Annotated in this window: 118 protein-coding genes, 1 pseudogene and 2 riboswitches (1 of these 121 cut by a window edge); of the genes and pseudogenes, 17 read left to right on the top strand and 102 right to left on the bottom strand. The window is 51.4% G+C overall.

The window, feature by feature from the left end; all coding sequences use genetic code 11:
- The 18 genes from ACX93W_RS02740 to sucC form a co-directional block, all read right to left on the bottom strand.
- Positions 1–446, bottom strand: the start of a protein-coding gene (locus tag ACX93W_RS02740) for a flagellar hook-length control protein FliK (RefSeq protein WP_459390778.1). The gene continues 922 nt to the left of window position 1, outside the view; only the first 446 of its 1,368 coding nucleotides appear in the window; the start codon lies at positions 444–446; its stop codon lies beyond the left edge, outside the window.
- A gap of 46 nt (positions 447–492) precedes the next feature.
- Positions 493–1,401, bottom strand: coding sequence for a MotE family protein (locus tag ACX93W_RS02735; RefSeq protein WP_459390777.1), 909 nt, complete (start codon positions 1,399–1,401; stop codon positions 493–495).
- A gap of 35 nt (positions 1,402–1,436) precedes the next feature.
- Complete coding sequence (gene fliJ / locus ACX93W_RS02730) at positions 1,437–1,883, bottom strand: flagellar export protein FliJ (protein WP_459390776.1); 447 nt, start codon at positions 1,881–1,883, stop codon at positions 1,437–1,439.
- An 8-nt stretch (positions 1,884–1,891) separates the two neighbouring features.
- Positions 1,892–3,220: a flagellar protein export ATPase FliI gene (gene fliI, locus ACX93W_RS02725; RefSeq protein WP_459390775.1), complete on the bottom strand. Its 1,329-nt coding sequence runs from the start codon at positions 3,218–3,220 to the stop codon at positions 1,892–1,894.
- A complete protein-coding gene (locus ACX93W_RS02720; protein WP_459390774.1) occupies positions 3,198–4,046 on the bottom strand; it encodes a FliH/SctL family protein in 849 nt (282 codons plus the stop codon). The genes fliI and ACX93W_RS02720 overlap by 23 nt, the downstream gene beginning before the upstream one ends.
- Positions 4,039–5,040 (bottom strand): flagellar motor switch protein FliG, encoded by a 1,002-nt coding sequence (gene fliG, locus ACX93W_RS02715; RefSeq protein ID WP_459391994.1) that lies wholly within the window; start codon positions 5,038–5,040, stop codon positions 4,039–4,041. Before fliG ends, ACX93W_RS02720 begins: the two co-directional genes overlap by 8 nt.
- Before the next feature lie 23 nt (positions 5,041–5,063).
- Positions 5,064–6,635, bottom strand: a complete 1,572-nt coding sequence (fliF, locus tag ACX93W_RS02710; protein ID WP_459390773.1) for a flagellar basal-body MS-ring/collar protein FliF — start codon at positions 6,633–6,635, stop codon at positions 5,064–5,066.
- Positions 6,636–6,672: 37 nt separating this feature from the next.
- Positions 6,673–6,978, bottom strand: coding sequence for a flagellar hook-basal body complex protein FliE (gene fliE, locus ACX93W_RS02705; RefSeq protein WP_459390772.1), 306 nt, complete (start codon positions 6,976–6,978; stop codon positions 6,673–6,675).
- 27 nt (positions 6,979–7,005) lie between these two features.
- Positions 7,006–7,458 (bottom strand): flagellar basal body rod protein FlgC, encoded by a 453-nt coding sequence (gene flgC / locus ACX93W_RS02700; protein WP_459390771.1) that lies wholly within the window; start codon positions 7,456–7,458, stop codon positions 7,006–7,008.
- Positions 7,459–7,463: 5 nt separating this feature from the next.
- Positions 7,464–7,877 (bottom strand): flagellar basal body rod protein FlgB, encoded by a 414-nt coding sequence (flgB, locus tag ACX93W_RS02695; RefSeq protein ID WP_459390770.1) that lies wholly within the window; start codon positions 7,875–7,877, stop codon positions 7,464–7,466.
- A gap of 262 nt (positions 7,878–8,139) precedes the next feature.
- Positions 8,140–8,910 (bottom strand): GTP-sensing pleiotropic transcriptional regulator CodY, encoded by a 771-nt coding sequence (gene codY, locus ACX93W_RS02690; protein ID WP_459390769.1) that lies wholly within the window; start codon positions 8,908–8,910, stop codon positions 8,140–8,142.
- 28 nt (positions 8,911–8,938) lie between these two features.
- Positions 8,939–10,339, bottom strand: coding sequence for an ATP-dependent protease ATPase subunit HslU (hslU, locus tag ACX93W_RS02685; protein WP_459390768.1), 1,401 nt, complete (start codon positions 10,337–10,339; stop codon positions 8,939–8,941).
- A 23-nt stretch (positions 10,340–10,362) separates the two neighbouring features.
- Complete coding sequence (gene hslV, locus ACX93W_RS02680) at positions 10,363–10,908, bottom strand: ATP-dependent protease subunit HslV (RefSeq protein ID WP_459390767.1); 546 nt, start codon at positions 10,906–10,908, stop codon at positions 10,363–10,365.
- Positions 10,909–10,940: 32 nt separating this feature from the next.
- Positions 10,941–12,269, bottom strand: coding sequence for an FADH(2)-oxidizing methylenetetrahydrofolate--tRNA-(uracil(54)-C(5))-methyltransferase TrmFO (gene trmFO, locus ACX93W_RS02675; RefSeq protein WP_459390766.1), 1,329 nt, complete (start codon positions 12,267–12,269; stop codon positions 10,941–10,943).
- Between the two features lie 162 nt (positions 12,270–12,431).
- Complete coding sequence (gene topA, locus ACX93W_RS02670) at positions 12,432–14,531, bottom strand: type I DNA topoisomerase (RefSeq protein WP_459390765.1); 2,100 nt, start codon at positions 14,529–14,531, stop codon at positions 12,432–12,434.
- Between the two features lie 28 nt (positions 14,532–14,559).
- Positions 14,560–15,684, bottom strand: coding sequence for a DNA-processing protein DprA (gene dprA, locus ACX93W_RS02665; protein ID WP_459391993.1), 1,125 nt, complete (start codon positions 15,682–15,684; stop codon positions 14,560–14,562).
- A 222-nt stretch (positions 15,685–15,906) separates the two neighbouring features.
- Complete coding sequence (gene sucD, locus ACX93W_RS02660; protein WP_459391992.1) at positions 15,907–16,839, bottom strand: succinate--CoA ligase subunit alpha; 933 nt, start codon at positions 16,837–16,839, stop codon at positions 15,907–15,909.
- A gap of 66 nt (positions 16,840–16,905) precedes the next feature.
- The gene (gene sucC, locus ACX93W_RS02655; protein ID WP_459390764.1) at positions 16,906–18,066 is read right to left on the bottom strand and encodes an ADP-forming succinate--CoA ligase subunit beta; all 1,161 of its coding nucleotides are present in this window, start codon (positions 18,064–18,066) and stop codon (positions 16,906–16,908) included.
- Positions 18,067–18,384: 318 nt separating this feature from the next.
- Here sucC and ACX93W_RS02650 point away from each other — a divergent pair, with 318 nt between their 5' ends.
- Complete coding sequence (locus ACX93W_RS02650) at positions 18,385–20,034, top strand: YifB family Mg chelatase-like AAA ATPase (protein WP_459390763.1); 1,650 nt, start codon at positions 18,385–18,387, stop codon at positions 20,032–20,034.
- A 124-nt stretch (positions 20,035–20,158) separates the two neighbouring features.
- Here the strand turns inward: ACX93W_RS02650 and ACX93W_RS02645 are convergent, their stop codons facing one another.
- The 7 genes from ACX93W_RS02645 to rplS all read right to left on the bottom strand — a co-directional run bounded on the left by ACX93W_RS02645 (position 20,159) and on the right by rplS (position 26,089).
- Complete coding sequence (locus tag ACX93W_RS02645; protein ID WP_459390762.1) at positions 20,159–20,590, bottom strand: YraN family protein; 432 nt, start codon at positions 20,588–20,590, stop codon at positions 20,159–20,161.
- Positions 20,583–20,885: an EscU/YscU/HrcU family type III secretion system export apparatus switch protein gene (locus ACX93W_RS02640; protein ID WP_459390761.1), complete on the bottom strand. Its 303-nt coding sequence runs from the start codon at positions 20,883–20,885 to the stop codon at positions 20,583–20,585. Before ACX93W_RS02640 ends, ACX93W_RS02645 begins: the two co-directional genes overlap by 8 nt.
- A complete protein-coding gene (locus tag ACX93W_RS02635) occupies positions 20,882–23,065 on the bottom strand; it encodes a DNA polymerase III subunit gamma/tau domain-containing protein (RefSeq protein ID WP_459390760.1) in 2,184 nt (727 codons plus the stop codon). Before ACX93W_RS02635 ends, ACX93W_RS02640 begins: the two co-directional genes overlap by 4 nt.
- A 292-nt stretch (positions 23,066–23,357) precedes the next feature.
- A complete protein-coding gene (locus ACX93W_RS02630) occupies positions 23,358–24,008 on the bottom strand; it encodes a ribonuclease HII (RefSeq protein ID WP_459390759.1) in 651 nt (216 codons plus the stop codon).
- 24 nt (positions 24,009–24,032) lie between these two features.
- The gene (ylqF, locus tag ACX93W_RS02625; RefSeq protein WP_459390758.1) at positions 24,033–24,920 is read right to left on the bottom strand and encodes a ribosome biogenesis GTPase YlqF; all 888 of its coding nucleotides are present in this window, start codon (positions 24,918–24,920) and stop codon (positions 24,033–24,035) included.
- A 15-nt stretch (positions 24,921–24,935) separates the two neighbouring features.
- Entirely contained in the window at positions 24,936–25,649 is a 714-nt protein-coding gene (gene lepB, locus ACX93W_RS02620) for a signal peptidase I (RefSeq protein WP_459390757.1), read from the bottom strand.
- A gap of 98 nt (positions 25,650–25,747) precedes the next feature.
- Complete coding sequence (gene rplS, locus ACX93W_RS02615; RefSeq protein ID WP_068678448.1) at positions 25,748–26,089, bottom strand: 50S ribosomal protein L19; 342 nt, start codon at positions 26,087–26,089, stop codon at positions 25,748–25,750.
- A 219-nt stretch (positions 26,090–26,308) separates the two neighbouring features.
- On the opposite strand from rplS, the gene ACX93W_RS02610 reads away from it, so the two are divergent.
- Positions 26,309–27,745: a CAP domain-containing protein gene (locus tag ACX93W_RS02610; RefSeq protein WP_459390756.1), complete on the top strand. Its 1,437-nt coding sequence runs from the start codon at positions 26,309–26,311 to the stop codon at positions 27,743–27,745.
- Positions 27,746–27,794: 49 nt separating this feature from the next.
- Here ACX93W_RS02610 and trmD read toward each other — a convergent pair whose 3' ends face one another.
- The 13 genes from trmD to ACX93W_RS02545 form a co-directional block, all read right to left on the bottom strand.
- Positions 27,795–28,550, bottom strand: coding sequence for a tRNA (guanosine(37)-N1)-methyltransferase TrmD (gene trmD, locus ACX93W_RS02605; protein ID WP_459390755.1), 756 nt, complete (start codon positions 28,548–28,550; stop codon positions 27,795–27,797).
- A gap of 3 nt (positions 28,551–28,553) precedes the next feature.
- On the bottom strand, positions 28,554–29,087 hold the full coding sequence (rimM, locus tag ACX93W_RS02600) for a ribosome maturation factor RimM (RefSeq protein WP_459390754.1): 534 nt from the start codon (positions 29,085–29,087) through the stop codon (positions 28,554–28,556).
- Positions 29,088–29,174: 87 nt separating this feature from the next.
- On the bottom strand, positions 29,175–29,405 hold the full coding sequence (locus ACX93W_RS02595; protein ID WP_459390753.1) for a KH domain-containing protein: 231 nt from the start codon (positions 29,403–29,405) through the stop codon (positions 29,175–29,177).
- Positions 29,406–29,430: 25 nt separating this feature from the next.
- Entirely contained in the window at positions 29,431–29,703 is a 273-nt protein-coding gene (rpsP, locus tag ACX93W_RS02590) for a 30S ribosomal protein S16 (protein ID WP_068686962.1), read from the bottom strand.
- A gap of 201 nt (positions 29,704–29,904) precedes the next feature.
- On the bottom strand, positions 29,905–31,293 hold the full coding sequence (ffh, locus tag ACX93W_RS02585) for a signal recognition particle protein (RefSeq protein ID WP_459390752.1): 1,389 nt from the start codon (positions 31,291–31,293) through the stop codon (positions 29,905–29,907).
- Positions 31,294–31,320: 27 nt separating this feature from the next.
- On the bottom strand, positions 31,321–31,695 hold the full coding sequence (gene ylxM / locus ACX93W_RS02580; protein WP_459391991.1) for a YlxM family DNA-binding protein: 375 nt from the start codon (positions 31,693–31,695) through the stop codon (positions 31,321–31,323).
- Positions 31,696–31,844: 149 nt separating this feature from the next.
- Positions 31,845–32,855, bottom strand: a complete 1,011-nt coding sequence (locus tag ACX93W_RS02575; protein ID WP_459390751.1) for a hypothetical protein — start codon at positions 32,853–32,855, stop codon at positions 31,845–31,847.
- 220 nt (positions 32,856–33,075) lie between these two features.
- Entirely contained in the window at positions 33,076–34,083 is a 1,008-nt protein-coding gene (ftsY, locus tag ACX93W_RS02570) for a signal recognition particle-docking protein FtsY (protein ID WP_459390750.1), read from the bottom strand.
- 55 nt (positions 34,084–34,138) lie between these two features.
- Positions 34,139–37,714 (bottom strand): chromosome segregation protein SMC, encoded by a 3,576-nt coding sequence (gene smc, locus ACX93W_RS02565; RefSeq protein ID WP_459390749.1) that lies wholly within the window; start codon positions 37,712–37,714, stop codon positions 34,139–34,141.
- A 286-nt stretch (positions 37,715–38,000) separates the two neighbouring features.
- On the bottom strand, positions 38,001–39,182 hold the full coding sequence (locus ACX93W_RS02560; RefSeq protein WP_459390748.1) for a DUF4179 domain-containing protein: 1,182 nt from the start codon (positions 39,180–39,182) through the stop codon (positions 38,001–38,003).
- Entirely contained in the window at positions 39,179–39,754 is a 576-nt protein-coding gene (locus tag ACX93W_RS02555) for a sigma-70 family RNA polymerase sigma factor (protein ID WP_459390747.1), read from the bottom strand. Before ACX93W_RS02555 ends, ACX93W_RS02560 begins: the two co-directional genes overlap by 4 nt.
- A gap of 208 nt (positions 39,755–39,962) precedes the next feature.
- Positions 39,963–40,340 (bottom strand): VOC family protein, encoded by a 378-nt coding sequence (locus tag ACX93W_RS02550; RefSeq protein WP_459390746.1) that lies wholly within the window; start codon positions 40,338–40,340, stop codon positions 39,963–39,965.
- Positions 40,341–40,388: 48 nt separating this feature from the next.
- Positions 40,389–41,291, bottom strand: coding sequence for an AraC family transcriptional regulator (locus tag ACX93W_RS02545; RefSeq protein ID WP_459390745.1), 903 nt, complete (start codon positions 41,289–41,291; stop codon positions 40,389–40,391).
- A 176-nt stretch (positions 41,292–41,467) separates the two neighbouring features.
- Here ACX93W_RS02545 and ACX93W_RS02540 point away from each other — a divergent pair, with 176 nt between their 5' ends.
- Positions 41,468–42,025: a DUF1697 domain-containing protein gene (locus ACX93W_RS02540; protein WP_459390744.1), complete on the top strand. Its 558-nt coding sequence runs from the start codon at positions 41,468–41,470 to the stop codon at positions 42,023–42,025.
- A 148-nt stretch (positions 42,026–42,173) separates the two neighbouring features.
- Here the strand turns inward: ACX93W_RS02540 and rnc are convergent, their stop codons facing one another.
- The 10 genes and pseudogenes from rnc to ACX93W_RS02490 all read right to left on the bottom strand — a co-directional run bounded on the left by rnc (position 42,174) and on the right by ACX93W_RS02490 (position 49,841).
- Positions 42,174–42,872, bottom strand: a complete 699-nt coding sequence (gene rnc, locus ACX93W_RS02535; protein ID WP_459390743.1) for a ribonuclease III — start codon at positions 42,870–42,872, stop codon at positions 42,174–42,176.
- A complete protein-coding gene (gene fabF / locus ACX93W_RS02530) occupies positions 42,862–44,103 on the bottom strand; it encodes a beta-ketoacyl-ACP synthase II (protein WP_459390742.1) in 1,242 nt (413 codons plus the stop codon). The genes rnc and fabF overlap by 11 nt, the downstream gene beginning before the upstream one ends.
- A gap of 159 nt (positions 44,104–44,262) precedes the next feature.
- Positions 44,263–44,496: an acyl carrier protein gene (gene acpP / locus ACX93W_RS02525; protein WP_068686948.1), complete on the bottom strand. Its 234-nt coding sequence runs from the start codon at positions 44,494–44,496 to the stop codon at positions 44,263–44,265.
- Positions 44,497–44,564: 68 nt separating this feature from the next.
- Positions 44,565–45,314 (bottom strand): 3-oxoacyl-[acyl-carrier-protein] reductase, encoded by a 750-nt coding sequence (gene fabG, locus ACX93W_RS02520; protein ID WP_459390741.1) that lies wholly within the window; start codon positions 45,312–45,314, stop codon positions 44,565–44,567.
- A 23-nt stretch (positions 45,315–45,337) separates the two neighbouring features.
- Positions 45,338–46,267 carry an ACP S-malonyltransferase gene (fabD, locus tag ACX93W_RS02515; RefSeq protein ID WP_459390740.1) on the bottom strand — a complete coding sequence of 310 codons (930 nt, stop codon included), beginning with the start codon at positions 46,265–46,267 and terminating at the stop codon, positions 45,338–45,340.
- A 28-nt stretch (positions 46,268–46,295) separates the two neighbouring features.
- Positions 46,296–47,282 carry a beta-ketoacyl-ACP synthase III gene (locus tag ACX93W_RS02510; protein ID WP_459390739.1) on the bottom strand — a complete coding sequence of 329 codons (987 nt, stop codon included), beginning with the start codon at positions 47,280–47,282 and terminating at the stop codon, positions 46,296–46,298.
- 9 nt (positions 47,283–47,291) lie between these two features.
- Positions 47,292–48,281: a phosphate acyltransferase PlsX gene (gene plsX, locus ACX93W_RS02505; RefSeq protein WP_459390738.1), complete on the bottom strand. Its 990-nt coding sequence runs from the start codon at positions 48,279–48,281 to the stop codon at positions 47,292–47,294.
- Positions 48,265–48,860: pseudogene (fapR, locus tag ACX93W_RS02500) on the bottom strand (transcription factor FapR). Before fapR ends, plsX begins: the two are co-directional and overlap by 17 nt.
- Positions 48,861–49,112: 252 nt before the next feature.
- Entirely contained in the window at positions 49,113–49,286 is a 174-nt protein-coding gene (rpmF, locus tag ACX93W_RS02495; RefSeq protein ID WP_006036546.1) for a 50S ribosomal protein L32, read from the bottom strand.
- A 33-nt stretch (positions 49,287–49,319) separates the two neighbouring features.
- Positions 49,320–49,841, bottom strand: coding sequence for a YceD family protein (locus ACX93W_RS02490; protein WP_459390737.1), 522 nt, complete (start codon positions 49,839–49,841; stop codon positions 49,320–49,322).
- A gap of 186 nt (positions 49,842–50,027) precedes the next feature.
- On the opposite strand from ACX93W_RS02490, the gene ACX93W_RS02485 reads away from it, so the two are divergent.
- The gene (locus ACX93W_RS02485) at positions 50,028–51,281 is read left to right on the top strand and encodes a nucleotidyltransferase (RefSeq protein ID WP_459390736.1); all 1,254 of its coding nucleotides are present in this window, start codon (positions 50,028–50,030) and stop codon (positions 51,279–51,281) included.
- On the opposite strand, the gene ACX93W_RS02480 is transcribed toward ACX93W_RS02485, so the two are convergent.
- On the bottom strand, positions 51,262–52,377 hold the full coding sequence (locus ACX93W_RS02480) for a S16 family serine protease (RefSeq protein WP_459390735.1): 1,116 nt from the start codon (positions 52,375–52,377) through the stop codon (positions 51,262–51,264). The two genes, ACX93W_RS02485 and ACX93W_RS02480, sit on opposite strands and share 20 nt — an antisense overlap.
- Positions 52,378–52,504: 127 nt before the next feature.
- Here ACX93W_RS02480 and ACX93W_RS02475 point away from each other — a divergent pair, with 127 nt between their 5' ends.
- Positions 52,505–53,737: a hypothetical protein gene (locus ACX93W_RS02475; RefSeq protein ID WP_459390734.1), complete on the top strand. Its 1,233-nt coding sequence runs from the start codon at positions 52,505–52,507 to the stop codon at positions 53,735–53,737.
- Positions 53,738–53,853: 116 nt separating this feature from the next.
- On the opposite strand, the gene coaD is transcribed toward ACX93W_RS02475, so the two are convergent.
- Positions 53,854–54,402 (bottom strand): pantetheine-phosphate adenylyltransferase, encoded by a 549-nt coding sequence (coaD, locus tag ACX93W_RS02470; RefSeq protein ID WP_459390733.1) that lies wholly within the window; start codon positions 54,400–54,402, stop codon positions 53,854–53,856.
- A complete protein-coding gene (gene rsmD, locus ACX93W_RS02465) occupies positions 54,380–55,000 on the bottom strand; it encodes a 16S rRNA (guanine(966)-N(2))-methyltransferase RsmD (RefSeq protein ID WP_459390732.1) in 621 nt (206 codons plus the stop codon). The genes coaD and rsmD overlap by 23 nt, the downstream gene beginning before the upstream one ends.
- A 145-nt stretch (positions 55,001–55,145) precedes the next feature.
- Between rsmD and ACX93W_RS02460 the strand changes: the two genes are divergently transcribed.
- On the top strand, positions 55,146–55,484 hold the full coding sequence (locus ACX93W_RS02460; protein WP_459390731.1) for a L,D-transpeptidase: 339 nt from the start codon (positions 55,146–55,148) through the stop codon (positions 55,482–55,484).
- A 17-nt stretch (positions 55,485–55,501) separates the two neighbouring features.
- A complete protein-coding gene (locus ACX93W_RS02455; RefSeq protein WP_459390730.1) occupies positions 55,502–56,173 on the top strand; it encodes an SOS response-associated peptidase in 672 nt (223 codons plus the stop codon).
- 114 nt (positions 56,174–56,287) lie between these two features.
- On the opposite strand, the gene ACX93W_RS02450 is transcribed toward ACX93W_RS02455, so the two are convergent.
- Positions 56,288–56,896: a DUF4352 domain-containing protein gene (locus tag ACX93W_RS02450; RefSeq protein ID WP_459390729.1), complete on the bottom strand. Its 609-nt coding sequence runs from the start codon at positions 56,894–56,896 to the stop codon at positions 56,288–56,290.
- Between the two features lie 179 nt (positions 56,897–57,075).
- Between ACX93W_RS02450 and ACX93W_RS02445 the strand changes: the two genes are divergently transcribed.
- From ACX93W_RS02445 to ACX93W_RS02435, 3 genes are all read left to right on the top strand, one after another.
- A complete protein-coding gene (locus ACX93W_RS02445) occupies positions 57,076–57,429 on the top strand; it encodes a hypothetical protein (RefSeq protein WP_459390728.1) in 354 nt (117 codons plus the stop codon).
- A 125-nt stretch (positions 57,430–57,554) separates the two neighbouring features.
- Positions 57,555–57,764 (top strand): DUF6199 family natural product biosynthesis protein, encoded by a 210-nt coding sequence (locus ACX93W_RS02440; RefSeq protein WP_459390727.1) that lies wholly within the window; start codon positions 57,555–57,557, stop codon positions 57,762–57,764.
- Positions 57,765–58,182: 418 nt separating this feature from the next.
- Complete coding sequence (locus ACX93W_RS02435) at positions 58,183–58,734, top strand: general stress protein (protein WP_459391990.1); 552 nt, start codon at positions 58,183–58,185, stop codon at positions 58,732–58,734.
- Between the two features lie 21 nt (positions 58,735–58,755).
- On the opposite strand, the gene ACX93W_RS02430 is transcribed toward ACX93W_RS02435, so the two are convergent.
- The 7 genes from ACX93W_RS02430 to ACX93W_RS02400 form a co-directional block, all read right to left on the bottom strand.
- The gene (locus tag ACX93W_RS02430; protein ID WP_459390726.1) at positions 58,756–59,499 is read right to left on the bottom strand and encodes a metal-dependent hydrolase; all 744 of its coding nucleotides are present in this window, start codon (positions 59,497–59,499) and stop codon (positions 58,756–58,758) included.
- 388 nt (positions 59,500–59,887) lie between these two features.
- Positions 59,888–60,559 carry a peptidoglycan recognition protein family protein gene (locus ACX93W_RS02425; RefSeq protein WP_459390725.1) on the bottom strand — a complete coding sequence of 224 codons (672 nt, stop codon included), beginning with the start codon at positions 60,557–60,559 and terminating at the stop codon, positions 59,888–59,890.
- An 80-nt stretch (positions 60,560–60,639) separates the two neighbouring features.
- A complete protein-coding gene (locus ACX93W_RS02420) occupies positions 60,640–61,413 on the bottom strand; it encodes a glucosaminidase domain-containing protein (protein ID WP_459390724.1) in 774 nt (257 codons plus the stop codon).
- Between the two features lie 160 nt (positions 61,414–61,573).
- On the bottom strand, positions 61,574–63,280 hold the full coding sequence (locus ACX93W_RS02415) for a glycoside hydrolase family 13 protein (protein ID WP_459390723.1): 1,707 nt from the start codon (positions 63,278–63,280) through the stop codon (positions 61,574–61,576).
- Positions 63,277–64,113, bottom strand: coding sequence for a carbohydrate ABC transporter permease (locus ACX93W_RS02410; protein WP_459390722.1), 837 nt, complete (start codon positions 64,111–64,113; stop codon positions 63,277–63,279). The genes ACX93W_RS02415 and ACX93W_RS02410 overlap by 4 nt, the downstream gene beginning before the upstream one ends.
- Positions 64,113–64,988: a carbohydrate ABC transporter permease gene (locus ACX93W_RS02405; protein WP_459390721.1), complete on the bottom strand. Its 876-nt coding sequence runs from the start codon at positions 64,986–64,988 to the stop codon at positions 64,113–64,115. Before ACX93W_RS02405 ends, ACX93W_RS02410 begins: the two co-directional genes overlap by 1 nt.
- Positions 64,989–65,100: 112 nt before the next feature.
- Positions 65,101–66,345 (bottom strand): sugar ABC transporter substrate-binding protein, encoded by a 1,245-nt coding sequence (locus tag ACX93W_RS02400; RefSeq protein WP_459390720.1) that lies wholly within the window; start codon positions 66,343–66,345, stop codon positions 65,101–65,103.
- A gap of 320 nt (positions 66,346–66,665) precedes the next feature.
- Here ACX93W_RS02400 and ACX93W_RS02395 point away from each other — a divergent pair, with 320 nt between their 5' ends.
- Complete coding sequence (locus ACX93W_RS02395; protein ID WP_459390719.1) at positions 66,666–67,640, top strand: LacI family DNA-binding transcriptional regulator; 975 nt, start codon at positions 66,666–66,668, stop codon at positions 67,638–67,640.
- A gap of 19 nt (positions 67,641–67,659) precedes the next feature.
- On the opposite strand, the gene ACX93W_RS02390 is transcribed toward ACX93W_RS02395, so the two are convergent.
- From ACX93W_RS02390 to ACX93W_RS02370, 5 genes are read right to left on the bottom strand one after another with little or no spacing between them, the layout of a single operon-like run.
- Complete coding sequence (locus ACX93W_RS02390) at positions 67,660–68,646, bottom strand: TatD family hydrolase (protein ID WP_459390718.1); 987 nt, start codon at positions 68,644–68,646, stop codon at positions 67,660–67,662.
- The gene (locus ACX93W_RS02385; RefSeq protein WP_459390717.1) at positions 68,646–69,413 is read right to left on the bottom strand and encodes an ABC transporter ATP-binding protein; all 768 of its coding nucleotides are present in this window, start codon (positions 69,411–69,413) and stop codon (positions 68,646–68,648) included. The genes ACX93W_RS02390 and ACX93W_RS02385 overlap by 1 nt, the downstream gene beginning before the upstream one ends.
- Positions 69,406–70,194 (bottom strand): ABC transporter permease, encoded by a 789-nt coding sequence (locus ACX93W_RS02380; protein WP_459390716.1) that lies wholly within the window; start codon positions 70,192–70,194, stop codon positions 69,406–69,408. The genes ACX93W_RS02385 and ACX93W_RS02380 overlap by 8 nt, the downstream gene beginning before the upstream one ends.
- Positions 70,184–70,486, bottom strand: coding sequence for a thiamine-binding protein (locus ACX93W_RS02375; protein WP_459390715.1), 303 nt, complete (start codon positions 70,484–70,486; stop codon positions 70,184–70,186). The genes ACX93W_RS02380 and ACX93W_RS02375 overlap by 11 nt, the downstream gene beginning before the upstream one ends.
- A 38-nt stretch (positions 70,487–70,524) precedes the next feature.
- Positions 70,525–71,574 (bottom strand): ABC transporter substrate-binding protein, encoded by a 1,050-nt coding sequence (locus ACX93W_RS02370; protein WP_459390714.1) that lies wholly within the window; start codon positions 71,572–71,574, stop codon positions 70,525–70,527.
- A 169-nt stretch (positions 71,575–71,743) separates the two neighbouring features.
- A riboswitch (TPP riboswitch) is annotated at positions 71,744–71,853 on the bottom strand.
- Between the two features lie 151 nt (positions 71,854–72,004).
- Here ACX93W_RS02370 and ACX93W_RS02365 point away from each other — a divergent pair.
- Together ACX93W_RS02365 and ACX93W_RS02360 are read left to right on the top strand one after the other, a co-directional pair.
- Positions 72,005–73,069 carry a glycosyltransferase gene (locus ACX93W_RS02365; RefSeq protein WP_459390713.1) on the top strand — a complete coding sequence of 355 codons (1,065 nt, stop codon included), beginning with the start codon at positions 72,005–72,007 and terminating at the stop codon, positions 73,067–73,069.
- A gap of 67 nt (positions 73,070–73,136) precedes the next feature.
- Positions 73,137–74,042, top strand: coding sequence for a polysaccharide deacetylase family protein (locus ACX93W_RS02360; RefSeq protein WP_459390712.1), 906 nt, complete (start codon positions 73,137–73,139; stop codon positions 74,040–74,042).
- Positions 74,043–74,047: 5 nt separating this feature from the next.
- Here the strand turns inward: ACX93W_RS02360 and ACX93W_RS02355 are convergent, their stop codons facing one another.
- Positions 74,048–74,278 carry a hypothetical protein gene (locus tag ACX93W_RS02355; RefSeq protein WP_459390711.1) on the bottom strand — a complete coding sequence of 77 codons (231 nt, stop codon included), beginning with the start codon at positions 74,276–74,278 and terminating at the stop codon, positions 74,048–74,050.
- Positions 74,275–74,868 (bottom strand): CPBP family intramembrane glutamic endopeptidase, encoded by a 594-nt coding sequence (locus ACX93W_RS02350; RefSeq protein ID WP_459390710.1) that lies wholly within the window; start codon positions 74,866–74,868, stop codon positions 74,275–74,277. The genes ACX93W_RS02355 and ACX93W_RS02350 overlap by 4 nt, the downstream gene beginning before the upstream one ends.
- A gap of 64 nt (positions 74,869–74,932) precedes the next feature.
- On the opposite strand from ACX93W_RS02350, the gene ACX93W_RS02345 reads away from it, so the two are divergent.
- Both ACX93W_RS02345 and serA read left to right on the top strand, forming a co-directional pair.
- Positions 74,933–75,853: a hypothetical protein gene (locus ACX93W_RS02345; protein WP_459390709.1), complete on the top strand. Its 921-nt coding sequence runs from the start codon at positions 74,933–74,935 to the stop codon at positions 75,851–75,853.
- Positions 75,854–76,104: 251 nt separating this feature from the next.
- Positions 76,105–77,697, top strand: a complete 1,593-nt coding sequence (gene serA, locus ACX93W_RS02340) for a phosphoglycerate dehydrogenase (protein ID WP_459390708.1) — start codon at positions 76,105–76,107, stop codon at positions 77,695–77,697.
- A gap of 163 nt (positions 77,698–77,860) precedes the next feature.
- On the opposite strand, the gene ACX93W_RS02335 is transcribed toward serA, so the two are convergent.
- The 24 genes from ACX93W_RS02335 to spoIIAA all read right to left on the bottom strand — a co-directional run bounded on the left by ACX93W_RS02335 (position 77,861) and on the right by spoIIAA (position 99,570).
- Positions 77,861–79,360, bottom strand: coding sequence for a HAMP domain-containing sensor histidine kinase (locus ACX93W_RS02335; protein WP_459390707.1), 1,500 nt, complete (start codon positions 79,358–79,360; stop codon positions 77,861–77,863).
- Positions 79,361–80,077: a response regulator transcription factor gene (locus ACX93W_RS02330; RefSeq protein ID WP_459390706.1), complete on the bottom strand. Its 717-nt coding sequence runs from the start codon at positions 80,075–80,077 to the stop codon at positions 79,361–79,363.
- 255 nt (positions 80,078–80,332) lie between these two features.
- Complete coding sequence (ccsA, locus tag ACX93W_RS02325) at positions 80,333–81,592, bottom strand: cytochrome c biogenesis protein CcsA (protein WP_459390705.1); 1,260 nt, start codon at positions 81,590–81,592, stop codon at positions 80,333–80,335.
- Positions 81,589–83,262, bottom strand: coding sequence for a cytochrome c biogenesis protein ResB (gene resB, locus ACX93W_RS02320; protein ID WP_459390704.1), 1,674 nt, complete (start codon positions 83,260–83,262; stop codon positions 81,589–81,591). Before resB ends, ccsA begins: the two co-directional genes overlap by 4 nt.
- Before the next feature lie 11 nt (positions 83,263–83,273).
- A complete protein-coding gene (locus tag ACX93W_RS02315) occupies positions 83,274–83,804 on the bottom strand; it encodes a redoxin domain-containing protein (RefSeq protein WP_459390703.1) in 531 nt (176 codons plus the stop codon).
- A 63-nt stretch (positions 83,805–83,867) separates the two neighbouring features.
- Positions 83,868–84,608 carry a pseudouridine synthase gene (locus tag ACX93W_RS02310; RefSeq protein ID WP_459390702.1) on the bottom strand — a complete coding sequence of 247 codons (741 nt, stop codon included), beginning with the start codon at positions 84,606–84,608 and terminating at the stop codon, positions 83,868–83,870.
- A gap of 88 nt (positions 84,609–84,696) precedes the next feature.
- Entirely contained in the window at positions 84,697–85,233 is a 537-nt protein-coding gene (locus tag ACX93W_RS02305; RefSeq protein WP_459390701.1) for a spore maturation protein, read from the bottom strand.
- A gap of 1 nt (position 85,234) precedes the next feature.
- Positions 85,235–85,831, bottom strand: coding sequence for a nucleoside recognition domain-containing protein (locus ACX93W_RS02300; RefSeq protein WP_459390700.1), 597 nt, complete (start codon positions 85,829–85,831; stop codon positions 85,235–85,237).
- 99 nt (positions 85,832–85,930) lie between these two features.
- Complete coding sequence (locus tag ACX93W_RS02295) at positions 85,931–87,013, bottom strand: D-alanyl-D-alanine carboxypeptidase family protein (RefSeq protein ID WP_459390699.1); 1,083 nt, start codon at positions 87,011–87,013, stop codon at positions 85,931–85,933.
- Between the two features lie 202 nt (positions 87,014–87,215).
- Positions 87,216–87,683, bottom strand: coding sequence for a GerW family sporulation protein (gene ytfJ, locus ACX93W_RS02290; protein WP_459390698.1), 468 nt, complete (start codon positions 87,681–87,683; stop codon positions 87,216–87,218).
- The gene (locus ACX93W_RS02285; protein WP_459390697.1) at positions 87,656–88,345 is read right to left on the bottom strand and encodes a DUF2953 domain-containing protein; all 690 of its coding nucleotides are present in this window, start codon (positions 88,343–88,345) and stop codon (positions 87,656–87,658) included. The genes ytfJ and ACX93W_RS02285 overlap by 28 nt, the downstream gene beginning before the upstream one ends.
- A 60-nt stretch (positions 88,346–88,405) precedes the next feature.
- Complete coding sequence (gene scpB / locus ACX93W_RS02280; RefSeq protein ID WP_459390696.1) at positions 88,406–89,011, bottom strand: SMC-Scp complex subunit ScpB; 606 nt, start codon at positions 89,009–89,011, stop codon at positions 88,406–88,408.
- Complete coding sequence (locus ACX93W_RS02275) at positions 88,980–89,759, bottom strand: segregation and condensation protein A (RefSeq protein ID WP_459390695.1); 780 nt, start codon at positions 89,757–89,759, stop codon at positions 88,980–88,982. The genes scpB and ACX93W_RS02275 overlap by 32 nt, the downstream gene beginning before the upstream one ends.
- Positions 89,760–89,794: 35 nt before the next feature.
- Positions 89,795–90,265: a 6,7-dimethyl-8-ribityllumazine synthase gene (ribH, locus tag ACX93W_RS02270; protein ID WP_459390694.1), complete on the bottom strand. Its 471-nt coding sequence runs from the start codon at positions 90,263–90,265 to the stop codon at positions 89,795–89,797.
- 25 nt (positions 90,266–90,290) lie between these two features.
- On the bottom strand, positions 90,291–91,559 hold the full coding sequence (locus ACX93W_RS02265) for a bifunctional 3,4-dihydroxy-2-butanone-4-phosphate synthase/GTP cyclohydrolase II (protein ID WP_459390693.1): 1,269 nt from the start codon (positions 91,557–91,559) through the stop codon (positions 90,291–90,293).
- A 23-nt stretch (positions 91,560–91,582) separates the two neighbouring features.
- Positions 91,583–92,248, bottom strand: a complete 666-nt coding sequence (ribE, locus tag ACX93W_RS02260) for a riboflavin synthase (RefSeq protein ID WP_459391989.1) — start codon at positions 92,246–92,248, stop codon at positions 91,583–91,585.
- A 286-nt stretch (positions 92,249–92,534) separates the two neighbouring features.
- Positions 92,535–92,717: riboswitch (FMN riboswitch) on the bottom strand.
- 28 nt (positions 92,718–92,745) lie between these two features.
- On the bottom strand, positions 92,746–93,177 hold the full coding sequence (locus ACX93W_RS02255; protein ID WP_459390692.1) for a peptidylprolyl isomerase: 432 nt from the start codon (positions 93,175–93,177) through the stop codon (positions 92,746–92,748).
- Between the two features lie 52 nt (positions 93,178–93,229).
- A complete protein-coding gene (gene lysA / locus ACX93W_RS02250) occupies positions 93,230–94,561 on the bottom strand; it encodes a diaminopimelate decarboxylase (protein WP_459390691.1) in 1,332 nt (443 codons plus the stop codon).
- A gap of 347 nt (positions 94,562–94,908) precedes the next feature.
- Positions 94,909–96,654, bottom strand: a complete 1,746-nt coding sequence (locus ACX93W_RS02245; protein WP_459390690.1) for a spore germination protein — start codon at positions 96,652–96,654, stop codon at positions 94,909–94,911.
- Positions 96,655–96,685: 31 nt separating this feature from the next.
- A complete protein-coding gene (locus ACX93W_RS02240) occupies positions 96,686–97,129 on the bottom strand; it encodes a stage V sporulation protein AB (protein WP_459391988.1) in 444 nt (147 codons plus the stop codon).
- Positions 97,107–97,757, bottom strand: a complete 651-nt coding sequence (locus tag ACX93W_RS02235; RefSeq protein WP_459390689.1) for a stage V sporulation protein AA — start codon at positions 97,755–97,757, stop codon at positions 97,107–97,109. The genes ACX93W_RS02240 and ACX93W_RS02235 overlap by 23 nt, the downstream gene beginning before the upstream one ends.
- Positions 97,758–97,998: 241 nt before the next feature.
- Positions 97,999–98,754 carry an RNA polymerase sporulation sigma factor SigF gene (gene sigF, locus ACX93W_RS02230; RefSeq protein ID WP_068686886.1) on the bottom strand — a complete coding sequence of 252 codons (756 nt, stop codon included), beginning with the start codon at positions 98,752–98,754 and terminating at the stop codon, positions 97,999–98,001.
- 19 nt (positions 98,755–98,773) lie between these two features.
- Positions 98,774–99,220, bottom strand: a complete 447-nt coding sequence (gene spoIIAB / locus ACX93W_RS02225) for an anti-sigma F factor (protein ID WP_459390688.1) — start codon at positions 99,218–99,220, stop codon at positions 98,774–98,776.
- A complete protein-coding gene (gene spoIIAA, locus ACX93W_RS02220; RefSeq protein WP_459390687.1) occupies positions 99,217–99,570 on the bottom strand; it encodes an anti-sigma F factor antagonist in 354 nt (117 codons plus the stop codon). Before spoIIAA ends, spoIIAB begins: the two co-directional genes overlap by 4 nt.
- Before the next feature lie 82 nt (positions 99,571–99,652).
- Between spoIIAA and ACX93W_RS02215 the strand changes: the two genes are divergently transcribed.
- Complete coding sequence (locus ACX93W_RS02215) at positions 99,653–99,784, top strand: hypothetical protein (RefSeq protein WP_459390686.1); 132 nt, start codon at positions 99,653–99,655, stop codon at positions 99,782–99,784.
- Here ACX93W_RS02215 and ACX93W_RS02210 read toward each other — a convergent pair.
- The 5 genes from ACX93W_RS02210 to ACX93W_RS02190 all read right to left on the bottom strand — a co-directional run bounded on the left by ACX93W_RS02210 (position 99,781) and on the right by ACX93W_RS02190 (position 104,417).
- The gene (locus ACX93W_RS02210) at positions 99,781–100,992 is read right to left on the bottom strand and encodes a D-alanyl-D-alanine carboxypeptidase family protein (protein ID WP_459390685.1); all 1,212 of its coding nucleotides are present in this window, start codon (positions 100,990–100,992) and stop codon (positions 99,781–99,783) included. The genes ACX93W_RS02215 and ACX93W_RS02210 overlap by 4 nt on opposite strands.
- Before the next feature lie 118 nt (positions 100,993–101,110).
- Positions 101,111–101,803: an ABC transporter permease gene (locus ACX93W_RS02205; RefSeq protein ID WP_459390684.1), complete on the bottom strand. Its 693-nt coding sequence runs from the start codon at positions 101,801–101,803 to the stop codon at positions 101,111–101,113.
- Positions 101,796–102,719 (bottom strand): ABC transporter ATP-binding protein, encoded by a 924-nt coding sequence (locus ACX93W_RS02200; RefSeq protein ID WP_459390683.1) that lies wholly within the window; start codon positions 102,717–102,719, stop codon positions 101,796–101,798. Before ACX93W_RS02200 ends, ACX93W_RS02205 begins: the two co-directional genes overlap by 8 nt.
- A gap of 88 nt (positions 102,720–102,807) precedes the next feature.
- A complete protein-coding gene (locus ACX93W_RS02195; RefSeq protein ID WP_459390682.1) occupies positions 102,808–103,767 on the bottom strand; it encodes a sensor histidine kinase in 960 nt (319 codons plus the stop codon).
- The gene (locus ACX93W_RS02190) at positions 103,764–104,417 is read right to left on the bottom strand and encodes a winged helix-turn-helix domain-containing protein (protein ID WP_459391987.1); all 654 of its coding nucleotides are present in this window, start codon (positions 104,415–104,417) and stop codon (positions 103,764–103,766) included. The genes ACX93W_RS02195 and ACX93W_RS02190 overlap by 4 nt, the downstream gene beginning before the upstream one ends.
- Before the next feature lie 336 nt (positions 104,418–104,753).
- Between ACX93W_RS02190 and ACX93W_RS02185 the strand changes: the two genes are divergently transcribed.
- Positions 104,754–106,763: a serine hydrolase domain-containing protein gene (locus ACX93W_RS02185; protein WP_459390681.1), complete on the top strand. Its 2,010-nt coding sequence runs from the start codon at positions 104,754–104,756 to the stop codon at positions 106,761–106,763.
- 65 nt (positions 106,764–106,828) lie between these two features.
- Here the strand turns inward: ACX93W_RS02185 and ACX93W_RS02180 are convergent, their stop codons facing one another.
- The 7 genes from ACX93W_RS02180 to fur form a co-directional block, all read right to left on the bottom strand.
- Positions 106,829–108,157 carry a pyrimidine-nucleoside phosphorylase gene (locus ACX93W_RS02180; protein ID WP_459390680.1) on the bottom strand — a complete coding sequence of 443 codons (1,329 nt, stop codon included), beginning with the start codon at positions 108,155–108,157 and terminating at the stop codon, positions 106,829–106,831.
- 30 nt (positions 108,158–108,187) lie between these two features.
- A complete protein-coding gene (locus ACX93W_RS02175; protein ID WP_459390679.1) occupies positions 108,188–108,361 on the bottom strand; it encodes a Spo0E family sporulation regulatory protein-aspartic acid phosphatase in 174 nt (57 codons plus the stop codon).
- 110 nt (positions 108,362–108,471) lie between these two features.
- A complete protein-coding gene (locus ACX93W_RS02170; RefSeq protein ID WP_459390678.1) occupies positions 108,472–109,296 on the bottom strand; it encodes a purine-nucleoside phosphorylase in 825 nt (274 codons plus the stop codon).
- A 94-nt stretch (positions 109,297–109,390) separates the two neighbouring features.
- Complete coding sequence (gene deoB, locus ACX93W_RS02165) at positions 109,391–110,566, bottom strand: phosphopentomutase (protein WP_459390677.1); 1,176 nt, start codon at positions 110,564–110,566, stop codon at positions 109,391–109,393.
- A gap of 77 nt (positions 110,567–110,643) precedes the next feature.
- Positions 110,644–111,534, bottom strand: coding sequence for a site-specific tyrosine recombinase XerD (xerD, locus tag ACX93W_RS02160; RefSeq protein WP_459390676.1), 891 nt, complete (start codon positions 111,532–111,534; stop codon positions 110,644–110,646).
- Positions 111,535–111,609: 75 nt separating this feature from the next.
- Positions 111,610–111,930, bottom strand: a complete 321-nt coding sequence (locus tag ACX93W_RS02155) for a DUF4227 family protein (protein WP_459390675.1) — start codon at positions 111,928–111,930, stop codon at positions 111,610–111,612.
- A gap of 80 nt (positions 111,931–112,010) precedes the next feature.
- Positions 112,011–112,484, bottom strand: coding sequence for a ferric iron uptake transcriptional regulator (fur, locus tag ACX93W_RS02150; RefSeq protein ID WP_459390674.1), 474 nt, complete (start codon positions 112,482–112,484; stop codon positions 112,011–112,013).
- Between the last annotated feature and the right edge of the window lie 403 nt (positions 112,485–112,887).

Here is a 112,887-nt window from a genome sequence, read left to right as displayed (position 1 = left end):
GCTTCCTCTACCGAAGCAGCGGCATTGCTTGCTTCATTCGCTGCTTGCTGCAAGTGGACAGCGGGAAGACCAAGCAGAATCAGCAAAGCTTGCATGCCTTCCAAAGCGGAAAGCAGCTCTTCTTGATTCAATTCGGGTTCTGGCGATCCCTCTTCCGGCTTTGCATCCAGCTGATCGATCAGCGAATCCATTAAAGCCAGCAGTTGTTCCAGTTCCGGCAGCTCCGTCAATGACGAGCCATCCTGAGATTGAGCGGATACTGACCCTACCAAAGCAACCGGAGCCGAGTTTTGCTCTTGAGCCTCTGCCTGTCCGCCCATTTGCTTCACAAGCACCGTTTGAAAACCTGCCGCGCCTTCCGCGCCAGCTGTCGGCTTCACGCTTGCTACCGGCGATGTGCCGCCAGAAGATGGAGAGACATTTGTGCCTGCCACCAATATATCCATTAGTGTTTTTCACCTCCCTTCTGATCTGCTACCACTGAACGATAACCTAAGATCCGGACATCAGTCTGGACATCATATTGGCAGTTGCCGCCTGGTCGATTTTCGACATTTCGCTCAAAATGGAAGAGCGCGCGGTATCGCTAACCGAGTTTAAAATTCTCATTACTTTGCTAGGGCTAACTTCGATCATTTTGATCAAAAGCTCTCCTGCGCTGGCCGCGTTCATAGCTCCAAAGGTTGCGCTCAGTTGATCCTGATCCAAAGTGGAAGAAACGATTGTTTCCGTCGGCTGAGTCGCCTCGTCCAGTCTGGATTGCAGCGCGGCAATTTGAAGATCCTTTGCCTTAACGGCGTCTTTCATCTTCACAGTTGCTTCTGCGGCAACCCTGGCGTCCATTTTTTCCAGGATGCGCACTCGGTCGTCGGCCCTCATTGAAGAAAATAGCAGAACCATTTCATCAACGGTCATGTTTTGTATAATCGGAGCCGCCTTGCTCGGCGTCATCTTGGTGAACATGCTGGCAAGTTCGGCGATTTTGGATGTGTACTGCTCATCCTCCAGCAGACTTTCTTCGTTTGCCAGCTTAAGCTGGGCATTTTCGTCCTGCAAATCCTTGATCGACTCTTCCTGGGCTTCCTTGGATTGGTTGGCGGCGGCTAGTTCGCTTTTCAGCGTCAGCAGCTCCGTTTCCAACTCATCGATCTTTTCATTCAATTTCACCGAACGGACAGTTGCGTCATCCGTGGTAGTGCTGCCCATTGACTCAGGCTTAGGAAGCACGTTTTTGAGAACGGGAATGTTCTGACCGATCTCCAGCGTCCGATTGCGGAAATCGTTGTCCATCACATACAGCATGACGCCTAGCAATACGACAACCACAAGTACCGGTATCATCAAAAACATAAATCGTTCAAAACCGTTGTATTTCTGAGTTTCCTCATTTGTGTCAGCCAATTTCGCTCACTCCCTCTTGCCGGCGTTGCAGCCTTTTACGGTGACGGCATGATGAAACGAACCGTTGCCATTTCATCCAGCTCATTTTGCTCCTTGATTTGCAAGGCATGACGGAAACGTTCCCAGGCGCGATCCTTGGCTTTGAGCCACACCTTTTCGTCCTTCATCTTATCAGCCAGTTTGCCGCGGCACTGCTCTACCGCCTTCTGGGCCTGACGCACATCTTGCAGCTTGCGTTCGATGCAGGCTTGCAAGTGGTCCAGGTATTGACCGACTACAAGCAGTTCCGATAAGGGAACCGCCTGCGTCGTGGCCTGCTGCAGCCTTTCTTCCCACTCTGCCTGGCTTTGCCGAAGCTGGTGGAGGCTCTGCTCCTGTGTCGACAGTTCGCCCAGCGCTCCCGAGAGCACCCATTCCGCTTGTGTTTTCTGGCTTGCCTTAAGGTCCACGACCTTTTGAAAGGAATAATGGAAGGATGCCACCGCAGCGTTCAACTCCTGTGAAATTGATTAATCAAAGACTCTTGTGTTTCGCTCAGCGTCACTTTTTCATTCGTCTTTTGTTTAGTAAAGGCATGAATGTCGTCAATAAACTGAAGCGCCAGATCAATTTCTTTGTTGGAGCCTTGCTGATACGCCCCAATATTGATCAGATCTTCCGAATCCTTATAAATAGAGAGCAAGCGTTTCAGTTCATTGGCTGCATCCTGCTGCTCGTCCGTAACAATTTCTTTCATAACACGGCTGACCGAAGCCAAAACGTCGATAGCCGGAAAATGTCCCTTGTGCGCCAAGTGGCGGCTCAATACGATATGCCCGTCCAGAATGCCGCGCACGGCGTCCGCGATCGGCTCATTCATATCGTCGCCATCAACCAGCACCGTATAAAATGCGGTTATGGAGCCGGCTCCCCCGGTTCCCGCCCGCTCCAAAAGCTTGGGCAAGGCGGCAAATACGGACGGCGTGTAACCTCTGGTTGCCGGCGGCTCGCCGATAGCGAGACCTACTTCGCGCAGCGCCATCGCATAACGGGTAACGGAATCCATCATCAACATGACATTTAGACCGCGATCCCGAAAATATTCGGCTATCGTAGTTGCGATCAAAGCGCCCTTCATCCGAATGAGAGCCGGCTGGTCGGAGGTTGCAACGATAACAACCGAACGCGCAAGCCCTTCGGGACCAAGATCCTTTTCCACAAACTCCAAAACTTCGCGGCCCCGTTCGCCGATCAGCGCAATGACGTTGACATCAGCAGATGTATTACGGGCGATCATGCCCAACAACGTGCTTTTACCAACGCCGGAACCGGCGAAGATACCAACCCGCTGGCCTTGCCCGACAGTCAACAAGCCGTCGATAGCGCGCACCCCAATGCTCAAGGGGTGGATCACTCGAGGGCGTCCAAGCGGGTTGCTGGGAGCGTTATGGGTTGAGTAATGCTGCATGCGGCTTGGCAGAAAACTTCCGTCAAGCGGATTGCCCAAACCGTCCAGCACCTTGCCCAGCAATTCCGAGCCTACCTGAACAGTTAGCGGCTTTCCGGTTCCTACGACGTCGCATCCCGGGCTTATCGCGTGCAGATCGCCCAGCGGCATCAGAATAACTTTGTTGTCCCTAAAGCCAACAACTTCCGCTTTCAACGGCTTGGCGCTTTTGGATGGATAGATGTAGCACAAATCGCCAATGCTGGCATCCGGGCCTTCCGATTCCACCGTAAGCCCAATAACCTGGGTTACTTTGCCGTTAACGCGAACGGGATCAAGCGGCCTGAGATGCTCAAGGTACTTTGACGAATCAAGCTTGATTCCAGTCTGCATTATGACTTCTCTCCTCATTGCTCTGATGCGCCAATTGGATCAGCTCGCGTTTGATTTCCTCAAGCTGGGTATCGATTCGCGCGTCAATGCTGCCAAATGCCGATCGAATGACACAACCATTGTCTTTGACGGTGGAGTCGGGCAGTATTTGCAGCTCGGCCTGAGAATCAATGGCCATATTCAGCTCTTCTCTTGCCGCCTGGACAAATGGAAGCTGCTGAGGCGAAACACAAAGCGTGATAACGCCTTGTTCCCTGCGACGAGACAGGGATTTGACAATAAGCTCCAAAGCCATCTCAGGCGCATGGCTCAGTTGCTGCCCGATGATTTTTTCCGCAATTGCGCAGCTAAGCTCAACGAGAAATGGTTCGGCTTCCTGTATAATCTGCTCGCGCATCGCATATGCGCCTCTCAAGGCGTCCGACGCAGCATCCAGATCCTGCTGCCATTGCTGTCTCAGCTTTTCTTCAGCAGCGGCGGCGCCTTCCTGGAAACCTTGCTCGTAACCCGAGGTTCTGGCTTGCTCGAAAGCCGCATCGTCTTCGGATCGTTTTTCAAGCCACCAAACATCAATTTGGGCTGATGCTTCGGTCAGCATCTTTTCGCATTCCCGAGAAGCTTCCTGCAACCTCTCATCCGCAAAAGCCTGCGCGTCTGCGAGGATCTGGTCCCGCAGCGAAATTGTTTCTTCATCAGGTTGGGGCTCAGCCAGCAAACCGTCCTCTTCCGAGTAAGAAGGTGTGATTTCGCGATGATGACTTGCGCTCTGCAGCCGTTTGAGCTGGTCCAAGGAAATCACGCTGGAGGATTTGATCAAATTAGACAATGATATCATCTCCTCCGCCGCGTGCGATAATAATTTCGCCCGATTCTTCTAAACGGCGGATTGTAGCCACGATGCGGGTCTGCGCTTCTTCAACGTCACGCAGCCTGACGGGGCCCATAAATTCCATTTCTTCTTTGAACGTTTCCGCCATACGTTTGGACATGTTGCGGAAAATGGCTTCGCGCACTTCTTCGCTCGCCACTTTGAGGGCAAGCTGCAGATCGGCGTTTTCGATGTCGCGGATAATCCGTTGAATGGAACGGTTGTCGATATTGACGATATCCTCGAACACGAACATCCGCTTTTTGATCTCTTCGGCCAGCTCCGGGTCCTGGATTTCCAACGAGTCCAGAATAGTCCGTTCTGTACCGCGGTCAACGCCATTCAGAATCTGAACGATAGAATCGATGCCGCCAGCATTGGTGTAGTCCTGTGTAACCGTTGCAGACAGCTTTTGCTCCAACACCCGCTCTACTTGAGCGATGACTTCCGGCGATGTGCTGTCCATCAACGCAATTCTGCGAGCAACGTCCGCTTGCTTTTCCTGCGGAAGCGACGACAGAATTTGCGCGGATTGATCCGATTGCAGATAAGATAATACGAGTGCAATCGTCTGCGAATTTTCGTTTTGGATAAAGTTCAGGATTTGCGCCGGCTCTGCCTTTCTGGCAAAATCAAACGGCCTTACCTGAAGCGTGGCAGTCAAGCGATTGATAACTTCCATCGCTTTTGTTTCGCCAAGCGCTTTTTCCAAAATATCTTTGGCATAAGTAATGCCGCCTTGCGATATATACTCCTGCGCGAGACAAATTTGATGAAACTCGCTCAGTATCGTTTCCCGGTCCAGGCTGTCCACCTTGCGCACATTGGCAATTTCAAGCGTAAGCTGCTCGATTTCTTCTTCCCGCAGATGCTTGAAAATTTGCGCGGACACTTCAGGTCCCAATGTAATCAACAAGATGGCTGCTTTCTGGCGCCCTGTTAGTCCTTGCATGCTTTTGGACAATTACAACACCTCTATTCATCCACAAGCCATGTGCGAAGAAGATTGACAAATTCGTCAGGCTTGCGTTTGGCAAGTGTTTCCAGATTTTTGCGAGCTTGATTATCGTTGGTCACATTGTCCAAATCAAGCGTAGGATATTCCACTTTGGACGGAGCAGCCATTTCGACTTCTTCGACAACCTCTTGTTTTCTTCTCCGTGACAGGAAGTAGACAAGTCCGCCGATTATAGCCAGAGCGGCAACGCCAAGTCCGATTGCCCAAGGAAGCGAAATTCCGCCAGTGCCTGCGGCAGTTTGGCTTTCCGCAAAATTTCTTGCAATCAGCGAAACTTTTCTGGTCATTACAGCGTCATTATTAATATCCTGACCAGAATCAGCCAATTGGGCACGCACCAGTGTCGTCAAATAATTCATAATTGGCGTCCGGCTATCCTCATCCGGCAGCACCGTTTCTTCAATACCGATGCTGATGGACAAATCCTTCACAACAAAAGGCCCCGATTCTATGCTGCTGTTAATCCGGTCAACCTCGTAATTACGAATTTGCGAATTCGTTTCCGAAGAACTGCTTCCTTGCGATGATGCTTCATAACCAGGAACATCGGTTTCGCCAGTACCAGCTACACCGCCTGCGGGAGTCGTTGCGCCGGTAGATGTGGAGCTATTGATTTCTTCGCTCACAATAATGCCGTTGTTGTTATTATTTTCAAGCGGCCGCACCAGATTTTCGTTGCTGACCTTCTTGTCGAAGTTCATGCTGCTGGATACGCTGACCACCAGGTTTTCCGTACCGACAATCGGCCCTAGAAATTGCTGGATATTCTTTTTCAGCTCGGCTTCGTATTTACGCTGAATCTGGAACTGTGTTTCTACCAAATCCGCGCTTCCAGCCGCCGCATTGCCAGTCATAGACGGCGTCAATTCGCCTTGCGGACTGGAAATGGTAATGTCCTCAATCTCCAGATCCGTAACGGTGGCTTTTACTAGATTGTAATAGCCGTCAATTGCTTGCTGGGTTGGACGGTAGCCGGGCGTGAATTGCATCACGATCGCCGCCGTAGGTTTTTCCGAATCCGCTGGCGTCAGAAATACGCTTGCCTCCGGAGAACTGATCAGCACCTTGGTGCTTTGAACGCCTTGAAGGCCGTTTAGAAGCTTTTGAACCTCGCCGTTAAAAGCGCTTTGTTTGATAACGTTAAATTCATTCTCCGTTGTTCCCAATTGGGAGGAATTGGCGCTGAAAATTTCAAAACCAATCGAGCCGTTCTGCACCATGCCCTGAGAGCCGACCGCTATTTGGGTTTTGGCAACCATTTTACTAGGCACATAGATGCTTGCCCCGCTTTCGGACAACTGGTACGGAATCCCTTGACCATCCAAATAAGTCATGACCGCTTGTGCGTCCGTCGAATCAAGGTTTTGAAAAGCCAACTCGTATTCGGTGCGGGTGAATACGATGGTCAGCAATGTGATTGCAACCACCAATCCAGCCAGCGACGCGCCCAGCCATATTTTTTGTTTTCTGCCCATCTGGCTCCAGAATTGCGAAAGTCTGCCGCGATATTGGGCGATTTTCTCGTTCACGTTGTCACCTCACCCAATTACTATGCTGATACATATCCTAAAGCTGCATCCGCATCATTTCCTGATAGGCTTCCACTACTTTGTTGCGAACTTGTGAGGTAAACTGCAAACTGAGCTGAGCCTGTTCAGCGGCAATCAGCACTTTCGTTACATCTACCTGGCCGACTAAATATTGATCGTTGAGCTTATGTACGTTTTTTTCTTGTGCGCTCACATTGTTGATGGCCTGCTGCAGCATATTCCCGAATGACTCCGTCATTTCGGCAGGCGTCGCCTTCTGAGCTTGTCCCAGCTCATTCAGCCTGACCTGCGCCGTCTGGCCCAGCGTTACCGAATCAATCATCTCTTCCCTCCTGATCGTGTTAGACTACTACCTCTTACCGATTTCAAGCGCCTTTACGAACATCGTTTTTGTCGCATTCAAAGCTGTAATGTTAGCTTCGTATGCGCGTGATGCCGCAATCATGTCAACCATTTCCTTGGCGACATCGACGTTTGGCATATTCACATAGCCGTTAGCGTCTGCATCGGGGTGGGTGGGGTTATAAACTAATTTGCTTGGTGTTTGATCCTCCTTAATTTGGGCGACTCTCACGCCCTGCGCGGATTCCTTACGGCCAAGCTGCGCGTTTAGCAGAGATGAAAAGGATTGTTGCAGCGGCTCAAGCACGACCATTTTGCGCTTGTAAGGTTGAAATTGACCGTTGACATAACTTCCTCTAGTCGATTCTGCGTTGGCAATATTTGACGAAATAACATCCATTCTCAGCCGTTGTGCTGTTAGGGCCGAAGCACTGATGTCAAAACCTGTTGAAATCTTCATTCAGGCTACCCCCTTCCCTCGATAGCAGTACGAATCATTTTCAGATCATGATTGATTTGCTGAATGTAGAAATTGTAGCTAAGCTGGTTCTTGGCCAAAAGGGCCATTTCCCTGTCACTGTCGACATTGTTTTGATTATTGTTCATCGTGGTTGACGTGTCGGTTATGACCTGGGCTTCAGGTAATTTAGATGCCGAGGACCCAATAGGAATATGCCTGATATCAGTCCTTCGACCCGACAGCTTGGTCGACCCGGTTCCCATTGCCTGCTCCAAAAGTTGCTCAAAGACGACTTCTGAGCGTTTAAAATGCGGTGTTTCGGCATTGGCCACATTGTTCGAGATGACGCGTTGTCTCATTTCTGCTGCATAGACAGCCGCCTCCATCCGCTGAAACGATGCGCCGTTTAGCAGATTCATGTTTGATCACCACTTTCGCTATGAAAATCTCTTTGACATAAGGTATTCAACAGATTATTGCTCATTCCTTCCTCGTTCGACAGATTTTTATTAAAAAAATGAGATTACTTTGTCGATTTTCGCTGACACGATTATCTTCACTAATTTCCTAATTTATTACAATGAGAAAAAAGCCCCATCTTTTAAAAACAAGATGGGGCTTTTCGACCACGAAATTATAATTGAAGCTTAAAATACGCTGAATGGAGCGCATTGTTTCCTGCTAGGCTTTCATTTTTTGAAGCTCCTGCTGCAGCTGCTGATTCAGAATACGGATATACGTCCCTTTCATGCCGAGGGAACGGGTTTCGATGACGCCCGCGCTTTCCAGCTTGCGCAAGGCGTTAACGATAACCGAACGCGTGATGCCAACTCTGTCCGCGATTTTGGATGCCACAAGCAATCCTTCCTTGCCGTCCAGCTCTTCGAAGATATGCTCCACCGCTTCCAGCTCGCTGAAAGATAGGGAACCAACGGCAACGGAAACCACAGCGCGGCTCCGTACTTCCTGTTCAATCTCCTCCGCGCGCTCGCGAAGTATTTCCATGCCCACGATAGTTGACCCGTATTCGGCTAACACAAGATCATCCTCATCGAATTCGCCGGAAGGACGCGTTAGAATCAGCGTGCCCAAACGATCGCCGCCGCCTACAATAGGGACAATCGTCATAATCTCACCGTCGCCAAGACGCGGAAAAGCTTCTGCTATGCCAACATCCGGCTTCACGTTTGTCAACGGTTCCCCCGCATCAAGAAAACGATCGTTGGCTGATGCGGAAAATCTAAGCTCGTCCGCTCCAAGCGAGCGCAAAAAGTCATGGTCATACACGTCGATGGCCGCGCAGCCCAAAATTTTCCCCTTGCGGCTGACCACAAACACATTGCTTTGAATTGTCGTACACAGCACCTCCGCCATTTCGCGGAAGTTAAGCGCTTTGCCGGCTGCGCGTTGCAGCAGCCGGTTCAGCGTTCTTGTTTTGTTCAATAAGCTCATTTCCTATTGTCCTCCCAGACTGTAACCCTTACAAAATATATTGACTTAAATCGCGATCCTTGGAGATGCCTCCCAGTTTTTCGCGTACGTATTCCGGCGTAATGATCATGCTCTCCAGCGACAGCTCCGGCGCTTCAAAGGACAGGTCCTCCAGCAGCTTCTCCAGAATCGTATGCAATCTTCTGGCTCCGATATTTTCCATATTGCGGTTTACGTCGGCGGCGATGGATGCCAGCTCGTGAATCGCTTCCGCGGAAAATTGAACCTCGATGCCTTCGGTTTGCAGAAGCGCGGTATATTGCTTGGTCAGCGCATTTTTCGGCTCTGTCAAAATGCTGACGAAATCATCCAGGCTAAGGCTTGTAAGCTCCACCCGAATCGGAAAGCGACCCTGAAGCTCCGGAATAAGATCGGAAGGTTTCGCGATATGGAACGCTCCGGCTGCAATGAACAGAATATAATCTGTCTTGACTGATCCATATTTGGTCATGACCGTTGAACCTTCCACAATCGGCAAAATATCACGCTGAACGCCCTCGCGGGAAACATCGGGGCCGGAGCCTCTCGACGGACTGGCGATTTTGTCGATTTCGTCGATAAAGATGATGCCGCTCTGCTCCGCTCTCGTGATGGATTCCGAGATAACGTCATCCATATCGATCAGCTTGTTGGCTTCTTCCTGTGTAAGCGCTTTGCGGGCTTCCTTGACCGGAAGCTTCCGTTTCTTCGGCTTCTTTGGCATCAGTTGGCCTAACATTTCTTGCATATTCATGCCCATGCCTTCGGGACCTTGGCCCGACAGCATATCCAGCATGCTTGGAGAGGTGTCCTCCACCTCGATTTCGATCACTTCGTTTTCCAGCTTGCCTTCCGCGAGTTGTTCCCTGATTTGCGCGCGACGCGCCTGCAGCGACTGATCGCCTTCCTTGTCAGCTTCCTCCGGCTTTTCCTCATTGGAGCCGCCAAACAGCATTTCAAACGGATTTTTTGCGGATTTTGGTTTGGCCGCCGAAGGAGCAAGCAGCGTTACGATTCTTTCGTTCGCCAGCTTCTCCGCCTTGTCCTTGACGCCTTCCGTCTTTTCGGACTTGACCATTCGGATCGCAGTCTCCACCAGGTCGCGGATCATGGATTCCACATCGCGGCCGACATAACCAACCTCGGTAAACTTGGTTGCCTCCAGCTTTACGAACGGCGCTTTTACCAGCTTCGCCAGCCTGCGGGCGATTTCTGTTTTGCCGACGCCAGTCGGGCCGATCATCAAAATGTTTTTGGGCACGATTTCGTCCCGGATGGATTCGTCCAGCTTGCTCCTGCGATACCGATTGCGCAACGCAACCGCAACCGAGCGTTTGGCATCCTTTTGGCCTACAATGTATTTATCCAGCTCCGCGACGATCTGGCGCGGTGTCAACGCATCTTTTCCCATGGTTTCATCGCCTCCGCTATCATCTATACGATTTCTTCGACAATAATATTTTGATTGGTAAACACACAAATTTCCGCCGCGATTTCAAGCGATGCTTTTGCCATGTCCTTGGCTTCCATATCAGATGCGTGGCGCTTCAACGCTCTTGCGGCCGATAAGGCAAAGCTCCCGCCGGAACCAATCGCCAATATCCCGTCATCCGGCTCGATAATTTCGCCGTTGCCTGAAATCAGCAGCAAGCCCGACTTATCCATGACCAGCATCATAGCTTCCAGCTTGCGCAAGATGCGGTCGGATCTCCAGTCTTTAGCCAATTCCACCGCAGCCCGTTGCAAATTGCCATGATGCTCTTCCAGCTTGGCTTCGAATTTTTCGAACAGCGTAATTGCGTCCGCCACCGAACCCGCAAATCCGGCAACCACTTGTCCCCGGTAAAGCCTGCGCACTTTTTTCGCCTGATGCTTCATGACCATGCTGTTGCCAAATGTAACCTGACCGTCGCCAGCAATTGCCCCTTTGCCATTGTGACGAACAGCACAAATCGTTGTGGCATGAAACTGCATTTCCATGACGATGCCTCCTTGTATCAAGATCTCATAGTCTACTGTACGGCGATATGCGTCAAATGTTCCTTTTTAAAATCTTCAATCTGATCAAGCGCCCGGGCCGCGATCGCTTCGTTCTTTTCTTTTTTGCCTTTGATCCGCTTTTCAAGCGGCGGGAATAGCCCGAAATTGGCATTCATCGGCTGAAAATGCTTGAAATCGGCAGTCGTAATGTAATGCGCCATACTGCCAAGGGCCGACATCTCAGGAAGCACAAGCGGTTCCTCGCCTTTGGCTACGCGCGCAGCATTGACGCCCGCAACGAGACCTGACGCCGCCGATTCCACATAACCTTCTACACCCGTCATTTGGCCGGCAAAAAAGAGGTTTTCGCGCTGCTGCATTTGATATGTCGGCTTAAGCAGCTTGGGCGAATTGATAAACGTGTTGCGATGCATGACGCCATAACGGACAAATTCGGCGTTTTCCAGCCCCGGAATCATAGAAAAGACGCGTTTTTGCTCGCCCCATTTCAGATGGGTCTGGAAACCAACCATGTTGTACAGCGTGCCGGCAGCATTGTCCTGACGAAGCTGGATGACGGCATGCGGCAATTTGCCCGTATGCGGGTTGATCAGGCCTACCGGCTTCATCGGCCCAAACAGCGCCGTCTGCTTGCCGCGTCGCATCATGACTTCGATGGGCATGCAGCCTTCAAAATAAATCTCTTTTTCAAACTCTTTCAGCTCCGCTGTTTCCGCCGCGATCAACGCTTCGTAAAAAGCGTTAAACTCCTCTTCGTTCATGGGGCAATTCAAATAAGCCGCTTCGCCTTTGTCATAGCGCGAAGCGAGGTACACCTTATCCATGTCGATGGAATCTTTTTCGATAATGGGAGCGGCGGCATCGTAGAAGTAAAAATACTCTTCTCCCAATAGCTCGCGGATACCGCCCGACAGCGCGGGCGCAGTTAATGGGCCCGTGGCGATGACCGTTATGCCCTCCTGCGGAATTTCAGTAACCTCTTCGTTTCGCACCTCGATGAGGGGATGATTGCGCAACCGGCTTGTCACTTCGCCGGAGAAGCCGTCACGGTCGACGGCAAGCGCTCCTCCCGCCGGTACGGCATGTTGATCCGCACAGCTCAGAATGAGCGAATTCAAGCGGCGCATTTCTTCCTTCAAAACGCCGACAGCATTGCTGAGGCCATTGGCCCGCAAGCTGTTGCTGCAAACAAGCTCTGCAAACTGGTTGGTATGATGAGCGGGCGTTTGCTTCGCCGGCCGCATTTCATAAAGAACTACCGGCACGCCAAGGCTTGCAATTTGCCAAGCGGCTTCGCTTCCTGCGAGGCCGGCGCCGATAACGGTAACCTTCTGAGACAAAAAACTTCATTCCTTCCGATAAGGCGTGTTTATAAACACGCCCGCACCTAATTTTTTGAAGATTCTGACGGATAAAGACAAGGATGCAAAAACGGCGACAACGCCGCATGGACAGGCAGGCCCGGCTTATTCAGCCGGGGCCTGTCTTTTTATAAGTTGATGTTAAGCCTGCTCTTCATGCTCCTCATCCAGCACTTCCTCGCTGTAATCGCAGGACACACATTGCAGGCGCGCACCGCTGCGGTTGCGCTTTTCGACTAACATGGCTTCGCATTTAGGACAAGGTTTTCCGGTCGGCTTATCCCACGATACAAAATCACAGCCCGGATATTGATCGCAGCCATAGAAAATGCGGCCTTTTTTGCTGCGGCGTTCGATAATTTTTCCTTCGCTGCATTTCGGGCACGCCACGCCGATATCTTTGACAATCGGCTTTGTATTCCGGCAATCCGGAAAGCCGGAGCAAGCCAGGAATTTTCCAAAACGCCCCATTTTGTAAACCAGATGGCGGCCGCACTTCTCGCACAGCTCATCGGAAACCTCATCCTGGATTTCGATTTCCTTCATCTCGTCCTCAGCAACCTCAAGCCGTTTCTGGAACGATTCGTAGAAGTTGGCGAGCACCTTGACCCAGTCCTCGGTTCCTTCCTCTACATGGTCAAGATTGCCTTCCATGTTGGCTGTAAATTCGGCATCCAGAATTTCCGGAAAAAACTCTTCCATCAGTTGAATGACCAGTTCGCCAAGCTCCGTCGGCATAAACTTTTTCTCTTCCATTGCGACATAACCGCGCTTCTGGATCGTTTCCAGCGTTGGGGCGTATGTGCTCGGGCGTCCAATTCCAAGCTCCTCCAGCGTACGAACCAGACGCGCCTCCGAATAACGCGGCGGCGGCTGGGTGAAGTGCTGCTTAGGCTCGATTGCCTCCGGAGTAATTTCCTCGCCAGGCAATAACGCAGGCAAAAACTTATGTTCTTCTACCGTTCCGTCGTCGTTGCCCTCAACGTAAACCTTCATAAAGCCGGGGAACTTGACCTTGGAGCCGGAAGCGCGGAATACCGTTTCTCCCGCTTGCAAATCGACGGTCATCGTATCCAGAATGGCAGATGACATCTGACTGGAAGTGAAACGCTCCCATACAAGCTTATACAATCGCAATTGATCCCGGGACAGAAAAGGTTTCATGGATTCCGGGTCGCGCAGAATGGAAGTAGGCCTGATCGCTTCATGCGCATCCTGGGCATTGCTGTTCTTCTTCACATAAACACGCGGCTGCTCCGGCCAAAATTCGGCGCCGTATTTTTCGGTGATATACGCCTGGGCTTCTTCTTGAGCCACAGGTGAAATACGGGTGGAGTCCGTTCTCATGTAGGTGATTAAACCAACCGTGCCTTCCTTGCCTAGCTCGACGCCTTCATACAGCTGCTGGGCGACGGACATCGTTTTGGACGCGCGGAAACCGAGCTTGCGGGCAGCTTCCTGCTGCAACGAGCTCGTAATAAATGGCGGTGCAGGATTGCGAAGCCTTTCCTTCTCCTTAACCTCGGAAACCTTAAACGGAAGACCGTTCATAGCCGCCAATACTTCCTGTACATCGGCTTCCTTGCCCAGTTCCCGCTTTTCGCCCCGAATGGAATAATATTTGGATTCAAACGACAGCCCTTTATGCTGCAGCTTTGCCGTGATGGACCAATACTCCTCGGGAACAAAATCCTCGATTTCATTTTCCCTGTCATTGATCAGCTTGACGGCAACCGATTGAACGCGTCCGGCGGACAGGCCTTTTTTCACCTTTTTCCAAAGCAGCGGACTGATCTTGTATCCCACCAAGCGGTCCAGAATACGGCGAGCCTGTTGGGCGTTAACGAGATCCATATTAATCGGGCGCGGATTCTTGAACGCGTCCTTGACAGCTTGTTTTGTTATTTCATTAAATACGACCCGGCAGGTTTCTTTTTCGTTCAACTCCAGGTAATGAGCCAGATGCCAGGCAATCGCTTCCCCTTCGCGATCGGGGTCAGCCGCTAGAAAGACATGTTTAACTTTTTTGCTGGCATCCTTCAATTCCTTCAGGACACTGCCTTTTCCGCGAATCGTAATATATTTGGGATTAAAGTCTTTCTCCACCTCGACGCCAATCTGGCTCTTAGGCAAATCTCGAATGTGACCCATTGACGCTTTCACAATGTATTTGCTACCCAGATATTTACCGATGGTTTTGGCTTTGGCCGGTGATTCTACGATAACTAATGAATCTGCCATACGAGGTGCCTCCTCTCTTTGCGACTAGTTACAATACACAGTATATGGAGCCGGATTGCAGCCCAATTTTCCGTTTTATACATAAATTTAGCAGAAGTGCGTTCAAATGTCCAAACGGAATACCCGATGTTTCATGGAGCTCATCGATCGTAAGCTGCTGATCCTGCAAAAGAGCAAGCACCTTCAGCTCATCTTCGCTATCCCCCGAAGCGGCGGACAACGACTCCTCCGTCCGTGTTTCCGGCTTGCGCAGGATGGCATCGCCAAGCCATTCCAGCTCGTTGGCCACTTGCTTGGTGGAACTGATCAGCTTCGCCATTCCGTCCCGAATCAAGGCGTTTGGACCTTCGCTTTTGGGCGATGAGATCGGCCCGGGGACGGCGAATAATTCACGGTCCATCTGAAAGGCGTATTTGGCGGTAATCAACGAACCGCTCTGGCTGGCTCCCTCCACAACAATGGTTGCTCTGGACAATCCGGCGATGATCCGGTTGCGTTGATGGAATTGTCCGCGATGAAGCGTGGTGCCAAGCGGCGTCTCGGAAAGCAGCAGTCCCTTTTGGGCTATCGCCCGGAACAGGGACAAATTTTCCGACGGATAGCAGGTATCAATCGGCGTCGGCATAACGGCAATGGTACCGCCAGCCTCTTCCAAAGCTGCCAGATGCGCGATGGCGTCTATGCCTTTGGCAAGGCCGCTGACAACGGCAAAGCCGTCTTGAGACAGTTCGCGCGCCATAGCAGCCGCCGTATGTCTGCCGTAAGCAGTGGGTACTCGCGTTCCAACCAGCGCCACAGCGGGGCGTTCCAGCAATTCCAGCCGTCCCTTAGCATACAACACCCACGGCGGCTGTGCAATCTCTTTTAATATAGTAGGGTAATTTTTGTCATAGCATGTGATGATCGCGGTACCGCCCTGTTTTGCGGCCCCAGAGCTTTCCCAATCCGGACTTTGCCGTTTGCCGGCGAGCAAAGCCGCCCCTTTTTCGGCGCGTTCCTTGCGAAACCCGATTTCCTCCAACTGCCCTGCATCCCAGCTTTCGTTGTTCCACATGGCGGCTTTAACGGCTCTGTCGATGTTATGCCAGCTTATGCCGGGTATGTCGTACAACGCAATAATCATTTCTCTTATTTTTTGCTCTGTGTCTTTCATCACAATCAGCCCTTTTCTTGAGAGCCGACCTGCATTCCTATATTGTGCGTTACATTTGCGCGGATTGCAAGTCGGCCCCGCTCTTATAAATGGTTATGCAACAAAAAAAGGCAACCCTTCAGCCGCGTTTGCCACGCAGCGAAAGGTTGCCTACCTTCAATACTATTGGTTGAGCCTATTATACGGCTTTGGGCTGAAAATAGCCAGCGCCGCATTGTTGCATTATTTAACGGTCGTACATTTCTCCAGCAAACCGTGCGCAGTCAGCGCATCAACAAGCGTAGCTCCCATTTCGGAAGGCGTCGGGGCCACCTTGATGCCGCAAGCTTCCAGCGTAGCGATTTTTTCGGCAGCAGTTCCTTTGCCTCCCGAAATAATGGCGCCGGCATGTCCCATACGTTTGCCCGGAGGCGCTGTTGCCCCTCCAATAAAACCAACGACAGGTTTTTTCATGTTGGCTTTAACCCATTCCGCTGCTTCTTCCTCTGCGGTACCACCGATTTCGCCGATCATAATAACCGCGTACGTATCGGGATCATCGTTGAAGCGGCTCAAAATATCAATAAACTCGGAGCCTTTAACGGGGTCGCCGCCGATACCCACTGCCGAGGATTGGCCGATGCCGCGAGTCGTCAGCTGATGAACCGCTTCGTACGTGAGCGTTCCTGAGCGCGACACAACGCCAACATGCCCTACGGTGTGAATATACCCTGGCATAATGCCGATTTTGCACTCGCCTGGAGTAATAACGCCTGGGCAGTTCGGTCCGATCAATACGGTTTTGCTGCCTTCCATATAGCGTTTTACTTTGACCATATCCAATACCGGTATGCCTTCTGTGATACAAATAACTAACTCCAGGCCAGCGTCAACCGCTTCCATAATCGCGTCTGCCGCAAATGCCGGCGGTACATAAATAACCGATGCATTGGCGCCGGTAGCTTCTACCGCTTGGTTCACTGTATTAAAAACGGGCAGAGAAACGACTGTGCCGTTCTCCAGCGTGATGTCGACGTTAGTGCCGCCTTTGCCTGGCGTCACGCCACCTACCATCTGCGTGCCGTAGTCCAACGCTCCCTTGGCGTGGAACAAGCCTGTTGCGCCCGTAATCCCTTGTGTAATGACTTTTGTATCCTTATTGACCAAAATACTCAACTTCACTCACATCCCCTGATTGGATTTCTGTGGCTTTGGAATGAATTGCCCGTGTCGCCTTCCAAATTACTTAACGAGAGCAACGATTTTTTGCGCGCCGTCAGCCATGGAATCGGCAGCCACAATGTTCAAGCCGGATTCATTAAGCATTTTTTTGCCAAGCTCCACGTTTGTGCCTTCCAGACGCACCACGAGAGGACGGTCAAGGCCAAGCTCCTTCGCTGCGGCAATTACGCCTTCAGCAATAATATCGCATTTCATGATGCCGCCGAAAATGTTGACAAAAATGCCTTTAACCTTTTCGTCGGACAAAATGATTTTAAACGCTTCCGTCACTTTTTCTTTGGTAGCGCCGCCCCCAACGTCAAGGAAGTTGGCCGGGTCTCCACCGTAATATTTGATAATGTCCATTGTCGCCATAGCCAGGCCCGCGCCGTTGACCATGCAACCGATGTTGCCGTCAAGGGCAATGTAGCTCAGGTCAAACTTGGACGCTTCGATCTCTTTGGCATCTTCCTCGTCCAGGTCGCGCAGCTCTACAATATCCTTGTGGCGATACAGCGCGTTGGAGTCGAAATTCAGCTTGGCGTCAAGCGCCATAACGTTTCCGTCGCCTGTTACGACAAGAGGATTGATTTCCGCAATAGAGCAATCTTTTTCCACGAAAGCGCTGTACAAAGCGAGCATAAATTTCACGGCCTTGTTGACAAGAGCTCCCGGAATGTTGATGGCGTAAGCCAGCTTGCGCGCTTGAAACGCTCCCATGCCAACCGCAGGATCGATGACTTCTTTGAAAATCTTCTCAGGCGAATGCTCCGCCACTTCCTCGATTTCCGTACCGCCTTCTTCCGATGCCATCATAGTGACACGGCCTGTCCCGCGGTCCAGCACGACTCCGATGTAATATTCTTTTTTGATGTCGCAGCCCTGCTCGATCAGGAGGCGTTTAACTTCCTTCCCTTCCGGGCCGGTCTGATGTGTAACAAGCACTTTTCCCAAAATTTCGCCGGCATAGGCGCGCACCTCGTCCAGGCTTTTGGCAACCTTGACGCCGCCCGCTTTGCCGCGGCCGCCCGCGTGAATTTGCGCTTTAACGACCACTACCGGCGTTCCGAGCGACTCAGCGGCTTCTACAGCTTCATCCACTGTAAACGCTACCTTTCCTTCCGGAACAACAACTCCATACTGTTTCAGCACTGCTTTACCTTGATACTCATGGATATTCATTGTTGAAATCCTCCATTTCACAGACTGTAATCAGTCACCTGTACACAAACATCAATATTGTAGCATTTTTCATTGCATCCTACCTTATATTTCTGGTACAATGCGCAGGCTTTTTTGATATGAATTTGATCTCAAAACGAGAATGAAAGGGTTTACGCTGATTGACAGCGCGATTTTTTCCCTTTATTCTAGGTTGTGTAGCTTAACCTTTTTGAACATTTTGGAGAGCCCACTATTATTATACATGTATAATTAATAACTGCAAAAGTGAGGAAGCACCTTCTTTTGGGACTATTTTCCCATGGAGGTGCTTTTTTTGTGTTTAACGTAATCGACAGCGCCAGCGTATTTGGCGTAGAAGGAACGCGGATATCGGTAGAAGTGGACATTTGCAACGGTTTGCCCCAGGTCAATATTGTCGGTCTCGCCGATTTGGCCATCCGGGAGTCGGTGGAACGCGTTCGGGCCGCAATCAAAAACAGCGGATTCTCCTTTCCCATGGAGCGGATAACGGTCAACCTTGCTCCGGCCGATCTGCGGAAAGAAGGCACTGCCTTTGATTTGGCAATTGCCGCCGGCATCCTGACAGCCAGCGGCCAGCTTGGCCGGGGGTTGTTTCAAGACACGCTAGTTATCGGCGAGCTGTCGCTGAACGGCGGTTTGCGGCCGGTTCCGGGAGTGCTTGCGATGATTCAGCAAGCCAAGGAACGAGGCATCACCTCCGTCCTGCTGCCGCTGGGCAACTGCCGGGAGGCGGGATGGATTTCCGATATGGAACTGTTTGGACTGTCCCACCTCAAGCAATTAAAGGCGGATAAAATCGGGGCGGAGTCATTGCGTAGTCTGGAGTTAGACGGCGATAGTGGTGAAGTAGATCAACCCCAACAAATGCTCAAACTGCCTTCCGATATGTCATTTGCATCTGCTGGAGAAGCTCCGGCTACCGCTGCCATTGGCGCAAGCCGGTCTGTTTCGGGAGAACATCTCCTGCCTGATTTTGCCGATATTATCGGACAGCGGCATGCAAAACGGGCGCTTCTGATAGCAGCCGCAGGCCGCCACAATATTTTGTTCAGCGGGCCGCCCGGCACAGGTAAAACGATGATGATCCAGGCGCTCCCGGGCATTCTCCCGCTTCTCGATGAAAAAGAGGCGCTGGAGGTCACCAAAATATACAGCGTCGCCGGCAAGCTGCCCCCAAATGCGGAAGGGTTAATCCGGATACCGCCGTTCCGCGCTCCCCATCACAGCGTCTCCAACGCGGGACTGATCGGCGGCGGGTCAATGCCAAAGCCAGGTGAGCTTACGCTTGCGCACCGTGGCGTTCTTTATTTGGACGAGTTAACGGAATTTCCGCGCTCCGTGCTGGATATGCTGCGGCAGCCGCTGGAAAACTCCGTCATCACGATTTCCAGAGCCAAAGCCACCGTGCAATTTCCCGCTTCCATCATGCTCGCGGCTTCTTTTAATCCCTGTCCTTGCGGGTATTACGGCCATGAATACGGAGACAACTATTGCACGTGCAGCAGCACCGCTATAAGCCGTTACCGGAGCCGATTATCCGGCCCGCTGCTCGACCGGATCGACCTTCAACTGGAGGTGCCTCGTCCTCGCGCGCGCGACCACGCCGAACGAAACAGCTCCCCTTCATCCGCCGAGATTCGAAGCATAGTTGAGGCTGCACGGGAGCGTCAGCGGCGGCGCAATAGCGCAGGAGGCGCTTATTGCAACAGCGAGTTGACCGGAGCGGCGCTTCACAAAACTGCCCGGCTGCGGCGAGATGCAGGCCAGCTTCTGGAACAAGCCTTTCAAACGCTCGGCATCAGCATGCGCGCGTACGACCGGCTGTTAAAGCTGTCCAGAACCATCGCCGATGTGGAAGAAAGCGAATATATTGAAACCGAGCATATTGCCGAAGCCATTCAATACCGAAGGACCGACGCATCTGGTGCTCCGAACAACATGTAGGCAAGCAGTGGCTCATCGAGGACATTTGCCATCGTTCCTGAAACGACATTCCTGTGCGCAAAAAACCATCGCCAGGCCGTTACGGCCCTGACGATGGTTTTTCATAATCCAGGAGAACCGGACTTTAGAATGCTCCCTCATAATGGCGGTAGTCCGCAACAGGAGGCAATTGTTCTACGGGAGAAACGCCCGTTCCTGCTCCGCCATGGCTTACGGAGGGGCCGCCACTACTCCGAAGGGAAACCGTAATCACGTCAAAACGGATGGCTCTCTCCTGAAGGCCCTTCTGTTGCAAGTATACGACAGCGGCTCCTCTGATTTTTTGTATTTTGCGGTAATCGACGGATTCGGCAGCCGTTCCGAAACGACCCAGACTGGATACGCCGCGCGACCTGACCTCTACAAAAATAATTCGGCTGTCCCATTCCGCAACAATGTCAATTTCGCCGCTCCGGCAGCGCCAATTGACATCCCTGATCTCGTACCCCTCATCAACAAGTCGCCGGCACGCTTCCTGTTCGCCCCATTTTCCGAGTTGCTTCCGTTGGTCACTCATGACCCTGCTCCGACGCTCTCCGATCAGAACGGTAAACAAAACTTAATATTTCCGCAACCAGCGTATAAAGCTCCGGCGGAATCTCCTGATCGACGTCCAGTTTGGACAACACCTCTACCAATGAAGCATCTTCCTGAACAGGAACGCCGTTTTCCTTGGCTGTTTCCAGAATCCGATCCGCCAGCTGTCCTTTTCCTTTTGCGACAAGCACGGGTGCCGAGGATTCGCCTGGTTCATATTTAAGAGCAACGGCCTTGCGGATCGGCTGCCCTTCCTGCGTTTCTTTTTTGCTCATACCCGGAAATCGACTCCTTTGTAGCGGGTGGACGAGAATTGGGAGATATCCGGCGGTGCCTGCCGCTTGTTTGCAGGCGTTTCAGGAGCCGCTGCTGCGGTTTCGTTTTGTGCCGGGAACGGGTTGCTGCGCAAGGATAGCAGCTGATAGCCAACTCCCTGCATCCGCTCAGCCATCTCGCCTCTGGACGACTCCAGCAATCCGGAGATGCCGGGATGATCGTTCCACAAATTCAGGCTTACAATTTTGTCCGTTATCTGAACATCTACCAGCGTATCGCCCAACGCCTTCATCGACAAATTAAAGAGAAGTCGGCAATTATCGGCATCCAGCTCTCCCTTGCGCCCTCGCCGCGTCTGAATGTGCACAGAAGCGGTTCCGCCTCCATCCTGATCTTTTAACGGAATAAACATGGTTACATGGGTAAAAAGCGAGCTGTTTCTCTCCGGCGACAGCAGTAGCTGTTGGCCGGTAATATGATGGATCAAGCTTTGAATGGTCTCCTTAACCGCTGGAGGCACGTCGCTTCCGCCCGCAAGCGACATCAGCGCGCTTTTGAGCGAATCCTGCAGCGGTGCTGCCGCAGAGGCGGCAGCACCGCTGATTGCTGGACCAGGTGCGGGCGCAGTCGAATTTGCGGCCGGTTCGGCTTGCAAACCAGGCACGGCTGCTTGCCCGCCCGCAGCGCCGGCAGTTCGGGCGGCCGCTGCCGCATTTGCAGCCTGCTGGGAAGCCTCACCTTGGGCGGCTGCTCTGCCTTGGCCTGAAGCCGCCGCTTCCGCGGCTCGCGGCTCTGGCGTGATCATGCCAGCATTGCCCGGCAGTGCCGCACCAGAAGCTGAGGGAGGTTGGCCCTGTGCCGCGGCTGGCGAGGCAGAGCCTTGACCAGGCTGCGCCGCGTTCGTTTGCACTGATTGGGACGACGTCTGCTGCGCCGGTCCGCCCGCTTGAGCAGGAGAAGGCTGCCCTGCCGCATCCCCTTTGGCCGTAGCGGAGGCAGCTGCATTATCGCCTCCCGAAACCGCTCGAGCAAGCTGCAGCTCATGATCAACACCAAGCCATTTCATCATTTGCCCGAGCCAATTTGTCGAACTCGAAGGTGCAGCAGTCGAATGGCCCTGCCCTGCCGTTCCGACTTGGCCGTTGGCTGCTTGGGCGGTATCCTGTCCATCACCCGCTGTCGCTTGCATGGCAGCGGTTGCCGCCGCAGAACCTGCTGCTGTTGCAGCAGGGGCGCTCCCTGCTGTCGCCAGCCCCGCATTAGGGGCTGGCGTTGCTGCTGCCGTGCCTGGTTGCGTCTGGGCGGCCGCTTGGCCGCCTGACTGACTGCCAACCGCAATACCCGGCTGCTGCCCGGGCTGTTGGCCTGCGGCGGTCCCTGCAAGCGTCTGCGCCGAAGCAGCCGCACCTTGTCCTTGCGGACCGGCTGCTCCCGCATTGCTTCCGGCGGTTGAAGCAGCCGTTGTTGAAGCACCGCCGTCCTTGCTGCCCGCCGTTCCGTTCTGCAGCAACGTTTCACCCTTCTGCAGCAAAAGAAGCAAGCGCTCTACTCCTTGCCGGGTTTCGGGAGAAAGAGCTTCTCCACCCGTTTGCTGCAGCAGAGCCGTGAGCTGGCGCTGGAGTCCGTCAAGCAATGCATGTACACTTGTGCCATGCATGGTCTGCCCGACCGAAGCGATCGTTGCGGCTGTCATAGGCAGACCGCGTTTGAATGCGGCTGCGGCTGCATTCATCCACTGCTCCTGATTTTCACCCGGCGGCATTGCGGCAGCCGCTTGCTGAAATGCTTCCGCTGTCGCCCGATTAAAGGGGAAACCCTCCTTGCGCAAATCTTTGATAAGTTCCGTCGCCCAACGTTGATCCGGCAAACCAAGCTGTTTTGCAAAATCTCTCAGCGTATCTTCCATAAGAACGGGAGAACCCGTCTCTGCGTTCTTCAAAACAATCAAGGAGCCAGTCGACTCCGGCTGCACCTGGAGCAAAGCAGATTGTCCGGCCTGCAGCGGCATTTCCAGACGCGCGCGAACCTGTACTCCGTTTATATTGACGAGTGCTTCATTATTTTCCATGACTTGCGTCACGACGCCGCGAACGATTTGGCCCGTTCTCAGCTCCATTGTCCGCGTTTCGCCAGCTACCGCCTCTCCGAGCAGACCCCTCATCATTTGGCTGATATTCATATTGACTTCTCCCCTTGTCTGCTGCGGCATTACGCACTACAAGCTTCACATCTATATTGTTTATCGGTCAAATTGCCTCTTCCTTGAAGAGCCGCGCCGTAGGGGCTCGATTGACACAAATCAAAAAAGCCTGCTTTTCGATTAATGTTCATGCGAAACACGCAGGGAAACATTCCGAAAAACAAGCTTGAGTCAAGATTTTTCAATCAAAACAAGATTCTGCTAACTCAGCAATCAACACATTCCAATACTTATTGACTCATTCCACATCGGCTCTGCGTTTAAAGCTACGCTACGCCTCTTTGGCCTCTGCCCAAGCCGTATCTTGCTGGGTACCGACCTCAGCTTCATCTCCAAGCAGCTTGCGAAGAAAGGTTCGGCGATGAAGGTCGCTTGGGCCATGCTCCAGCAACCGTTCGCGGTGAAGCTTCGTTGCATAACCTTTATGTATGGCAATACCATATTGCGGATAAGCCGTTTCCCATTCTCCGGCGCATAACCTGTCGCGGGTTACCTTGGCCATAATGGACGCCGCAGCTATGCTTTGGCTGTTGGCATCGCCTTTAATAATCGACTTCTGAGGTAAAGCGATATCCACTTTTTCCGCATCCACAAGCAAATAATCACTGGAGATCGATAAGGATTCCACCGCTATTTTCATAGCAAGGCGAGCAGCCTGCTTGATGTTTATTCGATCGATAACGGATGCGTCTACACGGGCAACCGACCACGCCAGCGCCTGATCTGCAATGACGTCGTACAGCTGGTTCCGCTTTTTTTCGGATAGCTTTTTGGAATCGTCGACTCCTTCAATAATCAAGCCAGGCGGCAGAATAACCGCGCCAGCTACAACATCCCCGAACAAACAGCCTCTGCCAACCTCGTCTACCCCCGCAATGCTGGCATACCCTTCGTTCCATAAATCCTTTTCGTATTGCAGCATGTCTTCCCCTCCGTCCGGCCTCTCTTACTTCTCCCTCAAAGGCATATCGTCGTAAGGAGCCTCAAGCGTAATACGGCCCAGCTTGCCGGCACGCAAATCACGCAAAATAATGCCGGATGCCTTCTCCAGATCGACGCGGCCTCCTCCCATGAGGCAACCTCTGCGCCGGCCAATCTCCTCCATAACGGCAACGATTTGCTCGTTGTCGTCAAAGTCCGTTGGCTGCGTCTCCAATCCGTACCTCTCGCTCAGCGTAGGCCAATAACGCTGCACCAATTCACGGGTTGCAAAGTAGGCAATGTCATCCACATTCAAGATCTGCTCCTTAATAGCGCCTGTAACGGCCAAACGGTAACCCGCCTGCTGATCTTCGAATTTAGGCCAAAGAATGCCCGGAGTATCCAGAAGCTCCAAATCCGTTCCGGCTTTAATCCATTGCTGTCCTTTGGTTACGCCGGGCTTGTCTCCTGTAGCCGCAATGTTGCGGCCCGCAAGACGGTTGATCAGAGTTGATTTGCCAACGTTGGGAATGCCGACAATCAACCCCCTCACAGCACGGGGATTCATCCCTTTAGCGATTTGTTTTGCGATTTTTTCATGGAGGATTTCCTTCGTTTTGCCCGGAATTTCATTCACCCGGGTTCCGCTGGAGGAGTCTACCGAAATGACGGCAAACCCTTCATGCTGAAAATAATCCATCCACTGCTGAGTCGTTACGGGATCAGCCAAGTCTGCTTTATTTAAAACGATTAACCGGGGTTTTCCCTGCAAAATGTCATCGACCATGGGATTCCGGCTCGAAATCGGAATACGCGCATCCAGCAGCTCAATGGCAATGTCGATCAGCTTTAATTTATCCTGTATTTGCCGTTTGGCACGGGTCATATGCCCCGGGAACCACTGTATAGCCATAAACTCACCTCAATCCTAATACCTATGCTTAATAAACTCGATTTTGTTTAGCGGCCAGAAAATGACATCGGCTCTGCCAACGATTTCGTCTTGATCCACAAAACCGATGGAACGGCTGTCCTGGCTATCCCCGCGATTGTCGCCAAGCGCAAAAATAGTGCCTTCCGGCACGGTTGTTTCCGTAAAGGAACCGTTCGGAAAATTATATCTCAATCCCTCGCCGTTATACAAACCGCCATTCGCTTTTGCAGCGGCAATGGCTTCCGCAATGTACGGCTCCTCTATTTTTTCTCCGTTAATGTATAAATCGTCGCCTTCAACCCTGACCGTATCGCCAGGCACGCCGATTACCCGCTTGACGAACTTGCGTCCTTGTTGGGGCACATTAAATACAACGACATCGCCAAATTGAGGCTCTTTGAACGTGTATATGATTTTGTTGACAATAAGGCGCTCGTCCGTCTCGAAGTTGGGCTTCATGGACGAACCATCCACGATATACGGCGAAAACAGGAACTGACGAATGACAAATACCAGCACAACCGCAATTACAAGCGCTTTGATCCACTCCACGACTTCCTTATAGGCGCCTCCGCCTTTTTTGGAAGCGGCTCGTCCAGGCATGGCGGATCGCTGTGGCATGGAATCCTGCTGCCCATTCTCCTCGTTGCGCGTCGACTCTTCGTTGTCGTTTGCCGGCTGTTCAGCGTTGCGGTGCTGCAAATCCATAGGTTCCGCCCTCTTTCCTGCGCTAAAATGAGTAATTTGACTTTTGGCAGAAAAACGAAAAGGAGCTTGATTGCGCAAGCCCCTCTTGTCGTCTTTTCTTAACGAATCTCTTTAATTCTAGCCGCTTTACCACGCAGGTTGCGCAGGTAGTACAGCTTAGCACGGCGGACTTTACCGCGACGCGCCACTTGAATTTTGTCGATTTTAGGCGAATGAAGCGGGAACGTTCTTTCCACGCCTACGCCGTACGAAATTTTACGAACCGTAAAGGTTTCGCTGATTCCGCCGCCGCGACGCTTGATTACAACGCCTTCAAACAGCTGGATACGCTCGCGCGAACCCTCGATAACTTTAACGTGCACCTTCAGCGTGTCGCCTGGGCGAAAGCTAGGAAGGTCTGTACGCAATTGCTGTTTCGTAATCTCTTGTACAATGCTCATTGAGTTCACTCCTTCCACCATAGACGTTCATGTAAGCTCCCGGTCTCTCATTGAGCCGATCACCACTTATAGCGGACCGTCCGAGTAATACAAACAACATTAGAAATTTTACCATAATCAATCCGGTAAATCAACCTATTTTTTGTAGAGTGGACTTGCTGTATACTGACTATGAGAAGCTCGCAAAAACTGATACAACTAGCCGAAATGAGGTGCAATATGCTGAACCGTGACGACAAAGGCAATTTAATGCCGCCGCGAAAATTTCGCAAGCTGCATGTTGTGCTGACTGCTTTTCTGTTAGCGACCGGAATGGCGTTTACACCGCCGTCTGCCGGGGCCGAGAGCGGAATTGCGCTTAGGGATACCGCCGGCCACTGGGCTTTGCCCTATATCGAATGGGCCATCGATCAAGGTTTGGCAAAGGGTTATGACGACGGCACCTTTAAACCTCAAAATCTCGTAACCGAATCCGAGTTTCTGGCCATGCTGCTGCGTTCGTACCAACTGGTATCCAGCAGAGACGAAACCGGGGCAAGCTGGAGTACAGCGTATTACAATTACGGCCAGGATTTGGGATGGCCCCTATCCTACAATAATAAACGCGGCGGCTTTAAACGCGGAGACGCAGCCAAACTGCTGGCTTCCGCTCTTAACGGCAAGCCGTTTGGCGAATCCGAAGCCGTGCAATGGCTGCTGGACGAGAGCATTTCCCAGGGCAGAAGCGCCCCGACGGTAAGCGGCTTTGAGCCCCGAGGCAACCTAACGCGAGCGGAAGCGTTGACATTTCTGTACAATGTCAAAGAGCATAGCTCCAGTCTGTCGAAAAAAGCCATTCCGCAAACCCGTGATTCCGAACTGCTTGGGATTTCGATCGGAGACGGCGGCGGCAAACCGGCCGTGCTGCTAGGCCAGCCTCAACGCGTGCTGGAGAGTGAATACAACTTTAGCTGGCATGTCTACAATTCCGATTACGGACAGTTTGCCATGTTCGGTATTTTGGACGATACGGTCGCCGCCTTGTTCACCAACGCGCCAGACGCTTGGAGCGATATCGTAAAGCTTGGACAGCCCCTTGGCAATCTGAACCTGCCCTCAAACGCGGCCAAGTCTAAACGCGAGGACACCTATTACGAATTTCAGCGCAACAACAAGATCACGACGGTTTTTCTAGATACCCAAGACCGCAACAAAATGATCGGCGTATTTCAGGTAGACGGTTCCCTCGACCCAAAAAGCGCAAAGGCATTAGGCGCCAAGGAACAAGCCGCTATGGAGACGCTGCTATTTGATCTCACAAATGCGGAACGGGCAAGCCGCGGACTTCCCGCATTGGAATGGGACAAGCTTGCCGCAGCCGCCTCGCGCGCCCACAGCGCGGATATGGCGGCAAGGCAATATTTTAACCACACGAATCCCGACGGAGCTTCGCCGTTTGATCGCATGAAATCCAAAGGAATAACCTATGGTTTGGCTTCCGAAAATATAGCCGCTGGTTTCGGGAACAGCTTGTTTGCCCACTATTCGCTTCTGAATTCAAAAACGGGTCACCGGGAAAGCATACTGGATCAAAAACTGACGAAACTCGGCACGGGCGTTTCGTTCGGCGGTCCCTACCGCATCTATTATACGCAAAATTTCTATACGCCATTATAAAGCAAAAAGGAATGGCCCTTTGCTACAGCAAAGCAGGGGGCGCATTCCTTTATTTGTTGATTCCGTCTTCTTCGGCTTTTATAATTTGCTCGGCCAGCCATGCCCGCTCTTTAGCGGTAAGCTCGACCTTCTCCAACAGCTCCGGGCGCCGTTGAAGCGTACGAAGCAACGACTGCTCTCTCCGCCAGGTATCGATTCGGCCATGATGCCCTGAGATCAATACCTCAGGCACGCTCCAGCCTCTAAATTCAGGCGGTCTTGTATAATGGGGATGCTCCAGCAGACCTGTGCTGTAGGAGTCCGTCACGGCAGAGCTCTCATTGCCCAAAACGCCGGGCAGCAGCCGCACTACGCTGTCAATCACTGCCATCGCCGGTATTTCACCGCCGGTTAGCACATAATCGCCAATCGACAATTCATCGGTAACCAGATGTTCTCTGATCCGCTCATCGTATCCCTCGTAATGCCCGCAAATGAAAACAAGATGGCTTTCCCTCGACAGTTCCTCCGCTTTGGCTTGAGTAAAGGTTTCCCCCTGCGGACACATCAGAATAACCCTTGGTTTCGTATCCGGGGCAACTTCAAGATCCTCGACAGCGGCAAATACAGGATCCGGCTTCAGCACCATCCCTCCGCCGCCGCCATAGGGATAATCGTCTACCGTGTTATGTTTGTTGGTTGCATAGTTGCGAAAATTAATCGCCGACAGAGCCACCAGCTTTTTTTCACGCGCTTTGCCCAAAATACTGGCGCCAAACACGCCCTCCAGCATTTCCGGAAACAGCGTCAGAACATCAATCTTCATGACTCAGATCAATCCTTCCATCAGCGCAACCGTAACCAGGCGTTCTTTAGGCTCAACCTTAAGCACGACTTCATCTATGACCGGAAGCAAAATTTGGTTGGCTTTTCCTTTGCCGGTCCCTGCCGCTTCCACCACCCATACATCGTTTGCGCCAGGACTCAAAATATCAACAATTTCGCCTAACTCAGCGCCTTCGTCCGTTACAACCCGGCAGCCGATAATTTGATGGTAATAATATTGACCATCTTCCAATTCCCCTTGCGCAGCTTCCGAAATTTTCAAGCTCCAGCCTTTGAAACGCTCTACTTCGTTAATATTGGAGTACCCTTGCAGCTTCATGACATAAACATTTTTGTGCAGGCGCGCGGAAGCCACAGTTACTTCAAGGGACTCGCCGCTTTCCTCGTTTACCATCAACAGCTTGCTGCCTGTAGCAAATCTCTCCTCCGGGAAATCCGTTTGCGGCAATACTTTAATATCGCCGCGGATACCGTGTGAATTCACTACTTTCCCCACTCTGTACCAATTGCCCTTCATGCCATCAGTCCTTTTTAATTGATTGAGGTTGTTTACAAATAGCAGAAAAGGGCCGGGACATTTATCCCAACCCTCCGCGCTTACATCCTATGAAACGATATCTACAATGACGCGTTTGCTTGATTTGACGGATGCCGAGGTGACAACCGCGCGCATTGCTTTGGCAATGCGGCCTTGCTTGCCGATTACTTTGCCGACATCGTCGGGGTGCACGGAAAGCTCGTAAACCGTGCTGCGTTCATCGTCCTTCACCTGAATGCGAACGTCATCCGGATGATCCACCAAAGCCTTCGCTATGACAAGAATTAATTCTTTCATGACAAAGCCCTCCGCTATTCAACAGTTATTTCTGTTGCTTCAGCTCATGGAACTTCTTCAGAACTCCAGCTTTGGAAAGCAAGTTGCGAACGGTGTCAGAAGCTTGAGCTCCTGTTTGCAGCCATTTCAACGCTTTCTCTTCGTCAATCGTTACTTGCGCCGGTACAGCTACCGGATTGTAAGTACCGATTTCTTCAATAAAACGTCCATCGCGAGGGGAACGGGAATCCGAAACAACAACGCGGTAGAACGGTGCTTTATGAGCGCCCATACGTTTCAAACGAATGCGTACTGCCATGTAAATTCACCTCCTTCAAAAAATAGCGATTCGCTTTTGATTACGCGGTATGCCTAGCGGCATAAGCAGCGTCGAACCTGGCCTTCAGCCGAAACTTCCGGTCCTCACGTAGCTCACACTACGCTCCGGTCCTCAGTTTCTAGCTTCATCCCATCTTCTTGGTACTGAAAAGCGAACTCTTTAATCTGTAAGACTTATTGTTTAAAAAGGAAACTTCATGTTTTTGCCCAACATGCCTTTAAGACCTTTTTTGCCGCCTTTTAATCCTTTAGGGCCTTTAGGTCCCATCATGGATGAAAATTGCTTCATCATTTTTTTCATATCATCAAACTGTTTAATCAGTCGATTTACTTCTACAATGGTAGTTCCGCTGCCTGCGGCAACCCGTTTGCGCCTGCTGTGGTTAAGCAGCTCGGGATTTTGCTTTTCATCTTTGGTCATGGAGCGGACAATGGCTTCGACTCTGCCAAGCTGGCGCTCGTCGACCTTCATGTCCTTCATGCCACCCTTCATCTTGCCCATTCCCGGCAGCATGTCCATCAGCTGGTCCAGCGGACCAAGCTTGCGTACTTGCTCCATTTGCTCCAGGAAATCGTCGAACGTAAACTCCGCCGTACGCATTTTCCGTTCCATCTCCGCAGCTTTTTCCGCATCGATGCCGGCTTGCGCTTTTTCGATCAGCGAAAGCATATCGCCCATGCCGAGAATTCGGGAAGCCATCCGTTCCGGATGGAACGGCTCCAGCGCGTCGATTTTTTCGCCCATCGCCGCAAATTTGATCGGCTGGCCTGTCACGGCTTTGACGGACAAAGCCGCGCCGCCACGAGTATCGCCATCCAGCTTGGACAATACAACCCCAGTTAACTGCAGCTGTTCATGGAAGCTTTGAGCTACGTTAACGGCGTCTTGCCCCGTCATGGCGTCTACTACCAGCAGAACTTCGTCCGGCTTGACGTTGACATGGATTTGCTTTAGCTCATCCATCAATGCTTCGTCAATGTGCAGGCGGCCCGCAGTATCGATAATCACGTAGTCGTGGCCGTTATCCTTGGCATGCTGCAGACCGTTTTTAGCGATTTCGACCGGAGACACCTGATCGCCCATCGCAAATACCGGAATATCAATGCTGTCTCCAAGCACCTGCAACTGCTTGATCGCGGCAGGACGGTAAATATCGCCCGCTACCAAAAGCGGCTTGTGATTGCCTTTCTTCAGCAACCGCGCCAGTTTTCCGGAAGTTGTGGTTTTACCTGCGCCCTGCAAACCAACCATCATAATAACGGTTGGAGGCTTATTGGCTTTGGCAAGCTTAGCTTGCGTACCGCCCATCAGTTCCGTCAATTCCTTATTGACGATATCAATGATCACCATGCCGGGCGTAAAGCTTTTGGACACTTCAAGGCCGATGGCCTGCTCCTTGACTTTAGCAATAAAGTCCTTGACCACCTTAAAGTTAACATCGGCTTCCAGAAGCGCCAGACGAACCTCACGCATCGCTTCCGTGACATCGGCTTCCGAAACCTTGCCTTTGCCTTTGAGCTTGCTGAACACATTTTGCAGCCTGCTGCTCAAGCTTTCAAATGCTGCCATGAACCTTCGCCTCCTTCTATCGCAATTTCATTCCGCCGATTTTGTTCCGGCAACGCCCTCCGCGCGGCGAAAACCTCCGATTATTCCAAGGAGCTTTTCCCTATCGCGGCTCTCCATACTGCTGGAGGTAATATCGGCTTCCAGCTGCTCCGCAAAGCTTTGCAGACGCTCATGCCTTGCCAGCAGCCGAAGCTTGCTTTCATAATGTTCAAGCGCACTTTCTGCGCGTTTTAAGTTATCGTATACCGCTTGGCGGCTGACCCCGAGTTCCGAAGCAATCTCGCCTAGCGAAAAATCGTCATGATAATAATAAATCAGCATTGAACGCTGTTTGTCGGTAAGCAGGCTTTCGTAAAAATCCAGCAGCAGGTTAATTCTCGTTGTTCGGGTCAAGGCATCCATATCCTGACTGTTCAACGCTACCGCCTCCTTCGCCGCTGCCGCAAATGCCCGTCAAGTGCATTTACTTGACACTTAAGCAACGAAACTAATCTTACAACAAATGCTGCACCTCTGTCAAGCTTTTGCCCTTGTCACTTTTTACGGCGCCATTATTGTGGGGTATAACCGGAAGAAGTTGCTATTCCCACCGTTCTGGAGGCTGAATCCCATGTAACGGCAAAGTCCACCGCGGCCGCAATATCTCTAAGCTTGATGTAATGGCTTCCACCAATTTTATACGAGGTAAGGGCGGCTTTTTCCCCATCTACAAAAATAGACGTTTGAGACAGTTTTCCTTGCAGCACCGGGAGTTTGCCTGATTGGAGCTGCTTGTCTTGCGTTCCCGAGCTATTGCTCGCCGCCAGCTCGCCGCCGACCGGCGTATACGCTTTTCCCCGCTGCAGGTCTATCCGGTTAAGTCCCTCGTCCCATTTGACCTGAAATTGCTTCTCGGAGCCGTTAAGCGCTTTAGCCACATCCCGCAGCTTGAAATAGTGACTTCCTTCTATTAAATAAGCTTGAAAACCGACTTCGCTGTCATTAACTGTGATTTGGGCTGTTGCCGGCTTGGCTGCGACAATTGCTGCAGGCGGACGATAGGTTAATGACGCACTGCCGGAGAATACGACCCGGATATCTGAAAAGTCGTTGACGTAGCCGCCTTGCTTGTCCAGCACCATGAATGGAAACGTAAAGATTTTATCCTGAATCTCCTCCATTATTTTGCCGGTAACGGAATACGCCACCTTCCCGCTTTCAAAGTTCCGCGTAAAAGATGAAATTTGCCCTTCGCTGAATAGTCCGGGATACGCATCCAGCGTATAGGCGTTTTTGTCCGACGTCTGGACTTCAAACAGAGTATACGTGCCGTCGCTTTCCCGCTTCGGCTTCTCCATCACCATTGCTGTTGTCCGAAACGGCTTGCCGTCCTCGCCAATCCCTTCAACCGTTGCCGTCTCAACGTAACCAAAAACCGTCAGCTTGTACTCCGATGCATTGGCGCCAAGCTCAAACACCTTGTTCTTCTCCGATCCGCTCCCGCTCCCGTATAAGGTCGCCGCAAATCCCATCCACATGATGGACACCGCAGTTGCAATGAACAAAAGCTTGCTTTTTCTCATTTGCGTTCCTCCAGTTGTCTTGAATTGCTCACGCTACCTCTCCAATCAGTATAACAGGATTTAACCAAGATCCCCAATCTTCAATCTACTACCCGAACGGTCAGCCCTGACCCTTAACTTTAAAACTCTATTAAAAAGCCCGCAATGCTTGCTGCTCATGCAGCCGGCTTTGCGGACTTATTCCCACTGTTTGGAGCCCCAAAGGGCCATTCGTACTAGATCAGCTCTGAGCGGTTTCCTGCTCCTCTTCCTCGCGTTTGATCAAACCGGCAAACAGCGCATGCACGAATTGAACCGAATCGAAGGTTTGCAGATCGTTCATGCCTTCGCCCAAACCAACCAGCTTAACGGGCAAATTCAGCTCGTTGCGAATAGCCACAACGATGCCGCCTTTTGCCGTACCGTCCAGCTTTGTCAGAACGAGGCCCGTCACGCCGCTTTTTTCGCCAAAAAGTCTGGCCTGGCTCAGCGCGTTTTGTCCGGTTGTGGCGTCCAGCACCATCAATACCTCATGAGGCGCATTCGGCATTTCACGCTTGATAACGCGGAAGATTTTGTTCAGCTCTTCCATCAGGTTGGTTTTGTTCTGCAGTCGTCCCGCTGTGTCGCACAGCAACACGTCGACATTACGCTGCTTTGCCGCCTGGACGGCGTCGAACATCACTGCCGCGGGATCGGAGCCGGAAGCTTGCCGGATCACCTCAACGCCAACGCGCTGACCCCAAACTTCCAATTGCTCGATTGCGCCTGCCCGGAACGTGTCGCCAGCAGCCAGCAATACGCTTTTTCCTTCGCTTTTGAAACGATGGGCCAGCTTGCCGATCGTTGTTGTTTTGCCAACGCCGTTTACGCCAACAAACAAAATGACCGTTGTTTCTCCCGGCGGCGCCATAGTCAGCTCCGCGTGGTCGTCTCCTTTCAACAATTCCACGAGCTTCTCCGACAGCACTGGCTGAAGCTCAGCAGCATCTTCGATTTTGCGTTTTTTCACTTCCGCGCGAAGATCGTCGATCAGCGTCATGACTGTATTAACGCCAACATCGGCGCCAATCAAAATCTCCTCCAGCTCTTCGTAAAAGTCCTCATCGATTTTTTTGCGGCGTGTAATCAGCTCCTCCACTGCTTCCACAAATGCGGTCCGCGTTTTGGTCAAACCTTCTTTAAAAACATTAGTGACCGCTTCCGCTTTTGAAGCTATGCTTTCTTTTAACTTTTTAAAAAAACTCATGTTTTCTTTCCTCCATCATCGCTCATCTCTTGAGTCGTTTCTCTCTATTAACGAATTATGCCGATACCGGCTCTTCTTCCTCCAGACGGACGGATACCAGCTTGGATACGCCGCCCTCCTCCATCGTTACCCCGTACAATACATCGGCCTCTTCCATTGTGCCTTTGCGGTGCGTAACAACGATAAATTGAGTAAGCTCCGAAAACTCCCGCAAATATTGGGCAAACCGCGATACGTTGGCTTCGTCGAGCGCTGCCTCGACCTCGTCCAGCACGCAAAACGGAACCGGTTTAACCTGAAGGATAGCGAACAACAACGCAATCGCGGTAAGCGCCCTTTCTCCGCCGGAGAGCAGCTGGAGATTTTGCAGCTTTTTGCCTGGAGGCTGCGCCACGATGTCGATGCCAGTGTCCAGCACGCGATCCGGCTCCACCAAAATAAGATCGGCGCGCCCGCCGCCAAACAGCTTTGCAAAAACAACAACAAAATGGCCTCGTATCGCCTCAAAGGTGGAGCGGAAACGTTTCGACATCTCGTCGTCCATCTCTTTAATGACGTGATAAAGGGTTGTTTTTGCTTCAATGAGATCGTTTTTTTGCTCGGCCAAAAACTCGTACCGTTCCTTGACTCGTTCATATTCTTCAATCGCGCCAAGGTTGACTTCGCCAAGACCCGATATTTTCCGTTTGAGCTCCCTTACCTCGTTCCCGGCAATCGTCACATCCTCCGGCAGCGGATATTGCTCTTTTGCAAGCTCGTAGCTCAGACCGTATTCCTCGCTGAGCTTGCGCAGCAGGTTGTCCAGTTCGACATCCTGACGGTTAAGCGCAATTTCCGTTTGCCGCATTTGGTCTTCCACCAAACGGAGTGCGGCCCGCTGCTCTTTCGTTTCGCTTTCGCCCTTATCGAGGCCCGAGACCAGATTGGCTCTTGCCGCGCGCTTCAGATCCGTTTCTTCGGAGCATTGGCTCTTTTTGATGCGCAGCTGATTCAACTGCTCGATCTGGCTAATCGTCTCCTCGCCATGGCGAACAAGCTCTTCTTCCTGCTGCGTCAACAGTCCGCGCAGATGGGCAAGCTCGGTTTTACCCCGCTGGATGTCGCTGCGAACCCGCGAGGCCTGGTCTTCGAAGCTTTGCTTCTCCTGGCTGCGTTTGGCAGCCGCGATCTTCAAATCCGTGAGCTGGCCTTGCAGCTCCTCCTTGGCGGATTCGCTGGCTTTGCGGCGTTCCTCCGCAAGCGTAATCGCCTCCTGCAGTCTGGCTTCATCCGCAGTAAGCTCTTCCAATCGGACTTCAGCTGCAGCCGCGCCCTTTTGGTGACTCTCCATCTCTTGCACGAGAGCCGTCAAATCCGTCGAACCAAGCTCTCGCTGGTCGGTCAGATGTTTCTCTTCCGTCTTGAGGCTTTGCAGTTCGGAACGCAAACCCTGCTCCTGAATCCGGCAGCGCTCGGCTTCGCCGCGAAGCTCCTCCACATTTTGCGAGGTGATGGATTGTTCTTTGCGCAAATCGCTCAGTTTGGAACGCAACTGGTCCAGCATCGTCTGGACTTCTTTGATTTCGCCGTCCAACGCTTCGATCTGCCGGCCGCGTCCAAGCAAGCTGGCTCCTTTTTTCTGCAAGCTGCCGCCCGTCATGGAGCCGCCGGCGTTCACCACATCGCCTTCCAAAGTAACGACCCGATAGCGATAGTTGCAGCGGGAAGCGATCCGGTTGGCCTGCTCAAGCGTTTCAGCAAGCAGCACGTTGCCAAGCAAGTTATGCGCGATAGCGCTGTAACGCTCGTCGCAATCCACCAGCTCGGCCGCAACGCCAACAAAACCTTCAATGCCCGCTGCTACTTTTTTATCGTTTTCCGGCACCATACGCCCGCGAATAACATCCAGCGGAAGGAAGGTGGCTCGTCCCAATTGACGCGATTTCAGAAATCCGATTGCGGCGCGGGCCGTTGATTCATTTTCCATAACGATATGCTGTAGCGCTCCGCCCAGAGCCGTTTCCACGGCTACTTCGATTCGTTGCGGAACGCGAAGCAGCTCCGCCACCGCGCCGTGAACGCCGGCAATGCCGCCGTTGCTTCTGCGGGAAGCTTTAAGCACTTCCTTGACGCCCTGCATAAAACCGTCAAGCGCATCCTGCATTTCCTTCATCGTATCCCGTCTGGAAATATGGCTGTCCAGGCGCTGTTCCCATTTACGGATGGCCGCGGTTACTTCTTCTAACGAGGAAACCGTATTTTTGCTCCGATCGCCTTCCTCAAGCATCCGGTTTCTCGCGTTCTCCAGTGCTTTTAAACATATCGCCAGCTGTTCATCCAGCTCGCTTTTTTTCAGATTAAGCGTATTTTGCTGTTCCATACGTTTGGCTTCATCATCGCTGATTCGTTCCATACGCCGCTGCAGCGTTTCCTGCTGCTGAACGCTGTACCGGATTTCATTGCGGAGCTGTGCCATGCCGTTTAATACGTCCAGCAATTCTCCCTTTAGCCGCTCTTCCGCATCGGCCACTGTGCCGCCGGCAATGCCTTGCAGCTCGGCTTCCTCTGCGGCCAGCTTGCTCTTAAGCTCGGCCAGCTCCAGCTCCAGAGAAGCCGCTTTGCTGCGAAACTCCGCTTCCTCTGCCGTAAGCCCGACAATTCGCTCGTCCTGCGCGGCAATGGACTCCTCTAGCTGCGCTTTATTGGCCTCCAGATTGCGCTTCCGCTCCTTGAGCACCTCGCCGTAGCCTTCGCATTTCTCGGCTTCCTCGCTGATGCCAAGCATAGCGGCGTGCAGCTCGTCCAGACGCTGCTCCAGATCGCGAAGCTGCTGACGCTCATGCTCCAGCAGCGCATCATGCTTGCTGACGACGGTTGAAAGCTGCAGCTGCTCCTCTTGAAGCTTCTCCAGCTTGCTGGTCGCCTCCGACCAGGAAGCGTGAACGCTTTCGATATTATGTACGTAGAGCGAAATTTCTTTGCTTTTAAGCTCTTCCCGCAGCTCTTTAAAATAAATTGCTTTTTCCGACTGCTTCCGGAGGGGCTCCACTTGATCCTCAAGCTCCGTAACCAGGTCATGGATGCGCAGCAAGTTGCCTTCGGTTTCATCCAGCTTTTTCTGCGCTTCCCGCTTGCGAGATTTATATTTGACAATGCCGGAGGCTTCCTCGAAAATACCCCGCCGGTCCTCCGAGCGGGTACTCAATATTTCCTCGATCCGGCCTTGTCCGATAATGGAATAAGCCTCTTTGCCGATGCCCGTATCCATGAACAGCTCTGTAATGTCCTTCAGCCGGCAAGGCTGCTTGTTGATCATATATTCGCTGTCGCCGCTGCGATGAACGCGTCTGGTAACCGTCACCTCGTTGTATTCCAGCGGCAGCGCGTTATCGGAATTGTCAAGCGTCAGCGAAACCTCGCCGTAATTGACCGCCTTGCGCGCATCGCTGCCCGCAAAGATAATATCCTCCATTTTGCCTCCGCGCAGACTTTTTGCGCTTTGCTCGCCGAGCACCCAGCGAATGCCGTCGGAGATATTGCTTTTGCCGGAACCGTTGGGTCCGACCACTGCGGTAATGCCGGTTACAAATTCAAGTTCGGTCCTGTCGGCGAACGATTTGAAACCTGATAATTCGATCCGTTTCAGAAACATGGTCTGGGTTTCACCTCACCCTCCATTGTAGCACAGATTACAGGGCGGATATAAGCGGGGAAAGAGCGCAACGCGAATATTTTAATGAGAATTGATTCCAGTTTTGAGAATAGAAGCTCTCTGAACAAAACAATCCCGATCATTTAACAATTTTGTTAGAATAGTGCTTCCTCTGGAACAATGCTGAGCAGGCTGGTTGGAGTGAATCACATCGAGGACAAAATATAACGGGAGCAGACCCGACTTTGGCGGACTGCTCCCTCTACTGCGTTGCATGCAACGCCAGTTATTTTTCAATCGGAATTACGATTTCATCCAGCACAACAGTCTGACTATCTTCCTTCGTACTATCTTCCTGCAGATTATCTTCCTTCCGGCTTTCTTCTTTCACGCCACTGTCTTGTTCAATCTGCGATTGCTCTGTCGCCTTCTCTCCAGCGTTTCCGGCGTTTTCGGCGTTTTCATTCGTGCTATTATAGTACTTCAAGGTTGGCGTTACGATTAATTCAGAGGCTTCCGGATAGAGCTGCTGGAACGTTTTTGTCATGCTCCATTTCATCGCGGAAACTTCCTTTATGCCACGGCCGCCATTGCCTTGCCCGCTATAGACATTCCCCAAATTATCTACGATGCTCAGTTCAACATCAAGATTATTCCATTTCTGCGCTGTTTCTTCCTTAATCACATAGTCATAGTAGACAGTAAAGGACATTGGCGAATAGATGATTTTTTCAATGGCTAATACAATCTCTTCATGCTCCGCCGGTTGCCCGACCAGTTGGATGGTTTGTTCGGTTGCCGCAAGCTCCAAACCAAAATTCCATTTCCCCTTAATTTCTTTATGCGTGCCGTCGTCTGTCTGGACAATACTGTCAATATTCCAGTCAACCTTAACTGAATCCTCACCGTTATGGTCGACGCTGCTTACCGAAATGATGCCGGCATACCGTCCTTCATCCACCTTTATAATTCGTTGCGAGCCGGTAGCGCCAGACGATTGTTTGATCGTTGGAAATCCTTTAATTCTAATCTCTTCGCCTAAATCCGTTTCGCTCTGAATTGAAAAGGTAAACGTTGTTGTTTTTCCATCAAAAATAGCATCGTTGAGCGTAATCGTAATATCTTGGCTGGTTTTGCTCAAATTTAATTCGGTGGAATTTTCTTTATAGTTGTCATACAGACCGCTATCCGTATTTCCTCGATCTAAAAGTTTGAAGATATCGCCTACAAAAGGGACACTGGTTGCGTATGCTGGGAATGTTAACCCCAGCGCGGTTGCGCCAACGCCAAGCAACACTGCCGCTGCGGCCGCGTTACGCCGCCAATGCTGCCCTTTCTTGACTGGTCGCTTAAGCTTGGAGCGCAACGCCTTTTTTAGTGCAGCGCGTTCGCTTTCGCTAACTTCGGCTTCCACCATCTCTTTTTCATCCATTTTGATCCCATTCAGCATGGTGTAATTTGTTTTCATGCCAAATTCCCTCCCAGTTCCATATGTTTGGCCCTTTCCTTCAGCTTTTTCTTCCCGCGAAAAATCCGGTTGTCTACAGCTGTTCTTGTTAGCCCGAATTTGTCCGCAATTTCATCGCTGCGCATCCCCAGCATATACTTCATTACAAAAATCTCCCGGTCGGTTTCATCAAGCTGGTGCAGCAATCTGTCAATCTCCGCCTGTTCCTCTGCAAGGAACAGCTCGTCCTCGGCCGATTGTGCCAAGTGACCTGTCATATCGGGTTCATCGGTCGCCATCACCATACGTTGGCGCATCGCTTTGCGATAGCTGTCGATTGCTTTAGACCTGGCAATCGCATAAATCCATTTGCGAAAATCACTGGATTCACCGCGAAATTGATCGCTATGGTTCCAAACCGCAAGAAACGTATCGTTGATGCACTCCTCGATCATTCCGTTATTTCGCAGCGGCGCCAGCACCTTGACGATTGTGCCTTTGACCAGAGGCAAATACGTATCGACAATATAATCCAAAGCATCTTCTTTATGCCTTTGCAGACGTCTGACAAAATTAGTTTCGTTCGCTTTCATTGCCCCATATTCCCTTCTTGTAGTGGTAAGAGCTCTTACACTATAAACAACGAAGCCATTCGCAATTATCTCTCGCGCTCATTCCGCAATATAGGGTGCCGATCTCTAAAAAAAGCCAAAAACACCGCAATTATGCGGTGTTAGCGGGGCACTATTTTTCGATGAAAGGAATTATATACCCTTATGCCGAGCTTCAGCTAACACTGAATCAGGCAAACAAACTAATCCGGTTTCCGTCCGGGTCCTGTACAATGGCATAACGCTGTCCCCAAAAGGCATCCCATGGCTCGCGGAAACCGCCTTCGCCCGTCTCCGTTATTTTGCGGTACAGCTCATCCACTGCCGCTCCGCTATCGCATAGAAACGCCAGCTCGATCCGGTGTCCGGTTGGCTCCTCCCAGGTTCCGTAAACGTCCTTGATTACTTCCACTTGGTCAAATGCCAGGCGGAAGCCTGCTTGCTCGACCTCAACATGGTTTTCGCCATCGGCCTCCGCAGGAATATCCAGACCCAGCAGACGGTAAAATTGGAGCGCCCTCTTCATATCCTTAACTACAATTCCGACCATATCCAGCTTAATGCCCATGTTTTTCAGCTCCCTTTTAACGTATATTCAGTTTGAAACACTCTGTAATTATTCTACTTTTTGCCGCCTATCCGGAATAGGAAAAAACGGACATGTTTCAGCCAAACCAATCCCTCCCGGCGGCAAACCGTAAAACCTTTTGAAACTTTTAATAAAGTGGGATTGATCGTAATATCCGAACATATGGGCAAGCTCCACCAGCGGTGTGTGCGGAGATCGTGTCATTTTTCGGAGAACACTTTGGAATCGGATAATTTCCGTTAAGGATTTGGGACTGATACCCAATACATCGTGGAAAGCTCTTCGTACATGGCGCTCGGTGAAAGCCAGCTCAGCTGCCAGCTCCTCCATTGAAATCATCCCATTGCGATCATATAAGGTCATTAAAGACTCCTGCACCAATAGCGACGCAGAGCCGGATGTACCCGCACTCAGCTCCACCTTGGCCAAAATCCGAAGCATCCATTCTTCCGCAATCGCAATCATCCTATATACAGAATCCGAGGCGGCGGACAACAGCTTTTCGGCCAAAAGAAGTCCTTCCGTACCCCAAATATCTTCAACGTAAACATGTGAGTCTTGCAGTTGTCCAGGGGGTTGCCCCATAAAAGGCTCCGCAGTTCCAGCAAATAAACGGATGCCGAATGAAAACTGAGGTCCGGAAATAGTCATCACATCAAAATCGGTCATAAGACCGGTAAAAAATGCGGCGGAGCGGAAGTTTGGCGCCTTTCCATTCACAATAAGGTCAACGCAGCCATCCGGCAATATTCGATGAAGCTGCCGATTTACCCCGCTATCTACCTCAAGTGTCCAAAAACAAGCAACGAAGGAAGCCAGCTTGAAGTTGGGTAGGTATTCCCTATAGCGATAGCCGCTCTGCTGTTGTTCAAGAACGGGAGCTTGCAGGGGACGATGAAGCGCAAAACCTGTCATCGCATTATTTTTCATAGCCAGACCTGTCCTCCTCACACTACACTCTATTTTACCCCAATGTTCGGAAGCGGGAAAGAAGTGATACAATGAAAGAAACAAGCCTGTCAGACAAGTGGGAATGCGGTAGACGACAGTCCAGCTTTGCATGAAGGATGACGCGGGCAAAAAACAGCCCATAAAGGAGAAATCGCATGGTATACGTTGCATTGCTTAGAGGCATCAATGTTGGGGGAAACAATAAGGTTGATATGAAGCGGTTAAAAGCAGCCATGGAGGAAGCCGGGCTAAGTCATGTCGTCACGTATATCAATTCCGGCAATATTATTTTTACGAGCAATCAAGCCGACAAACACGCCTTGGCCGGAGTCGTGGAAAACGTAATAAGCGAGACGTTTGGATTGGTTATCAAGGTATTGATTCGCAGCCTCGATGATTATGAAGCCATGATGAAGGCGCTGCCGGAGAGCTGGCAAAATAACGACGAAATGAGAAGCGACGTTCTCTTTTTATGGGAGGAGGTCGATCAGGAAACCGTACTGGATCAGTTGGTCTTCAAGCCGGAGCTTGAAACGGTCATGTATACGCCGGGAGCCGTCCTATGGTCGATTAGCCGAGCGATTTCTACCAAAAGCGGCTTGTCCAAAATCATCGGAACCAGGTTTTACAGCAAGGTGACGATTCGCAACGTCAATACAACCCGAAAAATCTATGAGCTAATGAAGGAAGCTGCTGTCAAGGAGAGTCTGTAACGGCTCTTCGCTAGAGCGGACTCCGCCCCCAATCGCTACCTAACCGGAGGGTTGGCATATGGCGCAACACACGCAACAAAAAAGCCTCCCTGACCTGCAATAGGCCTGAAAGGCTTTAGCCAACGGTTGCTTTTACCGCGATCAACCGCTATTCCTGCGCCAGCTTGCTCCACGCTTCCGCGGCCGCACGTTGTTCGGCTTCTTTTTTGGTCCTGCCCGCGCCTACGCCGGATTGGTTTTCGCCTAGCAAAACCTCTACGACAAACTCGCGATCATGCGCCGGACCGCGTTCTTCCATAATGCGATATTCGACGGGACCTAAACCAAGATGCTGAACTCGTTCCTGGAGCTTCGATTTGGCATCTTTCATCAGCAAGCCAAAGTCGTTGGACTCGATAAACGGAAACATATGCTCCTGCAAAAACCGCCGGGTCCGTTCGATGCCGGCATCCAGATAGATGGCTCCAACCAGCGACTCGAACAAATCCGCCAGCAGCGCTTGGCGATGACGGCCTCCAAGCTGCTCCTCGCCACGGCCCAGCAGGACGTGTTTTCCCAGTTCCAAACGTTCCGCAAAATATGCCAGCGAAGGTTCGCATACCACGGATGCACGCATTCGGGTCAACTCGCCTTCCGGCCTTTTGGGATATGTAGCAAACAAATATTCCGACACCAGCAGCTGAAGCACCGCATCGCCAAGAAATTCCAGCCGCTCGTTATCTTGCACTGAACCCCGCTTATGCTCGTTTACATATGAGGTATGCGTAAACGCCTGCCTCAGCAGCTTGGTTCGTTTAAAATCGAGCTGCAGCTTCTGCTGCAGCTCGTCAAAGGCTTCATGACTCATACGCCTTCATCACGATCGTGGCGTTATGTCCGCCAAAGCCAAACGAGTTGGACAGCGCCGTCGTCACCTTGGCTTCACGCGGCACATTAGGAACATAGTCCAGATCCAGCTCGGGGTCCTGATTGTCCAGGTTGATAGTTGGTGCAATGATGCCGTTTTTCAAGGTCAAGCCCAGAATAACGGCTTCCACGCCTCCCGCGGCGCCAAGAAGATGGCCCGTCATGGATTTGGTGGAGCTTACGGCCAGCTTGTAGGCATGGTCGCCAAACGCTTTTTTGATCGCCAGCGTTTCGGAACGATCGCCAACCGGCGTTGAAGTGCCGTGGGCGTTAATATATTGGACTTCAGAAGGATCGATACCGGCATCCTTGATCGCCTTGCTCATGCAGCGCGCCGCTCCGTCGGGATCGGGCTCTGTCATATGATGGGCGTCGCCGCTCATGCCGTAACCGATAACCTCGGCGTAAATCTTTGCGCCGCGCGCTTTGGCATGCTCAAGCGATTCCAGCACCAGAACGCCCGAGCCTTCGCCCATTACGAAGCCGTCGCGGTCGCTATCGAAAGGCCGGCTTGCTTTCTCGGGCTCTTCGTTGCGCACCGACATGGCGCGCATGGAACAGAAACCCGCCATGCCCGTAGGGCGAATCGTTGCTTCCGCTCCACCTGCGATCATAACGTCGGCGTCGCCGCGTTGAATCATTTTGTAGGAATCGCCAATGGAATGCGTACCCGTTGCGCAAGCGGTAACCGCCGTGCTATTAGGTCCCTTGGCGCCTGTCAGCATGGACACTTGGCCCGAAGCCATATTGGCAATCATCATGGGAATAAAAAACGGGCTAACGCGTTTTGGCCCCTTTTCCAGGAGAATATTGTGCTGATCCTCCCAGGTGCCAAGTCCGCCGATGCCTGAACCAATCATGACGCCAACCCGCTCAGGGTCCGCATTTTCGCCGATTTTCAGCTCCGCGTCCTCTACGGCAAGCTTGCTTGCCACCGCAGCAAACTGGACAAAGCGGTCCATACGGCGCGCTTCCTTCTTATCGAGGCCATAATCCTCGGGATTGAAGTTTTTGATTTCGGCGGCAATGCGCGTTGGATACGTTGAAAAATCAAATGCCTCCACAACGGAGACACCGGACTTCCCCTCCAGCAAATTGTTCCAAAATTGCTCCAGATCGGAACCAAGCGAGGTCATGACCCCCATGCCCGTAACAACAACTCTTTGTTTCATTGCATTCACCTCTGACCCGCAATATAGATAACGAAACCGTCATCATTTTTTCTATATGAATAGCATCCTGCTATAAATTCGTTAATGACAAAAACATTCATCGGCAATACGTTTTGTATGGAGAGAAGTCCCGTCAAAAGCAACGGGACTTGTCCATCCTTAGGTATGAGATTGTATGTAAGACACTACTTCTCCCACCGTCGTGATTTTCTCTGCATCTTCATCAGAGATTTCCATATCAAACTCGTCTTCTAGCTCCATGACCAGTTCTACTACGTCAAGAGAGTCAGCGCCGAGGTCATCTTTGAAGGAAGCTTCGAGCGTTACCTCTGCTTCGTCTACGCCAAGGCGGTCGATGACAATACGTTTTACGCGATCCACTACTTCGGACATCCGGTTCACCTCCTCCACCGTATTATACGAGAATTGACGTCAAAATGCCATCTTTACCTTTTCAAGAACTACATATACATGCCGCCGTCGACATGGATCGTCTGACCGGTCATGTAAGTCGCGCCATCGGAGGCCAAAAAGCGTACGGCGGACGCAATATCCCCTGCGGAACCAAGCTTCGCCAGCGGGATTTGAGTCAGCAGCGCTTCTTTCATGTCTTGCGGCAGCTTATCCGTCATATCCGTCGCGATAAAACCGGGAGCGACGCAATTTACGGTTATGCCGCGCGATGCCAATTCACGCGCGCTGGCTTTGGTGAGGCCAATGACGCCGGCTTTGGCAGCCACATAGTTAGCTTGGCCGGGATTGCCGAGCACGCCAACAACGGAAGAAATGTTGATAATTCGTCCCGAGCGCTGCTTCATCATGTGACGGGTTACGGCTTTGATGCCGTTGAACACGCCTTTGAGATTGGTCTCGATCACTTCGTCGAATTCTTCTTCCTTCATGCGCATAATTAAATTATCTCTTGTAATGCCTGCGTTATTCACCAGGATGTCCAGTCCGCCCAGTTGCCCGATGGTTTCCTTGACCATGGCATCGAATTCTTCGCTTTTGCCAACATTGCCTTTAAGCACAATGGCACGGCGTCCCAGCTGTTGGATAGCTTGGGCCGTTTCCGCAGCCGCGGCTTCGCTGCCGGCATAATTGACGGCAACATCCGCTCCGGCTTCCGCCAGAGCTATGGCAATGGCACGGCCAATGCCCCGCGAAGCGCCCGTTACAAGCGCTGTTTTGCCTTCCAGTCCTGCAAACATAAATATCCTCCTCCGATTTGCCGTTAGTTTACTTGCAGCGCTTCCAGCGCCGATACGGTATTGACCGAAATGATGCGGACATTTTTATCGATCTTTTTGATGAGACCGGCAAGCACTGTTCCCGAGCCGATTTCCACGAAAGTATCCACGCCTTGCTCTATCAAATAACGGATGCTGTCTTCCCATAACACCGGAGAATACACTTGCTCCACCAGCAAACGGCGGATTTCCTCGCCTTGAACGGCTTCGCGCGCCGTTACGTTGGCAATGAGTGGCACCTTTGCATCGGTTAACGCTACCGCCGCCAATGTATCGCCAAGACGTTCCGCCGCAGGTTTCATCAGCGAAGAGTGGAACGGACCGCTGACTTCAAGCGGAATGACGCGCTTGGCGCCGATTTCTTTGCCGCGCGCTACTATGCCTTCCACGCCGGCCGCGCTGCCGGAAACAACGATTTGACCCGGGCAGTTCACATTGGCAAGCTCTACGACGCTGCCAGTCTCCGAAACGGTTTTACAAAGCTCTCCAAGGGCTTCGCGCTCGGCTCCGAGCACGGCCGCCATGGCGCCTTGCCCGTTAGGAACGGCTTGCTCCATATATTCGCCGCGCGCCCGCACCGTCGCGACCGCATCGCGGAAACGGATGACGCCTGCCGCAACAAGTGCGCTATATTCGCCCAGGCTGTGGCCCGCGACATAATCCGGCTTAATACCGCTCTCCGACAGCAGCTCCAGCATCGCCACGCTGACTGTCAGCAAAGCAGGTTGAGTGTTGGCCGTTTGCTTCAACGCCTCGTCCGGACCGTTAAAAATAATTTCGCTCAGTTGAAAACCTAATGCCGCGTCCGCTTCCTCGAAAATGGCCCTTGCCTTTGGATTGGACTCGTAAGCGTCCCTTCCCATGCCAACCGATTGCGCGCCTTGTCCCGGAAATACAAATGCCGTTTTGCTCATCTACGTTTTCTCCCCCCAAGCTTTACCTTTACCAAATGAGGACGGAAGCTCCCCAGGTCAAACCGCCTCCGAAGCCAACGAATACAAGGCAGTCGCCTTCCTTCACGCGGTCCTGCTCAACGGCTTCCGCCAGCGCTACCGGGATGGAAGCTGCCGACATATTTCCGTATTTGTTCAGGTTGATCATGGCTTTGTCCTCCGGCAAATCCAGACGGTTCATCGCCGACTGAATAATGCGGATATTGGCTTGATGCGGTACCAGAAGGTCGACATCGCCTTTGGTCATGCCGGCTTTGGCCAACGCTTCCTCGGCAGCGCCGCCCATAATACGCACGGCAAATTTGAATACGTCGTTGCCCGCCATATGAATAAAATGTTTCTTGTCCTCAAGACTTTGCTGCGATGCGGGAATGCGCGAGCCTCCGCCGCTAATTTTCAGCAGTTCGCCGCCGCTTCCGTCGGCGCCCAGTTCAAAGGATCGGAACCCCCGTCCTTCAGGCACTCTGCCCAGTACTACAGCACCCGCTCCATCGCCAAAAAGGATGCATGTGTTGCGGTCGGTATAATCCGTAATCCGGGACAATGTTTCTGCGCCGATAACAAGCGCGTGCTTGTACATGCCCGTTGCGATCATGTTGCTTGCCGTCGCCAAACCGTAGATAAAGCCCGAGCATGCGGCCGAGAGATCAAATGCAGCCGCTTTTGCCGCGCCCAGCTTGTTCTGCAACAGACAAGCCGTTGAAGGGAAAAACATATCCGGCGTAATGGTAGCAACGATGATGAGGTCTAAGTCGGCCGCCGTCAACCCGGCAGCTTCCAAAGCTTTCAGCGCTGCCTGATAGGCCAGATCGGAGGTTGCCTCCGTGTCAGCCGCAATACGGCGTTCTTTGATGCCGGTGCGCGTCACAATCCATTCATCATTGGTTTCTACCATACGTTCCAGCTCTTGGTTCGTCAAGATGCGTTCGGGCGTATATTTGCCCGTTCCGATAATACCGACAGGATGCAAACTCATGCTAAACACTCACTTCCCGTTAATTTCTGCGGAGATGGATGATATCAATTCGCCTTGAAGGGCGATTCTTGCTTTGCCGACGGCGTTTTTGACAGCAAGGGCATCGGACGAGCCGTGGCATTTCACGACCAGGCCGTTTAACCCCAGCAGAGGAGCACCGCCGTGCTCCTTGTAGTCCATTTTTTTCTTCAAATGGCGCAAGCGGGGAAGCATGATCGCAGCGGCTGCTTTGGTCAGAAGAGAATGGCCAAACGCATCCTTAAGCGATGAAAAAATCATGCCCGCCGCTCCCTCCATTGACTTCAGCAAAATATTGCCAGAGAAGCCGTCGCATACCAGCACGTCGCAGTTGCGGCTCAACACGTCCCTGGCTTCCACGTTGCCGATGAAGTTAACAGGCGCTTGCTCCAGCAGCTCAAAAGCCGCTTTCGTCAGCTCGCTTCCCTTTTTAGCCTCTGTGCCTACATTAAGCAAGCCGACCCGAGGCTGCGACAGGCCATGCACCTTGGAGCGGTACACGCTGCCCATGATGGCGTATTGCAGCAAATGCTCAGGCTTGGCATCCATATTGGCGCCCAGATCCAGCGCAAGCACGCCTACATCGTCTTGCGTGGGCAGCATAGGAGCCAAGGCGGGGCGTTCGATTCCCGCCATCCGGCCGACTACGAGCAGTCCGGTAGCCATCAACGCTCCCGTATTGCCTGCGGACAACATGGCATCCGCCTGCTTTTCTTTTACGAGCGTTCCCGCCACAACCATCGACGAATCTTTTTTCCGTCTGACGGCTTTAACCGGTTCTTCGTCGCCGCCGATCACATCTTCGGCATGGTGAAGCTTAATGTTTGACGGTTTGCCGCCAGCAAGCAGCGGCTCGATCGCCGCTGCGTTTCCGACCAGCAGCAGTTCCGTGTCCGGCCATTCGGCCGCCGCCTGCAATGCGCCTTGCACAATCAGCTCCGGAGCGTGGTCCCCGCCCATAGCGTCAATGGCGATCCGCATGTTCTATTCCTCCTCCAAAATCTGCTCTCCCGTAGATCTGTAGATGACGAAATTCCCTTGAAACACCATCTCGTCGCCGACATAGGTGAACAGCTCCACCTTCGATTTGCTGCGTTCCCCGGAGATCGAACGGACATACGCTTTCGCTATGCATTTTTCGCCTAGTTTGACTGGACGGATAAAACGGATATCCGCCGTCACCGTCAGCGCTATGGCGTCGTCGATAACGGCGACTGCCAATGAGTTGGCCTGGGCGAAAACATGATGGCCGCGCGCAATAGCCGTTCGGGAGAAAACATGTTCCTCCGCGATTTCAAAAATGGAGATTCCGGACTTGTCCAGTTCCAAATCCACGATCTCCCCGATTACCTCGTGCAGAGGCAAGGAACGGACAGAATCGTAGGAGCGCTCCGCCATCAGCTTCATCCGCTCTCTGAGCTCGGGAATGCCAAGCTCCATCCGGTCCAGACGAATCGTCTGGATGCTGACTTTAAGCAGGCGCGTTAACTCTCTGTCTGTTATAAAAGGGTTGTCATCAATGTATTGGGCAAGCTGCTGATGCCGCTGCCGTTTGGGCATCCGTTCCATTTTCGGCATCGCCTCCGCTCTATATGACCTTATATGTTTAGGAGTTCATTTTATCACCTGGTACTAAACTAGTATATAAAAAAAGTCCGCCGCGCGCAACCGATCGCCCTGAACCGTCTCCAATACCACTAAACAATGGAAATCCTGCTAAAAGGTTATGCAATGAATACAGCCGAACATTCTTATGTAGTAATAAAAATAGCACCTCACCGCAAGATGAAGTGCTATCGCCGAAGCCATATCCTATTGGGAAATGATTTCCTTTGTTTTGTAATATCCGCATACTTTGCATACGTGGTGAGCCAATTTCAGCTCTCCGCATTGCTCGCACTTCACCATGCCCGGTACTGCAAGTTTAAAATGCGTGCGACGTTTGTCGCGGCGAGTTTTGGATGTTCTACGTTGAGGTACTGCCATCTTTCCCACCTCCTTCACAGATTCAAAAATACGCTAGTCTTTAAAAAGATCCTTCAGCGCGGCAAATCGAGGATCAAGAACCTCATTGCTGCACCCGCACTTCCGCTCGTTGAGATTTTGCCCGCATTGCTGGCAAAGTCCCTTGCATTGTTCGCTGCAGAGCGGAGCAAAGGGAATGTATAGCAGAAGAGCTTCCTCCAGAAACGGCTTCAGATCCAGTCTCTCTCCCGGAACCTCTGCAAAATCGGATTCTTCGCCTTCGCCTTCCTCTTCGTCAGACTCATCGCCCGAAACCTGCTTGAACTGCTCCGAGAAAGGAATGACCGTATGCGCGCTTACGGGATCCAGACAGCGCGAGCACGCCATCTCCAGATCAATCTCCATATGCCCGTCAGCGGTAATAAAGCCAGCATGTCCCTCTACATGGATGTCTACATGAAGCGGTCCCGTGCTAAGCACATCGGACTTGCCCTTAAACAGACTGCCGACATCCAGCGATTCCTTTATGTCCGCCTTCAAGCCTTTGGACATCATCTCTTGCATATGAAACTGCATGTTCATCACTCCAAACAAACAAAGATTATTATAGCGATTTACTTAGGCTTTTGTCAACAATTTCACATTGCGATTTTCCTGCATGGACCAAAAACGGGAGACAATAGACCCCCGGCTTGCTGTATCCATAAGCCCGCTGTGCTATAGTAGAGCCAAACCACTATTTCCGCAAGAGGGGAAAATTTTATGACGACAGTTGGACTGATCGTGGAATATAACCCGTTTCACAACGGTCATCGTTATCATTTGCAGCAATCCCGCAAATTAACAGGAGCCGACGCCGTAGTCGCCGTCATGAGCGGGCATTTTCTGCAGCGCGGCGAACCCGCCATGGCGGACAAGTGGCTGCGGACGCGCATGGCGCTTGAGGGCGGCTGCGATCTCGTCATCGAGCTGCCGGTCGCTTACGCCACCCAGTCCGCGGAATGGTTCGCCTACGGAGCCGTGAAGCTGCTAAAGGCCACCGGGGTCGTAGACGCATTTTGCTTCGGAACCGAAAGCGGAAGCCTGGATCCTCTGCTTGCCGCCGCGGATGCAGCTGCGTTTGAGCCTCAGAACTTCAAGGATATGCTGAAGCGGGAACTGGATCAAGGAGTTCCCTATCCCTCCGCTTACAGCTCGGCCATTGCGGCGTTCTTGAGTCAACAGGGATTGGCGGAAGCCGCCTCGTTCCCATTTAGCCAGCCCAATCACACGTTGGGCCTGCACTATCTCATTGCCCTTAACCGTCTCGGCGGCGGGTTGAAGCCTTTTACCATTGCCCGTCAAGGCGCGCAATACGGCGACACATCGGTGGCTGACGGTCCAATCGCCAGCGCCACTGCGCTGCGAAAGCTTCTCTTCGATGGCGGAAGGCTGGACGATATTGCGCCTTACCTACCGGCATCAACCTTCGGCATTTTGACAGATGCCCAAAACAAAGGTATTCCCCCCATTGGCTGGGACCGCTACTTGCCTCAACTGCTGCACGCTATTGCAACAAGCGGCGCTAACGGGCTGCGAGAGCTGCGAGACATAACAGAGGGACTGGAGCACCGCATCGTCAAGTCGCTGGCCGCGATGGAGGGTTTCGCAATGGAAAGTCTGCTGAGCACGCTCAAAACAAAGCGCTACACGCGGACCAGGCTCCAGCGAGCCTTGCTTTCCGTGCTGCTTGGCCATGCCAAAAGCGACTTCACGCGCGCAAAGCTAGCGGACGGCGTCCGATATATTCGCGTATTGGGCTTTTCGCCCAAGGGCCAAGAGCTGCTTGCGGAGATGCGCCGCTCCGCCTCCCTTCCTGTACTTCTTAACGCTTCGCGGTACACGGAGGAAAGTCGGTATCTGGAGCTCGACATCGCAGCGACCGGCGCTTACATGCTTGGCGTGCCAGGCGCGGATTTGCCTTCCGCGATGCTTCGGGATTTCCGGGACAAGCCCGTTAGGACTGCTCGCGGATAAAGCCTTCAATCGCGTCCAGCGCCTCCTGAAGGGTGCTTACTCCGGCAATTGTCATCGGCGAATGGAGCGCAGCCGCTTTTTTTCGGGCCTCCGCTTCATTCCCCGCCGGCACGAGAAACAGCTCGGCTCCTTCGGAGCTGGTCGAAACGACCTTTTGCGAAATTCCTCCAATCTCTCCGACGGCGCCGTCGGGACTAATAGTCCCGGTTGCAGCGATCCGGCGGCCACCCGTCAAATCCCCGGTGGATAATAAATCGACGCCCTGCAAGGCGAATACAAGGCCTGCGGATGGTCCGCCGATGTTATTGGCCGATATATTCAGCTTGTAAAGCAGGTCATCCGGCACAAGCTCCTGTTGCTCCACAAATCCCGCAACTCCCAGCCATGCCGCAAATTGCTCCAAAAGCTCATCTTTAGACCATTCTCCGGTTAACCCGGCGGTCTTCAACGTCTCCATTCCGATCGTTAGATGTTCGCCTTTGCGGCTGACGACAAGCTCCCAATTCTCGCCCGATTGTATATCTTTCTCCCATCGGCGCAACACATCCTCCATGTCGAGAAACGGCGTTTCGCCCTTTGGCCCTACCAATATGTCGCCTTGCTCCAGCAGTCCCGGGTTTGATCCGGCGTTTGGCGAGATTCCTGATGCAATGATGACGGTAGTAACATTATGATAAGGCAACGAAAGATACCGGTATACCGCCTCCACGGCGTTGCTCTGAGAATTCTGCATCACGACGGATAGCTGCTGCACATATTGACTTCGGCTTACGCCGCCGTATACATCGCGCTTTCGCATGAGATCATAGTCGGGTTGAAATGCCGCCTTCAGGACATTCCAAAAATTAGGCTCCGTCAGCTTGACCGCCGTTAGCAAAAATTCGCCTTCGGCTTCTTGTACGCCAGCTTCTCCGTTTGCGGCGGCATCAGGATTGCCGGCGGAATGATCCAAAACAATCATCGGCTCCACGGGTACCGCGATGCCCGGCTGAAACATAACGAAAGGCGTTGGCGCATAAAGCAGAAGCCACATAAACAGGGCTGTTCCGGCTCCTGAAGCCACTACTTTTTTCCATTGAGATTCATTACGTGCCATGTTTGGCGTTCACCTGCTTACAGCGGCATTTTACGATCAGCATCATTGCCGTTCTGGTCTAACCTGAAAATTGAGGCGTACATATGTAAAAACAGGTTTGTCCACGAAGACATAGGAGCTGACTCCCATGGCAAAAACGGTAATGCTGGCAGTATTGTCAATCCTTTTGGTTTGCTGTATCATTTTGCAGCCCGACGCTTCCTTTCAGGCTTCATTAAAAGGTTTATCGATCTGGTGGGACATTGTATTCCCGGGGCTGCTTCCTTATTTTGTCCTCTATGAAATTATGCTTGCTTTCGGATTGGCGCACGGATTAGCAGCCCTCCTGCAGCCAGTGGCGGCTCGCTTGCTTCGCATGCCCGGAGAAGCGGCGATTGGCCTTGCTGCGGGCTGGATGGGCGGATACCCGGCAGGCGCAGAGCAAGTCGCGCGACTCTGCAGAGAAGGCAAGTTAAATAACAGCCAAGGCCAGCACCTGCTGGCCTTGGCCCACATGCCTAATCCATTATTTATGATCGTTATTGTCGGCGCGTCGTTTCTGCAAGCGCCGACTGCCGGCTTGATCGTAGCCGCTGCCGTCTGGTTGTCCGCGATATGGCTGCTGCTGCTCTCCTCGATTTGGCCGCAATCCCCGCAGCCAAAGCAACAGGTACAGCAGCATGACCATTCTTCCCCGAAAGCGGGATTGCTCGCCGCCGCAGCCCTTGCCATGAAAGCGGGCCGGGAACACGATGGCAGAAGCTTTGGCAGAGTATTGGGAGAATCCGTTGCGGCGAGCGTGCAGCGGCTGATGATTGTTGGAGGCTTTATGATCGTAGCTTCCGTGCTGGCCAGGCTGGCTGAGCCATTGCTGATCCCGTTAACCAAGATGGGGTTTCCCTTTGTCGGGCAAGTCCTGTTTGAAGGCCATCTCGGGGCGTATGCCGCATCCTTGTGGAGCACCCCCGGCGCGGGTTTGCCGCTCATTTGCGCCGTCATTGCCGCAGCCGTCTCATGGAGCGGCATAAGCGGCATTTTGCAAGCCGGGTATTCCGTCGGTGGAACCGGACTAAAGCTTTTTCCGTTTATGATGTACCGGCTGAATCACGCCGTACACGCTTTTCTTGTTACCCTTCTGCTATGGGGGCCGGCCGGAAAACTTATTTCAATCATTGTCCCGGGCGGCGGTTTCCCCGTATTGGCGGAAGGAACAACTCGATTGTCCTCTCACGGCCCCATGCCGGAAGCCCATGTTTTCACAGCCGCCAACATGCCGACGCTTTGGCCGCATGCCATCGCCATTTTCATTTGCGGAATAGCGCTAATGTGCAGTCTGTTTGTTCTCTTCAAATGGCGATCACTGAGCCGCAACGGATTTTGAATGGTATGTCTTTATGACTTAATTGGGCTCGATTTGTCACTTCGCCGGTTTCGAGCTGCTTTACAGTTTATTGCATAAGGATCAAAGCAGCCGCTACTCCACAATCAGCCCTAGCCTTACTGCTGCGCTTTGCGCTCGCGGTATTTTTCCTTTAATGCAACCTCCACGGCTGGCGGAACCAGATCATGGACCTCGCCGTCGAATTGTGCGATTTCTTTGACGATGCTGGAGCTTAAATAGGAATATTTAGGGTTGGTCATCATAAAAACGGTTTCGATATCCTTGTCCAACTGATGGTTAGTTGAAGCCAGCATCAGCTCGTATTCAAAGTCCGTAACCGAACGGATACCGCGTACGATCACATCTGCTCCCTTCGAGCGCATAAACCGAACCGTCAAATCGCGAAAGCTGTCGATTTCGACGTTGGGAATATCTTTTGTTGCTTCGCGCAGCAGCTCTTTGCGTTCTTCCACTGAAAACAGCGGGTTTTTGCTGGTATTGTTCAAAACGGCAACCACCAGGCGATCAAACTGCTTTGCAGATCTGCGGATGATGTCCAAATGTCCGCACGTAACGGGGTCAAAGCTGCCCGGGTACGCTGCAATTCTAATCTTTGGCGTTGGCTCGTTATTTTTTTGATGATCAGGATTCATCGACTGTGGCATATTCCTCGCTCCTATCGCTGCTGTCTTTTCCTTCATAACGGTATATGCTGACGGCCGTGTCGCCATATTTGGCCTCCCGGATTTGCTGAAAGCCAGTTATGTCTTTGTCATATTGGACCGCTGCGTCATGTTCCACCACAATAATGGCCTCTTGCTCCAGCATGTCCCTCTCCGCCAGCTCTTCCATCAGTTTGTCCATCGCGGTCATTCGGTAAGGCGGGTCCAGAAAAACCAGACGGAATTTCAAGCCCCGCTTTGCCAACGCTTTCACCGCCCGCTCTGCGTCGTTGCGGTACAGCTCGGCGACATCTGTCGCTCCAACGGCCTGAAGATTAAGGCGTATGATGTCGATGCTTGCTTTTTCCTTATCCACAAGGACCAGCTTTTCAATCCCCCGGCTCCAGGCCTCGATAGCCAAACCGCCCGTGCCCGCATAAAGATCAAGCGCCGCTCCCCCGTCGAAATAAGGACCAATCATGCTAAAAATGGCTTCTTTCACTTTATCCGTTGTAGGTCTTGTCCCATTTCCCGGAACAGCCTTGAGCGCGCGCCCTCGTGCCGTGCCCGCTATGACTCTCACTGCAATTACCCCTTTCACGCTACATTACGCCTACCGCCTATCGTACCACAAATTGTATTTATTAATAAAGAATCGCTGGGCGAATTTCAATGCCGCCAAAACGGGCATTCGCCCCTGTCCTCCATTCCGGCTCGCCAATAAGATATAATGAAGGAGGATGAATATGCCCAACTACCGGATTATTGTAGATTTATCGGATAAAATGCTGCATCTGCTCGATGGGAATATCGTCGTGCGAAGTTTTCCTGTCGGCATAGGCAAAATGGTGACAAGAACGCCAACCGGCGAGTATAAAATTATCAACAAGCAACCAAACCCCGGAGGGCCGTTTGGCGCTTTTTGGATGGGATTGTCCAAGCCGTCCTATGGCATTCACGGCACAAACGACCCGTCATCTATCGGTCGAGAGGTGTCCCACGGCTGCATCCGAATGCACAACGAGGATGTGCTTGCCCTTCAGGCAATGGTCCCGATCGGGACCAGGGTCACCATTCGCCCATAATACGAGGAGGAATGAACATGTGCGGCCGATACACGCTGGTATTGACGCTGGAAGAATTAATGAAGCATTTTATGCTCGACGATCATCGGCTGCAGCCCTTCTCTCCCCGCTACAACATTGCCCCCGGCCAATTGATCCCGGCTATCGTTAACGATGGCCGGAACAATGTGATCGGTCAATTAAAGTGGGGGCTTGTTCCAAGCTGGGCCTCTACCAACAAGGACGGCTCCAAGCTTATTAATGCGCGCGCCGAAACCATAGCGGTCAAGCCTGCTTTCCGTGCGGCTTTCCGGTCAAAGCGTTGTCTCATTCCCGCCGACGGCTTCTATGAATGGCAGCGCCGCTCCGACGGCACGAAGCAGCCCTTTCGCATCGTTATGCGCGAAGGAGGACTGTTCGCTTTTGCCGGCATCTATGAAATCTGGATTGACCACGAAGGCCGCAAACTCGGCACCTGCAGTATTATCACCACCGAACCTAACGAGCTGATGGCGGAAATTCATGACCGGATGCCCGTTATCTTGCAACCGGGCGATGAGCGCGTGTGGCTGAATCGAAGCAGCGACCCTTCCCAGCTGCAAAATCTCTTGCGTCCCTATCCCAACCGCCTGATGGAAGCCTACCCCGTCAACAATGCCGTCGGCAACAGCCGACTCGACAATGAGGATTTAATCAAACGGCTGGTCTGATCGCGGATATCTTTGAACAAAAAAAGCCGGATATGGTCATTTTCAACCACTCCGGCATTCCATACCAATCACTTTACATTAAACGGTTAGCTCTTTGGAGCCCATGCTTTAAAACTAGCGCAATGTGATTTGTGCTTTGTCTCCATCTTGATCCAGATTAATGACGAGGCTGTCTGGGGATTCAGCCACTACGTCTGGCACTTCGATGACGACAAAACCGGTAAGTGATGATAACGGCTTAATGCTGTCGCTGAGATCGCCATCAATCATCGTAATCGTATAGCTGTATTCATATTCGCCCTGGAACAAAGCTTTCATGCTTACGCCCCCGAACATGCTTGTAAATTCAGCTGCTTGCTTGCCGTTATTTTTGACGGTATAGTTCAGTACAATGAATTTGTTGCCTTCGTCGGCACTAGACGAAAAGTATTGATCCTTTACTTTTTGATCGAATGTAAAGGAGTCCAGAACAACTTCCCAGTCACCCAAAGCAAACGTATCTCCGACTGCATAGGACTGTTCCTTAACTTCTTCAACAACAGGCTCTTCCGTTGGCTGCTCAGCCGGCTCCTCAGAAGGCGTCTCCCCGGATTCTTCTTGTACGACAGAGCTATTGGCTGTGTTATTTTTGTTTCCAGCCCCTTCATTTTTTTCAGTCCCCCCGCAAGCCGTCAAAACCAGTGCAACAAGCAATACGACATTTAACAACATAAACTTCTTCATAAGTCTCTCCCTCGCTGGTATAATATGCCTATCGACAATAACATATTCTAATCTCTTTGGACTACCTTTTTTTTGAATTAAATCAATAGATTCACTCCCTTCCCTTATATACAGGACAGCAACCTGATTTTGTATAAATTCCGAAATCCAAAATCATACGTTAAAGATTGGAGTTCATAATGAGTAAAGTTAACCTGATTCTTCAAAGCCGGCCGCCAGCTAAAGTTCTTATGGAAATCAAAAAACAAACTGGCTTGGGACTGTCTGAACTGAATGCCCGCATTCGGGACCAACAACCTCTAATGGAAGGCAATACGCTAAAAAGCCAGGATATGAACAAGTTCATTAGCGTAATTCAATCACTCCGAAATGAAAATCATCCTTTTGCGCTCTTTGAAACAGTTGGAAATGAAAGAGAAGAGATGCCCTTGGAGTTATTTATGAACAGTATTGAACGTGCGCATCAAATTGCGGCACATAGAGAATTTTTGGACGCGCTGACGATTGAAGAAGACACCGATGAGGAAAATTGAAGCTTTTTTCAAAAGAGGCATTAACTAATGTTGAGCCCCTTTGTTTAGATGTAAGGCATACACAGAACTTGATCCCTGGAAACTTCAGCTCCCTTTTTTCGTATACTAAAAAAAGGAGCTGATGGATGATGGTGGTTGTCTTCCTTGTTATTTTTATCATTTTGACGATCATTAATATTATTTATCCGGCCTTCGGTTGGTACCTTCGGTACGGCTGGATGGTAAAAGGCGAATCCGAACCAAGCGATGCTTATCTGGCTATGAGCCGAATTGGCAGCATTCTCGCCCTCGTCGTTTTGTTAGTTGCTTTGTTCTCTGGAGCATTAGCATTTTAGCTAGCTCGTTGCTAAGATGGTCACAATAAAGTAAACTTGACAAAAAAAAGCACCTCTTAATCAAGCCGCCATTTGGCTGCATCAAGAGGTGCTTCACTATACGTCAAGGCTCTTAGGTTGCCACGAAGAAAATAATGATAAGTGTCGATATCAAAATTAGAACAAGACCAGTTATGTGAACAGCTTTCTTTTTCTTCCTAATCGCTGAAAATATTAGAAACACACACACGGCAGCAAGCAAAGCTTCAAAGGCCTTAATGTAAGTCATTATTATTGTCTCACCTCATTTAAAGCTTAGCATTAGTATACAACAGAACCCCCAAACTCTTGTAGATATTAACATTTAAGGTTAAAATTCAACAAAGGCGGTTCTAATGTTGAGTTTCACGACAAGAAACAAGTGAAAGAAGATGATGATTTGAAAAAAGCTTTAGAAAAAAGGTTTGCTTATTTATATTCTGGTGAATTAGTTTCCATCATTATTTTTGTGCCTGTTAGTTATCTATTAAATAACGCATTTCCTAATCTACAATTGTATAATCTATATTCCTTTTGGGTATCTTTCATCCTCCTGGAGTTTCTTTTATTACAAGGAGCGATTTATTGGTATGTAAAACTTGTAAGACTAAGAAAAGAGAATAACTCGATAACTCCAATCAAGGTTGTTCGACAGTTAAATCATTTAAAAACAGTGAATATGGTTATAATTATGGGCGCAATTGTTGTATTTGCTTTTGATTTCATTAATTGGTATCCAACTTTGCCATTAGGCGGCTTAACAATCGCCTTCTTCGTATATGTTTTTGCAATTTTAGAGTTTATTAACTACTTTTACATTCAACTTTCATACAAAATCTCTGTCATTAATAATTTGTTAAGAAATAAAAAATTGAAAAATTCCTGTATGAATAAGGACTTTAAACGAATTAAGGGATTGAAGCTCAGAGAGCTAAAAAAGCCGCTCCATTAGGAACGACCTTTTAATGCAGGATTAATGCAATATAATGCCTTTTTGCAAAATGTAACCGGTCAGTAAACATATAGCGATCATTGAACAGATTAGTGAGATCATCCGTTCAGTTGAGCCGCCATTTCGAAACAACCGAAGCGCGAGACGAAGCTTGGGCCAGATGAGAGATGAAATCCCTTCCCGCCCGAAAATATCCCCTGCGAGATGACTCCACCATCCGGCTATGATGCCGTAAACGGCCGCTTGTGCAATAAATGGTTGATTAGCTGCGCTTAACACCAGCCCGCTGCTTAAAAGCAGGCCAAATTCCGGAGAGTGTATCATCCCGCGATGCCGCACCGTTGGCAAAAGGATAAAACCGATACCGACCAAAGCTATTACCCAAGGCAAATTAAATTTCCAATATGCCAAAACACCAGCCAACCCTGCAGCGATAAATATGAGGTTGCGCAGCCGCGCAATACAAAAAGCAAGCACCCCGCCGGCAAAGAGCAGTATACTTGCAGTTATGCTCCACAGAAGACCAAATGGCGAGCAGGCCAGCAAGAACCATCCCAATTGGTTGGCAAGTTTTCGGTATTTTGTTGGCAATTGGACCATATTGCTCGCTGTACTTGTTTTATGGTCGAGATCCGGCAGCAAGCTGGCTACCGTAGCAGCGCCCATGTAAGCCGCCACTTCCACTAAAGATAACGTTGATGGGAGAAAAAACAAACCCACAGCTGCACCGGCCCAGCCAACCGAGACATGGCCGACTTTATTCATTTAACAAGCTCCCCCATTTCCAAACGCTAGGCATCGGCAAAGGCCAAATAGCCCGAATATGAACCCTGCAAGCAGCGCATGACGAAATTTTGTTATCTGTAATAGTATCATATTTTACAGAATTACAGGGGTGTTCGCAAACCCTGGCTGTCTGCGATTCGGGATAAGCAACCGTGAAGAGCGAATGATTATCCAGTGAATTTATTTTCCGTAATGTGTATATTCACCGCGAATGCGGACACAATAAAAGCATCGGCATTGAGAAATGCCGTAGACAACCGCGGAGAAGACTTACGTTCCCCATAAGCTCTTCGTCCGGTTTCTCCTCTCCCATGAAAGAGGTCCCCGAAAGGGGACCTCGATTTTTTTTGTACATTAATTACTGTAATTACGGCTGAGAAGGCTGACCGCTGACGCGGCGAAGCTCGTTGGCCAAGCGGTTAAATTCTTTTCGGGCTTCGGGTGAATCGGTTGCCATATATGCCGCGCTCAAAAAACGGATAATATTGTTGGCGTCCTCCGGCTTTAACACTTCCTCATCTCCTCCTTCTCCTTCACTGTTTCCATCAAGCTTCTCCTTGACCATCCCGACAAAATCAAGCCAGCCCTTCCACTCTCCATCGCCATTCATTAGTCGCGGACAATTTTTGCCGCTCCAGTCATAATGTCTGCGCAGCCTGTCAGTGCCCCAGCCGCGCTGGCGCAGCATGGACGCAACAAGCTCCGCCGCATTTTCGAGCGTAGCCGCATAATTGCCGCTTTCACAAATCTCGATGCCGATGGAGGTGCGATTGCCGCTGCTTGCCCCGCTTCCGTCTCCTGCATGCCAAGCTGTTTCGGTTAGCGGGATGCATTCGATGGCTTCCCTTTGGTCAATGACGATATGGAAGGAAGCCGTTGCCGTATTGGAAGGATTGCTCAGCCAGTTTCTTTCATTGCGGGCCGTACTGGAAGGATTGGCCGTGTTGTGGATTGTTAAAGTTGTAGCCAGCATGGCAAGACCAGGACGCCTGTTATGAGGCGTTGTTACCGGTATATGATCAACGATATACGCAAACATCCGCTCACTCCCTATGGCAGAAATAGCTTTTCTCTATAGTTTATGCCGCCAAGAGAGATCGCGAGAGGGCTCGTATGTCATTAACCTAGCAAAACAGTTCTGGCAAGTCCATCCCATTGGACTTTTAAATCCAGCAGCTCCGCTAAATCGCGAACTTTAATATATCCCGTGGAATCGGACAAAATCGTCTCCAGCGCAACGCCGTTAACCGTCGCCTGGGATCCCGTCCATCCAATTCTTGCGCCTAATGTTTCGCCTAACAGCCTTGCGGGAACCCATGTTGTGCCATTTTGCAGATAACCTGGTCCAATAAGCTGTCCCTGATGCAAAACCGCAACACGGGATGCCTCCTGCAGATTTCGAGTGGGCGCCGAAGGAGCATAGCGGGTGCTATCATAGGCTTGCAGCCCGTATTGGCGAATTAGCGCTATAAGCTTGACCGGGTATGCGGGATCGGTTGCGTAGCCGCAGGCATACAACATCTCCGCCTGGCGCTCCGGCGTCCCCGCCGTCCGCACACGCTCATACCGAGGCGTTGCAAGCAGCAAATCCAAATCCTTATAGAAGTGATAGATACTTTTATATGCGCGAAAAGCAGCCCGAGCTGTAATCGTTTTTCCATCGATGTATTCCCAGGTGCCTTTTACCACGGCTTCGCCTTGCCAATAGGGATTGGTTTTACCGCCTCCAACCTTTATGCCTCCAAGATTGTTCCAGGGATGGAGCTCTCCGCCGGATTCCAGCAAGCTTTGCGCCATACGGAGCGATGGAAACATCGTTGAGCCTTCATCCCGAACAAATAAAACGGCTGGGGCAATCGCCGCAAAAAACTGGCTTCTCGTCAGCTTTGCCATTATGTCACTCTCCTTGCACGCTGCATAAAAACAAGCGATATACTACGATATATGCAGGGGCTTGGCACGAAGAAACGGCCCTTTGCCAGTCAAGGCAAAAGACCGTTTCTTCAGCGTTCTCTTTAGGGAGTGTCTGAAAACTCCGCAAGGAGCACAGCCCTTAAATTCGCAGCCGATAAACCGCCGCTTCATAAGGCTTCAGCTCCAACAAATCCCCATTCGGGACGCAGAGAGCGCCACCTTGCACACTGAGACTGCCATCATCTATCCTGTGAAAGCTTTCTTGTACGGAGCGCTCTCCCATGCCGTGATGCCTCGCCACACCATTTCCAATCACCAGCTCACCAATCGCATCCGCAATCTCGGGAGGCAGCATACACGCCGCCGGCTCGCTGGACAGGTTCAGCAGAATCAGCCAGCTTTCATGGGGCGAGGTTCGAGTATAGGCAAAAATTTGAGGGTGGTCGTCCAGCAGCATCCGGAAATCGCCGTATACCATGACCTCATGACTGCGACGAAGCGCAATCAATTTTTGATAATAATAAAAGATGGAATTGGGGTCGCTCAAAGCTTGTTCGGCATTAATCTCTCGGTAATTGGGATTGACATTCAACCATGGCTGACCGCTTGTGAATCCAGCCTGTTGACCGCTATTCCATTGCATCGGCGTTCTGGAATTATCCCGGGCAAGATGCTGCAGCTCAGCCAACACCGCCTCGGGGTCTCTGCCCAGGGACACCTGCTCGGCAAATTTATTTTTCATCGCGATATCATCATAATCATCAATGGAGGGAAACTTTATTCCCGTCATGCCTATTTCTTCACCCTGGAAAATATAAGGCATACCCGGGAGCGTATGCAGCAGCGTCGCAAAACAGGTAGCGGATTCCACCCGCAGGTCCGTGTCATTTCCAAACCTCGACACCACGCGTGTATGATCGTGATTATTCAGAAACTGCGAATTCCACCCTTTTCCCCACAAGCCATCGTACCAGCGCTGCTGAATTTCCTTGAAACGTGCCAGGTCCCAATACGGCATATCATCGCATACTTCAAAATGGAACAGCGTATTCAGCTCTCCGCGATCCTCGCCAACGTACAACACCCCATCCTCCGGCGTGACAAAAGGAATTTCCCCAACCGTAAACACATCGTAATGGCGCAGCACAGTCTCATTCATTTCCCGCAAATAGTCGTGAATGCCGGGATTGTTGCCGAGATAGGAAATATCGCGGGGATTTTCCGAATCGGGAAACCCTTCCTGCTTCGCCAGCAAATTGATAACGTCCATACGGAATCCGTCAATGCCTTTGTCCAGCCAAAATCTCATGATAGCATAGATCTCGTCCCTGACCGCTTTGTTAGCCCAATTCAAATCCGGCTGTTGGGAGGCAAAGGAATGGAAGTAATACTCCCCGCTTCCCGGATCAAACGTCCAGGCGGACGGCTCAAAATAAGATCGCCAGTTGTTACGCTCCTTCCGCCAAATATAATAATCGCGGTACGGATTGTCCCTAGAGGAGCGGGCTTGCCGAAACCATTGATGCTGGTCCGAGGTATGGTTGACGACCAGATCCATAATGAGCTTCATGCCCCGTTCATGAACGGCGCACAGCAGGCGATCAAAACTGTCCATATCCCCCGCTTTTGGCATAATGGAACGGTAATCGGAAATGTCGTAGCCATTGTCCACGTCGGGCGAGCCGTAACAGGGGTTAAGCCAAATCACGTCGACTCCAAGCTTGGCGATATAGTCCAGCTTTTCAACAACGCCGTCCAGATCTCCGTAACCGTCTCCGTTGCTGTCATAGAAGCTGCGCCAATAAACCTGATATACCACAGCTTCCTTCCACCATGTTTTAATCATTTGACCGCTCCTTCGGCAATGCCTTTAATGATGTATTTTTGCGCCGTAAAATAGAAGATGACAACAGGAATGATCGTTAAGGTTAAGCCCGCCATGGCCAAATTCCAAACAATCGTGAATTCGCCGAAGAAATAGAAAGTGGAGAGCGGAATCGTCCGCAGTCCCTTGTCGGACAAGGTCAACGACGGAAGCAGATAGTCATTCCACATCGCGATGACATCCAAAATGGCGATTGTTATCGTGATCGTTTTGAGCATTGGGAATACGATACGCCAGAATACGCCGAATTTGCTGCAGCCGTCTAGCGTAGCTGCTTCCTCCAACGCAATCGGAATCGATTTCATAAAGCCATGATACAGGAATACGGCCAAGCTGGCATGAAAACCAACGTTCATAAAAATCAATCCTTCATGCGTATTCAGCATTGGAATGCCAAGATTGGTCCGAATCCATCCCATCGTTTGCATCAGCGGCATCATCAACGTCTGGAACGGAATAAGCATAGTTGCCACAAACACCATAAAGATGATTTGGCTAAGCCGGTTATTGGTGCGCACCAGCATCCAGGCTGTCATAGAGGCCAGCACGACCACAATAACGACCGATACGATCGTGACATAAAGCGAGTTGCCAAACGCCGTCAGGAAATTCATTTTTTCCAGCGCCTGGGCGTAATAAGTAAAGCTGAACGACGTCGGAAAAGCCAGCGCGTTGTTATACAGCTCCGACCGGTCCTTGAAGGAATTGACCAGCATGATGTAGATCGGCGACAGGAAGATCAGCGCAAGAGCGACAAGCAGAATCTCCGCGATCCATTTATTGACTCTGTTCATCACATCTGCACCTCCCTTTTCTTCGTGATGTACACCTGTACAAGCGTAATGGCGGCTACGACAACGAAAAAGATAATCGCTTTGGCCTGACCGATGCCGTAACGGCTATAACCGAAGATTTCATTAAAAATGTTCATTGCAAACATCTCCGTGCTATTGATCGGCCCCCCGCCTGTCAGAGATAGATTGACGTCGAATATTTTAAACGCGCCCGACAGGGTCAGGAATAAACAAATCGTAAATGAAGGCATCAGAAGCGGAAAAACAATTTTGGTCAACCGATGCCAAGGACCCGCTCCATCGACCTGCGCCGCTTCCATCAGATCGTCCGGAATACCCTGCAAACCGGCGATGTAAATAATCATCGTATAACCCGCCATCTGCCAGGCAAACACGACCACAATGGCATAAAGCGCGTATTGAGGATTCAACAGCCAGTTGAAAAAGATATTGCCGGCCCCGACGTTTTCGCCAATGTATTTAAACGCGTCGGTAAAAATAAATTTCCAGATGTAGCCTAGAATCAAGCCGCCAATCAAATTAGGCATAAAAAAGAGCGTTCGCGCCAAAGTGCTGCTTTTGAGCTTCGAGGTGACCAGAAGAGACAAACCCAATCCTGCCACATTGACGAGCACAAGCGCCATCAGCGTAAATTGGATCGTAATCCAGGCGGAATGCATAAAGCGATCGTCCTGAAACACCTGTGCGTAATTGCTGAATCCAACAAACTCTTTGGCATTAGCCGCAATTCCGTCCCATTTGATAAAGGAGTATGCAATGCCGATAATAAACGGAATAATAACGACCGTTGTAAAAACAAACAGCAACGGCACCGTAAATAAGGCGAACCACGCTTTGTTTTTTATTTTCTTCATGTCCTTCACTCATTTCCGGTTAGAATAAAAAGCTGCCGGCATCCCGAAATGGAGAAAGCCTAACGCCGTATTTCAGGAAGTTAGGCTTTCGTGCCGCTGCTGGGACCCTTACTTATTTGGGGGCTTTAGCCCAAGCTTCGTCCAGCTTTTGCAAATATTGCTCGCCGGTTACGCTGCCATCCAGGAAAAACTCCTGCGTAATCGGAGCCAAATCATTAACAATGATGCCTTGCGGGAAATAATTCAACGCCCATGGAATGGTGTTGCCGTTTTGCGTCGCCTCGGAGACCGCTTGAGACAACGGATCAAGATCAGGAGCTTCAATATTCGTCATGGCCGGAATAAACTTGAACTCGTTAACGATCGTGTTTTTACCGGTTTCACTGTTGAACACCCAATCGATAAATGCATGAGCCGCTTCGATTTGCGCCTCTGTCGCCTTGTTATTGACCACCCACATGGCGGGAAGATCAACCGCCAGCTTGTTGTTTCCGCCAAGCGGCAGCGGCATCATGCTGACATCCAGATCGCCGAAATCTGCCAACATCCCGTAGCTCCAGTTGCCTTGATGAACCATGGCGGACTTGCCGGTCGCGATATCGCCCATCTGGGAATCGTAGGTGACCTCTAGCGGATTAACGGAATATTCGCGAATGGCTTCCATAAACCGGGCGAATTCCTGGAAGGCCGGCGTATCCGCCATTTTGACCTCGCCATTATTGACCTGCTCCACAAAAGCTTTAGGATCCTCTTGAACGGAAAACGGAGTATTGATGATATGCCCGATCAGGAAGTAGGCTTCCTGCGATAAGCTTAAGCCGTTTTTGCCTTCGTCTTTGAACTTTTGCAGAATAGAAGTAAAGGATTCCAGGTCGGTCACCTCGTCGGGCCGCACCAGCTCCTTGTTATACACAAGGCCAAAACCTTCAACGCCAATCGGGACGCCGATGGTTTTTCCGTCAATTTCTACATTCAGTCCCGGCGCAATATTTTTGACATACTCCTCATTGCTCAAATCGGCATAATACGAAGCATATTTTTGCGCTTCCGCTCCAGGCTGCACGCTGAATATCGTTGGTCCTTCACCGGCGTTCAGCTTGGCTTGCAGCTGCGAGATGTAATTATCGCCCGCCGATCCCCACACATCCACCTCATTACCCGTTTCTTCCGTATATTTGTTAGCAAGAGCCTCTAATGGACCGGCGATTTCGACCTTGGATTGGAACAACGAGATTTTTGCCAGCTTTCCTTCGCCTTCCCCCGAACTGCCACCGTCGCCGCCGCCGCATGCGGCCAAAGTTCCCGTAATAAGCGCCGCTGTCGTCAGGACACTTGCAATGCGTTTTGCTGTCTTCATTGTAACGCCCCCTTGGTTTTATTCATGTTGATTTTATAATGAAAACTCTTACAAAGTCAATAAAAAACCTAAATATACTTTGGTGTTATACTAAAATATTTTCATATAAAACCAAACTGTTTTACTGACTTCGCCCAGCATCAACATCTATTTACCGCCTCTTCTCTTTATATATAAAGACAATAGGCATCATTTGAATCAGGATTCCGCAAAATCTTTCGTTTTTTAGATTTGTTTGGGTAAAGGGAACATATCTTTAGTAAAATATCTAGTAAAGTGGTATACTGATTTTACAAGCATAAGGCGGGGAGGCAGCAGCTATGATTGGACTGAAGGAAATTGCGGAGATGACCGGTGTTTCCGTATCCACCGTATCCAACGTTCTAAACGGACGCAAAAACGTTTCGCAGGAAACGCGGGACCGCATATTGAAGTGTTGCGCGGAGCAAGGTTATATCCACGAAGCCGCGGGCAAAAAGAAACCGATGGAGCGTTCCAGGCGGATCGTGTTTATTTTCAGCGATTTTGACCGCGACTTTTATCTGAAGATTATTGAAGGCGTCAGCACATGCCTAACGGAAAATGGTTATGACCTTGTTATTTGCACCAATAAATCCAGCGACAGCTTTCTGCGGAGCAGCTTTGCCAGAGGCACAATCAGCCTGGACGGAAGCTTGACCGACGATTTCCTGCAAGCGGTAGCCAAGCCGGAGTTTCCCGTTGTGTTAATGGATAGAATCGTCGGCAGCGGTCATGCCAACGCAAGAAGCGTCATTGTCGACAACTATCCGGCTATGTGCGAAATGGTACAGGCGCTGGTGGATAGAGGGTTTCGCAAATTCGGTTACCTGGGCGGGCTTGGCCATACGCTGGATAACCAGGAGCGTTTTGCAGGCTTTGCCGATACGCTCCACAAAAACGGCATCGTTTTTGACCAGAAAAATTATTATCATGGCAATTACCGCGAAAAAAGCGGCTATCAGGCGGGCAAGCTGATGTTTCTTGGCAATGATCTGCCGGAGGTACTGGTTTGCGCCAATGACAATATGGCGATTGGGGCGATCAAGGCATTTGAGGAGCGGGGCATCAAGGTGCCGGAGCATATTTCCGTGACGGGCTTTGATGATTCCGATACGGCGGCGCTGGCCGGCTTAACGACCATTTCCATCCCCCGTTACGAAAGCGGGTATTTGGCGGCAAAAGAGCTGCTTGAGATGATTAACGGCTCGGAGGGCTCCTCCACCATAAAAATAAGCGCAGCCGTCAAATGGAGAAAAACGGTGCGCGAAGGTTAAGTAACTGGGTTCTGGCCGATTAGCCGATACCATAATATCGTTTGGTGTTGGAAAGAAGCGCCTTCGCCGTTGCCCGTTCGGTTAGCCCCTTGATGGCGGCAATATCTCTGATGACGCCGCGCGTCATGGAAGGGACCGTCGTATGTCCGGAGTAAGGTCCCTCGAATGGCCAGGGACCGTCCGTCTCCGCCAACAACAGCTCCAGCGGGTACGATTCCACCAGCTTTCGGATTTCTTCCTCGTAGGCAACATCCGGCGTTACCGATATCATATACCCGGCGGCGGCCATAGCCGTAATACTGGATTGACTCCCTTTGAACCAATGAAAATGGGCTTTGGAAATGCCGTAGTTCCGCAACAGTAGCAGCACCTTATCAGCATCCTCATAAACGGCGTGCAGGGCCAAAGGACGGTCAAGCTCTGCCGCCAGGGAAATAAAGGACTCCAGACAATCCAAATAAGGCTTCTCATCGAAAGCTTCTCCGTTTGCTTCCGCCTCGGTTCGCTTGTAATAAGGCAAACCAACCTCTCCGATTGCAAATTTCTCGCCGGATTCATGTCTGGCTTTAATCCATGAGATCAGTTCGTCTCTCGCCGGCAAAGTTAGCGGCTCCTGCTCGGGATGCCATCCGTAAGCGGGCAATATTCGCCCAGAATAACGCTCTGCCAGACGGCGGTTTTCTTGACTGGAACGCAGTCCCATCGACACAGCAACAACAGCCTCTACGCCATCCTCAAACGATTGCTCCAGCAGCTTCTCCCTCTCGCCTTCACTGTATTGATCAACATGCAAGTGAGCGTCAATGCAGCGGTAGGGTTCAGAGGCGCTCCATTGGGGAGCGATGCGGAACCAATCCGGTGCGGCATAACCCCCACCCGGAACTGGCGCGCCTTCCGAAGCAGCATGTACCGCATCCCCTTCTAATATGTCTTTAGGGGTAGTTGTTTTCGCTATCTGCTCCCGCGACTCGTCTCGCGACTCATTGCCTTGCTTTTGGACGCTCATTATACGTTCCTCCCCTCAATGCCTTGAAGCCCGTTATAAATCCGGCCCTTCAGCTCGCTCCACCGAGTGTCGGTCCATAAATCTTCCCGGCGCGGCCGCTCAAACGGCACAACGACTTCATCTACAACTTTTCCCGGAGATGCTGACAAAACGAGAATGCGGTCCGACAATTGCAGCGCCTCCTCGATGCTGTGGGTAATCAGCAGAACCGAGCGCCGGTTGCTCTCCCAAATGGATAGCAGCCATTGCTGCATATGCAATCGGGTCAGCGCGTCCAGCGCTCCAAACGGCTCATCCAGCAGCATTAAAGGCTGCGGCGACAGAAGCGCCCGCAGAAATGACACGCGCTGCGCCATGCCGCCGGAAAGCACGTGCGGATAGGCATTGGCATATTCCCCGAGGCCAACCGCCTCCAGCCATTTTTGCACAGTAGCTTTGTTGGATGTTTTGTCGACTTGTCCGGCAATGCTCAAAGCCAGCTCGATATTGCCTGCAACCGTCCTCCATGGCAGCAGCGAAGCTTGTTGCGGCATATACGCGATATGTCCGGTTTTGCCGGTAGTATCCGCGCCTCCTACCACGACACGTCCAGCAGATGGAGCCTGCAATCCTCCGATCAGACTAAACAAAGTTGATTTTCCGCTCCCGGAAGGACCAATCAGTGATACAAATTCTCCCTCCCCAACGGTTAGGGACACATCCCGCAATACTTCCTTGGCGGAGCCGCCTTCCCCAAAGGATTTGCTTACGCCTTGCACTTCAAGCATGATCGCTCCCCCCTTCCGCTTGCGGCCGCCATTTCACGACAAGACGCTCGCACCATACAATCAAGCCAAACAGCAGCAGGCTGACCACAACAATGAGCAGCGCCGCGGCAAAGCTCCGTTCAGGCATAAACCCTCTCGACGACAGCACCATAAAGCCGCCTAAACCATTTTTGGGGGCCAGCAGCTCGGCAAACACGGCGCTTACAACGCTGTAGGAGACCGCGATTTTTAAGCCGGAAAACAAATGAACCAATGAGCCCGGCAACTCAAGTCGCCAGAACAAGGTCCACTTTCCCGCACCGATCATCGTCAGATAATGCCGCAGCGCAGCGTCGGCATGAGACAAACCGCTCAACATCGCCACTACAACGGGAAAAAAACATACCATCATTACAAGAAGCACCTTTGGCAGCAAACCGTAACCAAATAGCATCGTCATGATTGGGCCCAAAATAACGATCGGCACATTTTGCGACAGGACAAATAACGGATATAGACCGCGTCTTACGCCGGGCAGCAGATGCAGCAAAGCGGCGAGCACAAAACCCGCCGCCGCGCCGCCGCCAAAGCCGATTAAAGTCAGTTGCAGCGTGTAACCCGCATGCATCATCAGCCGGGGCCAGATGGCGATTGCCTCCTGCACCACCGCGATCGGAGCCGGAATGCGCCAGCCCTGGACCCAACCCAGACTGACGGCGCTTTGCCAAAAGAGCAAAAGCGCCGAAAGGACTGCAACTGGGGGCCAAATGGCGCTCCAGCGGCTAGTTTTGTTATTGCCCATCGGGGTATTTCTCCAGCAGACGATCCATTGAAGCCCCGTTTTGCGGATTGTAGTAAATTTTAATTTGCGAAATGACAGAGGCACAACCCATATCCGTCATAGCGGTGTTCATGTCCTGAACAACCGCCAGAAGCTGGGACAATTCGCCCTCCATCGTTGTTTCAAGCGGGGCAACCCGATAGGCTACACCGGAAGCTTTAATAATATCGATTGCTGCATCAACAAAGGGCAGCACGCTGGCTCCCCCTGGCGTGCTGGGCAAAATCTGAATGCTGACTAATGCGTTTGCCATTGGATTCATCTCCTTGGATTTTCACTTTATTCCCCTGCTTATTTAGATGGAAGGAATTCATTCGTAAAGGCTGCTTCAGCTTCCAGCTTGCCTTCCAGCAGTCCGTTTTCAAACATCCAATCGGCATAATTCTGCCAGACGCTCAGCTTCTGCTCGCCCCAACGCGGCGCATCGTCCTGGTAACGGCTGCTCAGCCACTCCTGGCTGGCTTTCACAAGCTCGGGATTCAAATCCGGCTCTGCCTTGATAAGCAAGTCCGCCGCTTCGGCAGGATGTTCAATCGCATATTGGTAGCCTTGCGCAGCCGCTTCGGTAAAGGATTTAACCAGCTCCGGAGAGCCGCTTATCATCTCTTCGGTCGTCACCAGCACCGGCGTATAATAATCCAGCTTTTCGCTGTAATCGGTCAAATATACCATGTTCAGCTGCTCGCCGCGAAGCTCGGCCTCGACGCCCGTCCAGGCATAATAGATCCAGGCAAAATCAATATCGCGCTCCACCGCCGAGAAGAAGTCGCTATCCCCGATGCTCATAATGTCCACTTTGCCAACGTCTGCGTCTTCAGTGCGCATCAACGCATCAATGACAGCTTCCTCCACGGGAGCGCCCCAGCCGCCGTAACGTTTGCCTTCAAATTGTTTGGGGGAATCGATGCCTTTCGCTTTTGGCGATGCAAAACCGGATGTATTGTGCTGAATGACCGCGGCAAGGGATACCAGAGGTACGCCGGCGATTCTCGCCATGGTCACCGACTCCTGATAACTGACGCCAAACGCCGCAGCGCCTGAAGCTACCATTGCGTCCGCTCCGTCCGCGCCTGGCTGCAGAATTTCGACATCCAATCCGTGTTCCTTGAAATATCCCAAATCCCGGGCCACAAAAAGCCCGGTATGGTTCGTATTCGGCGACCAGTCCAGCACAACCTGTACCTTCTGCAAAACCTCCTCTTTCGTTCCCGCTTCATTGCCCTCTGTTCCGACATTGTTTCCAGCTTTGCCTCCACAACCAGCCACCGTCAGCGCAATCGCCGTTACGGCCAATAGCCCAAGCGACCACCGTCCGCGCCTTCCTTTTCCTTGTCTCAACATGTCGATCTCTCCCTCTCTCTATCACGATTGTTTTAGACCGACCATCCTATCTTCATACCTCTGGAAAATGCAAAAAAACGTCCTTCATACGAAGGACGCTAACATTCGCTGCCTCTTTTTCAAAATCGCCCACATTTCCGGCATACGCCAAAAAAACGCAACGTTAATTTGAAAAATGTAGCTTCCTTCCTCCGCCGGCATTATCCGGTTCAGGTATACGGGTCGGAATGATGCGTCATTCCCTCTCAGCCAGCCAATCCAGCTCCCCGGTGCAATATAGGCTTGATCAATCATTCATCATTATAGCAAATACACGGAGGAATGCCAGTTTAATTTTGACAAAACAGAAGTTCGCCTCCAAATAGGACCGCACCAAGGGCTCACCCCCTTAATACTATGGTACCAATGAAAAGCGAAAGGAAGATCATTTATGATTACCATCAGCTTGTGCATGATCGTACGCAATGAAGAAGAAAGCCTCGGCAGATGCTTGTCATCCGTAGCAGACGCCGTCGATGAAATCATCATTACCGATACCGGTTCCACCGATAAAACAAAAGAAATTGCCCGGTCCTTTGGCGCCGTTATCCATGATTTTGAATGGATTGACGACTTTGCCGCAGCCCGCAATTTCTGTTTTGGGCAAGCGACCAAAGCCTTTATATTGTGGCTGGATGCCGATGATGTGATAGAACCCGATGATTTGCGGAAGCTTAAAGCATTGAAGGCGGTTAATCCTTTTCCCTACGACAGTGTGACCATGAACTACCATTTAACCTTTGACCATAAGGGCAACCCCATCTTCAGCCTGCGGCGAAACCGGCTGGTGCGGAGAAGCCGCAACTACCAATGGATCGGACCGGTGCATGAATACCTTGCAGTATCCGGCCATATCCATCACAGCGACGTTGCCGTGACCCACCGCAAGGAACGGGAGCATACCGACCGCAATTTGCGCATCTATCTCAAACGGCAGGAAAGCGGCGAACAATTCTCCCCCCGCGATCAATATTATTTTGCCAACGAGCTGCGCGACAACGGCAGGTTCTCTGAAGCGGTGGAATGGTACGAAACGTTTCTGAGCTCCGGCAAGGGATGGGTGGAGGATGAAATTAACGCCTGCTTGAAACAAGGAGATTGCTACGGTCGTCTATCTCTGCAAGACAAACAACTGGCTTCGCTGCTCCGAACGTTGCACTACGATACTCCGCGGCCTGAATTTTGCTGTCAGCTAGGCGCCGTGTTTATCGACAAAAAGCAATACCAGCAAGCGATCTATTGGTTCCAGCAAGCCATCTCGGTGAATCGCCCGGCCCAGCATATGGGATTTTCCGACCGCGCGACCTCGACCTGGCTGCCCCATCTTCAATTAACCGTTTGTTACGATCGTCTGGGGGAAAGAAAAAAAGCCTTGCATCATCATGAAAAGGCAAAGGACTTCAATCCGGGGCATCCAAGCATACAATATAATGAAAAGTACTATTACGGGAAGTAAGGAATCGTTCAAATGTGGTACAATGGTGTCGCATGTTTATATTTCGACATCATGATAGGAGGCCTGTATGAAAAGACCATGGCGATACTTTTGCCTGGCTCTGCTTATGCTGCAGCTTGCGGGTTGTTCAGCGGCAGGCGGTGACGCGAGCGAAGGCGCGGAAGCCGGGAATCGCCTCCCCGTCGCGTCTGCGGAGGCATCGCCAACACTGCCGGAGCAAACAACAGACGCGCCCGCAACGCCAGCGACCGATGAATCAGCGGCAGCATCGGCGGTACCAACTGAATCGGCTGCTCCTATTGCGGCAGAACCGGCAGGCGAACAAACAAATGCAGCGCCGCTTTATGCCATGACGGAGACATACCGGTTTGCGCCTCTTCAGAAAGACACGCCATCCCAAGTTGTGCTGCTCACCTTCGATGACGGTCCAAAGGATGAAGCCGTGTTAACCAAACTGCTTGATGTGCTCGACAGCCACGGGGCAAAAGCGATATTTTTTGTGAACGGCTATAGAGTTAAACAAAATCCGGAGCTGCTGAAGCTGATCCATGAACGGGGACAAGCAATTGGCAACCATTCGTATGACCATATTAATTTGAAAAAAGAAAATCTTGAAACCGTCCAGAAGCAAATCGGCGAGGTTCAAACCATGGTGGAGGATTTGATCGGCGTTAAGCCGCTGTTTTTCAGACCGCCATACGGCTCAGGCAGCGATGAGGTCCGGGAAACGGCAAAAAACCATGGCATGCTGTACATGACATGGTCTAACGGCTCCTTGGACTGGGACAGCTCCGCTAAAAACAAACCCGAGGTTGTTGTCGCTAACGTGCTCGACCAGCTCCATCCCGGCGCCAATATTTTGATGCACGAGCTTTCCTGGACGGCGGATGCCCTGGACACTCTTTTGACGGAACTGGAGGATCGGGATTATGGCTTTATCGATCCTGCGGATATTGAAACAGCCGCCAAATAGTGCCGCTACTGAGTAAATTTGTTGCCGTACCAGAACAGGAAGACAACAAGAGCAACAAACAATACGAAAAGCAGATTAAAATACCATTTGTAAAGTTTGTTGATGCTCGACGGAAACTTTTTGCGGCGAGGCGGCAGCTTGACCTGCTCCGCCCCGTCCGTCCGGTCGTCTTGCAAGGACGGCGGCATCGGCCGGCGCCCCTTTGCGGAGCGGCTATGTCTTTCTTTCCTGCTCATGGCTCCCTCCTGAAGCGAATAATGAGTCCCATTACAAAGTCGATGGCGAAATGAGCGATGATAGGCGCCCAGATCGACCCGCTTTGAATATAAATCCAGCCTAATCCATAGCTAATGGAAAAAACAAGGCCGGTAGGTATCCAGTGTCTCAAATAGCGGACATGAATTGCGGCAAAAATGATGCTTGTCCAATAAGGGCCGAACGCATGCTGTACGGCGCCGCGGAACAACAGCTCTTCGCAGATCGCCACAACGAGTGAAATCAGGGCGATGTGCCAGACGGGCCGAAGGCGGAATATGCGTTCATTGACGCCTCCGTCATCGGAGACTTCATCCGGCACCCAGCGGGAAATAAGCAAATCTACGGCGACAACGGCGGCCGCTAATCCCAGTCCCCACCAGACAATGTTCAGCGCGGAAGGGATCGACAGCAAATGAATTATATTTTGACGCTGAAATAATATCCACACGATACCGATAATAAGAGTAAGTCCCTGTGTCGCGTATAAGTTAATAAGTAGCATACGGTCATCAATTTCGTCAACATTGACCTTCCGAACCCGTATTTTGCGCAAATCGAACTTTTTCATTGTTTCCCGCCTGTCTGGAATTTTTGTCTTTATACCTATTTACATACATACGAAGGAGAATAACATGGAAAAACGATTGACTACCACAGCAATGATGTTTAGCGTTGGATTTGTGTGCATGCTGGTGTTTGCAGTAGGTGCGTTCTTCTACGGCGTGCAAATCGGCATGGACAAGGGTGAAGCCAAGTATAATCCTGAAAGCGGGAATGCTGAAAACTCGGCAACCTCAGGTTTGCCTTATCAGCAGCAAGACCTTGTGTCCTTCTATCATACTGTATTTTCGCCTTATCGTGAATTTCAAAGCCAGTGGCTTGACGCGATGACCAAGCTGTCGCAGGGTCAAAACATAGATGCGGCCTCCACCTTCTCCAGTCTGGCTAAACTTGCGGATCAAAAAGCGGCCGATGCCAGCGCCTTCGATATGGGCAAATCCGAGCTGCTGGGCACTGCGCAAATTGGTTATGCGCGAAGCCTGAAGCTCTTTAAGGAAGCTGCCTCGAAAGCGGCGTCGGCCTCCAAAAACGCGGAAATGACGGAGCTGCGCAATATTATACTTGAAGAAAGCAACTACAAGGCCGCAGCCAAGGAAGCGCTGAATGCCCAGGTTGCTTATTATACCGCTATGCAGAAATGGGCCGCAAGCATCGATCCCAACATACCGGATGAATACACGGTCAAAAACGCTCTGGCTCTGAAAGATTGGAGCGCTCAGCCGCTCCTTATTAAAAACGTCATCGTGGTCAACTATCTGTCGGAGCGCGGCGAACTTCAAGGCTTCTACCCGCAGGACCTGACAGGACGCGTCGACGACTTTATTCAATCGGGACAAGCTGCCAAAATGAAGCTGCAGACAGCAGGCGCCATCGTGGATTTGCTGCTCTCCACAGATGCGGTCCGTACCGGTCAATTTAATGATTACAAAGCACGTTTCTATCAATCCGAGATGCTGCCACTGCTCCCCTTCTTTCTGCCTGAACAAGGCTGACGGAGGGTGTTCAAAAAATCGACTTTCCATTAGGACAGTCTCAGGATGTTGCTTGAATCATAACGAAATTTTCACAAATGAGCAAGTTTGAGGATTGCATTTCTCCGCTGTCATGCATTAAAATAATAAAGTGACATGACTTCGTGGATTGAACTCTCGAACCGCTGCGCCACAACGGAGCGGGGAGAGGGTTTTTCTTTTCATAACCGCGCAAGGAATAAGGACTTGCCAAACTAGGAGGACTGTGTAGCATGTACAAAGTGTTAGTATCCGACCCCATAAGCGATCTGGGCATCCAGCAGCTTGTGGAAGCAACTGATGTCATCGTGGACAAAAAAACAGGTCTGAGCGAGGACGAGCTAATCGCCATTATCGGTGAATACGACGCTCTTCTGGTTCGCAGCCAGACTCGCGTCACCGCCAAAGTGATGGAAGCCGGCAAAGCTCTGAAGGTCGTTGGACGCGCCGGTGTTGGCGTCGACAATATCGATCTGGATGCCGCTACACAACGAGGCATTATCGTCATCAACGCACCGGACGGCAATACGATTACAACTTGCGAGCATGCATTTGCCATGATGATGGCGCTTGCCCGCCACATTCCGCAAGCTTACATGAAAACAGTAAACGGCACGTGGGACCGCAAGTCCTTCCTGGGTGTTGAACTTCGCGGCAAAACGCTGGGCGTTCTCGGCATGGGCCGGATCGGAAGCGAAGTGGCAAAACGCGCCAAAGCTTTTGGCATGAGCATCATGGGCTATGATCCATTCCTGACGGAAGAACGGGCCGAGAAGCTTGGCGTCAAGCTTTCGACGGTTGAAGAAATTGTTCGCGGAGCCGACTTTATTACCGTGCATACTCCGCTTACGCCTGAAACGCGCCATATGATCGGAAAAGCGCAGTTCAGCATTATGAAACCCGGCATGCGCATCGTCAACTGCGCCCGCGGCGGCGTTGTGGACGAGCTTGCCCTGGTGGAAGCGATCGATGAAGGCATTGTGGCAGGCGCTGCATTTGACGTGTTCGAGGTTGAACCTCCCGTTGCCGACCATCCGTTCCTTACTCATCCTAAAATCATCGTAACGCCTCATCTTGGCGCTTCTACTGTTGAAGCTCAAGAAAACGTAGCAATCGACGTTTCGGAGCAAGTGCTTCACATTTTGCGCGACGAGCCGTTTGTCAATGCGGTCAACATGCCTCCGATTCCGGCAAACCTGCAAAACACGCTTCAGCCATACTTCTCGCTGGGCGAAAAGCTGGGCAGCTTCATTGCGCAATCGACAGAAGGCGGCGTGCAAGAGATTTCCATCAGCTACTCCGGCGAGCTTGCCGATGTGGATACTCAGCCGCTTACGCGTTACATTGTGCGAGGCGTATTGTCGCATCACCTTGGCTCGGAGCAGGTCAATGTCGTTAACTCCATGCATCTGGCCAAAATCCGCGATGTAAACATTGTGGTGAAAAAGTCCCTGACATCCAAGGACTTTACAAACCTGGTTACCGTTTCTCTTCGCACAAAACAAGAAGAGCATGTTGTAGCAGGCACGCTGCTTACCGGCTATGGCCCACGTATCGTGCTAATCGACAACTATCCTGTCGACGTTACGCCTGAAGGCAACCTTGTTCTGATTTCGCATAATGACAAACCGGGCATTATCGGCCGTGTGGGTACATTGCTTGGCACAAACGATGTCAACATCGCAACCATGCAGGTTGGTCGCCAACTGGAAGGCGGCTCCGCCATCATGGTACTGCGTGTAGACAAAGGCGCTCCAAAGGATGTGCTGGATCAGTTGACCAGCCTGCCTGAGCTGAAAACGGCCAAAGAGATCATTTTGAACTAAGAGCCGTTTTGCCCGGAATGTTTCACGAACAACAAGATTTTAGTGGTTGATTCAACAAAAAGCGTGCCATGCGGCACGCTTTTTTTGTCGGTCTTATGGGTAAGCGGTCGCTTTCGCGACGACTCGGCCATAATTCCTTTCTATTTTTGCTTAATAGGTGATGTTATTTCTTACTTGACGGGAGTGCTCGGCTACTATTGTCTTGCCCTTCTACCGGGAGCAGGATCGTAAACGTTGTACCGACGTTTAGGACGCTTTCAACGGCGATTCTCCCCTGATGAAGATCAATCAGATTTTTGACAATCGCCAGTCCCAGCCCCGTCCCGCCGGAAGCGCCGCGTGTTCTTGCCTTATCCGCTTTATAAAAGCGTTCAAAAATGAATGGCACATCCTCTGCCGGAATGCCTTGCCCCTCATCCTTGATCTCCAGTTGAATATATGGCAAGCCATTAACTTCAACAGCAGCTCCCTTAATCAAAATACTTTTGCCCGATGGAGTATGACGCAAAGCGTTATCCAGCAAATTGGTCAGCACCTGCTCCAATCGGTCCTCATCCCCTTGCTCCACCACAAGCGTTGCATCGGGAATATCCATCATAAGCATAACGCCCCGTTCCTTAGCATAAACGCCAAACTTGCGGTGAACGCGGCGTACCATATTGCTAAGATCAATACGCTGGTAATTCATATCGACGTGACCGGCTTCCATTCTTGCGACATCCAGAAAATCGTTTACCAGCCGCCCCATCCGAAGCGATTCGTCATAGATGACCTGCACGAGCTCCTTCCGCTCTTCCGGAGAAGCCACAATTTCATCCAGCAGCGCTTCGCTATAGCCTTGAAGCATAGATAACGGAGTCCTGATCTCATGGGATACATTCGCTACGAAGTCGCGGCGCAGCTTGTCCAGCCGATGCTCCTCCGTCACGTTGCGGATAACGGCAACGGCTCCCCTTATAACGCCGCCGGATTGCAATGGCGCCATCACGACGGACCATACGCTGCTGTGCACATGAATTTTGTCCATCGCATCATGGCCTTCGGTCATGACTGTATGAAAAACATCCCGGAGCGGCATCGGCACCTTGGCAAATGGCATATTCGACTTTTTGCGGGGGACTTCAAGCCAGCCGCCCTCCAGCGACGACCACTGGGTGATCAGCAGATGTCCGCTTGGGTTAGTCAAAATGACCTCCCCTTCCGCATTAAAGGTAATGACGGAATCTCCCATACTGCGCAAAATGCTCGCCAGATGGTTTTTTTCATGATTCAAATCGTGAATCAGCTTGTCGATCTGCTCCGTCATATGGTTGAACGTTTTTGCCAATTGCCCGATTTCGTCACGCGAACGAATCTGTACCCGAGTGCTGTAATCGCCCTGCGAAATGGAGTCAGCGGCATCCTTTAGCTGGATCAGCGGACGCTGCAAGTTGCGCGACAAAAAAAAGGCAAAAAATGTCGATAAGCAAAACCCGATAACCGCAGTAACAATAAACAGCAGTTTAATATCCTGGGTATTTTCATGAAACCAAATGTCGATGTATTGCAGCAGGAAAAAACCCAATATCAGCAAAACAAACGCAACCAGCAGCATAATGGTCGCCCAAAGCTTACCGACTACGCTGTACCACAGCATCCGGGCCAGCCGATCCCACAACTTCATTTATTTAGGCACCTCAAGCTTGTAGCCGACGCCCCAAACGGTCGTAATCATGGATGCCGCTTCAGGCGAAACCTTGTTCAACTTTTCACGTAGGCGCTTGACATGTGTATCAACCGTACGCAAATCGCCGAAGAATTCATAGTTCCATACATCCTTCAGCAAATCTTCGCGCGAAAACACCTTGTCCGGCGAAACGGCCAAATAATGCAGCAGCTCGTATTCCTTAGGCGTCAGGCTGACCTCATGGCCCCCTGCCGTAACGCGGTGAGCATCATGCTCAATAATAAGATGAGGAAACACGATATTGCTGCTTGTTTTGGCTTCATTCGTAAGAAAAGCGGTGGCTGACGATCTACGCAAGATCGCTTTTACCCGGTAAATCACTTCCCTCGGGCTAAACGGCTTGATGACGTAATCGTCTGCGCCTACTTCAAAACCTTGAACCCGGTTCATCTCTTCGCCTTTGGCAGTCAGCATAACAACCGGAGTAGACTTGATCTGGCGCAGGCGAGAGCATACCTCCACGCCATCGATGCCAGGCAGCATCACATCTAGCAGAATAAGGGCATAGTCCGTGTTGGACGCCAGCTTCAGCGCCCGTTCTCCGTCTTCTGCCTCATCAATTAGATAACCTTCTTTTTCCAAATACATTTTGAGCAGACGACGAATACGTTCCTCATCATCTACTACCAGAATACGGTTGTTATAATCAGACAATTGGGAGCAGCTCCTCTCAGTAAAAAAAACTCTATTCTTCCAGGGCGTGTCTGGAAACTCGCTCAAGGCCATCGATCACCGCCTTTTCGCCCCCTGCTGCGTAACTTTTTCTTGACTTACCCCGGTAAGCCTTCCAAAAAGCGCCTTGCATGGAACAAAATTCGGCAATTTCCGCTCCCTGCGGAGTTTCCAGACACGCCCTAGTAATTCGTGTTCAAAAAGGTAATCAAAAGTGAACTTTTTGAACAACCTCTATTATACACCAGAGTAGGAGTGCAAGCCCGCAATAATTAGGTTCACGCCCACTAATGTAAACAATACAATGACAAACCCGATTACTGCAAGCCAGGAGGAACGAAGTCCTTGCCATCCGCGCGACAGCCTGAAGTGCAGATATGCGCTATAGAACAGCCAAGTAATCAAGGCCCATACCTCTTTGGGGTCCCAGCCCCAGAAGCGGCCCCAGGCGATTTCGGCCCAAATCATCGCAAAGATGAGCGCGCCTAACGTAAAGATCGGAAATCCGATTGCAATCGCCCGGTAGCTGATTTCATCCAAATCTTCAGGGTCGATGCCCTCCAATGCGGGATGGATAACAGCGCCAAGCGGCTTGCGGAAAATCAGACGAAGCAGACCATATAACAGCGAACCTGCAATAATTGACCAGAGAACGGTATTGAATTTGCGTCCTGCATTAACGCCGTTCATCCAGGATGGAGCTTCAAACAGCGACTCCTTTACGCCAAGAAAAGAATCGGCATAATCCACGCTGCTGTTATACGGTTTAACGATAGGCGGCAAGGTGTAATGCACCGTTTCCTGCACGATGGAATCAACGCCTTTGGCGTCGATCACAACCTTTTCCTGCGTAAACTGGGCTTCATAACCCATTCCGCGGAAGACAAACACCGCTACGATAAAGCCAATAACAACCATAATTGAATAGAGACAGAACTCCACCCAAAACTGCGAACGGCGGCCCGCCTTGGAGCGATCCTTAAAGTCGATAACCCTGAGCAGATACATCAATCCTGCTGCAAAACCGACGGCAAAAAAGGCTTCGCCAAGCGCCGCAAACGTCACATGGATTTTCAGCCAGATCGATTTTAATGCCGGTATCAGCGGCTGCACCTCTTGAGGAAACACCGATGCGTACGCCACGATAATAATCGTTAGCGGCAGCGCAAACATGCCAAGCAGCGGCTTGCGGTACAGAAAAAAGATTACAGTGTACGCCATCATAATGGCCATGCCCAGAAACGTCAGAAATTCGTACATGTTGCTGGTCGGAATTTGTCCGCTGCCAATCCAGCGCGTAACAAAAAACACGATATGCGCGCCAAGGCCGGCGCTGGAGGAGAAAAACGCAATGCGGCTCCACTTGCGTTCATGCTCGACCGGATCTCTGTTGCTCCATTTTCTGCCCGCAATCGCAATGACATACAGCATAAAAGCAATGCAATACAGGAAAAATGCCGCTATAAACGCATCGCTGCTGAAATCCACTAGATTCACGCGTTGTTCCCCCCGTTATCAAGTCGCTTTGGTTCGACTTCAATCCCCGTCTTTTTTAAAGCCGCGGCAATTTCGGCTCTCAGCCCGAAAAAGTTCTTGTTGCTGTGAGCGCCAAGCGAAAGCTTGCCTTCGTCGATTCGCAGCCAAATTCTGCGATGCTGCCAATAGGTGCCCATTACAAGCCCCACCATGGAAATAATGCCGCCAATCCATAGAAAGGACAAAGCCTTGTCCATTCTAACGTTAAGAAAGGTAGTCGCTTCCGAAAAATCAACGTTTTCCATTCCATCCACTCGGATTTCGATCCTGTCCGCCAAAGCCCGATTTATGCTGTCTTGGGCAAACCGGACCTTATCCTTCTGCATTGGAAAATACATATATGGTTCGCCTTCCGGCTTCAGGCCGGGTCCTTTGACCGTAAATACAAAAGCCGGCGCGTTAGGATCACGGGACAGTGTCGTCGGTTTTCCTTCGCTGTCGAGGGCAAACTCCATGTAATTGGCGTAAAGCTCCAATGTAAACGGTCCCAGCTTATGGACGGGCTCGGAATCCTTCATCGGCAAATCGAACGGACCGTAAATCTCTCCGGTGGTTTTGTCCACCAGCACGGGATGGACGGCATTTAACCTCGGCGTAAGATTAAAATCAAATTGAAACAATTTAAGTCCTTTATACTGCAGAGGGGAGTTGACGGCAATATCGTGCCTCTTTACCTCCTCCAGTTCCGGACTTTTGAGGGGATCGCCGCAATCTTGCACGCATTGATACAAAACAGCCTTGGTTTCGAAATTTTTTGGCCTTGGCTTGCCCTTTAGCGAATCCGGCAGTTCGTCGTCGCTATAAAAATCCACCGTAAACTTTTCGCTTTTAACATAATAATTCGTTCCCTGGATTTCTACCGTATCCCCGTCCGGCACCGTGACATAGGTATCCATCTGCCAGCCCGGAATACTGCGTGCGAGAATGGCAAGCAGAAACAGGATAAGGCCGATATGGTTGATGTAAGGTCCCCATCTGCTAAAGCGGTTTTTCTCCGCCAGCATCGCGGTTCCGGATTCATCACTATGTATGTTGTATCCCTTGCGTTTCAGCTGCGCAGCGAATTGCGCCACCCATTCACCAGCATTGCCATCAACATCGCCCCGGTATACGGTCTTCTGGCGATGAAGAAATTGGTGATGCTTGCGGATCTGCTGCTTGCTGAGCGCCCGGTAAAGAGGCAGCACCCGGTCCAGGCTGCATATGACGAGTGAAGTGCCGATCATAACCAGCAAGCCGATGAACCACCAGCTTTCGTACGTCCGCGACAGCCCCAGCGCATAATAGATTTTGCCTGGAAGTCCATGGGTCTGCTCATAATACAGCCATGGCTCGAAATTATTGATAAAGGTATTTTCCTGGGGGTAGATCGTACCCAGCATCGCCGTCAAAAAGGTGATGACAATCAAATAGATCGCAATTTTGACCGAAGAGAAAAAATTCCACACCTTGTCAATGATTGAGGGATTGGTTTTTTGCGAACGCCGCGCAACCCCGTCGTACCTCATTTCCAGAGGCGTATCGGATTTCTGAAGATCTTCCAGCAGCGGTTTTCCGCATGATTCGCACAGCACGGTGCCTACGGCGTTTTGATGACCGCACTCGCATTTAGTATTCTCCGGAACAAGCAAGCCATAACCCCCTACAGCTGGAGCAAACGCTGCACGCGTTTCTCAATATCCTCTTCGCTCATGCCGCCAACAACAGCCTCCATCAGCTTGCCGTCTGGCTGAATGAAAAAGGTGGTCGGATAGGAACGAAGTCCGTAGCTGCGTTCCGTCTTTCGCCCGATATCGCGCAAAATGTGATAATCCAATTGGAAGCGCTTGACGAAATTTTGCACAGTAAGCGTGTCCTCGCTCAAATTAATCGCGAGAACCGTAAGCCCTTTATCCTGCCACTTCTGATATTGCCTCTGAAATTCCGGCATTTCCCTGACGCAAGGCTCGCAAAAACTGCCCCAGAAATTGACAATCACCGGTTTGCCCTCATAATCCGACAGCTGAAACACGTTGCCGTCAAGATCCGCAAGCGCAAAGGCGGGCGGCTTGTCTCCCGGGCTTAGCTGCCCATTATCGTTTTTGGCGAACAGGGTTGTCCCGATTGCATAGCCGCCTATGACAAATACCGCAATCAAAATAATGATTTGGATTCTTCTTCGGGATTTCCCCATTATCTCACCACCGTTATTTCATTATAACGAAAAGCAGACGGCAAAAACTGCCGCCGCCAAATGCTATTTGTGAACATTATGTGTCTTACTTGCGGCGGAAATAAGTCCTTGAACCTCTTGAGGCGTCAAATGACGATATTTTCCGCGTCCCAGCCCTTGCAAACCGACATCTCCGAACTTAATCCGTTTCAGCCGCACTACCTTATGCCCGATCGCTTCAAACATACGTCTGACTTGGCGATTGCGTCCTTCGTAGATCGTGATGGAAATTGTAGCTTCCTTGTCATCCGAAGCCACATCGTGGTACTCTACCTCGGCGGGAGCCGTCATGCCATCCTCCAGCTGAATGCCTCTTTGAAGCTGCTCCAGCGCTGTGCCGTGCGGCACGCCTTTAACCGTCGCATGGTACGTTTTCGGAACGTGATGCTTGGGATGAGTGAGCAGGTTGGCAAACTCGCCGTCGTTGGTAAGCAGCAGCAGCCCTTCCGTATCATAATCCAGCCGGCCTACAGGATAAACCCGCTCCTTGATGCCCGGCAGGTAATCGGTTACGATTTTCCGACCCTTGGGATCACTGGCGCTTGTTATCACGCCTTTTACTTTGTTCATCATCAGATAAAGTTTTTTTTCGCCTTTGATTGGCTTGCCGTTAACGGTGATGACATCCGCCGCAGGATCAGCCTTTACGCCAAGCGTCGTCACCTTTTCGCCGTTGACTTCGACAACGCCGGACAGAATGAGCTCCTCGCATTTGCGTCTCGAAGCAATCCCGGCTTGCGCCAATATTTTTTGTAAACGTTCCAATGCTTTCACCTCACTCTCCATCATACCGATTGGAGGGCCAAAGCACAAGCTATATAAGTTTTACTCCAGAAACAAGCGGTAGCCCAATTTAACGGAACAAATAGAGACAAACGGCGATTGCGGCAAAAAATCCGACCAGATCGGAAAACAGGCCGACCTTCAGCGCATATCTTGTCCGGCGTACAGCAACCGCGCCAAAATAAACCGTTAACACGTACAGTGTTGTATCCGTGCTTCCCTGAATAGTAGAAGCGATTCGGCCGATCATGGAGTCTGGCCCGTATGTACTGATCAAATCTGCCGTAAAAGCAAGCGAACCCGCACCCGTCAACGGCCTGAGCACGGCAAGCGGCAATACCTCGCTGGGAATGCCCAGCCAATCAAAAAACGGACGGACAGCCGACAGCATCAGTTCCATAGCGCCCGACGCCCGGAACATACTGATGGCTACCATCATGCCCACCAGATGGGGAATGATTCCGATTGCGGTGCCAAAGCCGTCTTTGGCACCGTCCACAAATACTTCATATACCGGAATTTTGCGTCGCAGCATGGCGTACAAAGGAATAAACACGATAATGCCTGGAATCATCCATGCGGATAACGTCGAAAACAGCTCATACATTTCATCCACCTCCCGGCGGAGCTTTCAACCGACTTCTGTACCAGCGGTCCGCCATAATGGCAGCTGCGGTCGCTACGAAGGTTGCGGCAATCGTTGTGCCGATGATTTCGGCCGGATTGGCGGAATTATAATTCATGCGGATTGCAATAAGCGTTGTTGGCACTAGCGTGATGCTGGATGTATTCAGGGCAAGCAGCGTACACATCGCCGCCGTCGCCGTCTCCTTGTGCGGATTCAGCTTCTGCAGCTCCTGCATCGCTTTGATGCCCATCGGAGTTGCGGCATTGCCAAGGCCAAACAGGTTGGCGCTCAGGTTGCTCATAATATACCCCATGGCGGGATGATCCTTAGGAACATCGGGAAACAGCCAGCGAACAGCAGGCCCAAGCATAGCGGCAAGCTTTTTGAGCAATCCCGCTTGTTCGGCGATGGACATCATGCCCTGCCAAAACACCATAATGCTAATCAGTCCAAAGCTTACGGTCACGCCTGATTTGGCTCCATCAAAAGCAGCGGCGGTTACGTCATCCATTTTCCCCGTAAACGCCGCCACCACTACGCTTGCCACGATAAAAAAAAGCCATATCCAGTTTACCATCCTCCACAATCCTCCCCCGGAAAAACCCGCCTCCGCTTCTCCCTGGCGAAGGCATGGCTTGGCAACATTTCCGCTATGCGGATCCCTTGGCCTTTATAACTAATCGCCGCCCGCTGACATCAAGGGACTGTCCGGATCATAGACCGGAACTTTGCCGATGGGATTGCCGTTTAAATAAAACAGCAATCTGCCGCGTTCGCCCAGTTCATACCGCTCCCCGGCTGCGGGAATCAGCTCCAGCTTGCTTTGAACCCCTGCTCCTTCGCCTTCTTCCAATGGATAAAGAAAGGTTTGGCCAGCTACTTGAGCAACCCCTTCAATGGATTGGCCCTTTTCAGCGAGTGTCTGAAGCGGATAATTGCTGAACCCCCAGTCCAGCAATTGCTGATGATCTTTCCAGTCGTCCCCGTCGTTGATCGTCACGGCTGCAAGCCTTTGCCCGTTGCGGGTAGCCGAGCTAACAAGACAACGAAGCGCCTTTTTGGTGTAGCCCGTTTTTACGCCGTCCGCTCCTTCGTACATAGCAAGCATTTTGTTTTTATTCAACCAGCGGTAGCTCCACTTCTCGTGAGGGTTCGGCACATCTTTGACGCGAGTGCTCACAATTGCCGCAAAGTCTTTGTTTTTAAGACCATAGGCCGCCATCCGCGCAAGATCGTTCGCCGAGGAATAATGCCCCTCTTCATCTAGTCCGTGCGGGTTGCGGAATTGCGTATGTGTCAAGCCCAGCATGGCCGCCTTTTCATTCATAAGATGGACAAATCCTTCTTCCGAGCCTCCTACATGTTCCGCAATAGCAGTGGCCGCGTCGTTGCCGGAGCGAAGCATTAGGCCGTAGAGCATATTGGATAAACTCATCTCTTCGCCTAGCTGAAGATAAATCGAGGAGCCTTCCTTTCCGACAGCTCGTTTCCCCGTCTTTACCATGTCGTCCAAATGACCATGTTCTATGGCCACGATAGCAGTCATAATTTTGGTTAAGCTGGCTATCCTCATTGGCGTATCGCCGTTGCTGCTATAAAGCAGCCGCCCCGATTCTACATCGACTAATGCAGCACCTTTAGCGTTTGTGCCGATTGAAGGCGCTGCGGAGGCTCCGCCCGGCGCCAATCCCGCCAGCAGCGCCAATACGGCCAGCACGGCTCCAAGCCTTGTCCAAAATCTGTATAACCCGGTTGTCATTCTAAGCTGGCTCCTTCCGGTGTTGGTTCAAGTTGATTGATGCAATCTAATGTAGTATATGCCTGTACATCGCTCAATAGACGAGCTATGGAGCCGAAAATGATGGATACGCAAAAAACCTCCCGTCGCTTACGCGCGGGAGGCCGGATTGCCGCTGGAAAGCCTTGCGCCTTCCCCTCGGCCATCTGAGCTATTGCAACATTTACATATGCCCGTCCACGATTGTTGTTGTCGTGGATTCCACAAAGTCGCCGGAGCTGTTGCGCCGCATCATGTTTTGCAGCTTGTCAAATACTTGAGGGGCGGAATCGATGACGCGTTCCATCAGATGAGTCTGATTGTCCAGCGGCACGACTTTAACGCCCGTTGCCCCAACAACCAAAAAGGCGATCGGCGTAATGGATACGCCGCCGCCGCTGCCGCCGCCAAACGGCAAAGAAACCGAAGCGTTGTGAGCGTCGTCTTTTGCCGCATCATGCTTGTCTCCGCCATTATCCATCCGGATATCGCTGCCGCCTGCCACAAAACCAAAGCCTACCTTGGAGATAGGCATAATAACGCTGCCGTCCGGCGTTTGTACCGGATCGCCAACAATTGTATTGACGTCAACCATTTCTTTAATGTTTTCCATTGCGGTTTGCATTAAGCCTTGAATAGGATGTTCTGCCATAGCTTGACGCCTCCTTTCCATTTCTTCATGCGAATGAACAGCTGCAGTCCGGCAAGAATAGCATAACCGAAGCGGATTTGAGCTATGCACGACCACTCCGTTGTAAAAGCAGGGCGGTCATAAACGGGATCGACCTTCAATTCCGGATGTGATTTAAGTCTGACTACCTGCGACAGCAGGCCGATCGCGCTCGTCTTAATCGACCATACAAGCCCAGTAGCCATAGCCGTCCACATGGCATCTCCCGTTCCAACGGATGTAGACCATTGCCAGCGATGCACATCGACACGCTCCAACGCGTGTTTTACCACTCCGGTAAAGTCTCTCGTCATTTCCAGCAGCTGCTTCCACTTGTCGATCATTCGCACGACTCGTTCTGCGTCAATCTCATCATTTTGCTTGTGAGAGTCGCTTTGTCCTGCGCTGCTTGTGGAAATGTGCTCCTTCAACTGAAGCGATTTGCCCGTAAAACGAACAAAAGGCACTTTCACTCGGTATTTAATCAGCCCGTACAGCAGCTTCACGGTGAATTGGGCATCATCCTTATTGCCGCTTCGCCTATAATATCCGTCGATTACGATCGGCGAAGACAACAGCACAACCAGCGCAAGGACAAAAAAAAGGCCGCCGGTCATTATCCAACCATAGGGAGCGTCAAACACGTTTGTGTTCCCTCCGTTTCCAAAAACAGGTTGAATATAGTATGACCAAGCGGCGTTTTCTCATTCCTCTTTTAATTCATCAATCGTCATTTGGCGGCCGTCCAGCTTCTCGAACAGCAGTTGCGTATGTTCGTCAAGCTCGTCCTCCATGTTGACCTGCTTCGGTTCAGGCAAATCCTTAATGGATGGCAGGCCGAAATAGTCCAGAAACGCTTTTGTTGTACCGTATAGGATGGGGCGGCCAATCGCTTCTGCCCGGCCAACCTCCTCAATCAGATCCTTGGATACAAGCGATTGAATCGCCCTGTCGCTTTTGACTCCACGGATCTCTTCAACGTCAATTCTTGTAATCGGCTGACGGTAGGCAACAATCGACAACGTTTCAAGCGCAGCCTGCGATAGCTGGGCCCGTGTTGGCGTATAGGCCATACGTTCAAAATAAGGCGCATGCTCCGGATGCGTCGTCATCCGAAAGGAACCGGCAACTTCGGAAATTTGAACGCCTCTTGCCTCGCGCTCCAAATCCCGTTGAAGATCATGCACAAGCTCAACGGCAAATTCCATGTTCAACTCCAGAATATCGCCTAGTTGGCGCTTGTTCAAACCTTCATCCCCGGCCATAAAAAGCAAGCCCTCAATAATTTTCTTCAAATGCTGATAATCCATCTTGCCCGGTTTCTCCTCTCCAGTGAATCACGATATCATCAAACAGCCCATGCTGATGGCACCGGATATGCTTCATCTTCATAAGCTCCAATATCGCAAGAAAGGTAACGACGATTTCATGCCTGTCCATATTTTCACGGATCAGCTTGGAAAATCGAACCGTCTCATATTGCTTCAGAAGCTCCACAATATCATGAATGCGATCTTTGACGGAAATTTCGTCACGGTGCACGGTCGCTACAAAATTCCGTCTTGCCGCTTTTCGCAGCGCCTTCTGGAAAGCATTCACCAGATCGGATAGATGCAGCCCTTCCACCGGATTAACCGGAACTTCCTTCAAAAACGGAGTCATATCTTCAGGCTCGCGGGAAAACAGCAGGCTTCTGTCATGCTCCCTATCGCGCAGCTGCTCCGCGATCGCCTTGAATTTGCGATATTCCACCAGCCTCTGAATCAGTTCATCCCGCATGTCCATGCCATCGTCGTACCAATCTTCCGGCTCATCATCAAAAACGGGAGGTTTGGGCAGCAGCTGCTTGCTTTTGATCGCCAGCAGCGTTGCCGCCATAACCAGAAATTCACTGGTAACCTCCAGCTCCAGCTCCTTCATGGCATTCAGATAGTCCATGTACTGAACCGTAATTTCGCTGATGGAAATATCGTGGATATCGATTTCCGCTTTATCGATCAGATGGAGAAGCAGGTCAAGCGGACCTTCAAACGTTTCAAGCCTGTAAAGCACTGACAAAATGAAGCCCTCCCGCCGTCTGGCAAATCAAGGCGTTAGCCCTGAAGCTGCTTGCTCAAATTCGCCATTTCGATAGCGCTGGCAGCCGCTTCATATCCTTTATTGCCGGCTTTTGTGCCCGCACGCTCAATTGCCTGCTCGATGGAATCCACCGTCAGAACGCCAAATATCGTCGGAATGCCGGTTTTTAGCGCAATTGCAGCTACGCCTTTGGCCGCCTCGCTGCACACATAGTCAAAATGCGGCGTAGAGCCGCGGATTACCGCGCCAAGTGTAATAACAGCGTCATATTTGCCGCTTTCCGCCATTTTTTGGGCAATCAGCGGAATTTCAAAAGCGCCTGGCACCCATGCCACTTCAACATCATCGTCCTCCGCTCCATGCCGCTTGAACGCGTCCAATGCTCCGCTAAGCAGCTTGCCGGAGATGAATTCATTAAATCTGCCCACAACTACGCCATATTTCAATCCCTGGGATACTAAATGTCCTTCATAATATTTTGCCATGTCTGCTACTTCCTCTCCAGTTATATTAGTGCTGCGGCGTTGTTGCCGCTTTTTCGCCCTGCTGTGCTTGCTCCAGTTCATCCAACTCCAGCAAATGCCCCATCTTGGCAGCCTTGGTGCGCAAATAGCCACGGTTGCTGTCATTGGCCGGCATCTGGATTGGCACGCGGTCAACCACTTCGATGCCGTACCCTTCAAGCCCTTTGATTTTGCGCGGATTGTTGGTCATAAGCTGCATTTGAGTAATGCCAAGATCCCTCAGGATTTGTGCGCCTATCCCGTATTCCCGCAAATCGGGAGCAAAGCCTAGTTTAATATTCGCCTCAACCGTGTCCAATCCCTGCTCCTGAAGCGCATATGCCTTTAATTTGTTGATCAGCCCGATGCCGCGTCCTTCCTGGCGCATATAAAGCAGAACGCCGGCGCCGGCTTCATTGATCTGGTTCATCGCAGCGGCAAGCTGCGGTCCGCAGTCGCACCGATGAGAATGGAATACATCCCCCGTCAGGCATTCCGAATGGACGCGCACCAGCACGGGCTGGTCAGGCTTGATTTCGCCTTTAACAAATGCGACATGCTCCTTGTCGTCCACTTTGTTTTTGTACGCAACGGCGCGGAACTCGCCGAAGTCGGTCGGCATGGTCACATCCACGACCCGTTCCACAAGCTGCTCCTTTTCATTGCGGTACCGGATCAGCTCTTCAATCGTAATCATTTTGAGGCCATGCTTGTTTTTGAATGTTACAAGATCGGGAAGACGGGCCATAGAACCATCCTCTTTAATAATTTCGCAGATGGTTGCCGCCGGGCTTGCTCCACAGAGAAGGGCTAGATCAATTGCCGCTTCCGTATGGCCGGCACGGCGCAACACGCCGCCTTCCTTGGCGATCAGCGGAAAGATATGCCCGGGACGGCGGAAATCCTCCGCACGCGCCGCTGGATCGATTAAAGCCTTGATGCTGACCGAACGCTCGTATGCCGAAATACCCGTGCTTGTGGAAATATGGTCAACGGATACGGTAAAAGCCGTACCGTGGTAATCCGTATTTTTTTTCACCATTGGCGGCAAATCCAGTTCCTCGGCCCGCTCCGCCGTAATGGGAGCGCAGACCAGGCCTCGCGCTTCGGAAATCATAAAGTTGATGACCTCGGGCGTCGACTTATCGGCGAGAGCAACCAGATCTCCTTCATTTTCCCGATCTTCATCATCCACTACAATGATGGGGCGTCCCGCCAACAAATCTTTCACCGCGTCTTCAATTGTGTCAAACGACGCTTGTTTTCCTTCCTCCATACGATCCCCTCCCAATGTCCCTCTTACAAAAATCCGTGTTCCGCCAAATAACCGGTTGTCAACTTGGAGGCGCTGCGCCGGCCGTTTTGCTCCGGCTGGTTGAAATGAAGCAGGTGATTCACATATTTGCCGATAATATCGCATTCGATGTTAACCGTCTCGCCAGGCTGACGCTGCTGCAGAGCCGTCTCCGCCAATGTGTGCGGGATAATCGAAATACAAAACTCGCCTTCCGATACATCCACCACCGTCAAGCTTATGCCGTCAATCGTGATGGAGCCTTTCGGAATGATGTAACGAAGGCTTGAGTTGTCATGAAGAGATATTTTAAAAACAACCGCATTGGCATCCCTATGCCTGGAAACAACAACGCCAGTCCCGTCCACGTGCCCCTGCACGATGTGGCCGCCAAATCGGTCGCCTGCTTTCATCGCCCGCTCCAGGTTAACTCCGTTGCCTGGCTTTAAACTGTGCAGTGTGGATTTACGGTACGTTTCAGGCATAACATCCGCAGCAAAAGAATGTTTATCGAAGGACGTCACGGTCAGGCACACGCCGTTTACCGCAATGCTGTCACCCAGCTTAACCCCGTCGGTGACCACGCTTGCCCCGATCAATAGCTGCATGGCTTCACCTTGCCGGGTGACGCCTTTCATAACCCCAACTTCCTCTATCAATCCGGTAAAAATACGTCTCTCCCCCTCTCTCCTCCAATGCGCCAACTATCCAGCGCTTTGAACGCCATATGCCCAACAACGCAAAAAGCCCCTCCAGGCAGCTTGCCGAGGGGATTCAAAGATCATGAGAACAACGACAAATAGACGATTAACCTGCCTTTTGGCAAAGGGTTACAGTCTATTTTTTGCGCAGGACAAAAACTTCTTGCGAAGTCGTCCAAAAAACCCAAATTCCCTCAAATGTGAATTAAAGCACAAATGGAAATGTGTTGGGATTTTGTTTTACGCAATGCCGAAGCTTCTCCTTCTCCCATCCAGACTATACTGTCGGTCCCGGATTTGCACCAGGTCCACCGCATTGAATAGTTTCATTCAATCCGGGTCACGGACTGACGGAGAGCGCCGGACATACGGTTACCCGTTCTGCCCGGCCCTTCCGATCACCGCCGGTTGGGACTTTCACCCGACCCCGAAGGAAAGCTATTGATTATATGGTTAGCATCTTACCACTATTCGCCGGAAACTTCAACCTTCTCCATTTTGTCTCCGTTTTTGAGCGCATCCACAAACTCCATGCCTTTCGTCACTTTGCCGAAGACAGTGTGGCCTCCGTCAAGATGCGGCTGCGGCTGGTAGCAGATATAGAATTGGCTGCCGCCAGTGTTGCGTCCGGCATGAGCCATTGCAAGCGTTCCGCGCTCGTGCTTGTTAGGATTGATTTCGCAATTGATTTGGTAGCCGGGGCCGCCTGTGCCGTTGCCGGTTGGACAACCGCCTTGTGCAACAAAACCAGGAATAACGCGATGGAAAGACAAACCGTCGTAAAAACCGCTGTTTGCCAGCTTTTCAAAGTTTGCGACCGTATTTGGAGCATCCTGATCAAACAGATCCAGGTGTACCTCGCCGCCGCTTGCCAATTTGATTTTTGCTTGTTTTGCCATTTTAAACATCTACCTTTCTATACCGAATAAAGATACGTTACCAATTTTATCTTTATTTCGCAAGTGCGGACTTTTGCAAGCGGGCTGGAATTACGTCGTTTACGACGATATCCTGCAGCGATTCGCGCTTCACAACAAGGTCGGCCTGTCCGTCCTTCACGAATACGACCGCAGGGCGGCGAATCCGGTTATAGTTGCTTGCCATGGCGTAATTGTAGGCGCCGGTACAGAATACGGCCAGCAAATCTCCGCTTTCCGATTTCGGCAGATCCAGATCCCAAATCAGCATATCGCCGCTTTCGCAGCATTTGCCGGCGACGGAAACCGTTTCTTCGGATGCCTCGTTGGCGCGGTTTGCCAGAATCGCCTCATAGCGCGATTGATACAACGCCGGACGCGGATTATCCGTCATGCCGCCGTCGACAGCAACGTATTTGCGAACGCCTGGGATATCTTTGCTTGTCCCAATCGTGTACAGCGTAGTGCCCGCATCGCCAACCATGCTGCGGCCCGGCTCTACCCAAATTTCAGGAAGCGGGAAGTTTGCCTGGCTGAATTTATTTTTGATCGCATCCGTAATAGCTGCTACATATTCGCCCAGCGGAAGAGGCGTGTCGCCTTCCACATAGCGGATGCCGAAGCCGCCGCCCAGGTTGATTACCTTAAAGGTCAGATCGAATTCTTCGCGGATGGATACGGCAAAGTCTGCGACTTTGTCAACGGCCATGCGGAAACCTTCAACCTCGAAAATTTGGGAGCCGATATGGGAGTGTACGCCGAGAATTTCCAGGTTAGGAAGCTCAAGCGCCTGTCCGATTGCGGCTTTGGCCGAACCATTGCCAAGATCGAAGCCAAACTTGGAATCTTGCTGGCCTGTGGAAATATAGTCATGCGTATGAGCCTCAACGCCCGGCGTGATGCGGAACAGGATATTGACCTTTTTGCCTTTTTCGCCTGCAAGAGCGTTGAGCAGAGCCAGCTCGTGGAAGTTGTCCACCACGAAGCAGCCGATGTTGGCGTCAAGCGCCATATTGATTTCGTCCGGCGTTTTGTTGTTGCCGTGGAAGTGGATGCGCTGTACCGGGAAACCGGCTTGCAGCGCCGTATGCAGCTCGCCGTCGGACACAACGTCCAGCGACAGCCCTTCCTGCTCGGCGATAGCGCACATTGCCATAACGCTAAACGCTTTGCTGGCGTATGCGACCTGGAATTTGAGACCGGAAGCTTTAAACGCTTCCACATATTCTCTAGCGCGCTGGCGAACGAGATCCTCGTCCACGATATATAACGGTGTGCCGAACTGTTGCGCCAGATCCGTAACGTCGCAACCGCCTATTTCAAGATGGCCTTTGTCATTGATTTTGCTTGTTCCATGCAGGTACATTGGTTACCCTCAGCTTTCTTCCGTTCCTTATAGAGGATGTTTAAAAAACCCGCATTCCATTACGCAGCATGTCTAACGACATGTTCAGCATCGAAAATGGAATTCAGCCGAACTCTCCGTTCCTCACGCAGCTATCACTACGCTCCGGTCCTCGATTTCTAGCTTCATCCCATCTTCTTGGTACTGAAAACCGGGCTTTTTGAACTCACAATTAAAGATAAACGGATATGATTTGCATCTTATAGCATCAGTATAACGCAATCCTTCCCCGCCCGAAATGGATAAATCCGCATTTCATTTGTATTTTTGGTATTGCCCCCAATCGGACCGGTGTACCCCCCCCATCCTTACTCGCCTTCCGGCAGCTTTTCCGACTGCTGCGGACGCAAAATATTAGGCCTTGTCCGGTTATGCAAAACCGGTTTGCGGATAATGATGCTCCATAAAGCTTTGGCGTCAAACGGAATAATCGGCCACATATAGGGACGGTTCATGGAGCGCTCCATCACCAGCATAATAAAAATGAGCGTGCAAACGACCATAAAACCCGGCGCTTCAAACGCCGCCACGGCGACCAGCAGAACCAGCCGCACGATCCGGTTCGCCAAACCGAGCTCATAGCTGGGCGTTGCGAACATGCCGATTGCCGCTACAGCCATATACAGGATAACCTCGTTGACGAAGATTCCGGTTTGCACAGCAATATCGCCAATCAGAATAGCAGCAACCAGCGATACTGCCGTCGCCAACGATGATGGGGTATGCACAGAAGCCATCCGCATCAGGTCAACCCCGATTTCCGCCAGAAGAAACTGTACAAACAGCGGAATTTTGCCTGTTTTGTTGGGACCGATAAATTCCAGCATGGGTGGTTTGTATTCCGGATGCATAACGAAAAGCAGCCACAAGGGCAGCAGGAAAAGCGAGGCCAAAACACCAATAAAACGGACCCAGCGCAAATAAGTCCCGATAAGCGGCGTCTGGCGGTTTTCCTCCGCATGCTGCATCAGATCGGTATAGGTCGTGGGCAGCGTCATCACGCTGGGCGAGGTGTCCACAAAAATGGCGACTGCGCCTTCCAGCAAATGCGCTGATACCGTATCGGGACGTTCGGAATAACGAACCAGGGGAAATGGACTCCAGCCCCGATTGATTGTCGCCTCCTCCAGCTGCTTGTCCGCAAGCGGCAATCCATCGACCTTGACCATGCCGATTTTGTCCTTGATGGATTTTAGCAGTTGCTTATCAACAATATCGTCGATGTAGGCGATACAGACATCGCTTTTGGTTCGTTCGCCGATCTGAATCAGCTCATACCTCAGCCCGGGATCGCGCAGGCGTCTGCGGACCAAAGAAACGTTAACCATCAACGTTTCGATGAAGCCGTCACGGCTTCCCCGCACCACTTTCTCCAGCGAAGGCTCCTCCAGCCCGCGCGCCGGAAAATTTTTGGCGTCGATCCGCAAGGCGGTGTCCTCTCCATCGATAAACAGCGCCGTTCCCCCGGCCAATACGCTGTTGATCAGCATCGTCCAGTCGCTTTCCCGCTCCACTTGCGCCGCGGGCACATAATGATCCAGAAACATATGAAGCGCATCGCTGTTCAAGTCGTCGGGATGAAGATAAGTCAGCCGTTTGAGCACCTCTGTAAGCAGCTCGTCTTTAACCAAACCGTTCATGCAAAAAAGCGCCGTTTTCCGCTCCCCAAACGTCATCTCGCGCACAACGATGTCAAAGCTCGTTTTAAAGCCCACTTCGACCTCCAGCCGTTTGAGCACCTCGTCCAGAGAAGACGGGATCGGCCTTGCCTGTTTTGCCGCATCTTCCCCCTTGTCTGCTGCTCCTCCCTTTGAAGAGGCCTCCCTCTCCCCCTGTTGACCAGCTCTACGGGCGCCTGCCTCATCGTCCCTTCTTGCTGCGTTATCATCGGGCGATTCCGAACGATCAATCATGTCACGTTTGCTTTCATCCTCTTGTCCCCTGTATGAACCCCCTCTCTCCTCCATCTGTTGTTGTTCAGGCATGCCGGGCTTCCAGCCGGATTTCCCGCCGCGTCCCGCTTCTTGCTCCCTATCCTGTTCCATATCTGTCATCACCTATCGCCTCCGGGGAATGATCGTTGCGTCACCATTGAAAAATCAGCCAATCAAACAGCGAACCAAGCGTTTTGCCCAATACCATGGACATCACAAGCGCAAACATATAACGGGACAGCCCCATCCGTTTGGCCAAAATCGGCAGCACGTTAATGACTTCTGTCAGCGCCGCTGCCAACATGCCGATAAAAATGCCGTCAAGCAGTCCAGTCAAGCTCACCAGGGGAACAAAATCAAGCGGTAGCCGCCAATCCAAAAAATCGGCGAAGGTCCAGTACAGCGAACCCGCAATAATTGCGGTTTCGAACCAGACCGATTTGCGAAAAGCCCGCGCCAGTTGGGCAAGCCGGGGAATCAAATCGAACACGATCAGCAAGGCCACCATCCCGCTGCCTACGGCCAGTCCGCCGGCAAGTCCAAGCAGCGCCAGAAACAAATTGATCGCCAGCTCAGCCATGTCCGTTGTTTCCATTTGGCTCAAGGTCGGCCTGCTTGCGCATTTCATCCGCGATGACATAATCGTTCATATTTTCCTGATAAAGATATAGCTCAACTTCCAGCGGATTGGGTTCTTCATTAAATTTTTTCTTGAACAAATGATTAAAAAACAACACCATGCCAAGCCCTACGCCAAGCGAATATGGAATTTGGAACCAGAGCGGATGCTCCGTGCGCCGGCCCGTAATCAGCTCCACGATGCGGATATGCACTTCCTTCATGCTGACGTCGGTGTGGAAGTTCATGATCGCCAGACCCGCCCCGAAAAACAGCAGCAGCCAGGCAAAGACCAGCACAAGATAACGGGGCTTAACCGGCTTGTCGGCCACCATAACCAGCACTTGGGGATCGCCATAGGCTTCAACCGTCAAATTGGGGATTTCCTTGCGCAAGGCTCTCACAATCTGAAGCAAATCGATCACGACGCGATTGCCGTCCGCCTGACGGTGGCGATACAGCGGGAACCGCTTCAGCTTTTGCTCCAGCGCATCCTCGTCCGTCAGGAGCCTCGCGGCCTGGCCCAGCAATACCTCGTGGCCGGTTTTAATGTATATTCGTCGTTTGAGCCGCAGGTAGAGAACGGGATGGCTGATTGCGTCCATCTTGCATCTTCCCTTCCGCTAATCATTTTCCACGAGAGGTTGTTCAAAAAGCCCGCCTTCCATTACTCACTGAGCTACCACTAAGCTCCGCTCCTCGATTTCTAGCTTCATCCCATCTTCTCGGTACTGAAAAGCGGCCTTTTGAACACGTTCTTATATAAAGCTTTGAACTCGCATTGTTAGTATGGAACGCGGAGGATAAGGATACTCAACCAATTTCATGAAAAAAAGGATCAAACCGCTATAACGCGATTTGATCCCGAATGGACTGCAATATTTTTTTCTCCAGCCTGGACACCTGCACCTGGGAGATGCCAAGCCTGCTGGCGACCTCAGACTGCGTCTTGTCGCGGTAATACCGCAAATAAACGATAAGCCGCTCCCGTTCGCTTAACCCCCCGATCGCTTCCGTCAGAGCCAGCTTGTCGAACCAGCGCTCCTGCGAATCATCCGCAATCTGGTCCATCAGCGTGATGGGGTCGCCGTCGTTTTCAAAGACGGTTTCGTGAATCGAAGCAGGCGGTTTGTTGGCTTCTTGGGCAAATACTACGTCCTCCGGAGAAATGCCAAGCCGTTCGGCCACCTCCGAAATGGTGGGCAATCTTCCCAGCGTTTTGGACAACTCATCCCGCATCTTGCGGACTTTCCCTGCCGTTTCCTTCAACGAACGGCTTACTTTCAACGTACCGTCGTCGCGAAGAAAACGCTGGATTTCCCCGATAATCATAGGCACCGCATAGGTAGAAAACTTGACATCATAGGACAAATCAAATTTATCGACGGACTTCAGCAATCCGATGCACCCGATCTGGAAAAGGTCCTCCGGCTCGTACCCCCGGTTAATAAAACGTTGGACCACCGACCATACAAGCCTTATATTGCAGCTTACCAGGGTATCCCTGGCGACCGTATCGCCCGATTGGCTGAGCGCGATCAGCCGCTTGACTTCCGCGTCGTCCAAATAAGGCTGGGCTGACTGCTTCAAATGAACATCCATGAGGCTCAACCCCTATACTCTAGTTATAGAGCGCTTTTTTTGATTCAATACGCTTCAGCATGGATATGGTGGTTCCTCCGCCAAGCGTGCTGTTTACCTCGAAACGGTCCATGAAGTTTTCCATAATGGTAAACCCCATGCCCGAACGCTCCAGCTCCGGCTTGGACGTATACAAGGGCTGCAGCGCCAGCTCGACATCCTCGATGCCTTGCCCTTCATCCGAAATAATAATGGCCACCGTATCGCGTTCAATGCTGGCTTCGACCTTGACCAGCTTTGCCGGATCGTTGTCATAGCCATGGATGATGGCGTTGGTTACCGCTTCGGAAACAGCGGTTTTGAGATCGTTCAGCTCTTCCAGCGTGGGATCAAGCTGAGATACGAATGCAGCAACGGCAATTCTCGCAAACGCTTCGTTCTCCGAACGCGCGCTGAATGAAAGGGTCATTGTGTTGCTTCCGTTCATGACACCACCTCCAAACTGGTGATTGCGCTTCTTTCATTGTCATGGATGTCCACGATCTTAAACAAACCGGATAGCTCGAAAAGCCGGTAAACGCCTGGATTGACATCGCAAACGGCCATTCTTCCGCCCTTTGCCCTGATCTGCTTGTAGCGCCCCAGAATGACGCCAAGACCCGAGCTGTCCATGAATTGCAAGTCTTTGAGACTCAGAATGACATGGCGAACCCCATCGCGAAGAAGCTCATCCTCCATTTTGAATCTGACCCGATCCGCCGTGTGGTGATCCAATTCGCCTTGCAGCCGCACAATCAATACGTTGCGGCGATGCTCCAAATCAATTTGCAGACTCATATGCACCCTTCATCTCCTTTAGCCTCTTCTCTTTCCGCCGGTATGAGAGAAGGGATTCTTCGCCGCCGCTGGATATTCCTGCATGGCGACAAAACTAGAAGCAGACCGCTACAAGCTGACAAATCCGTTTCCCGCCTTAGCCCGAAATGCGACAAAAAACGCCGCAAATGCCGAAGCCCGCGCCGTCAGCCGGCGCGGGTCATTGAAGCTTTAGTGGAAAAGACTGTGCGAGGAGCGCTGGAACATTTGCCACCAGCCCGCCTTGCCAACGCTTTGCGGCGCCGTCAATTGGAACTCCTTCAGCGTTTGCCCGCCTTGGTAGACGACAAGTTTGCCAATCGGCTGGCCTTGCTTCACCGGCGCTTTTACGCTCTCCTCCAATTTAAGCTCGTAGCGGATATCGTTTGTTGGCGTCCCTTTTTTGAGCAATACGCTGTAAGAACGGTCCGCCGTAAGCGGCAAGCTGGATTCCTTGCCCTTCTGGATGGTCAATGCGCCAATCTCTTCACCCTGCTCCACGATGGGATAGTTCATGTATTGGGCAAAAGCGAAATCGAACATCTGAGATACTTCCGAATTGCGCTGTTTGGTTGTTGGCTCGCCCATAACAACAGCGACGACGCGAAGCCCGTCCCGCAGCGCGGTGGCCGACAGACAATATTTCGCTTCGCTCGTATATCCCGTTTTCAAGCCGTCTGCTCCGCTGTAGAAGCGAACCAGCTTGTTCGTGTTGACCAGCCAAAACGGCTTCTCGGACGTTTTCCGCAAATAATCCTGATAGAGGCCGGTATATTTCGTGATTTCCTGATGCTTGAGCAGCTCCCGCGACATAATGGCAATATCATGCGCCGAGGAATAGTGGCCTTCGACCGGCAAGCCGTTGGGATTGACAAAACGGGTGTCGTTCATCCCAAGCTCGCGGGCGCGCTCGTTCATGCGGGCGACAAATTGACCCTCCGTTCCCGCCAGCTTCTCCGCCATTGCGACGGACGCATCGTTGCCGGACGCAAGCGCGATGCCCTTGATCATGTCCTCCACCGTCATTTCTTCGCCTTGCTCCAGAAAAATTTGCGAGCCGCCCATGGATGCGGCGTATTCGCTGGTGGAAACCTTGTCGCTGAGCTTGATCGTGCCGTCGTCGAGCGATTCCATAATAAGCAGCATCGTCATAATTTTGGTGATGCTTGCAGGCGGAAGCTTGGCGTGGCTGTTTTTTTCAAAAATAACGGTTCCCGTATCGGCGTCCATCAAAATCGCCGAATTTGCGCTTGGCGCAAGGTCGGGAATTGCCGCGGCGTTTCCGGCATTTCCTGCGGCGTTCCCGCCCTGGGCCGGTGCTTTCTCTTCAGCTCCTGCCGCTGATGGCAGAAGCAAACTACATGCCACCAGCATAGCGGTTACTATTTTTACAGTCTTTTTCAAAGCGCAGTCCCTCCTGAAAGAAAAGCGGTTATATTTTCCTATTCAGTGTTGACCTCTGCGCCGTAAATTATTCCATCGATTTCCTATTGTCTGCAACTTGCCAATCTGCACCTTTTATTTAGACGACATCGACTTGATCCACTTTTGAAATGGCAAGCCAGGCAATGCCCAGGCCAATCGCCGCTAATGTTAAAGGAACCGCCAGCACAGAGCTTAATGTAAAATCGCCGCTGTTGCTGTTAACAATCGCGCCGATAATCGTAGCCGACACGATGGTGGCTGGCACCGATTTTTTCATCATACCGAAAAATAAGGAAATTAAGCTCATGCAGGCAGCGGCGGCTCCATGCAGTATCGTTTGGATAGCATGTTCGGCAAGCTGGCTGCTTGTCAGAGCTTCCGGAATATTGCCGACCTGTCGATCCAAAATTACGAAAAGACCGGTAATTAGAGCTGTACTGATCACAATCGCGCAAAAGGTCCACAGCACAACCAGCAGCAGCTTGGCGCTGAGCAGCTTTTTTCGGCTGACGGGGTACATAAACAGCACCGAAATCGTTTTGTTTCTGTATTCACTAATAACGAAACGGCTAATTAAGGTCCCTCCGTATACAATAAAAGCCATTCGTACGAATGTGCCAATCATGGCGAAGAGCTGCTCGAAGTTTTGAAACTCCGGCATTTCCCCCATTGCCTCCGCAAAATAAGGCAGGAGCGACAATCCCGCTATAGCGGCAGTTACAATCAGAAAGCCTAGCGAAAACGGTTTGAATTTCATTTTTTGCATTTCCAGCCTCATCAAACTAAGCATGTCTTTTCTCTCCTTCCAGCAATCCCACAAAATAATCCTCAAGCGAATTGGCTTTCACCGTAATGGATTCCAGAGGAACATCATGCAGAATCAACTTTTTGGAAAGCTCGCTGGTCGTCATGCCGGTATCATAAATGCGCACTTCGGACTCGCCGCTTACTTTGAAATTGGAGATGGACAGCTCGTGCTCCAGAACAAACGCCGCTTTTTTCGCATCGGCCGTGATCAATTCGGTATAGTTGGCATTGGTATTCCTTACGCTGCTCATAGAGACCTCTTTTACAAGCTGCCCCTTGTCCAGCACCCCGATTGTGTCCGCGATTTGCTCCATTTCGCCCAAAATATGACTGGATATTAAGAGAGTCATTCCGTATTCCTTGCTGAGCGAGTCGAGAAGAGTCCGCATTTCACGTATGCCTACGGGGTCCAGGCCATTGATCGGCTCGTCCAGCAGCAGCAGCTCCGGTCTTGTCACGATCGCTCTGGCGATCCCGAGACGCTGCTTCATGCCCAGCGAAAACTGCTTGACCGGCTTGCCTGTGACGCCTTTCAAGCTGACCCTCTCCAACGCTTCGGGGACAGCATTTTTGCGAAAATATCCCATGTATCGGCAGTGGAGCTCCAGATTTTCGACGGCAGTCAGTTTATCGTAAAAAATAGGATATTCGATGATGCTCCCCATTCGTTTCAGCGTTTCATAGGAATTCGGCTGCAGCGGCTCTCCGAACAACTGTATTTCACCATCGGTCGGTTTGACCAGATTGGTCAACATACGCATAACCGTTGTTTTCCCCGCTCCGTTGGGGCCAAGAAATCCGTAGATTTCACCCTTTTTGACATGCATGCTGACATTGGACACGACCTCTTGGTCCTTATACGCCTTGGTCAGTCTTGTTGTTTGAATGATGTAGCTCATTGCTTTACCTCCCTGGACAATGAATGTCTTTTGCTCTTGATTTCTATCATACCGGGAAGCCTTATCTTTTTCGTTACGCGTATCTTACTTATTTCTTAAGCGTTGAATGCCCTGGTCCGGCTGCCTTCGGAAGGCGCAGGGCAAAAACCGTTTCCACGTAAGGATTGCTGCGTAACTCAATATCTCCGCCCATCTGTTCCGCCAAACGTTTGGCTATGCTCAAGCCCAGGCCGCTGCCATGGTACTGCTTGTTTCTGGAATCCTCCAACGTATAAAGACGTTCGAACACATGGCCTACGTGCTCCTCCGCTATCCCCTTGCCCCTATCCAGAACCTCGCAATACACCCACTCATGATCGGAGTAAAGCTTAAGTCCAAGCATCCGGCCTTCATTTCCGTATTTGACCGCATTGGAAATCAGATTGTTCAGGATGCGATCAAGCGCTTCCGCATTGGCAAAAGCGTAAACCGGCTGCTCCGGCAGTGAAACATCCACCTGAATCTGCTGCGACTCCAGCAACTCGTAAAAAGCCAGCAAATTGGCCGAACACGCTTCATTCATATGTATCCGTGCAAGCTCCAGCTTGCGGTCGCCGGCTTCAAGCAGGGCCAAATCAAAAAATCGGTTCATTAGCGAGATGACCTCCAGCCCTTTTCCATGCACCTTTCCCAGGAGTTCCTCACGTTTGTCCGGAGGCAGGTCAGGACGGCGATGCAGCGTTTCAAGATAACCCAAAACGACGGTCAGCGGCGTTTTTAAATCATGGGAAACATTTGCAAGCATCCTTCTCATGGCCGCTTCCGTCATTTTGAATTGCGCCGCTTCCTTGTCTTTGCCTGTCAAAAACGAGTTCATGGCAGCCAGCAATGCCTGAATGTCGGGGTCGCCCGATGGATGCAGCAATTGAACGGGGACTCCGTTCCGGTTCATTTCCTCAAGCTTGCCCGTTATGTATTTCACACCGGCACGCTGCTCGGTCATTCTGGACAGCACAAACAGGAGTACCGCCGCCAGCGCCGCCGCAGCTACCCAAAGCGCTATGATCATGAGCCCAACTCTCCCAGCCGGTAGCCGATACCCCAAAGCGTTTTAATATAGACCGGTGAAGAAGGATCATCTTCGATTTTTTCCCGCAATCGGCGAATATGGACATTAATTACATTTTCATCGCCCAAATAAGGGTCCTCCCATATGGCGCTATACAATTGACCTTTGGAAAACACCCTGCCCGGATATCGCGCAAAAAGAGCTAAAATCTGAAATTCCTTTGCTGTTAAAGGAACAACTTCCCCGTCTTTTGTTACGGTAAAATTGTTCTGATCGATCAGCAACTTGCCGATCCGCTGCACCGCTTTATCCTTTGCCGCTTCGCCCGAATAACGGGTTGCCCTGCGAATCGCCGCTTTTACTCTAGCCGTCAGCTCAATCATGGAAAACGGTTTGGCTATGTAATCATCGGCTCCGAAGCCAAGTCCAATCGCCTTGTCGACATCTCCGTTTTTGGCGGACATAATCAGGATCGGCACCGTGCTGTCTGTTCGGATAACCTGAAGCACATCCATGCCGCCGGTCCCAGGAAGCATTAAATCCAGCAATACAAGATCAATGCTTTTTTCTCGAAACAGCCTTAATGCTTCATTCCCGTCGAATGCCTGAATGATTGCAAGCCCTTCCAGCTTCAAATGCTCTGCCACCATTTCGCTGATTTCGACATCATCCTCTACCAGCAATATGGCCTGTTCCTTATTTTGCAGCTCTGTCTGCACTTTCGCCAGGGCTTTCGTCTGCGCCTTTGTATGATCCTTCATCTGTCCTTTTGGTTCTCCCATCCCGCATCCCTCTTTTGCTTTTGTCCAAATCCTTCCTGCTCCTTCCATCCTATAGGAACCCGGCAATGTCGACAACCTTTTTTGGCACAGTTTTTACCGTTTTGAACGAAGTAAGAATTAAGTAAGGAACACGTGAGAAAAAAGAGAATCCAGCTTGCTAGACTTAAATGTGTCGACAAGCAAACTACAAAGGAGAGAGTAAAAATGACTGTGAGGAAAGCTCTATTGCATCCCATCAAGAGCAAACAGCCCCATTTCACGGTGAAAAAAGCGGCAGCTAAACTGGGAATAGGAATATTGACCGTCCTGGCGGCGCTTGCGACGCCTTCAGCATACGCGGCAGAAGCAAAAGCTGTAACGCCTTCCGGTATTTCTGTTGGGCAAATTGAAGCTTATACCGACGAAGTTATGGAGAAATATGTAGGAAAGGATGTGCCAGGAGCCGCTGTATCCATCGTGATGAACGGAGAAATCGTATTGCTGAAGGGTTATGGCTTTGCCGACATCGAGAAGAAAACAGCAATAAATCCCCAAACAACGTATATGGAAGCAGGCTCTGTCTCCAAACTATTCACCTGGACGGCTGTCATGCAATTAGTGGAGCAGGGCAAGTTGGACTTGGATCAAGATATCTCCGTTTATTTGGCTGACGGCTATCTCGATCCTTCCTTAAGCAAGGAGCCGTTGACTCTAGCTCATCTGATGAGTCATACAGGCGGATTTGAGGAGTCCGTTGAGGGCATGCTTGTGGAAGATGCTAATGGGATTCTGCCACTTGAAGACTATCTCGGACCGGGCAAGCAGCCCAAACAAATCTATTCGCCGGGCACAGTCATTGCTTATTCCAATTTCGGCACCGATCTGGCCGGCCTTATTGTCGAGCGGGTTTCCGGCATGGCTTTTGAGGACTATATCAATACCTATATTTTCAAACCGCTTGGCATGGCTCATTCCTTCTTTGATCAGCGGTACGATTCTATTCCAGGCGTGATGGAAAACAAGTCGTTGGGCTACGGAAAAGAGGAAGACGATTGGGTCGCGAAGCCTGCCATCTTCATTAACGACATGCCTGCTGGCTCGTTGCAAACGACGGCCGAAGATTTGGCCTATTTTATGCTTGCTCATATGGAGCAAAATGTACCGAACTCCGCATATTCGCTTTTCAAGGATCAAGAAACATTAACAACTATGCATAGTCCGCTATATAGACATCACCCTGACATGCCAGGCAATGCTCATGGCTTCTGGGAGCGTTTTGCCGGAGAGGTACGCGTGCTGGAGCATGGCGGCAATACGGATGGCTTTACGTCTCAGCTGTCGCTCGCGCCTAAGGAAGGGATCGGAATTTCCATTTTAACCAATGCGGAAAGCGAGATGGCGGGAGCACGGTCAGGGCTGATCAAATTATTCATCGGAAGCACCTTCGCTGAGCCGCAGCAAGCAGCATCTCTTGACCATAGCAAAGATGTGGCCGGAAGGTACCGTTCAGCCCGCGCCATATCCTCTAGACCCCTCAAAGTGTTTTCGGTGCTGGCTGATGGCGATACTCTTGTAAAAGCCAACCGCGACGGAACCATTAAGCTGCTCATGCCGGAATATGATATTGCACTGGACTATGTTGAAACAGCGCCATATCTGTACCAGCGTATTGATGCAGAGGATACGCCGCTGGATCAGGCGGGACTTTCGACAAGTCGGCTTTATTTCCAAACGGACGATCAAGGAAACGTTACTCTGATGTCTTTCGGCGTTTTGTTCGATCTTCTGCCCGTTTCCTTTGCGCAAACAACGCTGTTCAGTTATATATGGGTTGGGAGTTGTTTATTGGTTTTTGCGACAGGAGCCGTCTTTGGCGCAGCAAGCTTGGTCAAATACCGGAAAAACAGGAACCGCTTAATGAATGCTCGCCTGCTGCCTTGGCACAAAGCCGTGCTGCCAGGGTCCGTTATTGGCCTGCTTACAATCGCCAATATGGTTATTGTCATCGTCAGGCTCATTGCCGCTCCCTTTCAGCCGATAGAGGCTTTACAGCCCCATGGCTGGGTCTTTGGGGCGTTGGCCATTGGTTTCGTCGTGGCCGCCGTTCTATCATTCAGGAATGGACTGGTCAAAAAGGCATCATGGAAACAATGGACAGGCATCATTTTGCTCATATTGTCCTTTTCCGGGTTAACGGCATTTTTAGTTTTTTATCAATTTTATTCCTTTATGTGAGCTCATTAAACCAAAAAAAGACCAGAAGCGTCGCTGCTTCCGCAGTTTCGCATCTGGCCTTTTTTTTACATACGCTGAACGCCTTCAGCCGTCACAATCGACAGCAGAAGCGGTCTAGGAGCAGGTACATTCGACACGATGCCATAGGCCCGACGTACACGCTCAACAACCTCGTTTACGGATTCGTCGTTTGAAGAAACATGAAGGGTTGCCAGGCTTTCGCCCGCTTTTACGGCATCCCCGACTTTTTTCCGCAGAACCACGCCTACCGCGTAGTCGATTTGGGCTTCCTTCGTTGCCCGGCCGGCGCCAAGCAGCATGGCGGCTAGTCCAAGCTGCTCCGCTTGAATGCTGCCGACGTAGCCGCTTTGATCCGCCGTCACTTCAACGGTCATAGGCGCCTGCGGCAGCAGCTCCGGTTGTTCCAGCACCGCAGGATTTCCGCCTTGGGCGCTGATCAGCTGCGCAAATTTGGCCAATGCTTCGCCATTCTCCAGCTTTTGCTTCAACGTTTGTTTGGCCTCTTCCACTTCCGTTGCTTTGCCGCCAAGCACGATCATATGGGCGCCAAGCGTCAGGCATAGATCCGTCAAATCCTCCGGACCCTTTCCCTTCAGCGTGTCTATCGCCTCCAACACCTCAAGCGCGTTGCCAATGGCATAACCCAGCGGCTGATCCATATCGCTGATGACGGCGGAGGTCACTCTGCCGACCTGCGTGCCAATCGCCACCATGGCTGCGGCAAGAGCTTCGGCGTCTTCTACCGTTTTCATAAAAGCGCCGCTGCCCGCTTTGACATCCAACACAATGGCGTCCGCGCCTGCTGCGATTTTTTTGCTCATGACGGAGCTTGCGATCAGCGGAATGGATTCCACCGTCGCCGTCACATCGCGCAAACCATAAAGCTTTTTGTCGGCTGGCGCAAGATCCCCGCTTTGCCCGATGACCGAAAGGCCATAGGTATTGACCTGGTTAATAAAGTCTTCTCTCGACAGCTCCGTCCGGAAACCCGGGATGGATTCCAGCTTGTCGATCGTGCCGCCCGTATGTCCCAGGCCGCGCCCTGACATTTTGGCCACGGGCACGCCCGCCGAAGCCGCCAGAGCAGCCAAAATAAGCGTGGTTTTGTCTCCGACGCCGCCGGTGCTGTGCTTGTCCACTTTAATGCCCGCGATAGGCGTCAAGTCCACTTGATCGCCCGATTCCGCAATAGCCATCGTTAATGCGGCTGTTTCCACGGCCGTCATGCCCCGGAAAAAAACAGCCATGGCGAATGCCGACATTTGATAGTCAGGCACTTCGCCCTTGCTGTAGCCTTTTATTAGAAAATCCAGTTCCGCGGCGGACAGCTCGCCGCCGTCCCTTTTTTTGCTTATCAGATCAACTGCCCTCATGCTGATTGCGCCTCCCTTTGCCGAGCACTGTCAGGTTTTGCGCGCAAGCTCCAGTTCTCTGCGTTCAATTTGTACGCGAAGGATGATTTTATCCAGCGACTGGCTAAGCACCAACACGTCACGATGCAGCAAACTTTGCTCCTGCAGCGCCGTCTCCACCATTTCGGTGCGCAGCTGCTCCAATTGTGCAAGTAATTTCTCCATAGCCTTGTCCACTCCATCATTCAATGATCATGGACATTATACGACGCAACAGCCACAAAATGCTGTCACTTTGGGTCGAGACTTTTCAAACAATTTTATTACATAAATCGCTACATTTTGGCGATTAGCGCTTTCACAAGACCTAGAAATTGGGACTTGACGCGCTCAGTGGTTTCAATAACCTCTTCATGGGACAGGGGTTGATCCAGAATGCCCGCAGCCATATTGGTGATGCAGGAAATGCCCACCACTTCGATGCCGGAATGGCGCGCTGCGATAACCTCAGCCACTGTCGACATTCCGACAGCATCCGCGCCAAGCGTGCGAAGCATCCTGATTTCTGCCGGCGTTTCGTACGATGGTCCCAGCAGGCCGACATAAACGCCTTCCTGAAGCGAAAAGCCTTGCTCGTTTGCAATGCCGGCGGCAACCGCACGCAGTCGCTTGCTATAGGCTTCCGACATATCCGGGAATCTGACGCCCAGTTCGTTGTCGTTTGGTCCGATCAGCGGGTTTTTGCCCGTCAGGTTGATATGGTCGGAGATCAACATCAGGTTGCCGGACGCAAAATCCAGATTAATGCCGCCAGCCGCATTGGTCACCAATAGAGAAGTTACGCCCAGCGCCTTCATGACGCGGACCGGGAAAGCCGTAAGCTCCGGACCGTATCCTTCGTACATATGGAACCGGCCTTTCATCAACACGACATTCCGGCCCGCCAGTTTGCCGATCAGCAGGTCGCCCGCATGGCCCTCAACCGTCGAAACCGGAAAATGAGGAATATCGCTGTAAGGAATAACAACCGCTTCTTCAATCAGATCGCCAAGAACGCCGAGACCGGAACCCATAATGAGGCCGATTTCAGGCTTTATTTCAATTTTTCCCGCTATGTATTGCGCCGCTTCCTTGATTTGTACCGAAGTCAATTGTTCCATCTCTTCATCTCTCCTGTTCAATTTAAGTATTGCAGGACTCAAAGCCATCTATGCTTCAAGTCCTTCGCTTGCGGAGCTGGTTTTCGCTAAGGGACTACAGCTCGTCCAAAAAGCTTTCTCCGTTTGGAGGCAGTGTTACGCCGAAATTGTCGGCAATGGTTGCTCCAAGATCCGAAAATGTGGAACGGGTATCCAGCTCGCCGGTTACGGCAAACGCCGGACTGTAGAGCAGAATCGGCACATATTCTCTTGTGTGGTCCGTGCCAGGATGCGTCGGGTCATTGCCGTGATCCGCCGTTACGATCAATAAATCCTTTTCGCCTATCAGCGACTCCAGCTGCGGAATGGCGGCGTCGAACTCCTCAAGCGCCTTGCCATAACCCAGCGGATCGCGGCGATGACCGTACAGGGAATCAAAATCCACCAGATTGGTGAACAACAATCCTTTAAACGGCTTGGCCAATTCGTCCGCCGTACGTTTGATGCCGTCGCTGTTGCTTTTAGTCGGCTGGCTGCGCGTAATGCCTTCGCCGTCAAAAATGTCATTGATTTTTCCGATGGAGATCACGTCAAAACCGCCATCCTTCAGCGCGTTCAGAACAGTCGGCTGCGGCGGCTTGACGGCATAGTCATGACGGTTTGGCGTGCGGCTGAAGCTCCCCGGTTCCCCCAGGTATGGCCTCGCGATAACCCTGCCCACCGTAAACCTCTCGTCCATCGTCAGCTCTCTGGCGATTTCGCACGCTTTGTACAGCTCATCGAGCGGAATAATGTCTTCGTGAGCGGCAATCTGAAAAACGCTGTCCGCCGACGTATAGACGATCCAAGCCCCGGTCTTCATCTGCTCCGCGCCAAGCTCGTCCAGAATTTCCGTGCCGCTGGCTGGTTTGTTGCCGATTACTTTGCGTCCTGTACGTTCTTCGAACGCATGGATCAGCTCATCCGGAAATCCTTCCGGAAATGTTTGAAACGGCGTTGTAAGCTTAAGACCCATCAATTCCCAGTGGCCAGTCATGGTGTCTTTTCCTACGGAAACCTCCGCCATTTTGCCGTAATAGGCCCCGGGCTTTTCACCCGATGGTTCCCAATGTCCGATTGGGGCAATCCGGTCAAGGCCCCAACGTCTCAAATGGGGAAGCGATAATTCCGGCATTTCCCTAAGTATGTGGCCCAGCGTGTGGCTGCCCGCATCGCCAAATTCCGGCGCATCGGGAAGTTCGCCAATGCCGACGCTATCCAATACGATAACAGCGATTCTTTCAAATTTCATTCAGGATCCCTCTTTCTGCGTGTCAGTTGTCCGGGCAGGCCGGCCGACGGAATATTTCAAAGGTATGCGTTGGCGGCTTACGCTCGAGGATGAGCGCTGGTGTACGCTTCTTTCAGCCGAACCCGGGATTGCTGCGTGTATTTCAAAGTTGAAGCGATATCCGCGTGCCCCATCAATTCCTGAACCGAGCGGATGTCGGCGCCGTTCTCCAGCAGATGGGCGGCTACGGAATGCCGCAGCGCATGAGGGGTTATCTCCTCTCCTGCGCCTGCTGCGCGAGCATATTTTTTGAGCGTTTTCCAAAAGCCCTGCCGAGTCATTCTTGTTCCCAGATGATTCAGGAACAAGGCGTCCGCATGGGCCCGCCCCTCCAGAAAATGTGCTCTCCCGTCGTCCAGATAGTGCTCCAGAGCTTCCCTGGCATGGCTTCCAAAAGGAACAATCCGCTCCCGGAAGCCGCCGCCTCCGCATTGGATAAAACCGAGGGACAGGTTGAGATCCCCCTTGTCCAGCGCCACAAGCTCGGAGACGCGAATGCCGGTGGCATAGAGCAGCTCCAGCATAGCCTTGTCCCGCTTGCCGGAAGGGCTGTCGCATACAGGGGCGTCCAAAAGCGCATTTGTCACGTCGACAGTCAAAACGAGAGGCGGTTTTTTCTCCGGCTTGGGCGATTCCATCCGCAAGGACGGGTCCTGCTCAATAATACCTTCGTCAAAAAGGTAATGAAAAAAAGCCCGCACGGACACGATGTGCCGGGTTATTGTCGCCGATTTGCGGCCTTCTTCCTTCAGCATGGCGACATATCGTCCCAAATGATGCCGTTGGACTTCTTTAACCACTCCCACGCCGCTATGCTCCAGATAGGCTGCAAACCGATTCAGATCCCGCTCATAGGAGGACAAGGAATTGGCAGACAGCTTTCGCTGCAGATGCAAATGCTGCATGTATTGCTTCAAATATGACCTCATGTGCTTCCCTCTCAACAACAAAATTCTACGCACCGTGTTCCAATTCCTGCCGCCTGCGCTGGATCTAAATACGACTTATCCGCCGTACCAATAAAACCATCTCAGTTGGTCAGCGCCGCTTCCTTCATCAGGAACGGCGGGATCGGTTACAAACACTTTCACGGCATCGCCTGCCGGTTCCCGATATGGGTGGACGGGAGCAAAAACATCCACCAGCCAGTTGTAGCCGCCGGCCGCGATAAAAAGCAGCACGACAAAAAGCCCGATAAACAACATCCGGTTCAGCCATTCGCGCAGCGAAATAACCACGTCAATTCCTCCCTTCGCCCCGCGATTGCCCGCGAGGCTGTCCGTAAACCATATGAAGGGCGGAGCCGCTTTATGACGCTCCGACATGCGCTAGCGCCATGGCGTAAATGCCTCAAGACCGGAATGCTTGTAAAACGTTGAAACGGCCTTGCTCTCCAACAAGTGGATTACGGGGCCGTTTCATTTGTGGGGTGATGTTCGTTTTTATCTCTGCACCGGCGACATACGCCTTGAAAATCAAGCCGGTGATCAACTACAAAAAATTGATAATCCTTCTCCAGCCTCTCCTCAAGCGGGAGCAGCCAATCGTCTTTAATTTCCTCCATGGATCCGCATTGCACGCAGATCAAGTGGTGGTGGTGATGCTTGCTGCTATCCGTACGCAAGTCGTAACGGGCAACGCCGTCGCCAAAATTCATCTTTTCAACGACATGCATTTCGCTAAGCAGCTCCAAGGTCCGATAAACCGTTGCCAAACCGATTTCCGGGGCTTTGTCCTTCACAAGCATAAATACGTCTTCAGCGCTGAGGTGATCCTCTTCGTTTTCCAGCAATACGGTGACGGTCGCTTCCCGTTGAGGGGTAAGCTTGTAGCCGTGCGATTGCAGCTGCTGCTTGATTTTGTCAATACGGCTCTCCATGATTTCCCCCCTGCCGTTTGCCGCGCCATTTTCAATAAACGGTCCTTCTAATTATAGGCGCTAATAGCCGGGAAAGTCAATGTTTAACATCTTAAAGCGGAAGTTCAAAAACTCCGCTTTTCATTACACAGCTTGCCTGGCGGCAGGGCCGGCGTCGAATATGGCATTCAGCCGAAATCTCCGATCCTCACGTAGCTACCACTACGCTCCGGTTCTCGATTTCTAGCTTCAAGCCATCTTCTCGGTACTGAAAAGCGAACTTTTTGAACCTGATTGTATTGCGGAAGTTCAAAAACTCCGCTTTTCATTACACAGCTTGCCTGGCGGCAGGGCCGGCGTCGAATATGGCATTCAGCCGAAATCTCCGATCCTCACGTAGCTACCACTACGCTCCGGTTCTCGA

The sequence above is a fragment of the Paenibacillus sp. CAU 1782 genome, assembly GCF_054551715.1.
Note: the sequence above shows the minus strand (reverse complement) of the source record. Positions and strands in the feature narration are given on the sequence as shown.

Bases quoted from the DNA above. Each gene is read 5' to 3' on its own strand.
- fliI (WP_459390775.1), bottom strand. From the start codon at position 3,220: ATGCAGACTGGAATCAAGCTTGATTCGTCAAAGTACCTTGAGCATCTC.
- fliG (WP_459391994.1), bottom strand. From the start codon at position 5,040: ATGCAAGGACTAACAGGGCGCCAGAAAGCAGCCATCTTGTTGATTACA.
- fliE (WP_459390772.1), bottom strand. From the start codon at position 6,978: ATGATTGATTCGGTAACGCTGGGCCAGACGGCGCAGGTCAGGCTGAAT.
- flgC (WP_459390771.1), bottom strand. From the start codon at position 7,458: ATGAAGATTTCAACAGGTTTTGACATCAGTGCTTCGGCCCTAACAGCA.
- flgB (WP_459390770.1), bottom strand. From the start codon at position 7,877: ATGAATCTGCTAAACGGCGCATCGTTTCAGCGGATGGAGGCGGCTGTC.
- codY (WP_459390769.1), bottom strand. From the start codon at position 8,910: ATGAGCTTATTGAACAAAACAAGAACGCTGAACCGGCTGCTGCAACGC.
- hslU (WP_459390768.1), bottom strand. From the start codon at position 10,339: ATGGGAAAAGATGCGTTGACACCGCGCCAGATCGTCGCGGAGCTGGAT.
- hslV (WP_459390767.1), bottom strand. From the start codon at position 10,908: ATGGAAATGCAGTTTCATGCCACAACGATTTGTGCTGTTCGTCACAAT.
- topA (WP_459390765.1), bottom strand. From the start codon at position 14,531: ATGGCAGATTCATTAGTTATCGTAGAATCACCGGCCAAAGCCAAAACC.
- dprA (WP_459391993.1), bottom strand. From the start codon at position 15,684: ATGAAAGACACAGAGCAAAAAATAAGAGAAATGATTATTGCGTTGTAC.
- sucC (WP_459390764.1), bottom strand. From the start codon at position 18,066: ATGAATATCCATGAGTATCAAGGTAAAGCAGTGCTGAAACAGTATGGA.
- ACX93W_RS02645 (WP_459390762.1), bottom strand. From the start codon at position 20,590: ATGAGTGACCAACGGAAGCAACTCGGAAAATGGGGCGAACAGGAAGCG.
- ACX93W_RS02640 (WP_459390761.1), bottom strand. From the start codon at position 20,885: ATGAGCAAAAAAGAAACGCAGGAAGGGCAGCCGATCCGCAAGGCCGTT.
- ACX93W_RS02635 (WP_459390760.1), bottom strand. From the start codon at position 23,065: ATGAATATCAGCCAAATGATGAGGGGTCTGCTCGGAGAGGCGGTAGCT.
- ACX93W_RS02630 (WP_459390759.1), bottom strand. From the start codon at position 24,008: ATGCTGCAATACGAAAAGGATTTATGGAACGAAGGGTATGCCAGCATT.
- ylqF (WP_459390758.1), bottom strand. From the start codon at position 24,920: ATGGCTATACAGTGGTTCCCGGGGCATATGACCCGTGCCAAACGGCAA.
- lepB (WP_459390757.1), bottom strand. From the start codon at position 25,649: ATGGATTTGCAGCACCGCAACGCTGAACAGCCGGCAAACGACAACGAA.
- rplS (WP_068678448.1), bottom strand. From the start codon at position 26,089: ATGAGCATTGTACAAGAGATTACGAAACAGCAATTGCGTACAGACCTT.
- ACX93W_RS02610 (WP_459390756.1), top strand. From the start codon at position 26,309: ATGCTGAACCGTGACGACAAAGGCAATTTAATGCCGCCGCGAAAATTT.
- trmD (WP_459390755.1), bottom strand. From the start codon at position 28,550: ATGAAGATTGATGTTCTGACGCTGTTTCCGGAAATGCTGGAGGGCGTG.
- rimM (WP_459390754.1), bottom strand. From the start codon at position 29,087: ATGAAGGGCAATTGGTACAGAGTGGGGAAAGTAGTGAATTCACACGGT.
- ACX93W_RS02595 (WP_459390753.1), bottom strand. From the start codon at position 29,405: ATGAAAGAATTAATTCTTGTCATAGCGAAGGCTTTGGTGGATCATCCG.
- rpsP (WP_068686962.1), bottom strand. From the start codon at position 29,703: ATGGCAGTACGCATTCGTTTGAAACGTATGGGCGCTCATAAAGCACCG.
- ffh (WP_459390752.1), bottom strand. From the start codon at position 31,293: ATGGCAGCATTTGAAAGCTTGAGCAGCAGGCTGCAAAATGTGTTCAGC.
- ylxM (WP_459391991.1), bottom strand. From the start codon at position 31,695: ATGGATGCCTTGACCCGAACAACGAGAATTAACCTGCTGCTGGATTTT.
- ACX93W_RS02575 (WP_459390751.1), bottom strand. From the start codon at position 32,855: ATGAGAAAAAGCAAGCTTTTGTTCATTGCAACTGCGGTGTCCATCATG.
- ftsY (WP_459390750.1), bottom strand. From the start codon at position 34,083: ATGAGTTTTTTTAAAAAGTTAAAAGAAAGCATAGCTTCAAAAGCGGAA.
- smc (WP_459390749.1), bottom strand. From the start codon at position 37,714: ATGTTTCTGAAACGGATCGAATTATCAGGTTTCAAATCGTTCGCCGAC.
- ACX93W_RS02560 (WP_459390748.1), bottom strand. From the start codon at position 39,182: ATGAAAACAAATTACACCATGCTGAATGGGATCAAAATGGATGAAAAA.
- ACX93W_RS02555 (WP_459390747.1), bottom strand. From the start codon at position 39,754: ATGAAAGCGAACGAAACTAATTTTGTCAGACGTCTGCAAAGGCATAAA.
- ACX93W_RS02550 (WP_459390746.1), bottom strand. From the start codon at position 40,340: ATGGGCATTAAGCTGGATATGGTCGGAATTGTAGTTAAGGATATGAAG.
- ACX93W_RS02545 (WP_459390745.1), bottom strand. From the start codon at position 41,291: ATGAAAAATAATGCGATGACAGGTTTTGCGCTTCATCGTCCCCTGCAA.
- ACX93W_RS02540 (WP_459390744.1), top strand. From the start codon at position 41,468: ATGGTATACGTTGCATTGCTTAGAGGCATCAATGTTGGGGGAAACAAT.
- rnc (WP_459390743.1), bottom strand. From the start codon at position 42,872: ATGAGTCATGAAGCCTTTGACGAGCTGCAGCAGAAGCTGCAGCTCGAT.
- fabF (WP_459390742.1), bottom strand. From the start codon at position 44,103: ATGAAACAAAGAGTTGTTGTTACGGGCATGGGGGTCATGACCTCGCTT.
- acpP (WP_068686948.1), bottom strand. From the start codon at position 44,496: ATGTCCGAAGTAGTGGATCGCGTAAAACGTATTGTCATCGACCGCCTT.
- fabG (WP_459390741.1), bottom strand. From the start codon at position 45,314: ATGTTTGCAGGACTGGAAGGCAAAACAGCGCTTGTAACGGGCGCTTCG.
- fabD (WP_459390740.1), bottom strand. From the start codon at position 46,267: ATGAGCAAAACGGCATTTGTATTTCCGGGACAAGGCGCGCAATCGGTT.
- ACX93W_RS02510 (WP_459390739.1), bottom strand. From the start codon at position 47,282: ATGAGTTTGCATCCTGTCGGTATTATCGGAACGGGCAAATATACGCCC.
- plsX (WP_459390738.1), bottom strand. From the start codon at position 48,281: ATGCGGATCGCCATTGACGCTATGGGCGGGGACCACGCTCCGGAGCTG.
- rpmF (WP_006036546.1), bottom strand. From the start codon at position 49,286: ATGGCAGTACCTCAACGTAGAACATCCAAAACTCGCCGCGACAAACGT.
- ACX93W_RS02490 (WP_459390737.1), bottom strand. From the start codon at position 49,841: ATGCAGTTTCATATGCAAGAGATGATGTCCAAAGGCTTGAAGGCGGAC.
- ACX93W_RS02485 (WP_459390736.1), top strand. From the start codon at position 50,028: ATGACGACAGTTGGACTGATCGTGGAATATAACCCGTTTCACAACGGT.
- ACX93W_RS02480 (WP_459390735.1), bottom strand. From the start codon at position 52,377: ATGGCACGTAATGAATCTCAATGGAAAAAAGTAGTGGCTTCAGGAGCC.
- ACX93W_RS02475 (WP_459390734.1), top strand. From the start codon at position 52,505: ATGGCAAAAACGGTAATGCTGGCAGTATTGTCAATCCTTTTGGTTTGC.
- coaD (WP_459390733.1), bottom strand. From the start codon at position 54,402: ATGCCACAGTCGATGAATCCTGATCATCAAAAAAATAACGAGCCAACG.
- ACX93W_RS02460 (WP_459390731.1), top strand. From the start codon at position 55,146: ATGCCCAACTACCGGATTATTGTAGATTTATCGGATAAAATGCTGCAT.
- ACX93W_RS02455 (WP_459390730.1), top strand. From the start codon at position 55,502: ATGTGCGGCCGATACACGCTGGTATTGACGCTGGAAGAATTAATGAAG.
- ACX93W_RS02450 (WP_459390729.1), bottom strand. From the start codon at position 56,896: ATGAAGAAGTTTATGTTGTTAAATGTCGTATTGCTTGTTGCACTGGTT.
- ACX93W_RS02445 (WP_459390728.1), top strand. From the start codon at position 57,076: ATGAGTAAAGTTAACCTGATTCTTCAAAGCCGGCCGCCAGCTAAAGTT.
- ACX93W_RS02440 (WP_459390727.1), top strand. From the start codon at position 57,555: ATGATGGTGGTTGTCTTCCTTGTTATTTTTATCATTTTGACGATCATT.
- ACX93W_RS02430 (WP_459390726.1), bottom strand. From the start codon at position 59,499: ATGAATAAAGTCGGCCATGTCTCGGTTGGCTGGGCCGGTGCAGCTGTG.
- ACX93W_RS02425 (WP_459390725.1), bottom strand. From the start codon at position 60,559: ATGTTTGCGTATATCGTTGATCATATACCGGTAACAACGCCTCATAAC.
- ACX93W_RS02420 (WP_459390724.1), bottom strand. From the start codon at position 61,413: ATGGCAAAGCTGACGAGAAGCCAGTTTTTTGCGGCGATTGCCCCAGCC.
- ACX93W_RS02415 (WP_459390723.1), bottom strand. From the start codon at position 63,280: ATGATTAAAACATGGTGGAAGGAAGCTGTGGTATATCAGGTTTATTGG.
- ACX93W_RS02410 (WP_459390722.1), bottom strand. From the start codon at position 64,113: ATGAACAGAGTCAATAAATGGATCGCGGAGATTCTGCTTGTCGCTCTT.
- ACX93W_RS02405 (WP_459390721.1), bottom strand. From the start codon at position 64,988: ATGAAGAAAATAAAAAACAAAGCGTGGTTCGCCTTATTTACGGTGCCG.
- ACX93W_RS02400 (WP_459390720.1), bottom strand. From the start codon at position 66,345: ATGAAGACAGCAAAACGCATTGCAAGTGTCCTGACGACAGCGGCGCTT.
- ACX93W_RS02395 (WP_459390719.1), top strand. From the start codon at position 66,666: ATGATTGGACTGAAGGAAATTGCGGAGATGACCGGTGTTTCCGTATCC.
- ACX93W_RS02390 (WP_459390718.1), bottom strand. From the start codon at position 68,646: ATGAGCGTCCAAAAGCAAGGCAATGAGTCGCGAGACGAGTCGCGGGAG.
- ACX93W_RS02385 (WP_459390717.1), bottom strand. From the start codon at position 69,413: ATGCTTGAAGTGCAAGGCGTAAGCAAATCCTTTGGGGAAGGCGGCTCC.
- ACX93W_RS02380 (WP_459390716.1), bottom strand. From the start codon at position 70,194: ATGGGCAATAACAAAACTAGCCGCTGGAGCGCCATTTGGCCCCCAGTT.
- ACX93W_RS02375 (WP_459390715.1), bottom strand. From the start codon at position 70,486: ATGGCAAACGCATTAGTCAGCATTCAGATTTTGCCCAGCACGCCAGGG.
- ACX93W_RS02370 (WP_459390714.1), bottom strand. From the start codon at position 71,574: ATGTTGAGACAAGGAAAAGGAAGGCGCGGACGGTGGTCGCTTGGGCTA.
- ACX93W_RS02365 (WP_459390713.1), top strand. From the start codon at position 72,005: ATGATTACCATCAGCTTGTGCATGATCGTACGCAATGAAGAAGAAAGC.
- ACX93W_RS02360 (WP_459390712.1), top strand. From the start codon at position 73,137: ATGAAAAGACCATGGCGATACTTTTGCCTGGCTCTGCTTATGCTGCAG.
- ACX93W_RS02355 (WP_459390711.1), bottom strand. From the start codon at position 74,278: ATGAGCAGGAAAGAAAGACATAGCCGCTCCGCAAAGGGGCGCCGGCCG.
- ACX93W_RS02350 (WP_459390710.1), bottom strand. From the start codon at position 74,868: ATGAAAAAGTTCGATTTGCGCAAAATACGGGTTCGGAAGGTCAATGTT.
- ACX93W_RS02345 (WP_459390709.1), top strand. From the start codon at position 74,933: ATGGAAAAACGATTGACTACCACAGCAATGATGTTTAGCGTTGGATTT.
- serA (WP_459390708.1), top strand. From the start codon at position 76,105: ATGTACAAAGTGTTAGTATCCGACCCCATAAGCGATCTGGGCATCCAG.
- ACX93W_RS02335 (WP_459390707.1), bottom strand. From the start codon at position 79,360: ATGAAGTTGTGGGATCGGCTGGCCCGGATGCTGTGGTACAGCGTAGTC.
- ACX93W_RS02315 (WP_459390703.1), bottom strand. From the start codon at position 83,804: ATGGGGAAATCCCGAAGAAGAATCCAAATCATTATTTTGATTGCGGTA.
- ACX93W_RS02305 (WP_459390701.1), bottom strand. From the start codon at position 85,233: ATGTATGAGCTGTTTTCGACGTTATCCGCATGGATGATTCCAGGCATT.
- ACX93W_RS02300 (WP_459390700.1), bottom strand. From the start codon at position 85,831: ATGGTAAACTGGATATGGCTTTTTTTTATCGTGGCAAGCGTAGTGGTG.
- ACX93W_RS02295 (WP_459390699.1), bottom strand. From the start codon at position 87,013: ATGACAACCGGGTTATACAGATTTTGGACAAGGCTTGGAGCCGTGCTG.
- ytfJ (WP_459390698.1), bottom strand. From the start codon at position 87,683: ATGGCAGAACATCCTATTCAAGGCTTAATGCAAACCGCAATGGAAAAC.
- scpB (WP_459390696.1), bottom strand. From the start codon at position 89,011: ATGGATTATCAGCATTTGAAGAAAATTATTGAGGGCTTGCTTTTTATG.
- ribH (WP_459390694.1), bottom strand. From the start codon at position 90,265: ATGGCAAAATATTATGAAGGACATTTAGTATCCCAGGGATTGAAATAT.
- ACX93W_RS02265 (WP_459390693.1), bottom strand. From the start codon at position 91,559: ATGGAGGAAGGAAAACAAGCGTCGTTTGACACAATTGAAGACGCGGTG.
- ACX93W_RS02255 (WP_459390692.1), bottom strand. From the start codon at position 93,177: ATGGCAAAACAAGCAAAAATCAAATTGGCAAGCGGCGGCGAGGTACAC.
- lysA (WP_459390691.1), bottom strand. From the start codon at position 94,561: ATGTACCTGCATGGAACAAGCAAAATCAATGACAAAGGCCATCTTGAA.
- ACX93W_RS02245 (WP_459390690.1), bottom strand. From the start codon at position 96,654: ATGACAGATATGGAACAGGATAGGGAGCAAGAAGCGGGACGCGGCGGG.
- ACX93W_RS02240 (WP_459391988.1), bottom strand. From the start codon at position 97,129: ATGGAAACAACGGACATGGCTGAGCTGGCGATCAATTTGTTTCTGGCG.
- ACX93W_RS02235 (WP_459390689.1), bottom strand. From the start codon at position 97,757: ATGGACGCAATCAGCCATCCCGTTCTCTACCTGCGGCTCAAACGACGA.
- sigF (WP_068686886.1), bottom strand. From the start codon at position 98,754: ATGGATGTTCATTTGAAGCAGTCAGCCCAGCCTTATTTGGACGACGCG.
- spoIIAB (WP_459390688.1), bottom strand. From the start codon at position 99,220: ATGAACGGAAGCAACACAATGACCCTTTCATTCAGCGCGCGTTCGGAG.
- spoIIAA (WP_459390687.1), bottom strand. From the start codon at position 99,570: ATGAGTCTGCAAATTGATTTGGAGCATCGCCGCAACGTATTGATTGTG.
- ACX93W_RS02215 (WP_459390686.1), top strand. From the start codon at position 99,653: ATGGCGACAAAACTAGAAGCAGACCGCTACAAGCTGACAAATCCGTTT.
- ACX93W_RS02205 (WP_459390684.1), bottom strand. From the start codon at position 101,803: ATGCTTAGTTTGATGAGGCTGGAAATGCAAAAAATGAAATTCAAACCG.
- ACX93W_RS02200 (WP_459390683.1), bottom strand. From the start codon at position 102,719: ATGAGCTACATCATTCAAACAACAAGACTGACCAAGGCGTATAAGGAC.
- ACX93W_RS02195 (WP_459390682.1), bottom strand. From the start codon at position 103,767: ATGATCATAGCGCTTTGGGTAGCTGCGGCGGCGCTGGCGGCGGTACTC.
- ACX93W_RS02190 (WP_459391987.1), bottom strand. From the start codon at position 104,417: ATGGTGGCAGAGCATTTGAAGCTGGAAGGGCTTGCAATCATTCAGGCA.
- ACX93W_RS02185 (WP_459390681.1), top strand. From the start codon at position 104,754: ATGACTGTGAGGAAAGCTCTATTGCATCCCATCAAGAGCAAACAGCCC.
- ACX93W_RS02180 (WP_459390680.1), bottom strand. From the start codon at position 108,157: ATGAGGGCAGTTGATCTGATAAGCAAAAAAAGGGACGGCGGCGAGCTG.
- ACX93W_RS02175 (WP_459390679.1), bottom strand. From the start codon at position 108,361: ATGGAGAAATTACTTGCACAATTGGAGCAGCTGCGCACCGAAATGGTG.
- ACX93W_RS02170 (WP_459390678.1), bottom strand. From the start codon at position 109,296: ATGGAACAATTGACTTCGGTACAAATCAAGGAAGCGGCGCAATACATA.
- deoB (WP_459390677.1), bottom strand. From the start codon at position 110,566: ATGAAATTTGAAAGAATCGCTGTTATCGTATTGGATAGCGTCGGCATT.
- xerD (WP_459390676.1), bottom strand. From the start codon at position 111,534: ATGAGGTCATATTTGAAGCAATACATGCAGCATTTGCATCTGCAGCGA.
- ACX93W_RS02155 (WP_459390675.1), bottom strand. From the start codon at position 111,930: ATGTCGGAGCGTCATAAAGCGGCTCCGCCCTTCATATGGTTTACGGAC.
- fur (WP_459390674.1), bottom strand. From the start codon at position 112,484: ATGGAGAGCCGTATTGACAAAATCAAGCAGCAGCTGCAATCGCACGGC.